Origin of the sequence: Mycolicibacterium parafortuitum (assembly GCF_010725485.1) — a bacterium.
In the GTDB taxonomy this organism is placed as follows: domain Bacteria; phylum Actinomycetota; class Actinomycetes; order Mycobacteriales; family Mycobacteriaceae; genus Mycobacterium.
Map to the genome: position 1 here is coordinate 3600264 of NZ_AP022598.1, position 115343 is coordinate 3715606.

Genomic DNA, 115343 nt, shown 5'->3' on the forward strand with positions numbered 1-115343 from the left:
AGGACTTTCGGTGAGGCGCCGACCAGTTCGACGTCGCCGGCCAGCGTGCTGCTTCCGGAGACCCGCGCACCGGGTGCGTCGAGCAGGCCGGTGGCCGCCAGCACCGTCATCGTCTTGCCCGATCCGGACTCGCCGACGATACCGACCGTCTTCTCACGGTCCACCTCGAACGAGACGCCGTCGACGATGGTTCGGGCCCCGATGCGCACCGACAGATCCCTGACGCCGAGAACGGTCATGATTCCCGCCTCCGCGCCTCGATCGTGGTGCGCTGCTTGGGATCCAGCACATCCCGCAGCCCGTCGCCGAACAGGTTGAACGCCAACACGATCACGAAGATCGCGGCGCCGGGGAACACCGCCATCCACCACGCCATCGTCACGAATCCCTGTGAGTCGAAGATCATTCGGCCCAGTGACGGCTGCGGCGGCTGAATCCCCAACCCCAGGAACGACAGCGCCGCTTCGGACAGGATCGCGAACGCCAGCGACAGCGAGGTCTGCACGATCAGCGGTCCGGCGATGTTGGGCAGGATGTGGCGCCGCAGGATGTACAGGTCGCCGGTGCCCATCGCCCGTGACACCGATACATACGGTTCGGTCCGGACACTGAGGGTGCTGGCCCGCGCGACGCGCGCGAAGATCGGTGTGTACACGATGCCGATCGCGAGGATGGTGGTCGTCACGCCCGGCCCGAGGATCGCGACCACCGCCAGCGCGAGCAGCAGCACCGGGAACGCGAACATCACGTCGACCACCCGCATCAGCACCGTGTCCAGCCACCCGCCGCGGTATCCCGCGACCACCCCGACCGTGACTCCGACGACGAGGGCGAATGCGACGCTGACCACCGCGATCCGCATCGACGCCTGCACCGCGACCAGCACCCGTGACAGCACGTCACGCCCCAGCTCGTCAGTGCCGAACCAGTGCGAACCGTTCGGCGCCGCAAGCGCGTTCGGGACGTCGACGTCGTTGACTCCGTACGGCGCAATCCAGGTCGCGGTCACCGCGATGACCGCGACCGCGACGAGCACCAGCGTGCTGACCAGCGTGACGGGATTGCGGGCGAGGAGGCGCCACGACGACAGGCGGGTGTCCGGTTCGGTGGTCGTCATCCCAGTCGGATCCTCGGGTCCACGACGGCGTACAGCACGTCGACGAGCAGATTGATCAGCAGGAACAACGCCGCGATCAGCAGCACCGCGCCCTGGATCAGCGGGTAGTCACGGGCGGCCACCGCGTTGTAGACCAATCGGCCCAAACCCGGCCAGGCGAACACCACTTCGACGACGATCACGCCACCGAGCAGGGTTGCGAGCTGGATACCGGTGATGGTCAGGATCGGCACGAGCGCGTTGCGGACGGTGTGCCGGAACGTCACGACGCGCGGTGCGAGACCCTTCGACCGCGCGGTGCGCACGTATCCCATCGACGCGACCTCCAGCACCGCCGACCGCACGTAGCGGGTCATGATCGCAGCGGCGACGACCCCGACGGTCAACCCCGGCAGGATGATGTGGCGCAGCCAGCCCGCCGGGTCCTCGAACAGCGGCCGGTACCCCGAGGTCGGCAGCCAGCCCAGCGTGGTGGAGAACAGCGCGATCAGCAGGATGCCCATCCAGAAGTCCGGTATCGACACACCGAACTGGCTGGTGACCCGCACGATCGCATCGCTGGCCCTGCCCTCGCGCAGTGCCGAGTACACCCCGGCCGGCAGCGCGATCGCCAGCGCGATCACGATGCCCGTCAGACCCAGCGACAGCGTGGCCGGAAGGCGTTCCAGCAGCGTGACGGTGACGGGATCGCCGTTGCGGAAGCTGACGCCCAGATCCCCGGTCAGCGCCGACCCGATGTAGCCGAAGAACTGCGAGATCAGTGGACGATCCAAACCGCTTGCGGCGCGCAGGGCTTCGTAGGCCTCCGGGGTGTAGCGGGTGCCCAGCGCGATGCGCACCGGGTCACCGGGCACCAGGTGCACGAGCGCGAACACCAGGACCAGCACCCCGAACATCACGACCGCCGAATACAGCAACCGCTGCGCGACGAAGCGCAGGATCATCACGACTGTGCCTCCCCGTCGGGGTGCAGCGACGCCGTCCGGAACCGCACCGCGCCGTCGCGGCGCGCCTGGTAGCCCGACAGTGCTGGGTTCCAGGCCTGGATCACCGACGGGTTGTACAGGTAGATGTAGCTGACCTCATCGGCGATCAACGTCGCCGCCTTCGCGTACTCGTCCTTGCGGGCCTGTTCGTCGGTTTCGACGCGGCCGGCGTCGAGCAGGCGGTCGACCTCGGCATTGGAGAACTTCTGCGCATTGCTGGTGCCGTCGGTGTGGTGCTGGGCGTAGTAGAAGTCGTCGGGGTCGATGTTGCCGAGCCAGCCCATCATCAGCATGTCGAAGTTGCCCGAGTTCTGTTCGTCGAGCCAGGTCGCGAAGTCCACGGTGCGGATGTTGACCGTGAAGCCCAGCGGCGCAAGGTTGTCGGCGACGATCTGGGCCGCCGTGACCGTCTCGGGATACTCGGTGGTGACCAGCATGTCGAGATCGCCGGGCTGAGTCCCGGCCTCCCGCAACAGTGTCCGCGCAGTGTCCAGTCCGGCCTCCCCGTCCTCGCGGTATCTGTCGTAGGGGGTGAACCACGGATTGCCCTGCGGGATCGCGAGCTCGTTGACCGCCGCGGTGCCGTAGCTGGTGGCCTGCACGATCGCGTCGCGGTCGATCGCATACGCGATGGCCTGGCGCACCCGAACGTCGTCCCACGGGGCGCGCGCCTGGTTCAGCGCCAGGTACCAGTAGTCGTTGCTGGGGGTGACGGCGAGCTCCAGCGATTCGTCGTCACGCAGCTGGGCGACGCGCTGCGGTGGCACGGAGTCCGTCCAGTCGACCTCACCGGCCTGCAGCGCCGACAGCGCCGTCGACGGCTCGGAGATGAACCGGAACGTCACCCCGCTCACGCCGGGCGCGCCGCCCCAGTAGTCCGGGTTCGCGCGCAGCGAGATCGAGTCGCCACTCTTCTGCCCGATGAAGCTGAACGGGCCCGTGCCCACCGGGTGGGTCGCGATCTGTCCGCTCTCCACGTTGGCGCGCGACACGATCGCCATCCCCTTGAAGCCGCCGAGGTTGGTCAGCATGTTCGGCGTCGGACGGTCGACGCGGACGACGACGGTGGCCGGGTCCAGCGCCTCCACCGCACGCACCGACGCGAACTTGTCCGAGTTGGCGAGCTGCTCGTCGATGATGCGGCGGTAGGAGAACACGACGTCGTCGGAGGTCAGCGGGGAGCCGTCGTGGAACGTCACGCCCGGGCGCAGCCGGAACGTCCACGTGAGTTGATCGGGGCTGACCTCCCAGGACTGCGCCAGCGCCGGCTGCATCTGCAGGTTCTCGTCCGGTTCGACAAGGGTGTCGAACACGTTCTCCAGCACCTCGAAGGAGAAGTACGCCGTGGTCTTGTGTGGGTCGAGTTGATCCGGTTCACCGGCGATCGCGGCGATCAGCGCCCCGGACGTGCCCTCTCCGAGGTCGACGCGCTGGCCCGTCGAACACCCCGTCGCGGTAAGCAGAAAAGCGCATATGGCGAGAACAGCGGCCCTCACCGCCGTTCTCGCCATATGCCTACCACCCCGAACTCGAACTTGCTGACGACCCTCTACCCGGTGCCCCGGGACGCAAAACACCGCCGGAGGACAAAGCCGTGACTTTGATCAGTGGCGGCTGAAATACTGCGGGCATGAAGATGCTGCGCGGTGTTGCCGCGGTCGCCGTACTGGCCGGTGCCTCCGTCGGGCTGGGAGTCGGGGCGGCCGCCCCCGCCGCCGCCGACGTCCCCGTGATGCAGGGCGAGTACAACTACGTCTCCGAGGGGCAGACCGGCGTCTGGACCATCTACCCGACCTGTGTGCCCGTCGTCGGTGACCTGCGCGAGCCGCTGTACCTTCCGGTCGGCTGCACGCTGCACGTCGGGCCGTCCACCGGTCTCAGTGGCGGCGACGCCCGGCTCACCGGCGGGCTGTGGACCTTCACGACCGACAAGCGTGAGGGGATGAAGTGCCCCGACGGCAGCTTCGCGCCGACCACCGAGGAGGTCTCGTTCAACGAGACCTCGGGTACGCGACGCATCCTGCACACCGGGGTGTGCGGCCTGCAGCCGGGCATGATCGAAGTGCCGTTCACGCTGTCGTTCAAGCAGCCCCTGCCGATCCCGGTCGACCAGTACCCGCTGATCTGCGAGCCCGGCGGCCTGCGCCGGTGCTTCTGACATGAAGCGGGTCGTGATCTGGGGGACCGGCTTCGTCGGCCGGATGGTGATCGCCGAGGTGGTCAAGCATCCGCGCTTCGAGCTGGTCGGTGTCGGGGTCGGCAACCCTGACAAGGTCGGCCGCGACGTCGGCGACATCTGCGGGCTCGGCCGGGACCTCGGTCTCACCGCGACCGACGACGTCGACGCGCTGATCGACCTGAAACCCGACGCGCTGGTCCACTACGGGCCGACCGCGGCGCGCGCCGACGCCAACATCGAGTTGATCTCCCGGTTCCTGCGCGCCGGCATCGACGTGTGCTCGACCGCGATGACCCCGTGGATCTGGCCCACGATGCACCTGAACCCGCCGAACTGGATCGAACCCATCACGGTCGCCTGCGAACTCGGTGAGTCGTCCTGCTTCACCACCGGAATCGATCCGGGTTTCGCCAACGACCTGTTCCCGATGACGCTGATGGGGTTGTGCTCAGAGGTCCGCACGGTGCGCGCGTCGGAGTTGTTGGACTACACCAACTACGAAGGCGACTACGACAGGGAGATGGGGATCGGGAAACCACCCGAGTTCCGGCCGATGCTGGAGAACCCTGACATCCTGGTCTTCGCCTGGGGCGCAACGGTTCCGATGATCGCCCACGCCGCGGGCATCATGCTCGACGAGATCACCACCACCTGGGAGAAATGGGTCACCCCCGACGAGCGCAAGACCGCCAAGGGCGTCATCGCCCCCGGTAACGTCGCCGCGGTCCGGTTCACCATCAACGGCGTGTACCGCGGCGAGACCCGCATCCAACTCGAGCACGTCAACCGCATCGGCAACGACGCCGCCCCGGACTGGCCGTCCGGCAACGAGAACGACGTCTATCGCGTGGACATCGAGGGCACGCCGAGCATCTTCCAGGAGACCGCGTTCCGGTTCACCGACGGCTCCGGCCGGGACGCCGCCGCGGCCGGATGCCTCGCCACCGGCCTGCGGGCCCTGAACGCGGTGCCCGCGGTCAACGACCTGCCGCCGGGATGGGTCACCGCGCTGGACCTGCCGCTGATCCCGGGGGCCGGGACGATCCGCTAGCTCTTCGGCCGCTTGTGCAGTACCACGTGCGCCAGCGGGATCCTCGTCCGCTCGGGGGCGGCCGCCATCCGCTCCGCGACGCCCTTCTCCAGCCGGTCGCAGAACTCCGCGACGCGCTGACCGGTCGCCGCGCCGTCGAGCGCCTGCGTCATCGCGGCGAACACCGACACGCGCGCGAATCCGGCCCATCGTTGGCCGAAAGCCTTGGCGTCGTTGTCGATTCGGTACCGTGCCCAAAACCGGTCCTCGGCGTCGAAGATCTCCAGATGCTCGATCTCCAGACCTTCGAAGCGCCCCGACGGGGCGAACGGCGCCCGGAAGTCCGCCGCCGCGCGCGCCACGGTCGGGATGCACATCCGGGCCAGTTCGTCGGCGGTCAGCACGCCCGCGCCTGCCAACTCGGCGAGCGCGTCGAGCATCGCGGTCATCATCGGCCGCAGACCGCCGTTGCCGTCCTCGTCGAGCGCCTGCGTCATCACCAGCAGGCGACCGCCGGGGCACAGTTCGCGGCCCCGGAAGGCGACGAACTCGTGCCAGTCCCGGGCGGCCTGTTTGGCGTAGGCATCGCGGATGGCCTGATCCGAGGTGAATGCCACCTGCAGTCGGCCCTCGACACTGCACGGGGTCTGGGTCAGCCAGTCGACCGCCCACGCGCTCCAGCCGAGGTTGACGCTGTTCGACGGCATGATCTGGCGGTAGAACGACCGGCCGACCGCCGACACGTAGGTCGCCTTGTCCTTGTGCAGGTAGCTGTCCGGGTCGTTCTCCAGGACGTGGAACAGCGCGCTGAAATCGTTGTCGGCCCTGTCGGTGTGCGCGACGAGCACGGAGTGCTCGGGCCGGGTTCGCTTGCGCAGCACCGCGATCGCCGCGCCGACGGGAAGCAGCGAGGTCATCCCGTCGGCGGCGCCGTAGTCGGCGATCACGATCGGCTGCGGAGGCTGGGGGATCGGCACCGCGGCGGCCGCCCGCTCGAAGACCGCGATCGCGGGGACCAGGCCCGAGGCCTGCAGCCGCGACGCGGCGCTGTAGAACGGGCTGCCGGCGGGTTCCGGACGCACGACGATGCTGGACTCAGCCATCATCTCTCAAACCGTAGTCCTCGCACCCGCCGCGTGTCGGAGTTCGAGGCCGAGGAACGCCGGAACCCGCAGGCCTAGTGGCCCCGCGCGACCCACTCGTCGTAGTGCACGATCTCGTCACCCACCGTCGTCGAATCACCGTGTCCGGTGTAGACGACCGTCTCGCCGGGCAGCTTGCCCAGCCGGCCCGAGATCGATTCCAGGATGGTCGGGAAATCCGAGAACGACCGGCCCGTCGCCCCCGGCCCGCCCTGGAACAGCGTGTCGCCGCTGAACACCGCGTTGAGTTCCGGCGCGTGCCAGCACACCGAACCGGGGGAGTGCCCCGGGGTGTGCAGCGCACGCAGTTCGGTGCCGGCGACCCGCAGCGTCTCGCGGTCGGACACCGAACGGAAGTCACTGTCCGGGTGCGTCATTCGCCACAGCACCTCGTCAGCGGGATGCAGCAGCACCGGCGCGTCGAGCGCCTGGCCCAGCTGCGGGGCAACCGTGACGTGGTCGTTGTGGCCGTGCGTGCAGACGACCGCGACCACGTGCCTGCCGCCGACGGCCTCGATGATCGGGTCCGCGGTGTGCGCGGCGTCGAACACCACCACTTCCTTGTCGTCGCCGACCAGCCAGATGTTGTTGTCGACGTCCCAGCTGCCGCCGTCGAGTTCGAACGTGCCGCTGGTGACCAGCCGCTGGATCGGTCCGCCGGTCACAGGACCACCACCGAACGCAGCACCTCGCCGGCGTGCATTTTGTGGAAGGCGTCTTCGATGTGGTCGAGTCCGATGCGTTCGGAGACGAATTTGTCGAGGGGGAAGCGGCCTTGGAGGTAGAGGCTGATGAGGGTGGGGAAGTCGCGTTCGGGTAGGCAGTCGCCGTACCAGGAGGATTTGAGTGCTCCGCCGCGGGAGAAGAAGTCGATCAGCGGCATGTCCAGGGTCATGTCGGGGGTGGGGACGCCGACCAGGACGACGGTGCCGGCGAGGTCGCGGGCGTAGAAGGCTTGTTTCCAGGTTTCGGGGCGTCCGACGGCGTCGATGACGACGTCGGCGCCGAACCCGTCGGTGAGATCTTGGATCGTGGCCACCGGGTCGAGGTCTCGGGCGTTGATGGTGTGGGTGGCGCCGAAGTGCCGGGCCCAGTCCAGTTTCCGGTTGTCGGTGTCGACGGCGATGATCTTCTTGGCCCCGACCAGTGCGGCGCCGGCGATGGCGGCATCACCGACGCCGCCGCAGCCGATGACCGCGACGGTGTCGTCGCGGGTGAGCGCGCCGGTGTTGATGGCCGCGCCGAGGCCGGCCATCACGCCGCAGCCCAGCAGGCCGGCGGCGGCGGGGTCGGCGGCGGGATCGACTTTGGTGCACTGACCCTCGTGGACGAGGGTTTTGTCGGCGAACGCGCCGATGCCCAGGGCGGGGGTCAGTTCGGTGCCGTCGGTCAGCGTCATCTTCTGGGTGGCGTTGTGGGTGTCGAAGCACAGGTGCGGGCGGCCGCGTTTGCAGGCGCGGCATTGTCCGCAGACGGCGCGCCAGTTGAGGATGACGAAGTCGCCGGGTGCGACGTTGGTGACGCCCTCGCCCACGGTTTCGACGATGCCGGCGGCTTCGTGGCCGAGCAGGAACGGGAACTCGTCGTTGATGCCGCCGTCGCGGTAGGTCAGGTCGGTGTGGCAGACCCCGCAGGCCTGGACGGCCACGACCACTTCGCCGGGTCCGGGATCGGGGATGACGATGTCGACCACCTCGACCGGCTGGCCCTTGGCCCGCGAAATCACACCACGCACTGTCTGAGTCATGCCTGAACCCTAATGGGTCCGGCTCACTCGAGACATGTCTGGCCGTATTGGACGGCAGGCTCGCCAAACGGTCCGCCCAACTGGTCTGACCGGCCTAGCGTCTAGCCATGAGCATCGCGGAAACCACCGAGGATTTCGCCCAACGCATCGTCGGCGCCATCGACGCCGCGAGCATCGCACTGTTGGTGTCCATCGGCCACCAGACCAAACTCTTCGACATCCTCGCGTCGCTGCCACCTGCGACCAGCGCCCAGGTCGCCGACGCCGCAGGCCTCGACGAACGCTATGTGCGGGAATGGCTCGGCGGTGTCGCGGCCGGACGCGTCGTCGACTACGACCCCCAGACCCAGACGTACTCGCTGCCGGCACACCGCGCGGCGGTGCTGACCCGCGCCGCGGGCCCGGACAACCTTGCCCGTGTCGCGCAGTTCATCCCGCTGCTCAGCGAGGTCGAGCAGAAGGTGATCGAGTGCTTCCGCCACGGTGGGGGCCTGTCCTATGCCGAGTATCCGCGGTTCCACACGCTGATGGCCGAGCAGAGCGGCGAGGTCTTCGAAGCGGCGCTCGTCGACGTGGTGCTACCCATGGCCGGCGGGTTGCCCGACCGGCTCCGTGCCGGCGCCGACGTCGCCGACTTCGGTTGCGGCAGTGGCCATGCCGTCAACGTGATGGCCGCGGCATTCCCGCACAGCCGCTTCACCGGCATCGACTTCTCCGAAGAGGGCCTCGCCGCGGGTGCGGCCGAAGCGCGCAAACGCGGGCTGACCAACGCGAACTTCCAGGCCGCGGACGTCGCCGCGTTCGACGCCGTCGAGGCCTTCGACGTGATCACCGCGTTCGACGCGATCCACGACCAGGCCCACCCGGCCCAGGTGTTGGCCAACATCCAGCGGGCGCTGCGGCCCGGCGGCGTGTTCCTGATGGTCGACATCAAGTCCTCGAGCCGGCTCGAGGGCAACATCGGGATGCCGTTCGCCCCGTACCTCTACACCGTGTCGACCATGCACTGCATGAGCGTGTCGCTCGGACTCGACGGTGCCGGCCTCGGCACCTGCTGGGGGCGTGAGCTGGCGACCGCGATGCTCGGCGACGCCGGCTTCGGCGATGTCGAGGTACGTGAGATCGAGTCCGACCCGATCAACTACTACTACGTCGCCAGGAAGTGACGTCGCCGGCAAGTGAATATGCTCGGGCGCGATGAGCGCACTCGACATCCTCGATGACTGGCCGGTCCCCACTGTCGCCGCCGCGGTGGTCGGGGCCTCGGGCGTGCTGGACCAGCACGGCGATGTCGACCACCGGTTCGCGCTGGCGTCGGTGACCAAACCGCTCGTCGCCCGCGCCGCCCAGGTCGCCGTCGAGGAGGGGGCGGTCGAACTCGACACCGAGGCCGGGCCGCCGGGGGCGACGGTGCGCCACCTGCTGGCACACACCGCCGGCTACGAGATGACGTCGTCGAAGGTGCTCGCCGCGCCCGGCACCCGCCGGATCTACTCCAACCACGGGTTCACCGTGCTGGCCGAGTCGATCGAGGCCGCCACCGAGATCCCGTTCCCGGGCTACCTCGCCGAGGCGGTGTTCACCCCGCTGGGAATGACGGCCACGCATTTCGACGGCGGAGCCGAGGCCGCCGGCTACGGCGCGACGTCCACGGTGACCGACCTCGTCGCATTCGCCGCCGACCTGCTCGCTCCCGTGACGGTGTCCGAGCAGATGCACAGCGAAGCGACGAGCGTCCAGTTCCCGGGTCTGGACGGGGTGCTGCCGGGCTTCGGGGTGCAACGCCCCAACGACTGGGGTCTGGGTTTCGAGATCCGCGGCAACAAGTCTCCGCACTGGACGGGCGCGCAGAACTCACCGCGCACCTTCGGTCATTTCGGCCAGTCCGGGACGTTTCTGTGGGTCGATCCGGTCGTCTCACTGGCGCTGGTCGTGCTGACCGACCGCAAATTCGGCGAGTGGGCGCATTCGGTGATGCCCGCACTGTCTGATGAAGTCCTAAGAGAGTGGGGGGCGGACTAGCGCAACATGCGCCTCACGAGGCACAATGGACCCGCAAGTCACAACTTCATCGAATGTAACGCGCACCTACCCGTGCTGCTCGGAAACCACCAGGTCGTTGGGGAAGACGTCCCTCGTGGAACCGAAGGAGCAGGAGATGCGTGCAGCGAACCAATTCGCCGACGCGACGACGGGCGTGGTCTACATCCACGCGTCGCCCGCGGCGGTGTGCCCGCATGTCGAGTGGGCGTTGTCGTCGACCCTCAATGCGAGGGCGAATCTGAAGTGGACCCCGCAGCCGGCCATGCCCGGACAGCTGCGCGCCGTCACGAACTGGGTCGGCCCGGTCGGGACCGGCGCCCAGCTGGCAAACGCGCTGCGGTCCTGGTCGGTGCTGCGCTTCGAGGTGACCGAAGACCCCAGCCACGGCGTGGACGGGCACCGCTGGTGCCACACCCCGCAGCTCGGTCTGTGGAGCGGTGCGATGAGCGCCAACGGCGACGTGATGGTCGGTGAGATGCGGTTGCGCGCCCTGATGGAATCGGGCGCCGACATGCTGGCCGCCGAACTGGACGCGGTGCTCGGCACCGCCTGGGACGAACAGCTCGAGGCCTACCGCGACGGCGGCGAGGGTGCCGAGGTCAGCTGGCTGAGCAGGGGAGTCGGCTAGGCCGGCGATCCGGCCGGGCGCAGCACCGTCAGTGCGTCCGGCACCGCCGACACCCGCACCGGCAGCGGGCACACATACTCGCCGTCGGCGTAGGCGGTGATCTCCGGATTCTCGGGGCACTCGACCGTGACGGTGCGCGCACGTCGGGTGCTCACCTCGTCGAGATCGACGTGCGTGCCCTTGAACACCGTCGGGAACAGCCGGATCAGCCGCGTCCGGGACGCCGACGCGACCATCGTCGCGTCGAGCATCCCGTCGCGCGGATCGGCGCCGGGGCAGATCTTCATGCCGCCGCCGTAGCTGCGGGTGTTGCCGAACGCCGCGAGCGTCAGCAACGTGTCGTACTCGCCGTCGTCATCGAAGGACAACCGGAACGGCAGCAGCCGCAGCTGCGAGATCTCGGCGATCATCGCGAGGTTGTAGCGCATCCGGCCGTGCGGCCAGCGCATCCGGTTGGTCCGATCGGTCACCAGGGAGTCGAACCCGGCGGCCATCACCGTGCCGAACCAGCGGTCGGTGCCGTCCGCGCCCGCGATTCGGCCCAGGTCCACCCGGTCGGCGATCCCGTCCACGATCACGTCGGCGGCGGCCTCGGGGTCGCGGGTCGGGACGCCGAACTCGCGGGCGTGGTCGTTGCCGGTGCCGGCCGGGATGATGCCGAGCGGGACGCCCGTTTGCGCGAGCACCTGAAGCGCCAGCGAGATGATGCCGTCGCCGCCGACGACGACGAGCGCATCCATCCCGCGGTCCAGTGCGCCCTCGACCAGGGTGCGGGCGTGGGCGGAGTCTCTGCCCGCGATCGCGACGACGTCCACGCCCCGCCGGTGCAGCTGCGTGATCGCACGCTCGGCGGCGTGCGGTGCGCTGCCGTGCCCGGAGGCCGGATTGGTCAGCACGGTGACGCGGTTCACGGAATCAGCTTGCCCGGGTTCAGGATTCCGGTCGGATCGAGTGCGGACTTGACCGCCCGCAGCACGGCGACGCCGAGGTCGCCGACCTCGGCGCGCATCCACGGCCGGTGGTCGGCGCCGACGGCGTGGTGATGGGTGATCGTCGCGCCGGTACGCACCATGGCGTCCGAGGCCGCGGCCTTGGCCGCGCGCCACTGCTCGATCGGGTTGCCGCGCTGGGCGGCCACCACGGTGAAGTACAGCGAGGCGCCGGTCGGGTACACATGCGAAATGTGGCACAGCACCAGCGCCGGTGTCCCGGAATCGGCGAGCGAGCGGGTGAGGGCCTCGGTGACAGCGGATTTGAGCGCCGGCACGTTCGACCAGTTGGTCGCCGTCTCCAGCGTCTCGCACAGCGCGCCCGCCGACAGCAGCGAGTCGCGAAGATAGGGCGCGTTGAACCGGCCGTGCTCCCAGGCGCGGGCGGGCTCTTCGCCCAGTGACGTTGCGCCCTTGGCCAGCAGCAGGTCCCGGGTCTCGGCATGCCGGCTCGCGACGTGCGCGTCGGTGCCCTCGAACACGGTGATCGCCAGGCATCCGCCGGTGATCTGCTGCTCGCCGATGCTCTCGGTGGTCGCCAGGTTGACCCCGGTCTCGGCCTCGTCGGACAGCCGGATCACGGTGGGCCCGGTGCCGGTCTGCACCACCGCCCGCAGCGCGTGCGCTCCGGTGGCGAAGTCCGGGAACGACCACGCCTCGTAGCGGGTCGCCTCCGGTACGGGGTGCACGCGCACGCGAACGCGGGTGATGATGCCCAGCGTGCCCTCCGAGCCGATCAGCAACTGCCGCAGATCCGGTCCGGCCGCCGACTCCGGGGCCCGACCCAGGTCGAGGACACCGGCCGGGGTGACGGCCCGCAGTCCGCGGACCATGTCGTTGAACCGGCCGTAACCCGCGGAGTCCTGACCGGACGAGCGGGTGGCGGCGAAGCCCCCGATCGTCGCGAACAGGAAACTCTGCGGGAAGTGGCCCAGCGAGAAGCCGCGTTCGCCGAGCAGGCGTTCGGCCTCGGGCCCGGTCAGGCCGGCACCCAGTTCCGCCTCCCAGGACACCTCGTCGAGGGAATGCAGTGCGTCGAGTCTGCGCAGGTCCAGCGAGACGACGGCCTTGAAGTCACCGCGCGTCGGGTCCAGGCCGCCGACCACACTGGTGCCGCCGCCGAACGGGACGACCGCGATGCTGTGGTCGGCGCAGAACCGGAGCACCGCGGCGATCTCGTCCTCGCTGCCCGGAACCAGCACCGCGTCGGGCGCGTCCTGGATGCCGAAGTCCCTGCGCCGCAACAGGTCCAGTGTGGATTTGCCGCCTGCCCGCAGCAGCCGGGCGTGGTCGTCGACGGTGACGTGCTCCGCGCCGACGATCGCGGTCAACCCGTCGCGGTCGGCCGCCGACAAGGCCGACGGACGTAGCTTGACCTGTTCGAGCATGGGGGCCTCGACGGCGTCGGTGTCGATCCCGAGCGCCTGGTGCAGCAGTGACCGAATACCGGGGGACAGCGGCTTGGCGGCTGCTGGGTCGCCCCAGGCGTTCCATTGCATCATGCGTTACAGTATTACAGATGATGTCAATCAGTAAATCTGATTCGAGCGTCGAGCAGCGGATACTCGACGCCGCCGCGGCGTGCATCGTGGCCTACGGCATCGAACGGACGACGGTCACCGAGATCGCGCGCCGGGCCCGGGTGAGCCGGCCGACCATCTACCGCCGCTGGCCCGACATCCGCTGGGTGATCGCCGAGCTGCTGACCGTGCGGATCGCCGGGGTGCTCCAGTCGGTCCCGGCGGCCGGGGCGGGTCGCGAGGACCTGGTCAACCGGGTGGTCAGGATCGCCGAGCGCCTTCGCGGCGACGAGGTCGTGATGTCGGTGATCTTCAACGCCCCGACGCTGGCGATGGTGTACATCACCGAACGCCTCGGCACCAGCCAGAAACTGCTCGTCGATACGCTGGCCGAAGCGATCACGGCGGGGCAGGAGCACGGCAGCGTGCGCGCCGGCGACCCGTACCAGATGGGCGCGATGTGCCTGTTGATCGCCCAGTCGACGATCCAGTCGGCGCAGATGGTGGAGAAGATCCTCGACCGCGACGCACTGAACGACGAACTGGCCCTCGCACTGAACGGATACCTGAAACCATGACGGGCTCAACGGCTTTGAACGCCCAGCGGCGGGCGGCCGAGCTCGCCGCGCTCGGTGACGGTGCGCCGGTCGACCTGGTGGTGATCGGCGGTGGCATCACCGGTGCGGGCATCGCGCTGGACGCGGTCACCCGCGGGCTGTCGGTCGTTCTGGTCGACAAGCACGACCTGGCGTTCGGGACCAGCCGGTGGAGTTCCAAGCTGGTGCACGGCGGGCTGCGCTATCTGGCCACCGGGAACGTGGGCATCGCCAGGCGCAGCGCGGCCGAGCGCGGAATCCTGATGACCCGCAACGCACCTCACCTGGTGCACGCGATGCCGCAGCTGGTGCCGCTGTTGCCGTCGATGAACACCCCGTCCCGTGCGTTGGTGCGGTTCGGCTTCGCCGCCGGTGACGGGCTGCGCAAGCTCGCGGGCACCCCGGCCTCCGTGCTGCCGCGGTCGCGCCGCGTCGACGCGCAGCGGGCGATCACGCTGGCGCCCACCGTGCGCCGGGCCGGACTCGACGGCGCGTTCCTGGCCTACGACGGCCAGCTGGTCGACGACGCCCGCCTCGTGACCGCGGTCGCGCGCACCGCCGCCCAGTACGGCGCGCGGGTGCTGACCCGGGTCGCGGCGTCGGCGGCGTCGAGCACCTCGGTCACCCTGACTGACACGCTGACCGGTGAATCGCTGGAGGTGAGCGCGCGCGCCGTCGTCAACGCGACCGGGGTTTGGGCGGGCGACCTCGACGCGTCGCTGAAGCTGCGGCCCAGCCGCGGCACCCACCTGGTGTTCGACGCCGCGGCGTTCGGGAATCCGATTGCGGCGCTGACGGTTCCGATCCCGGGTGAGATCAACCGGTTCGTGTTCGCGATGCCCGAACAGCTCGGCCGGGTGTATCTGGGCCTGACCGACGAGGACGCGCCGGGGCCGATCCCCGACGTCCCCGAGCCGACGCCCGCCGAGGTCACCTTCCTGCTCGACACCGTGAACACCGCGCTGGACACCGCGCTTCGCCCCGAGGACATCAGGGGCTCTTATGCGGGGCTGAGGCCGCTGATCGACACCGGCACCGGCCGCACCGCCGACGTGTCCCGCGAGCACGCGGTCACCGAATCGCCGTCCGGGGTGATCAGCGTGATCGGCGGCAAGCTCACCGAATACCGCTATATGGCCGAGGACGTCGTGAATCGTGCGGTGCAATCACGCGGGCTGACCGCGGGGGTGTGCCGTACGCGCAACCTGCCGCTGGTCGGTGCGCCGTCGAACCCGGTGGCGACGCTGCGGTCCCCGGTCGAGCTGCCCGGCTCGCTGGTGGCCCGGTTCGGCGCTGAGGCGCCGAACGTCATCGCACGGGCGTCCTGCGACCGCTCGACCGATCCGGTTGCCGACGGAATCGACGTCATCCGAGCGGAATTCGAGTACGCCGTGACCCACGAGGGTGCGCTGACCGTCGACGACATCCTGGACCGGCGCACCCGGATCGGCCTGGTCGCCGAGGACCGCGCCGCGGCGGAGGCCGTCGCGGCGGAGATCCTGGCGCAGGCGAACTGAGGTTTACAGCGGGATGTTCTTGTGCCGGCCGCGGCGCATCGGTGCCTCGGCCAGTGCCTGGGTCACCTTGGAGCGGGTGTGCGCCGGGTCGATCTTCTCGTCGACGACGCCGATCTCGATCGCCGAGTCCACACCGCCGGCGATCCGCTCGTGCTCGATCGCGAGCTCCTCGTGCAGCGCGTCACGCTCGGCCGCGTCCTCGACGGCCGCCAGCTTCTTCTTGTGCAGGATGCCGACGGCGGCCTTGGCGCCCATCACGGCGACCTCGGCGTCCGGCCACGCGAACACCTTGGTGGCGTTCAGCGACCGCGAGTTCATCGCGATGTAGGCGCCACCGTAGATCTTGCGGGTGACCAGCGTGACGCGCGGAACCGACGACTCACCGAACGCGTGCAGCAGCTTCGCGCCGCGGCGCACCACGCCGCCCCACTCCTGGTCCACACCGGGCAGGTAGCCCGGAACGTCGACGATGACGACCAGCGGGATGCCGAACGCATCGCACAGCCGGACGAAACGTGCTGACTTCTCGGCGCTTTCGGAGTTCAGGCAGCCGCCGAGGCGCAGCGGGTTGTTCGCGATGACACCGACCGTGCGGCCGGCCAGCCGGCCCAGGCCCACGACGATCGACGGCGCCCAGCGGGACTGGAACTCCTCGAACGGCACGCCTTCGTCAAGGAGCGCCTCGACCAGCGGGTGCACGTCGTAGGCGCGCCGGGCCGACTCGGGCAGCAGCGCCTTGAGGTCGGTGTCGCCGGCCTCGGCCTTGGAGCGGTCGAAATGGCCCTGCTGGCAGAACAATCCGACCAAGCGGCGGCCGCGCTCGTAGGCGTCGAGTTCGTCGTCGGCGACGATGTGGCACACACCGGACTTCTTGTGATGGGCCTCAGGGCCGCCGAGTGACACCATGTCGACGTCCTCGCCGGTGACGCTGCGCACGACGTCGGGGCCGGTCACGAAGACCTTGCTGTCGGGGGCCATCACGATGACGTCGGTCAGCGCCGGGCCGTATGCGGCACCGCCGGCGGCGAATCCGACGACCACCGAGATCTGCGGAATGTAGCCGGACGCGCGGATCATGGCCTCGAAGACCAGACCGACCGCGTGCAGCGCCTTGACGCCCTCGGCCAGTCGCGCGCCACCGGAATGCCAGATACCGACGATCGGGCTCTGCTCCTCGATCGCGACGTCGTAGGCGTCGACGATGTGCTTGCAGCCGTCGACGCCCATCGCGCCACCCATCACGGTGCCGTCGGTGCAGAAGGCGATGGTGCGCACGCCGTTGACGGTGCCCGCCGCGGCGAGCACGCCGGACTTGTCGCGCTCGTGCAGCAACTCGACGCTGCCGTCGTCGAAGAACGTCGCCAGACGCAGCAGGGGATCGCGGGGGTCGAGGGATTCGTTCGCCGCACCGGGCGCGGGCCGGTTCTCGATGGTCGTCATGGTGTCTCCTGCTCTGCTTCAGTACTTGCCGAAGGCGAGTGCGACATTGTGCCCGCCGAATCCGAACGAATTGTTGATGGCGTACTCGTAGTTTCCGGTCCGAGGGCTGCCTGCGACGACGTCGAGGTCGATCTCGGGATCCAGGTTCTTCAAGTTCAGCGTCGGCGGAATGACTCCGTCCCGCAACGCCTGCACCGTGAGGATCGACTCGACGGCGCCGACGGCGCCGACCGAGTGACCCAACGCCGACTTGGGTGCATAGACCGCGGGGCGGTGACCGCCCAGCGCTTTGTTGATCGCTCTGCCTTCGGCCACGTCGCCGACGGTGGTGCCTGTCGCGTGTGCGTTGACGTGGTCGATGTCGTTGGGGGACAGGCCTGCGAGTTGCATGGCCCGCGTCATCGCGTAGGCGGCCCGCTCACCTTCGGGGTCCGGGGCCACCATGTGGAAGCCGTCGGAGGTGATGCCGGCCCCCATCAGGCGGGCCAGCGGTGTGGCGCCGCGGGCTTTCGCGTGCGCCTCGGTCTCGATGACCAGAAGCGCGCCTGCCTCGCCGAAGACGAACCCGTCGCGGTCCCTGTCGAACGGGCGGCAGGCACCGGCCGGGTCGTCGTTGTTGGTCGACATCACGATGCGCATCTGTGCGAACGCGGCGATGGGCACCGCCTCGATGCGCTGCTCCACGCCGCCGCAGATCGCGATGTCGGCTTCGCCGAGCACGATGTTGCGCCAGGCCTGGGCGATGCCCTCGGAACCCGACGCGCACGCCGAAACCGGAGTCACCACACCGGCTTTGGCGCCGCGCTCCAACCCGACCACCGCAGACGGGCCGTTGGGCATGTACATCTGCACCGACAGCGGGGACACGGCGCGAAGGCCCTTCTCCCGCAGTCCGTCGTAGGCGAAGACCAGGGCCTCGGCGCCGCCGAGCCCGGTCCCGATCGACACCAGGAGCCGTTCGGTGTCGACCTCGGGTGCGCCGGCGTTCTCCCAGACACGCCGGCCCAGCACCGTGGCCATCTTCTGGATGTAGGACATGCGCCGGTTCTCGACCTTGTTGAGTTGAGAACCGAACTCTTCGAGCAGGTGCCCGCCGATCCGCACAGGAAGGTCGAACTGCTCGACGAACGGGTCGTCGAGCCTGCGGATGCCGCTCTGGCCGTCCAGTACGGACTTCCAGGTGGTTTCGGCATCCGTCGCCAGACTCGTGGTCATCGCGATACCGGTGACCACGACGTCCGGCAGTCCGTTACCCGTCGTCGGCGAACTCATACTCGAAACGCGCGCCCTTTCCGCTGTTTAGTAGCGACCAAACGCCAGGGCCACATTGTGGCCGCCGAACCCGAAGGAATTGTTGATCGCGTACTGGTAGTCGCCGTACCGAGGCTCACCCGCAACGACATCGAGATCGATCTCGGGGTCGGGCGTCTCGTAGTTCAGCGTCGGCGGAATGACACCGTCACGCAGCGCGAGGATGGTCAGCAGGGACTCCAGGGCGCCGACGGCGCCGATCGAGTGGCCCAGTGCCGACTTCGGCGCGTACACCGCGGCGTGCTCCACACCGGCGACACGGATGGCGTTGGCCTCCGCGGTGTCACCGATCGGGGTGGCCGTGGCGTGCGCGTTGACGTGGGTGATGTCCTTGGGGGACAGGCCCGCCGTCTCCATCGCCCGCTTCATCGCGTGACCGGCCCGGAGACCGTCCGCCGCCGGAGCGACCATGTGGAACGCATCCGACGTGACGCCGGCACCCAGCAGCCGGGCCAGCGGCTTGGCGCCGCGGGCCAGGGCGTGCTCCTCGGTCTCGATGATCATCAGCGCGCCGGCCTCGCCGAACACGAAGCCGTCACGGTCCTTGTCGAACGGCCGCGACGCCCCGGCGGGGTCGTCGTTGCGCGTCGACATGGCCCGCATCATCGAGAACGCCGCGATGGGCAGCGCCTCGATGCCGCCCTCGACACCACCGCAGACGGCGAAGTCCGCGTCACCCATGACGATCTGGCGCCATGCGTGGGCGATGGCCTCCGAACCCGACGAGCACGCCGAGACCGGGGTGATGACCCCGGCGCGGGCGCCCAGCTCGAGCCCGGCGACCGCCGCCGCACCGTTGGGCATGATCATCTGCACCGCGAGCGGGGACACCTTGCGGGGTCCGCCCTCGTTCATCGCGTCATAGGTCTCGACGATCTTCTCGCCGCCGCCCAGACCGGTGCCGATGACCACCGAGAAGCGGTCCGGGTCGACCTCGGGGGTACCCGCGTTCTCCCAGAGCCGCCGCGACAACAGCTTCGACATGCGCTGCACGTAGGACATGCGGCGCATCTCGATGCGTGTCATGTGGCTGTCGATGTTGTCGACCAGGTGGCCGCCGATTCGCACCGGCAGGTCCCACTTCTCGACGAAATCGTCTTCGAGGATCCGGATACCGCTCTCGCCGGCCAGCAGACCCTTCCACGTGCTCTCGATGTCCGCCGCGAGGGCCGTGGTGGCCTCTATGGCGGTCACCACGACGTTGGGAAAACCGCCGTTAGCAGTGGAAGGACGGGTCACTTGTCGCCCTGGATCTGAGCGCGGATGGCGGCAGCAGCCTCGGGGTTCTCTTCCTCGAGCTTCTGGATGTAGGCGACGACGTCACCGACGGTGCGCAGACCGGCGAGGTCCTCGTCGGGGATCTTCACGCCGTACTTGTCCTCGGTCTGCACGGCGATCTCGACCATCGACAGCGAGTCGATGTCCAGGTCGTCGACGAAGCTCTTCTCCGGGGTGACCTCGGAGGGCTCGATTCCGGTGACCTCTTCGATGATCTCGGCGAGACCGGCGATGATTTCGTCCTGGCTGGCGGCCACGATGGCTCCTTCTATCTATTTCTTGTTACTTCAACTGGATGTGATCGAGCTGTGAAAAAGGTTCTGAACGGCGGCGACGGGCTAGAACCGCCCGGCGACCTCGTCCAGATCAGCGGGGGTCTTGACGGCGTGCGTCGGCGTCCCCCGAAGTTCTCGTTTGGCGATCCCGGTCAGCGTCCCGGCCGGCGGGAACTCCACGATCGCCGCGACGGCCAGTTCCTTCATGGACGCGGTGCACAGGTCCCAGCGCACGGGGCGGGTCATCTGGGCCACCAGCTTGGACAGCGCGTCGGCGCCACCGGCGACCGGGCGTCCGTCCGCGTTGGACAGCAGCGTGACGTTCGGCTCCTGCGGGGTGATCCGGTCGGCCACCCGGGTGTACTCGGCCAGGGCCGGTTCCATGTAGCGGGTGTGGAACGCGCCTGCGGTGGCCAGCGGGCGCACCCGGGCGCGTGCCGGCGGATCCTCGGCGAGCTTCTCCAGCGCGGCCAGCGCGCCGGCGGCGACGATCTGGCCGGCGGCGTTGCGGTTGGCGGGGATCAGATCGAGCGCTTCCAGGCGTGCCAGCACCTCGGCCTCGTCGCCGCCGAGCAGCGCCGACATCCCGGTCGGCTCCAGCGCGCAGGCCTTGGCCATCTCCTTGCCGCGCGTCGCGGCCAGCGAGACGGCCTCGTCGGCGGAGATGACGCCGGCGATCGCGTACGCCGCGATCTCACCGACGGAATGGCCCGCGGCCACGATCTGCACACCGGCGAAGTCGGCGCGCTTGGCCAGTTCCTCGTAGGCGAGCAGGGTGGCGGCCACGACGAGCGGCTGGGTCACCGCGGTGTCGGTGATCTCCTCGGCGGTGGCGGTGGTGCCGAGCCGGCTCAGATCAAGTCCGCTGATCTCGGACCACGACGCGATGCGCTCCGCGGCCCCGGGAAGCTCGAGCCATTCGGCGAGCATGCCGGGAGTCTGCGAGCCCTGTCCGGGCGCAAGGAATGCGAGCACAGTCGTCTGAGGCACTTCTTAAGGAAACATTGTGAACTTGGATTTGAGGGGTGTAAGAGATTATGAACCTCGTCTTAGGTTTTTGTAGGTAGTCAACAAATCCGCATGTGATGCGACGTCAACGAGACCTGGGCGCAACATCTGATGTCTAAGACTGTCCATCCGATGTGACCGACGCGACAGCGTCGACCCGTCCGGATGTGGCTCTTTGTGGGGTAGAGAGCGTGGCCTGGCGCGACAGCCTGCCCAGAGAGGTGGCCACCCGCAGTACGTAGGCATCCCGGGGAACCGTCGGATCCCGGCCGGTGAAATCGGTGATCCGCTTGAGTCGGTAGCGGACGGTATTTGGATGAACGAACAATTTGCGGGCGCAAGCTTCGATCGCTCCGCCGGAGTCCAGATACGCGTCCAACGTCTCCATCAGCGCCGGACCGGCGTCCGCCAGCGGCCGCATCACCTCGGTCTCCAGCGCCGCACCGGCCGTCGCATCGCCGAGCAGCGCGCGTTCGGGAAGTAGCTCGCGGGCCGAGACCGGACGTGGCGCACCGGCCCAGCCTGCAACCGCGTTCATCCCTGCCAGCGCCTCGGTCGCGCTGCGGTGCGCGGCGCCGAGCGTGGGGGCGGTCGGGCCGATCACCACCGCGCCGTCGGCGAACACCTTCATCAGGTCGGCCATGAACCGTTCGGTCGGGGACAGGCCACCGGAGACGATCGTGACCAGCCAGGTGCCGTGCACATCGCACAGCGCCCCGCGGTCGTGCCGGGCCGCGGCGTCGTGGACGTCCTCGCCGACGAACTCGAGCCGGTCGGGCCGCGGTGTCCCGACGATGACGGTGGCGGGGGCGGTGGCATCCCAGTTCAGGGCCGCGGCCTGGGACTGCAGGTCCGGCCCGACGTCGCCGCGCACCACGGCGTCGACGAGGTTGGCCTCCATCCTTGTGTCCCACGCGCCGCGCGCCTCGGCCTGGTCGGCGTACGCGCTGGCCGCGGCGAACGCCAGGTCGCGGCTGTAGCGCAGGATGCCCGCGGTGAGCGCGGTCAGCTGCTGCTCGGTGCGGGCCAGCAGCGGCACGACCTCCTCGAAGTACTCCATCGTGACGCGGACCATCTCGACGGACTGGCGCAGCGCGATGCGCCTGCGTAGGTCCTGGGGCACCACCTCGAACGCCTGCGCGGTGTAGCTGACGTTGCTCTGCGGGTCGCGCATCCACTCGACGAAGTTCACGACCGCGGTCTGCACCACCAGTTGCACGCTGGCGCGCTGAGACGCGTCCATCTCGGCGAAGAACGGCAGTCGCCCCTCCATCGCGTGCACGGCCTCGGTCGCCAGCCGGCCCGAGTACTGCTTGAGCCGGCGCAGCGCCGCGTCCGGGACGCTTTCGAGCACCTCGACGGTGGATCTCGGCGGGACGAACCGATTGTTGTCGGTCATCCCTAAAATCTACGCCTATTTTTGTGCGGAACCTCCAGCTAGGCCACTCTCAGGCCTGATGTCGTCGCTACGCGACTCCGGGGTCCGACGTCTGCTCCGGCGCCGCCATCACATCGTCGATCTCGTACTTGCGCGCCGCCTCCGCAGCCGCCGAGATGTCGATGTTGCCGTCGCGGGCCAGCCCCTGCAGCACCGCGACGACGATCGACTCGGCGTCGGTGTTGTAGAACCGGCGGGCGGCCGGGCGGGTGTCGGAGAAGCCGAACCCGTCGGTGCCCAGCGTGACGTAGGTGCCCGGCACCCAGGGCCGGATCTGTTCGGGCACCGCCCGCATCCAGTCCGACACCGCGACCACCGGGCCCTCGGCGTCGGCCAGCGCCTGCGTCACGTACGGCGTCGCGGCCGGGCGGTCCGGGTGGCGCAGCTTCTCCTTCTCGATCGACACGCCCTCCCGGTTGAGCTCGCCCCAGCTGGTCACCGACCAGACGTCGGCGGCGACGTCCCATTCGTCGGCGAGCATCTCGGCGGCCCGCAGCGCCGACGGCATCGCGACACCGGACACCAGGATCTGCGCGCTGTTGGACTTGCGCTCCGGCGCGGCCCGGTAGCGGTACAGGCCGCGCAGCAGACCCTCGACGTCGAGGTTCTCGGGCTCGGCCGGCTGCACGTAGGGCTCGTTGTAGATCGTCATGTAGAAGTAGACGTTCTCGGGGTTCTCGCCGTACATGCGGGCCAGGCCGCTCTCGATGATGTAGGCGATCTCGTAGGCGAACGCCGGGTCGTAGGCCACCACGGCGGGATTGGTGGCGGCCAGCAGCAGCGAATGACCGTCGGCGTGCTGCAGACCCTCGCCGACCAGCGTGGTGCGGCCCGCGGTTGCGCCCAGCACGAAACCGCGCGCCATCTGGTCGGCCGCGGCCCAGAAGCCGTCACCGGTGCGCTGGAACCCGAACATCGAATAGAAGATGTAGATCGGGATCATCGGCTCGTTGTGCGTGGCGTACGACGTGCCGACCGCGGTGAACGACGCCGTCGAGCCGGCCTCGTTGATGCCCTCGTGCAGGATCTGGCCGACCTCGGACTCCTTGTAGGCCAGCATCAGCTCCGCGTCCACCGACGTGTAGAGCTGCCCGTTGCGGTTGTAGATCTTCAGCGACGGGAACCACGAGTCCATCCCGAACGTGCGGGCCTCGTCGGGGATGATCGGCACGATGCGCGAGCCGATGTTCTTGTCCCGCAACAGCTCCTTGAAGGTGCGCACGGTCGCCATCGTGGTGGCGACCTCCTGTTTGCCGGAACCCTTCTTGAGCGCCTTGTAGGTGTCGCTGCCGGGCAGGGTCAGCGCCTTGGTCTTCGTGCGCCGCTCTGGCAGGAACCCGCCGAGGGCACGCCGACGGTCGAGCATGTAGCGGATCTCGGGGGCCTCCGGACCGGGGTGGTAGTACGGCGGCAGGTACGGGTTCTCCTCGATCTGCTTGTCGCTGATCGGGATCCGCTGCACATCGCGGAAATCCTTGAGATCTTGCAGCGCAAGCTTTTTCATCTGGTGCGTGGCGTTGCGGCCCTCGAAGTGCTTACCGAGGGTGTAGCCCTTGATGGTCTTTGCCAGGATCACCGTCGGCTGGCCCTTGTGCTCCATCGCCGCGTGGTAGGCCGCATACACCTTGCGATAGTCGTGGCCGCCGCGCTTGAGGTTCCAGATCTCGGCGTCGGTCATGTTCTGGACCAGCGCCTTGGTGCGCGGATCGCGGCCGAAGAAGTGGTCCCGCACGTAGCTGCCGTCGTTGGCCTTGTAGGTCTGGTAATCACCATCAGGCGTGGTGTTCATCAGGTTGACCAGCGCGCCGTCGCGGTCGGCGTGCAACAGCGCGTCCCACTCGCGGCCCCACACCACCTTGATGACGTTCCAGCCCGCGCCGCGGAAGAACGACTCCAGCTCCTGGATGATCTTGCCGTTGCCGCGCACCGGCCCGTCGAGGCGCTGCAGGTTGCAGTTGATGACGAACGTCAGGTTGTCCAGCGCCTCGTTGGCGGCCACCTGGATCAGGCCGCGCGACTCCGGTTCGTCCATCTCGCCGTCGCCGAGGAACGCCCACACGTGCTGCTTGGAGGTGTCCTTGATACCGCGGTCGTGCAGGTAGTGGTTGAACCGCGCCTGGTAGATCGCGTTCATCGGGCCGAGACCCATCGACACCGTCGGGAACTCCCAGAAATCGGGCATCAACCGGGGGTGTGGGTAGGACGGCAGCCCGCCGCCGGCGTGGCTGTGCTCCTGGCGGAAGCCGTCGAGCTGATCGGTGGACAGCCGCCCCTCCAGGAACGCACGGGCGTAGATGCCAGGGGAGGCGTGGCCCTGGATGAAGATCTGGTCCCCGCCGCTGGGATGGGACTTGCCGCGGAAGAAGTGGTTGAACCCGACCTCGTAGAGCGCGGCCGAGGACGCGTACGTCGAGATATGGCCACCGACACCGACACCTGGTCGCTGCGCCCGGTGCACCATGATCGCGGCGTTCCACCGGATCCAGGCGCGGTAGCGGCGCTCGACGTCCTCGTCGCCGGGGAACCAGGGCTCCAGCTCGGTCGGGATCGTGTTGACGTAGTCGGTCGACGTCAGCGCCGGGATCGCGACGCGCTGCTCGCCGGCGCGCTCCAGCAGGCGCAGCAGCAGGTAGCGGGCCCGCGCGGGGCCGGACCGGTCGAGCAGATCGTCGAACGACTCAAGCCATTCGCCGGTCTCCTCGGGGTCGATGTCAGGCAGATACGACGCGACACCTTCTCGGATGACCCGAACACGATCGTGTTCGGCTGTGCTGCTGGAGTTTTGGGCCAGGTCCTGGCGCACGAACTCGGTGGTCAACTTCCGCTCCTTGTCAGGCGGTGAATATGCACGGACACGTCGGCTCGGTTGGTCACCCAGCGACCGGTGCACGCGCCTCCATCCTTGTCTAATCCTGCCCCATTCGCACCAGCGGGTGGGGCACTGTGCAGAACCCGGGAACGTCGTTCGGAACACCCGGGTGCCCGGTAACCTCTGCAGGCTGTGCGCAACGGCTGGGAGACCGCCCGCGGGGTGCGGCTCGCGGCCCTTGTGACCGGCGCTTCGGCAGCGATGGCGATGATCGTCGTGGGCTGCACGAGCGTCACCGCCGGCGACGCCGAGGTGGCAGCGGGGGAAGCGCCCCTGTACCGGGCGTCGGTGACGGCGTCGCGCGAGGAGGCCGCCGCCAGTTCCAGCGCTCGCGAATCACAACGGCAGGCGTCGCTGACCGCCGAGGCGGTGCGGACGTCGTGTGAGGCGATGAGCTCGAGCAGCGCCGAGGCGGTCGCGTCGGTGAACAAGTACGTCGACGCGATGAACGACAGCCCGGCCGATGTCGCGCGCACCGCGGGCCCGGCCGTCGACGCGCTCAACCACAGCGCGGATCTGGTCGCGGGAAGCCTTTCCGACCCGTTGACCTCGGAGTTGAGGGATGCGCTGAATGCCTGGGTGGACGCCGCGCGCGGCGTCGCGACGGCCATCGCGGGAAATTACGGCGTCGACGATTTCAACACGGCGATCCAGGTGTTGAACGAGGCCAAGACCACCGCGTTGGACCGGTGCGATGCGGCATACCGATAAACCTGCGGCTACATGGCGTGCTGAGTGCCACAAGCATGCGACGATAGTGCTGTTCACACACGTAGCGAGCGCAGATGCGCCGTGTCGGCTGAAGGAGGACTGACCGTGGTGTCGGCGGGTGACCCCCCGAACTACGCCCGAAAGCTGGGCATCCAAAAAGATCAGGTTGTGCAGGAGTTGGGCTGGGACGAGGACGCCGACGACGACATCCGAGCCGACATCGAGGACGAGATCGGCGGTGAGCTTCTCGACGAGGACGCCGACGACGTCGTGGACGTGGTGCTGCTGTGGTGGCGGGACGACGACGGAGACCTCGTCGACAGGTTGATGGACGCCATCACCCCGCTCGCCGACGACGGTGTCATCTGGGTCGTGACTCCCAAGACCGGCAAGCCCGGGCACGTCCAGCCTGCCGAGATCGCCGAATCCGCGCCGACGGCCGGCCTGATGCAGACGTCGTCGGCGAACCTGGGGGACTGGATCGCCAGCCGCCTGGTGCAGCCGAAGTCGAAGGCAGCCGGGCGCCGATGAGCGCTTGCGCGAAGAGCAGACAGTCGCGTTAGTGGTCTCCGTCGGTGACACCGCGCCGGACTTCACGCTGAAGGATCAGAACAACCAGCGGGTGACGCTCGGCGATTTCCGCGGCGCGAAGAACGTCGTGCTGGTGTTCTTCCCGCTCGCCTTCACCGGTATCTGTGAACGTGAACTCGACGAAATCCGGGACCACATCGACGATTTCGTCAACGACGAGACCGCGACGCTGACGGTCTCGGTGGGACCGTCGCCCACCCACAAGGTGTGGGCGCGCGATCGGGGGTATTCGTTCCCGGTGCTGTCGGACTTCTGGCCGCACGGCGCCGTCAGCCAGGCCTACGGGGTGTTCAACGAGCCCTCGGGGTTCCCCAACCGCGGCACGTTCGTCATCGACCGCGCCGGCGTCGTCCAGTTCGCCGAGTGCAAAGAGCCGGGCGAGGTCAGGGATCAGGCGGTGTGGACGGCGGCGCTGGCGGCGTTGGAGTCTCCGAAGGCCTGACCGGATTTCCAGTTGACCTGCGAATCCGTGTAACCTGCCCGGGATCGGGCGCGTAGCTCAGTGGTAGAGCTCTGGTTTTACACACCAGCGGTCGGCGGTTCGAAACCGTCCGCGCCCACCGTCGAAAGTACCTGCTAGACAGTGCTTTTAATCAGTAAACGCAGACCGCGTGGACTACGAGAACAGCGCCCAAGTTGCCATTAGGTTGCCAACGGGGTCCGTGTTGCCAGCGCCACCTACACAACTCCGCCGCGTTTCGAAGCGGATGTGTCTGAGCCGGTCGATATGCTCACCTCTTCACTGTCGTCGGGAGGGTCATGGCGATGCAGCCAGCCGATGTGCCGAGCGTCAGCGCGGTCAATAAGGCAGGTGACGCCCTGCGCGTACTCATCGGTAAGAGCGGTGCGCTGACATCCGAGGAAATGAACCGCGCAGTTCACGCCATCGACGTCCTCGTTGCATGGAGGGCTGCACACGCGCTGCCGCTGGCCACCGCCACCATGGGCCTGAAGTCCCGGGTGCAGACAGCGGGCTGTGCTGATGGCAGTCGGGTGTCGCAGCGTCTCAAACGCATTCCAACGATTCTCAGCAAGCTGCACCGCGAGCCCAAGATGGAGCTCGGGCGAATGCATGACATCGGGGGATGCCGAGTGGTGCTCGCCGACCTGGCGCAGGTTTACGAGGTGCTTGACCGATACCGGACTCGTCCTACCAGCGGCGGCATCAAGGTGCAGGACTACATAGAGAAGCCGAAACCCGACGGGTATCGCGGGGTGCACGTCATCGTGAAGTATCACGGCAGGCGGATCGAGGTGCAGCTCCGGACCCAGGTACAGCATGAATGGGCATTTACCGTGGAATCCGTCACTGCTCGATACGGGCTCGCCATCAAGACCGGCGGTGGTCCTCTACCAGTCAGGGAGTGGTTTCAAACGGTGTCTGAGGCGATGGCCGTGGAAGAGCACGGTGGGACCGTTGATGATGACCTCTTGCGCCGGGTATCTACAATGAGGGAAGCTGCCCAACCATATCTGCGAGGAGAACGCCGATGAGTGCCACGCTCAAGCACTTCTTGCTGGTGTTCGACCATGACCGGGCCGAACTCAAGGACATGCGGGAATTCGGCACAGATACTAAGGCCGCGATGGCCGAGTACGCCCGCCTTGAGCGCGAGCACCTGAGCGAAAAGGGTGCCGACTCCATCGAGATCGTCCTTATTGGCTCGGACTCGCTGGACACTGTGAAGGTCACTCACGCCAATTACTTCGACGGAACCGTGGCCGTTTCGAAGTACTTCGCGGGCATCTGACCCGTCTTTGCTGGGGTTACCCGAATAGAGACGCCCCCACAGTTCTCAGCTCGTCGGCCTTCACGTCGGCATAGATGCGCAGCGCCACCGCTGGGTCGTGGCCGTGCCAAGCCGCCACGATGTGCGGCGGGTGGCCCCGGTCGAGCATCAGGCTGACCCTGGTGTTGCGCAGGCCGTGCAGCCTGATCCGGCGCAGACCAGCCCGAGCACGCAACCGCTGGAACTCGTCGGTGTAGAACTCGGGACGCAGGGGCGTGCCATCCTCATGCACCGCTACCAGCCGGTCGTCGGACCACCCGACGCCGAGCGCCAGGGCCTCGGCGCGCTGGCGTGTCTTGAGGGCGCGCAGCGCGGTGACCACGTCGGCGGGTAATGGCAGATCGCGGCGGCTGCGCTTGGATTTCGGCGCGCCCTCTACCGCCTGGCCGCCAACGGTGACCCTGCCACGCCGCACCGACAGCGTGCCGGTGTCCAGATCGACCGCACTCCAACGCAACCCGAGCACCTCGCTGCGCCTCATGCCGTACATCGACAGCAGCCAGCACGCGAATAGCCGGTGTTCGGGCACCGCTGCGCGGAACCGCTCGGCCTCGGCCAGCGTCCACGACTTGGCGGCAGGCTCGGTAGCTGTGGCGTCCTCGGCGGTCGCCAGGACGGCGTCGTGGTCGGCATCCTTGGGCCGCTCGACAAGCGCGATCACGTTGCGCGGCAACACCCCCTGATCGACGTAGCTTTGCACCACCGCGCCGAAGGTCGTCAGGGTGGATCGGATGGTCTGCGGGCTCAGCCCGCGTTTCTCGGCGGTAGCGGCGGTCTCGGGCTGCGCGGGGGCGTAGATGCCCCGCCGGAGCCGGGTGACCCGCCCGGCGGCGAGCAGGGCGGCGAGCGCCGAGTGCACGTCACCGGGCAGCGCGGCGGCCAGTTCGGCGGCAGGGATGCCTTCGGGGTGCTCGGAGACCAGCGCGACCACGCGACCGGCGAGCGAGTCGGCCCGGTAGTGCCGGTGGTCGGTGCGTGCTTCGGTCAGCATCCACTTGACCAGGGCGTCACCATCGGCCTTGGTAATTTGTTGCAGCTTCCGGGTGCCGAGGTAGCGCCGAACGGGTTTCAGGTCCATCCCGTAGCCGTAGACGGTGATCTCCCGAATTCCGCGACGACCGCTCAACCACTCGTCACACGCCTGGTCCACGGTGATGGCGGTGGGCCGGTTGTAGGTGCCCGCCGCGACCTCGGAGCTGATGCGGCGCAACTCCCGCTGTGCCTCCTTCTTGGCGCGAAAGGTGAACTTGCGCCGGTCGCGTGACCCGTCCGGCTTGTTGCCGAGATCGAGCTGGAACCAGTAGGTCACGGCACCGTTCTTCGCCGTGTGCGTGTTGATCGGCTCGGCGCGCCGCGTGCGCCTAGCGGGGTTCGGGTCGGTCTCGGCTGGGAGCAGGCGCGCAAGCGGTGGCGCCCACCCCTGAGCGCCGATGTCATGGACGACCCGTACCCACCCGGTAACCCGTATGAGGGCATCGGGGTTCATGGCTGCGACGGCTGCTGCCGACCCCCGGACGGCGGGGGTGCGGGGTGACCGGCTGCACCGCCGCCCATACCGTCGGCGCACCGGGCGGCGGGGAGCTGGCCCGAGTAGGCCGGGCAAAGCTGCGCGCCGATCTCACCGCCCCCACCGTGCCCAGCGTGCAGGACGGGTGTGACTGTGACGGATGTTGCCCACCACCGCTGACCGACATCGAGGCGCAACATGCCCTGCGCCATGTGAGCAGCGCTGACGCCGTGGCCTACGCCCGGGGTGAGTTGTCGCTGTCCCGGTTGCGATGGTACGAGGGCTGCGAGGAGTGGGTTCCGACCTTCACCGAGGCGGCGGCACGGTGAGCGCGGGGTCAGCCCCGTTGAAACCCACGCGGCGTGATCGGCAGATAGGACCGCCGCCCAGTTGAAACAAGCTGACGGTCGCGCTCGCGAGCGGGCAGCGGCACCGGACGAATGACCATCGCGGGAGCGGCTGCCTGGGGCGACCACGGTCGAGGGATGCGGTAGCCGACGATGCGGTGGTCGGTGCCGTCAACGGTGCCGTCCGGCTTCACCTTGATCAGTTCGTGGGTTGCGCGTTTGAGCAGGTTCATCGCCTGCATGGTGGTGCCCCACACGGCAATCTCGACCGCCGCCTTGCTCACGTAGGTGATGGACCCGCTCTCGCCGAGGTAGCGACGGCGCGCTACGTCCCACAACGAGTCGAGCGCCTTAGTGATCAGCACCGACACAGCCAGTTCGCGGCCGGGGTTCGAGTCCTCCATCGTGAGCCACCAGTGCGCCTCGTTCTTCGCCGCGTCGGGGTGCCCCTTCCTGTGTAGGTAGACGTGGACCGGCCCCTCATGGATCGTGACCGGCTCGCCGTCCATCGGCTGCCACGACACCTTGGCCTCGTCGTCATCGACCGCGACAGCGCTCACCCCGTGCTTGACGGCGTTGTAGACGAACGCATCCCCAAGAGCCCGATTCGCGCAGTCGACCAGCAACATAGCGAGCGCGTCGATGGCGTCCTCGAATTCGTCGTCGGTGAGTTGGATCACCGCGTCGACGCGGCTTTTCCCACCCAGAAACACTTTGGCGATCTGCTCACGGTCGAACCCCGTGTCGAGCGCGGCATCGAGCTTCGCCTTGTACTCGCGGAAGTCGGTCGAGGCCGACATGCCGAGCCACGGGCACTCGGGGTGCTCGGTGTGCGCGAAGAACATCCGCAGCAGCGTCTCGGAGGCGTGATTGGCGATGGTCACCGCCTCCATGCGGATGTACCGCTGTCGAGCCTCCGAGGTCGGCGGCGACATCGCGCCGAGGAACGCGGCTCCGATGGTTCGGTCAGTTCCGTACAGCGGGGCGAGCTGGTCGTCGCTGCACGCCATCAGCGACAGCGACTCGATGCGCATCTTGATGAACTCAGCGGGATCAGCGGTGTAGAAGACGGCGTTCAGCTCAGGGTATTGGCCTGGATCGAGTCGCCGCCCCTTCGGATCGTCCTGCTCCCACGGCTTCTGCCCACCTCGGTACCTGCCCATGAGCCGGAGTCTAGGAATATCCTCCGACAAGTCGCCGTGCCCCCGTGGCTCACTCCGTTAGCGAAGCGGCGACCGTTGCGCCGAGATTCCAGCACGCCTCGGTGTTGGCCTTGTTTGGCTTGCCCGCCACCACGACGGTGTCGACGGTGCGGACCCCTCCCGAGCCCGGCGGGGATGCCGTTGATAGCGCGCTGAGCGCCCTCGCGGCAACCAATGTTTTGAGCGCGGACGACGCTCCCGTGTTGCCACCAAGTTGCCAAGACACGCCAAAACGGGGTGGACGCAGTAGACGCGGCGAACACCGTGACCGCCATTGACCTGCACATATCCGACAGCAACGGACGCGGTTCCACACGTTCCGATCCCTTTACACACCAGCGGTCGGCGGTTCGATACCGTCCGCGCCCACCGAAGATGATGCAGGTCAGAGGCATTGAGGTGCGCAAGTGCCGTCGTTGGTGAAACCGCCGACGTGCCAAGAACTAGCCAAGCGATTTCGGCGCATCGGCAAAGAGAACCGATCCGGCAGAAGCCAGCGAACTATGGTGCGGATGCGCGTAGACCCGCAGCGTCATCGCCGGATCGTGGCCGAGCCACTTAGCCGCAGTGGCGACGTCGGTCCCGCTGCCGAGCATGACGGTCGCGACGGTGTGCCGAACGTCGTGTAGTCGGATCACTGGCACGCCAGCGGCTTTCGCTAGCCGGGAGAACTCTCCCGAGTATGTCTCGGGCCGGATCGGTGAACCATCGGCGTTGACGGCGACCAGGCCGCTATCGGGCCACCCGCTGCCGAGGGCGAGGCGGTCAGCGGCCTGTGTGGCCTTGAGCGCGCGGAGCGCCGTCACTGACCGCGCTCACTGAATTTCCCCACTTACGCTCATCGAAATTCCCCACCCGTGTGGCTCCGCCGAGAAGGGCGGGCCTCCCTCGAAGCTGCTGGTGTCTGACGCCAGTTGCTCCATCGAAGGAGGCCCGCTTTCTCATGCTCACATGGGAGGACGACTTGGAAGTACATGCCCTACGCAAACGTGGTTGGTCGATCTCGGCGATCGCCCGCCACACCGGCTTCGATCGCAAAACGGTCCGCAAGTACCTCGACGGTGACGGGAGCCGGGGTCCGGCTCGCCGCGGCCGGACCCGTTCGAGCCGTTCGTCGACTACGTCACCGCCCGCCTGGTCGAGGACCCGCATCTATGGGCCCGCACCCTCTACGACGAGCTCGAGGATCTCGGGTTCGCGCTGTCGTATCAAAGCCTGACCCGCAACATCCGAGCCCGCAATCTGCGCCCGGTGTGTGAGGCGTGCCGCTCGGTCACCCAGCGTCCGAACGCGGTGATCCCGCACGAGCCCGGTGATGAAACCCAATGGGATTGGCTGGATTTGCCCGATCCGCCCGAGTTCTGGGGGTGGGGCAAGACCGCGCACCTGCTGGTGGGCTCGCTGGCTCATTCGGCCAAATGGCGAGGGTCGTTGTCGCCCTCGCAGGACCAACCGCATCTGGTCTCCGGCCTTGACCGCGTGACCCGCGGCTGGCACAAGGACCGACCCCGGCAGCGGCCGGGTGACCGCCTCGTTCGCCGGGGTGGCCAAGCACTACGGGTTTCGGTGGCGATCTGCCCGCCGCGGCGCGGCAACCGCAAAGGTGTGGTGGAAAAGGCCAACCACACTGCCGCGCAACGCTGGTGGCGCACTCTGGCCGACGACATGACCGTCGAGGCGGCCCAAGCCAGCCTGGACCGCTTCGCCCAAGTGCGTGGCGATACCCGGCTACGGGCCACCGCCGACGGCCGGTCCTCGGTCGCCGCGGTGGCCAAGACCGAACCGCTGGCTCCGGTGCCGGCGGTGCCGTATCCGATGATCGTTTCCGAGACCCGCACCGCGTCGCGCCAAGCGTTGGTGTCCTACCGCGGCAACCGCTACTCGGTGCCCCCGGAACTGGCCGCCGCCCAGGTGGTGGTGTCACATCCAGTCGGCGGCGAGTTCTGCGATATCGCCACCGCCAGCGGGATCGTGATCGCCCGGCATCGGATGGCCGCTGACGGGCTCGGAGTGATGGTGCGTGACAGCGGCCATGTCATCGCGTTGGACAGCGCCGCGATGGCCACCTCCATGACCGGGCGCCCGCACCGCCGCAAGGAACGCATCCCACCCGGGCCGGCAGCTAAAGCCGCTGCCGCGCAACTGCTTCAGCAGCACGACACCGCTAAAGGTATTGACCAATCCCGCACTCCGTCCACCGATTCCACCGTGATCGATCTGTCCGCCTACGAGCGGGCCGCCCAGAAAAGGACCATTCAGTGACCCCTACCGGCCGCACCCCGAAGACCACCACCACGACCATCGCCGAGGAATCGCCCTCAGCAGCGGCGAGCCGCTACCAGCAGCTGCGCTCGCACCTGGCCGAACTCAAACTGGCTGCCGCCGCCGAAGCCCTCCCCGCGGTCTTGGACCAGGCCAGCGCCGAAGGGCTCTCGCTCACCGCCGCCCTGGAAGGCTGCTGGCCGTCGAAGTGGAAGCCTCCACCGCCCGCCGGCTCGCCGGGAGACTGCGGTTCGCCTGCCTGCCCACCCCGGCCACCCTCGACGACTTCAACGTCGATGCCGCCGCCGGGATCGACCGCAACCTCATCGACGAGCTGGGCACCTGCCGCTACCTCGAATCGGCGACCAACATCCTGCTCATCGGCCCACCAGGCACCGGCAAAACCCACTTATCCGTGGGATTGGCCAGGGCCGCCGCCTATGCCGGCTACCGCACCTACTTCACCACCGCCGCGGATCTCGCGGCCCGCTGCCATCGCGCCGCGATCGAAGGCCGCTGGGCTACCACTATGCGTTTCTACGCCGGGCCGACGCTGCTCGTAATCGACGAACTCGGCTATCTACCATTACCGGCAGAGGCGGCCTCGGCACTGTTTCAGGTTGTCTCCCAACGCTATCTGAAAACCAGCATCGTCATCACCACCAACCGTGGAGTGGGCGCCTGGGGCGAAATCCTCGGAGACACCACCGTCGCAGCCGCCATGCTCGACCGCTTACTGCACCGCTCGATAGTCATCAACCTCGACGGCGAGTCCTACCGCCTGCGTGACCACCAAGCCGCCGCCGAAACCCTGCGCCGAACCACCACCGGCAACCGCCAACAACTACACTGATCGCTGCTCACAGGTGAGGAATTTCGGCGAGCACACCTGAGGACTTCCGATGAGCGCGATCATCACGACGTCGGCCGGCATCGATAAGACGCGCCGGGAGCGGTGTGACTTCGGATCGCCGGTCATCGTGCCTTCGCCCTGGACGACGACGCGGCCCTGAGCGATGGCCACGGTGCCGGCGTCGAGGTCGACGTCGGTCCACCGCAACCCAAGCACCTCAGAACGGCGCAGCCCGGCCAAGGTGAGCAGCCAGCAGGCGTGCAGCCGGTCGGCTCGGGAATGCTCGCGGAACGTGGCTGCCTCCGCGGGTGTCCAGGTCGACATCTCGCGGTGCTCGATCTTCGGCCGGTCGACCAGACGGGCGACGTTGCGCACGACCAAGCCGCGCTTGGCGGCGTCGTCGAGTGCCGACGACAGAACGACCAGCATCGTGACGACGGTTCGCGCGCTGACGCCGCCGGCCACCTTAGGTCGTGGCGGGTCGGCAGGCTGCGCGGCCACATAGAGTCCGCGCCGAGGGCGCCGGACCTCGCCGGAGGCCACCAGTCGCGCCACTGCTTTCTCTCCAGCGTTGCCGAACTCCGCGTACATCTCGCTGTAGCTGGCACCTCCAGGACTCGCCCGCAGCCAGGTCAACACCTCGGCCGAGCGCTTACCCCGCTTGTCGCGCTGGGCGACGGGCTCACCTCTCAGGCGCAGCGTTACCAGATCGTGCAGCAGACCCGTCGACGTGGCGCGTTTCAAGGTGCTGCAGTGCAACGCCGCCTAGATGTTCGATCACCGGCTTGAGTGCGTGGCGGTACCCGGTCAGCGTCACAGGCCGGATCTTGCGGCGGCTGTCGAGCCAGTCAGTCAGGAACTCGGCCACCGTGACCTTGTGCCGACGTACGTATGTCCCCGAGGCGACCTCGGTGGTGATGCGCCGGTACTCGCGTTGCGCCTCGGCTTTGGTGCGGTAGGTGAAACGCTGCCGATCTCGGCTGCCATCGGGACGGGTGCCGGTGTCGACCACAAACCCGTAGCTGGCTGTCCCGTTCTTGGCGGTGTGCTTGGTGATCGGCTCAGCCCGTCGTGTGCGCTTCGCTTGCAGATCGGCGGTCATCGGTCGTTCTCCTGGTGGCGGCGGGCGGTGAGTTCGTCTCGTTGCTTGGGCGACGGTCGCCGAGGGATCTCGATCCCGTCGAGCAGGCCCTCGTCACGGGCCTTGCAGATCATGCGGTCAAGCGTGGCTGTTGACACGCGAAGCTGTGCGGCGACGGTAGGCCGCACCGGCAAGCCGTCCATGATCGCGTTCTCGATCAGGTCGGGCAGCCTGACCAGTCGATCATCCGCGTTCTCAGGCTGTGCGAGCGTGTCGCGTTGATCGTCGGGCATCGCGAAGGCTCCACCGCCGCGCGGACAGCTTCGCCCACGATGACACTCGCTATCGCCGCGCAATGGTGGCCGCTGCAGGACCTGCCGCCGCGGCCATCTTCCACCACAGCGATCGAGTAACGCTGCGCCAGTGCAAGCGACCGCGAGGTGCTGCGCCTGGCGTCACTGCACAGCTACTCGACGTCAGACGAACAGCTCTCGTCGGCGCTGCCCGTCGTGCGACGTTGTTGGGGCAGCATCGGCACGCTGGCCGCGAAGATGATGCGCGGCCAGGAGATCGGCCACGACGATGTCCTCGCGGCCCTCGGCGTCACCGATGGCGGTGGTCCGGGCAGCTTCCAGCTCTCGCTGATCGCCAGCGGCGCCGTATCACCCCACCCCTGACCCGCGGCGCGGCAGGGAAGGTCAAACGGTCACAGCGACAGGACTTTTCGCGGACTACGTCGGAGCATCGGACTCCGTGCGGATTCCAGTGGCGGCAATCAACCGCTTTGCCTGTTCTACTGCTTCCGCTGACTTGTGGGCGTTGTGCTCAAACGCGACTGGTAGGAATCCCGACCCCTTCGACACACTAACGGTCGTGAGAAAGTTCTCGAGCACGCCGACGCGCACTGTAACTATCCCGAGCGCGTCGAGCTTTGCGAGCAGGCTTGTCGCCGAATCCTTCGCGTCCTTAAACGCCCGATCGCCTGACTCTTTCAGCCGTGCCCACGTTGAGTCTGGCAATTTTGCTGCCGCTTTGATCCTTTTCGCCAGTTCTTCTGAAAGATCGCCCGCCGCAGACTCGCTGAATATCTCGTCGATTGACTGCTTAACTTCGGCCACAGTCGGCGGCTTCGGAGCTGCACGAAACTGGTTCGTCGCCTTCTTGTAGAGCTCCTCAAAATCATCCCAGTTGCCGCCGTGCGCCTCTACCACCCTTTTCAGGACCTTGTTGCTGTCGAGAATGTCGAGATCGGGGCATGTCACAACCCGTATGCCGAGTTTGCGTAACCGGTCCACGATGCCGGCCATGTTCGTCTTCCCGTTGCTACCGAGGAACATCACATTGTGGGCAGGAGGTTGGGGCGTTAGGGCCTCGAGGTAAGCGTCGATCGCGGCGGCGTAGAAGTGAGAATCGCGGTCATTCTCGGTAACAATTACAGCAGAATGGAACAGGCCATCTAGAGCGTTGCCATATCTCAAAGTGACGTCGTTCCAGAGCGATTCGATGTCTTCCTCGCTCAACAACGTCGCGGCAGCTGAATCTCCGGTCCGCGTGAGATGAACTATCGTCACGCGGGCTTTGCTCTCCACCAGACCCTGCAATAGGTTTTTGTCGTGCGTCGCAAGGATGGTCTGTGATCGGTTCTCGGCTGCAATCCTGCCGATCTCTCTACCCATGACTCGCGCCTGCGGCGGATGCAAGAACGCCTCCGGCTCGTCCACGAGTGCGACAGGGTGTGTGTTGATTTCCAACGGAATCAAAAGTCCAAGCGCCGACTTCATGCCGTCGCCCTGGCTGTCGAGGGTCGGCAGACCACTCACTGCTATTGCATACTCCCGAGTAATTTCGTCGACTTTCGGGGCCTCTAATCCCGGATCGCCAAGGCGATAGCCGACATTAGCGCTTATGGAGTCAAAGTGAAGGCTGACTCCGAACAACCTGCGTGCGAGCTCGGTGATCCTGTCGCGCTTGGAATGATCAGTAAACAAAATCTGATTCGGGTGTGTCGGCTCGTCATCGAGCGAACCGAGGCGGCCGGCGTGGTGTACCGCGTTCATTCGCTGGTCGAGGTTCAGCTGATTGACGAACCAGCCGGTCAGGTTGCCCGCGCCGGGCCCCTGCGTCGGCATGTTCCGCGCTGTCGTGATGCGCTCAGCGAGCCCATTCTTGACGACATTCTCGAAAGTCGGGAACTCCCTAATTCTCGCATTCTCGCGAAGCCACGCTTCCAGATCCTCCGGGCTTCCACTCCATGGAGACTTAATTTCGGTGAGGATTCGCGGTGATCCCGCCTGTTGTGTTGCGCCGGAGATGAACGCTTGCCAAAGCTGCGACAGGAGAGTCGACTTGCCAGCGTTGTTCGCCCCGACGATCGCGATCACGCCGCCCGCGCCAGGAGTGGGCAGCATTTCTCCGTCACCGATGCGGAGACCTCGCAGCGAGAACTCAAACCCCGTTGAAGTGACCTCCGCCGTCACCGCGCAGCTCCTCGCAGGCAGAATGTCGGATTGGGCACGCGAACGATTGAGAGCGTGCTCGCGGTGCCTGACTGGTCGTCGTCCCGGTGCATCTTCGCAAAGTACCTTGAGCGGCGGTTTCCGTCTCACGCCGAGCTGCCGCGCAATCAACACACGCCACCTGCCCATGGCAAACACGTTCGACAAAACCCCCGGCTTGCCGGGAACTTGCCAAGACGCGCGTCAACAACCGGTCACGCAAATGTGCAGGTTGGACATTCTGCATCGTCTGAACTGCACGGATCTGCACAGTGGTGCACAGCCCGATACGCACAGAACACGTGTTCGGGCATTTACACACCAGCGGTCGGCGGTTCGATACCGTCCGCGCCCACCATCGAAAATCAGTTGCCGCAGCGGAATCCGCGCGGCAAGGTGACCGCCATGCAGGTGGCGCCCAACCGCTCGGAGACCCTGCTGGTGTCGGCCGCTGCCGGGGTGACGGTGCTGCTGTGGTCCTCGTCGTTCGTGGTGATCCGCGCCGTCGGCGAGGTGCTGTCCCCGGGGCCGCTGGCGTTCCTCCGGATGCTGGTGGGTGCGACGGTGCTGGTCGCCGTCGCGGCGTGGTACCGCAGACCGGTGCCGCGCGGGCGCACCCTGGGCCTGGTGGTCGGCTACGGGGTGCTGTGGTTCGCCCTGTACACGGTGCTGCTGAACTGGGCCGAACAGCACCTCGATGCCGGAACCGCGGCGCTGCTGGTGAATTTCGCGCCGATCATCGTCGCGGTGTTCGCCGGCCTGTTCCTCGGGGAGGGTTTTCCCCGCACCCGTGTCGTCGGCATCGTCATCGCGTTCACCGGGGTGGTGCTGATCGCCGTCGGCGGGTCCGGCGGACCGGGCAACGACCGGTTGGGCGTGGCCCTCGGCCTGGTCACGGCGGTGCTGTACGCGGCGAGCGTGCTGATGCAGAAGGTCGCGCTGCGCTCGGTGGACGCGGTGACGGCCACCTGGGTGGGCTGTGTGGCGGGCCTGGTCGCGACCACCCCGTTCGCACCGGCAGCGTTCGGCGAGCTTGCCACCGCGCCCGCGGGCGCGGTGGCCGGGGTGGTGTTCCTCGGCGTCGGGCCGACCGCCATAGCGTTCCTCACGTGGGCGTACGCGCTGTCGCGCACCGATGCCGGGGCCATGGCCGCGACCACGCTCGCGGTGCCCGCCGTGGCCATCGGCATGTCCTGGCTCGCTCTGGGCGAACTGCCGACGGTGCTGGGCTTCGTCGGTGGTGGGCTGGCGCTTCTCGGGGTGACCATCACCCGGCGCCGAACCGGACGACGGGCCTGACCGTTTCTCCTAGGATCGATGAAGCCAGGCACCGTCGACGGAAGCGAGAGCATGATGTCCGACAGCGCGTTTCAGATGGCAGCGATCGGCCTGTACTTCGCCGCGATGATCGCCATCGGCTTCTACGCCTTCCGCCGGACCAGTGACCTCGACGATTACATGCTCGGCGGCCGCAGGCTGTCCCCGGGCGTCGCCGCGTTGTCGGCCGGGGCGTCGGACATGTCCGGCTGGCTGCTCCTCGGGGTCCCCGGCGCCATCTACGCATCCGGGCTCATCGAGTCGTGGATCGTGATCGGCCTGGTCGTCGGCGCGTGGCTGAACTGGAAGTTCGTCGCGCCCCGGCTGCGGGCCTACACCGAGATCGCCAACAACTCGATCACCGTACCGAGCTTCTTCGAGAACCGGTTACGCGACAAGTCGCACGTTCTGCGCATCGCGGCCGGCGCCATCATCCTGGTCTTCTTCACGTTCTACGTGTCGTCCGGCATGGTGGCAGGCGGGGTGTTCTTCGAGTCGTCGTTCGGCTCGTCGTATCTGGTCGGCATGCTGCTGGTCGCCGGGGTGACGCTGTGCTACACGCTGTTCGGCGGTTTCCTCGGGGCGTCGCTGACCGACGTCGCACAGGGGCTGCTGATGCTCGCGGCCCTCATCGTCATCCCCGTCGCCGCGATCATCGCGACCGGCGGGCCGGGTGAGGTGGTCAACCTGGTGCAGGCCGCCGACGCCGCGCACAACGCGGCCGACCCCGGTGACGAAATCCACCGCACCTCACTGTTCTTCGGCGGTAGCTTCCTCGCCATCGTGTCCGCGGCCGCGTGGGGGCTCGGCTACTTCGGCCAGCCGCACATCATCGTCCGGTTCATGGCCATGCGTTCGTCGGCCGACGCCAAGGCCGGTCGCCGCATCGGTATCAGCTGGATGATCCTCACGTCCCTCGGCGCGATCATCACCGGTTTCGCCGGCCTGGCGTACTTCTTCCGCGAAGGCGTCACCCTCGACAACCCCGAGACGGTGTTCCTGCAGTTGGCGCAGGTGATGTTCCATCCCTTCGTCGCCGGCGTGGTGCTCGCCGCCGTGTTGGCGGCGATCATGTCCACGATCTCGTCTCAGCTCATCGTGTGTTCCTCGGCGCTGGTCGAAGACATCTACCGGGCCTTCGGCAAGGAGGCGAGCTCGGCGAGACTGGTGCTGTTCGGCCGCCTCGGCGTGTTGACGGTCGCGGTGGTCGCGGTCCTGTTGGCGCTCAACCCCGATGGGACGATCCTCGACCTCGTCGGCTTCGCCTGGGCGGGGTTCGGTGCCGCGTTCGGGCCGCTGATCCTGCTGTCGCTGTTCTGGCGCAAGCTGACCTCGGCGGGCGCCATCGCCGGGATGATCGCCGGCGCCGTGGTGGTCGGAATCTGGGGTCAGACCGACGCATTGTCGAGTGCGATGTACGAGATCGTCCCCGGCTTCCTCGCGTGCCTGGTGGTCGCGGTGGTCGTCTCGCTGGTGACGGCCCGCGAGGACGACGACATCCAGACCGAGTTCACCGAGATGGCCGAGGCCTCATCCAGGACGGCGGCCGAAACGGCCTAACCGGACGTCTCCACCAGGACGGCCACCTCGTTGCGCCGCCGGAACGGCAGCGTCCACGGCGGGTCGTAGAACCACGCCACCGGATCGCCCTGCGGCTGGAAAGCGCTGTCGCCCAGTGCGTCGAGGAGATCCCGGCTCTTCTGTGCGACGGCCTGCGGGCTGCGGTCCCCGGTGAAGCGCAGCACCGCGTACGTCTCACCCGGCACCTCGACCAGCTCCACGCGCTCGTCGTCGGGTTCGGGAAGCAGGTCCATCGACCACTTCGACGGCATGAAGAACCGGATGACGGACTCGCCGCCCGCCCCGCGCGACTGCGCCACCGGTGCGGTCATCGCGATCTTCTCGTTCTGCTGGGCGACCGGAGCGGTCATCGCGAGCTTGGTCTGGCGGTGGTTGCCGCCGAAGATGTAGTTCGCCAGCCGGCGGAAACCGTCGTTGCGTGCCGACTCCTCGGACCCGGTCACCGTGGTCTGCGCGGCGATCCGCGGTCCGTAGCGCCGGATCTCGACGGCGGACCCGAGGGTGCCCTCGTGCACGTACATCGGTTCCTCGGTGCCTGCACGGATGCCCACGAGCGCGCCGACGCCCTCGGCGACCTGTTTTGCGGTGTCGATGATCTTGGCCAACATGGCGACGGGGTACCCAGTTTTCAGCAGCAGCCCTTGGCTGCGCCCTGTCCCAGGTGGGCGTGCTCGGCCACATCGGCACCGCCGGCGGCCGTGAGGAACTCGTCGAGGTCGATCCGCCGTCCGCCCAGCCAGGTGCCCTCGACGCGGACCCGATCGATCAACTCCGAGGGGTCGACGGTCCACGGGTCGGCGGACAGCTCCACGAAGTCGGCCAGCTTGCCCACCTCGATCGAGCCGACCAGGTGCTCGCGGCGCAGCGTGCGGGCCGCGTCGATGGTCTGCGCCCGCCACGCCTGATCGAGCGTGATGGCCTGGTCCGGCCGGTGCACCCCACCGGAGCGGGTGCGCCGGGTGACCGTGGTCGCGATGTTGACCACCGGCGTCGGCGGCGACACCGACCCGTCGTTGTGCAGCGATACGCATGCCCCGGACGCGACCGCGTCGCCGAACGCGGCCCACCGCGCTCCGTGCTCATGGTCGAACATCGCGCCGTCGAGCAGATCGCCCCAGTAGTAGTACTGGAACGGCGACAGCGACACGTGCACACCCAGGCGGGCGGCCCGGTCGAAATGGTCCCGGGTGCCCGCCCCGCAGTGCTCCAGGCGCCACCTGTGGTCGGTGCCGAGCAGGTGGTGTCGGGTCAGCGCGGCCTCGTACGCGTCGAGCGCGAGATCCAGCGCCAGATCGCCGTTGGCGTGGAACGCCATCTGCCAGCCGGCCGGTGCGGCCCGGTCCAGGATCGCGTCCAGTTGCTCGCGGCTGTAGTTCATCGAGTCGACGCCGCCGGCGGTCGCCGGGTCGATCCCTGCGGTCCTGGTGGCCTCGGTGTCCAGATACGGGAACGAGATCGCGATGTTGCCGACCCACGGCGAACCGTCGGTCCACAACTTCACCCCGGCCTTCGTCAGCCACTCCTCGCCTGCCGCGAAAGTCGTGGGCTCGGAATAGGTGTCGCTGGTCGACACCTCCCACATGCTGATCCGCAGCGGACACGACGGGGCCGCCGCGAGCGCCTCATAGCCTGCCGCGAACTTCGGGTCGAAGGTCATGTCCGACGTCGAGGTGTAGCCGCCGCGCGCCATCAGCGCGAAGTACAGCGCCCCGGCCACCAACGGGTTGCCGAGCTCGGCCATGATCGGGCCCGTCACCTCGGTGAGCACCGGTAGTTCGAAACCCTGCCCGTTGAGCGTGTTGTCGGGGTTGCGGCCGAAATGCGATGCGACGGGGTCGGCCGGCGGGTTGGTGTCCCAGCCGTAGCGGCGGATCAGCGCCGAGTTGAAGTACACCCCGTGGCCGGAGTTGTCGGTGACCAGCGCGACCCGATCACCGAAGATCGCGTCGAGTTCGGCGGCGTCGGGTTTCGGGTGACCGTGCAGGAGCGCGTCGAACCCGGCGAACAGCAACGGCGTGTCCGGGTCACTGGTCGCCAGTGTCTCGGCGAACACGGCGAGCACATCGGCCCACGTCGGGCAGTCCCACGGCGCGATCGAGCGCGCCGGTGCCTGCGTGGCGACGCCGCTGATCAGTGGATGGCTGTGTGGTTCAACGAAACCCGGGGCCAGCGCGGCGGCCCCGGTGTCGACGATCTCGGCATCCGGAAGTGCCGCCCGGCATTCGTCGACACTGCCGACCGCGACGATCCTGCCGCCCGAGACCGCCACCGCGCCGGCCCGCGTCCATGGTGACGACCGTCTTTGCTGTCAGGATCACGTCTGCCATCCGCACAGTGTGTCACCCGCACCTCGTCGTATCCGGCCGAACGTGCTGTGAGACGCTGCCGGCATGTTCGCTCGCGGATTGGGCATCGCCGCCGGTATCGCCGCCGACACCGTGTTCGGGGATCCGCGCCGCGGTCATCCGGTGGCGCTGTTCGGTAGTGCGGCAGCGGCTTTGGAGCGCCGCGACTACGCCGACACGCGGGGCGCGGGTCTGCGCCACACCGCCGCACTGCTGGTTGCGGTCGGCGCGGCGGGCGCCGTCGCGCAGCGGGCGGGTCGGCGCGGCGGCGCGGTGGGTGAGGCCGCGGTGGTCGCGGCGGCGACGTTCGTCGCGGCCGGCGGGACCACGCTGTGCCGCACCGGGGAGCAGATGGCCGCGTTGCTGCGGGCCGGCGACGTCGACGGCGCGCGCCGGTTGTTGCCGTCGTTGTGCGGGCGGGATCCGTCGGTGCTCGACGCATCCGGTCTGACGCGCGCGGCGCTGGAGTCGATCGCCGAGAACACCTCTGATGCGCAGGTCGGGCCGCTGGTGTGGGCCGCGGTCGGCGGGACGCCGGGAGTGCTGGTGTACCGCGGCGCCAACACGCTCGATGCGATGATCGGCAGCAAGTCTGCCCGCTACGCCCGGTTCGGTTGGGCCGCAGCCCGCTTCGACGATCTGCTGAACCTGGTCCCGGCCCGGCTGACCGGGCTGCTGGTGGTCGCCTGCGCGCCGATCGTCGGCGGGTCGCCCGCCGGGGCGTGGCGGGCGTGGCGACGGGACGCGGCCGCCCATCCCAGCCCGAACGCGGGGGTCGCGGAGGCCTCGTTCGCCGGGGCGCTCGGAGTGCGCCTGGGTGGACCCACCCGGTACGCCCACGAGCTGGAGATCCGGCCCACCCTGGGCGACGGGCGGGTGCCCGACGTCGACGACCTCGCCCGCGCGGTCCGGTTGTCGCGGGCGGTGCAGCTCGCCGCGGCCGCGCTCGCGGTCAGCTGCGCTTGCCGTACCGGTCGGCGAGTTTCTGCTCGGTGGTGAGCGGCGCCGGTGCGTCGCCGGCGTTCTCGCCGGATTCCGTGGCGGCGTTCTCGCCGGAGTTCTTGGAGGAGGCCTCGGCCAGCGCCTTCTCGCGTCGGCGCACCTTGATCTCGGACCACACGAAGTAGCCGACCCCGATCGGAGCGATGATCCCGAACGCGATCCACTGGATTCCGTAGGACAGGAACGGCCCGGGGTCGAGGTGCGGCAGCGGGATCGTGCCCAACCCACCGGGCTGGCCGTCGACCAGTTGCAGGTAGGAACCGGCCAGCGGGACGCCGGTCAGCGCCGAGATCTGCTCGATGTTGATGGAGTAGACCTGCCGGATGCCGTCGGCCTCGAAGGGCTCCTTGCCGCGCGCCAGCCCCTCGGAGTCGCGCAGCCGCGCGGTGATCGTCACCGTCCCGCTCGGCGGCGCGTCGATCGGCGGTACCCCGGAGCCCTCGACGGGGCGCACGTAGCCGCGGTCCACCAGCACCGTCGGGCCGCCGTCGACGGCGAACGGCACCAGCACCTCGAAGGCGGGATCGCCCTCGACCGAGCGCAGCCGGGCCAGCACCTGCGCCTCGGGCAGGTAGCGGCCGGTCGCCGTCACCCGCTGCCACTGCTCGTCCGGTGCGGCCGAATCCTGGTGCGGCAGCACCGACGTGACCGGCATCGGATCGGCGTCCAGCGAGCGGGAGATCTGGGCGTTCTCCCGGCTGGTCTTGGTGTTCTTGCCGAGCTGCCACGGCGCGAGCACCGTGAAACACAGGTAGGCGAACGCCAGCACCACGACGAACAGTGCGAGCCACTGCGGCCGCAACAGGAACGCCCACCGACGCATGTCAGCCGGCCTGTTCCCGGCCGGCCAGCTGCTCGTCGACCCAGCGGTGCAGGCCGGGCAACGCGGCGTCGATGACCGTGTAGGTGGTCTCGAAGTCGTCCTGGGTCCCGTAGTAGGGATCCTCCACGTCCTGGACGTGGGCGCCGGAGCGCGGGTCGAAGGCGCGCAGCATCCGCAGCCGGTCGGCGGGCACGCCCAGGTGCTGGAGCATGCGCAGGTGGTTGCGGCCCAGCGCGACCAGCAGGTCGGCGGCGAGGTGATCGTCGGTCAGCTGTGCGGCGCGGTGTGCGGTCGGGTAGCCGTGGGCCCGCAGGGTGTGCGTCGCGCGGCGGTCGGCGGGTTCGCCCTCGTGCCAGTGTCCGGTGCCGGCGCTGGTGACCCGCACGATGCCGGCCAGGCCGCGCTCGTCGATCTGGTGGGCGAACATCTTCTCCGCCATCGGGCTGCGGCAGATGTTGCCGGAACAGACGAAGCTGACGTGCAGCAGGTCAGACACCGAGCACCTCGCGCAGTTCGGCGACCGCGGCGACGTGGGCGATTGCGCCGCCGTCCCCGTCGGCGAAGTCGTGCCGTCCGTATCCCCAGCCCACCACGATGGTGCCGATACCGTGCACCGCGGCGCCCTCGACGTCGTGCGAGCGGTCACCGATCATCACCACGTTGTCCGGGACCGGAGCCAACTGGCCGAGCGCGTGGGCGACCACGTCGGACTTCGCCGACCGGGTGCCGTCGGTGCTGGCCCCGGAGATGACCTCGAAGAAACCGTCCAGGCCGAAATGCGCCAGGATCCGCCGTGCGGTCGGCTCGGCCTTCGACGTCGCCACCGCGAGCCGCACGCCCGCGTCCCGCAGATCGGCCAGCAACTCGGGGATGCCGTCGAACGGCCGGTTCATCGACCAGCCGCGGGTGGTGTAGTCGGCGCGGTAGGCCGCCATCGCATCGGCGGCGACGTCGCCCAGACCCATCCGCTGGAACGTCACGTGCATCGGCGGACCGACGATCCGGCCTGCCAGGTCACCGTCGGGAACGGGTGCGCCGACGGTCTGCAGTGCGTGCCGGAAGCTGGTCACGATGCCCTCGGCGGAGTCGGTCAGGGTGCCGTCGAGATCGAAGAGGACCAGATCGCCGCGTCCGACGGGGGCGACGCGGCGAGTGCCGTCCAGCATGTCTGTCACCCGACCATTGTCCCGCAGCCGGGTGGCTGCCCCGGCCGCAGGCCCGAGCGCACTACTGTCGTGCTGTGGCAAGTGTCCGTCTGGTCGACCTCATCGACGTACTCGAAGCTGCATATCCTCCCGCGCTGGCGCAGAGCTGGGACTCCGTCGGCCTGGTCTGCGGGGATCCGTCCGAACCCGTCGAATCGGTGACCGTGGCGGTGGACGCGACCGCCGAGGTGGTCGCACAGGTTCCCGAGCGCGGCCTGCTGCTCGCGCACCATCCGCTGCTTCTGCGCGGTGTCGACACCGTGTCGGCGGGCACCGCCAAAGGGGCGTTGATCCACTCGCTGATCCGGTCCGGACGGTCGTTGTTCACTGCGCACACCAACGCCGACAGTGCCTCGCCGGGGGTGTCGGACGCGCTGGCCGACGCGCTCGGACTCCAGGTCTGCGAGGTCCTCTCGCCGGTTGCCGCCGGCCCGCCGCTGGACAAGTGGGTGGTGTACGTGCCCGCCGAGGACGCCGAGGCGGTGCGGTCGGCGATGTTCGCCGCGGGCGCCGGAGACATCGGCGACTACTCGCAGTGCAGCTGGAGTGTGCCCGGCACGGGGCAGTTCCTGCCCGGCGAGGGCGCCTCACCGGCGATCGGCGCCGTCGGCACGGTCGAGCACGTCGCCGAGGACCGGGTGGAGATGGTGGCGCCGGTCTCGTGCCGCGCCGCGGTGGCCGCCGGGCTGCGCTCGGCCCATCCGTACGAGGAACCGGCGTTCGATCTGATCGCGCTGCAGTCGCCACCCGGTGACGTCGGGCTCGGTCGCATCGCGACATTGCCGGAACCGGAACCGCTCGCGGCGTTCGTGTCCCGGGTGCGCGCCGCGCTGCCCGCGACGTCCTGGGGGGTCCGCGCGGCCGGTGACCCGGAGATGCCGGTGTCGCGGGTCGCGGTGTGCGGCGGCGCGGGCGATTCGCTGCTCGCCGAGGTCAGCGCGTCCGGCGTGCAGGCCTACGTGACCGCCGACCTGCGCCATCACCCCGCCGACGAGCACCGGCGGGTCTCGGACGTCGCGCTCGTCGACGTCGCGCACTGGGCCAGTGAGTTCCCGTGGTGCAATCAAGCCGCGGCGTTGTTGCGCGAGCACTTCGGGCCGTCGCTGCCGGTCACCGTGTCCGATGTGCGCACCGATCCATGGAATGTCGAGGGATGCTGACGTGAAAGCCGATGTGGCTCAACAGAAACTGCTGCTGGAGCTGGCCGAGGTCGATGCCGAGATCACCCGGGCCGAGCACCGTACGAAGAATCTGCCCGAGCAGAAGGCCGTCGACGAGGCGCAGGCCGCGCATCGCGAGGTCGGCGACCGACTCGCCGCGATCCGGCTGGCGCTCGACGACATCGACGCCCAGGTCGCCAAACTCGAGACCGAGATCGACGGGGTGCGACAGCGCGAGGACCGCGACCGCGCGCTGCTCGAGGGCGGCACCGTCGACGCCAAACAGCTCACCGACCTGCAGCACGAGCTGGAGACGCTGCAGCGCAGGCAGGCCAGCCTGGAGGACTCGCAGCTCGAACTGATGGAGAAGCGCGAGGAGCTCGCCGCACAGGAGGCCGAACAGGTCGCGGCGAGCGAGCAGTCGCAGACCGCGCTGACCGATGCGCAGCGGGCCGCCGACGACGCGAGGGCTGAGCTGTCCCAGACCAAGGAGCGCGCGCAGTCCCGGCGTGCGGAGGTGGTCGCGGCCCTCGACGGCGAGTTGGTGACGCTCTACGAACGGCAGCGGACCCGGTCCGGCGTCGGCGCGGCACCGCTGCAGGGCCGCCGGTGTGGGGCGTGCCGGATCGAGATCGACAGGGGGGAGTCGGCGCGGATCGCGGCGGCCGCCGAGGACGACATCGTGCGCTGCCCCGAATGCTCGGCGATCCTGTTGCGGTTCAAGGGCGCCAACGCGTGAAGGTGATCGTCGAAGCCGACGGCGGGGCGCGCGGTAACCCCGGCCAGGCCGGTTTCGGCGCCGTCGTGTGGAGCGCCGACCACGAATCGGTGCTCGCGGAGGGCAAGGCGGCGATCGGCACCGCGACCAACAACGTCGCCGAGTACCGGGGGCTGATCGCCGGGTTGGAGGCCGCCGCCGAGACGGGCGCCACCGACGTCGAGGTCCGGATGGACTCCAAGCTGGTGGTCGAGCAGATGTCGGGGCGCTGGCGGGTCAAGCATCCCGATCTGGCTGTGCTGCACCGTCAGGCTGGTGAACTGGCAGGCCGCTTCGACCGCGTCGACTACACCTGGATCCCGCGGGACGAGAACAGCTACGCCGACCGGCTCGCCAACGAGGCGATGGACGCCGGAACCGAGGTCGTCACGAACCCGGCCGGCTGGACCGGCGCCACGGGCGCGCCGACCCGGCTGCTGCTGTTGCGGCACGGGCAGACCGCACTGTCGGTGGAACGGCGCTATTCGGGCCGCGGCAACCCCGAACTGACGCCGCTGGGCGTCCAGCAGGCCGATGCGGCCGCCCGGTATCTCGGCGAGCGTGGCGGGATCGGCGCGGTGATCGCGTCGCCGCTGCAGCGGGCCTACGACACTGCGGCCGCCGCGGCGAAGGCGCTGGGTCTCGACGTCACCGTCGACGACGACCTGATCGAGACCGACTTCGGTGGGTGGGAGGGGCTGACGTTCGGGGAGGCCTCCGAACGCGACCCCGAGCTGCACCGCCGCTGGCTGCGGGACACCTCCGTGCCGCCGCCGGGTGGCGAGAGCTTCGACGCGGTCGCGACGCGGGTGCTCCGCGCGCAGCGCCGGATCGTCGACCAGCATGCGGGGCAGACCGTGCTGGTGGTCTCGCACGTGACCCCGATCAAGACCCTGCTGCGGCTGGCGCTGGATGCCGGCCCGGCCATCCTGTACCGCCTGCACCTGGATCTGGCGTCGCTGTCGATCGCGGAGTTCTACCCCGACGGTGCGGCGTCGGTGCGGCTGGTCAACCAGACCGCCTACCTCTGATCGGTGTGCAGGTGCACGCGTTCGCCGTGCAACCCGAACAGCGCGATGGCCTCGACGGGACCGTCGACCGCGCCGAACCAGTGTGGCGTCCACGTCGAGAACTCCACCGCCTCACCGGGTTTGATGGTGAAGTCGCGGTCACCCAGGATCAGCCGCAGCCGCCCGGACAGCACGTACATCCAGTCGTGACCCTCGTGCACCGGTAGCTCCGCCGGTGGGGTGCGCCGGCGCGCGCTGATCCGGATCTTGTGGGCGTGCAACCCGCCGGCCGGGCCGTGTCCGGTCAACGGCCAGAACGTGATCTGGTTGTGGGTGTGGGACCGGTTGCGGATCCGCGGGTCCTCGACCTCCGGGGTGCGCAACAGTTCATCGGTGGTGACCGACAGCGCCGCGGCCAGCCGGGGTAGATGGTCGAGCGCGAGACGGCGCTTGCCGGACTCCAGCCGGCTCAGCGTGGACACGTCGATGTTGGAGCGGGTCGCCACGTCCTCCAATGTCATTCCGCGCTGCAGACGCAGATCCCGCAGCCGTCGGCGCACCCGCGCGTCGACGCTGTCATCGGTGTCGTTTGCCTCCATGGCAAAACAGCTTGGCATTCACAGGAGGCGCGGGCAAGGTGGCGGTATGAGCGAGATCTGGGAGTGCGTGGTCGTCGGCGGTGGGGCGGCAGGACTGAGCGCGGCGCTGGTGCTGGGCCGGGCCCGTCGTCGCACCCTCGTCGTCGATGCGGGGCGGCAGAGCAACTTGGCCGCCCATGGAATCGGCGGTCTGCTCGGGTTCGACACTGTGCCACCCGCCGAGCTGTATGCGCGGGGCCGCCGGGAGCTGGCGCGCTATCCTTCGGTGCGCGTGCACGACGGCGAGGTGACGTTGGCCGCGCCGTCCGAGGACGGCTACACGGTCGAGTTGGCGGGTGGGGAGATGCTACGCACTCGGCGGATACTGCTCGCGATGGGGATGCGCTACGAGTACCCGCAGTTGCCGGGTATGGCTGAGCTGTGGGGGAATTCGGTGTTCCACTGCCCGTTCTGCCACGGCTGGGAAGTGCGGGACAGGCCGTTGGCGGTGCTGGCCGCGGGGGAGCGCGGCGTGCACATGGCCACGCTGCTGCGGCGGTGGAGCGACGATGTCGTGCTGCTGGCCTCCGATCTGACCGAGGATCAGCGGATGCGTCTCGCCGGCGCCGCGGTAGGTATCGACGAGCGCCCGGTGGCCGAATTGCGTTCGACCGAGCGGGAATTGAGCGCCGTGGTGTTCGAGGACGGGACCGACCTCCCGCGTGGTGGCCTGCTGGTCGAGACGACACTTCACCAAAGGTCTTCGCTGGCAACGGAGTTAGGTGCGGAGTTCGCCCCGCCGAACCCGGTGACGGCGGAGCCGATCGCGGTCGACGCGATGTACCGGACCACCGTGCCCGGCGTGTTCGCCGCCGGGGATGTCAGTGCCCAGATGCCACAGGTGGCTGCGGCGATCGCGGCCGGTTCGGGCGCGGCGGCATCGGTGGTGGCAAGTATCTCAGAGGAGGAGAAATGACCGACGTCAAACAACATTGGGAAGAGCGGTACGGCCAGCGTGACCGGATCTGGAGCGGTCACGTCAACCGGTGGCTCGCCGAGATCGTCGCGCCGCTGACGCCGGGCCGGGCGCTCGACCTCGGATGCGGGGAGGGCGGGGACTCGCTGTGGCTGGCCGAGCACGGCTGGGACGTGGTCGGCGTCGACATCTCCGAGACCGCACTGGGCCGCGCCGCCGAGGAGGCGGGCAAGCGCGGTCTCACCGAACGGGTGCGGTTCGTGCAGACGAATCTGTCGGAGTCGTTCCCCGAGGGCGTCTTCGACCTGGTGTCCGCGCAGTTCCTGCAGTCGATGGTGCACCTGGACCGTGAGCGGATCTTCGCCGCGGCGACGCGGGCTCTGGCCGTGGGTGGTGTGCTCATCGTCGTCGACCACGCCGCCGCGCCGCCGTGGGCTCCGCCCGAGGTCCACGAGCATCGGTTCTCGACGCTCGATGAGGTGCTGGAGTCGATCGACGTCGGCGGCGGCGCGTGGGAGCGGTTGCGGGCCGAAGTGGTCCAGCGCGACGCGGTCGGCCCCGACGGGCAGGCCGGGGTGCTGTCGGACAACCTGATCGTGCTGCGCCGAGTGGCGTGAGTTGTCGGTCCGGCGCGGTAGCGTCGGGGGCATGTTCGAAAGTTTGTTCGATATCGACTCGACGGCATCGCAGGCCGAGCTGCGCGCCGTCGTCGAGCACTGTGAGCGGCTGAAGTCGGCCGCTGCGGCGGCGCAGGCACGCGCGACCGCGTTATGGGCGGCCAAGCGCAGGCAGGCCGAGCTCGCCGCGGGTGTGCCGGCGGCGCGGCGGGGCAAGGGGTTGACCTCCGAGGTGGCATTGGCGCGTCGCGACGCCCCGGTGAAAGGCAATCAGCACCTGGGCTTCGCGAACGCGTTGGTGCACGAGATGCCGTACACGCTGGCAGCTTTGGAATGCGGCGCGCTGTCGGAGTGGCGCGCGACGCTGATCGTGCAGGAATCGGCGTGCCTGAGCGTGGCGCATCGGCGGCAACTGGATGAGGAGCTGTGCGCCGACCCGTCCCGGTTCGAGGGTTGGGGCAACAGGCGCGTCAGGGCCGAGGCGAAGAACATCGCCGCCCGGCTGGATGCGGCCGCCGTGGTGGACCGGTCCGAGAAAGCGGCTGCGCGGCCGCGGGTGAGTTGCCGGCCCGCCCCCAACGGGATGGTGTATTTCACCGTGCTGATGCCGCTCGCACAGGGCGTCGGGATGTACGCGGCGCTGAAGCGGCACGCGGACACGACATTCGACGAGAGGTCCCGCGACAGGGTGATGGCCGATACCGCTTTCGAGCGGATCACCGGCCGCGCCGCCGCCGCGCCGCTGCCGATCGAGCTGAACCTGGTGATGGCCGACACCACGCTGGCCGGCGACGACGACTCACCCGGCTGGCTCGACGGCTACGGACCGGTGCCCGCAGGGTTCTGCCGGGGTCTGACCGGTGACGCGGTCGCCGACGCCGAGCCCAAGGCGACGTTGCGTCGGCTGTACCGCCACCCGAGAAGCGGCCAGCTGGTCGCGATGGAATCCCGGGCGCGGATCTTCCCGAAAGGACTGGCGACGCTGCTGAACCGGCGCGACCAGACCTGCCGGACCCCGTACTGCGACGCGCCGATCCGCCATCACGACCACGCCACGCCCGACCGCGCCGGCGGAAAGACGAGTGCGGCCAATGGACTCGGCGCGTGCGAGGCGTGCAACTACGCCAAGGAGGCGCCGGGGTGGCGGGTCACCACCTGCGAACGCGACGGTGCGCACACCGCGCAGTACGTGACCCCGACCGGCGCCACGCACTACTCGATCGCACCTGCGCTGCCCGGCCCGCCGGTCTACCGCCGGCTGAGCCGGATGGAGGGCCGGTTCAGCGTCGACCTGATCACGTTCGACGCGGCCGCCTAACCGATCACCGGAACCTCGGCGAGCTGGGTGAGCCGGACGCTGTTGCCCGACGGGTCGCGGAAGCCGCAGTCGATGCCGTACGGCATGTCATGCGGTTCCTCGGTGAATTCGACCCCGCGCGCCTTGAGCTCGCGATAGCTGGCATGGCAATCCTCGGTGGTCAGGAAGATGGTGCCCGCGAAGCCTTTTGCGGTCAGGTCGAGCACCTGCTTCTTGGTGGGCTCGTCCATCACCGGTTCACCGGGCACCGCCATCAATACGATCGACACGTCGTCCTGGCCGGGCGGGCCGACGGTGAGCCAACGGAAGATGCCGTCCACGTCCGGCAGCGAGACATCCTGGCGCACTTCCATACCGACCTTCTCGGTCCAGAACTTCAGCGCGGTTTCCTGGTCGTGTACCCACAGGTGGGCACTGGCGATTTTGATCATGATCTGAAGCTACGGAGCGGACGGGGCGTCCGTCTTCTCCTGATGTGCTGTCTTGACCGCTTTCGGCCGGGTGTCGCGGCGCAGGATGCAGCTCGGGATGCGCGCGTGGATCGCCGCGGGCGGCATCGACGCCCGGTAGGCGGCGGGCGGCAGTCCGTAGGCCCGCGCGAAGGTGGTGGTGAACGAGCCGACACTCTGCAGGCCGACCATCACACAGATGTCGGCGACCGAACGGTCGGTGTGGCGCAGCAGGGCGGCGGCCCGCTCCAGGCGGCGCGTCTGCAGGTACGCCCGCGGCGACTCCCCGAACGTCCGGGTGAACATCCGGCTGAAGTGGGCCCGGGACAGACCCGCGGCGGCGGCGAGGTCGTCGACGGTGATCGGCTCGGCATAGCGTGCGTCGACCAGATCCTTGGCCCGCATCAGGTAGCGGGCGGGCGGCGCCTGCGTCACAGAGCCCAGTATTACCGGAAACGCCGTGTCAGCGATTACCTTGTTAGGGCGGATGAGCTGGCTGGGCGGCCGCGGCCCCCGATGGGGTCGAGGAAAGTCCGGACTTCACAGAGCAGGGTGATTGCTAACGGCAATCCGAGGTGACTCGCGGGAAAGTGCCACAGAAAACAGACCGCCGTCTCCGGGAGACCGGGGCGGTAAGGGTGAAAAGGTGCGGTAAGAGCGCACCAGCATCCCGGGTGACCGGGGTGGCTCGGTAAACCCCACCCGAAGCAAGGCCAAGAAGGCCGCAACCTGGTTGCGGCCGCGCAGGTGCCCGAGGGTTGCTCGCCCGAGCCTGCGGGTAGGCCGCTCGAGGTACCCGGCGACGGGCTACCCAGATGGATGGTCGCCGCCCCGCAGGCAGATGGCCGCGGGGAACAGAATCCGGCTTACAGGCCGGCTCATCCGCCCCTACCGGGACTTGGCGACCGCCTTGTGCAGCTTCTTCAGCGCGTCGTCGAGGCCGTCCTCGCACCGGCGGCCCAGCTCGTCCTCCCGCTGGTACAGCAGCCCGTAGGTGAACGTGTCCTCGCCCGCGGCATGCGCTGCCTCGGCCTGACGGCTCAGGTGCGCGCGGCTGACCACGCTGTCCTGGTGATCGCCGAGCAGCGTCTGCACGACTTTCGCGCGTTCGGCCACCCGGTTGTCGCCCGTCGCGGCGGCCGTGTATCGAAGAGCCTTGGCGCGCTTACGGATCCGGTGCAGCGACTCGTCATCCTCCACGCGGGCGGCCTTTTTGGCGGCCTTGCGCAGCCGCTTGTAGGCGGCCTCGATGCTCAGCTCGGCCGGCTTGCCGCCCTTTGCCGCCGCGGGCGGCTCGGACGCGACAAGTGATTCCAGCGCGTCGAGCAGACGGAAGTAGCGCGGCGAGCGCATCGCCGCGAGCGCACGCCGCCATCCGGTCTGATAGCGCTTCTTGGCCCCGTCGACAAGCCGTTCGCGCACCGGACCGCGCACGTTCGCCTCGGGCAGCTCGGCCAGTGCCGTGTCGTACCGCTGGGCCAGCACCTCGGCGTCACGGGCGACGCCGAGCACGGCCGCCAACTCCCGAAGCTCGTCGAGGATCCACTGGTTCCCGGCGGTGTCGAACGACTCCTCGCCCGACTGCAACAGGCTGCGGATCTTGCGAGTCGTCACCCGCATCTGGTGCACCGAATCCCACGCGTCGGCCCGCACCGCGCGGTCCCACTCGAGGAGTTCGGCGATATGCACCGCGACGGCACGCCGCAGCGGATCGCCGGTCGCCACGACCGTCTCCGGTGTGGTGCCGAGCACGCGGGCCAACTTCGACCCGTGGCCGGCCGGAACCGCCCCGGCGTCGAGCAGCCGGTTGGTCAGCCGGTCGAACACGCCGGGGTCGCCGCCGGGACCGAGCTCGAGCTCCCACTCCCGCCACGACTGCTCGTCCCCGCCGACGGCGCTCGCCGTGACCTGGTCGTCGCAGAACTCCGCCACCACCGCGCCGTCGGACCCGTGAAGCAACTCGACGACCCTGGTGGTGTCGATCCGCGCGACCGGCGCCAGCGGGCGATCCCGCACGATCGCCGCCACCACGTCGCGCAGGCTTTCGGGCACCGACGGTTCGGCGGTGTCGTCGTCGAGCGGGGCATGGATCTCGGTGCGGGAATCCGCGCCGGCCGGCAGCTTCAGGTGCCAGGCGGCGTCCGTCCCGCCGGTGCGCCGGCGCAGCGTGATCCTGTGACGCGCGAGATCACGATTCGGTGTGTCGAAGTACACAGCGGCCAGGGTCTGTGACGGGGGGCGTTCGACGCGCGCCACCGCCGACAGGCCCTCGAACGACGGCGCGACGGTGGCCTCGACCACGTCGAACTTGCGCTCTGTCTCCGTGTACCTGGAGGTTTTCGACGATTTGGCGGCCATGGTCACCCTTGTTTCAGACGTGCTCTCCGGAGCGGGACCAGAGGGCAACAGCGTCCCATACCCAATATTGGCATCCGGCGCGCCAACGCCGGATTACGCGTTTTCGGGGGTCGTCCTCTTAGGATGCTCTTATGAGTCCAGAGTTGCGGCTCGACGATTACCTCGACCGCGAAGGCAACATCGCCATACCGGCGGGTACGACGCTGACCTCATTCCTCGGCCGCAATGCTGTGGAATTCGGCGACACACCCGCTTACCGGTACCTGGATTTCGACCATGACCGCGTTGTAGAGCTGACATGGTCGCAGCTCAGGGCCCGGTTGGATGCCGTGGGCAACCGCCTGCGTCAGGTCACCCAACCCGGTGACCGGGTGGCGATCCTGACCCCGCAGGGTGTCGAGTACGTCGTCGGCTTTTTCGCTGCCATCGAGGCCGGCACCATCGCCGTCCCGCTGTTCGCCCCCGAGCTGCCAGGCCACGCAGAGCGCCTGCACGCCGTGCTCGCCGACGCCCAGCCGTCCGTCGTGCTGACCACGTCGTCGGCCGCCGAGGCGGTCCGGAGCTTCCTTCGCGTCCTGCCGCGCGACCGTCGTCCCCGGATGATCGCCGTCGACGCGGTGCCGGATGCCGTCGGCATCGGTTTCGAGCGTGCGCCGTTGCAGACCGACGACATCGCCTACCTGCAGTACACCTCGGGGTCCACCCGGACCCCGGCCGGTGTGGAGATCACGCACCGCTCGGCCTGCACCAACGTCGTGCAGATGGTGCTGTCGGTGGGTCTCGACCGTGACATCAACAGCGTCAGCTGGCTGCCGCTGTTCCACGACATGGGTCTGCTGATGATCATGTTCCCGGCCCTGGCGGGGGGTTACCTGACGCTGATGTCCCCGGTGGCGTTCGTCCGCCGGCCGTACCGGTGGATCAAGGAACTCGGCGCCTCGGATCGGCCGATGTTCGCCGCGGCGCCGAACTTCGCGTTCGCGTTGGCCGCCCAGCGCGGGCTGCCGCCTGCCGGTGAGTCGCTCGACCTGAGCAATGTGGCCGGCCTGATCAACGGGTCCGAACCGGTAAGCGTCGCCGCGGTGGAGGCGTTCAACGCGGCCTTCGCCCCCTACGGTCTCCAGCCGACGGTCATCAAGCCGTCCTACGGTATGGCCGAGGCCACGCTGTTCGTGTCGACCACCCCGCCGGAGGCACAGCTCAAGGCGGTCCATGTGGACCGCAAGCAGCTCACCGCCGGGCGTGCGGTCACCGTGGACGCCGATCACCCCGATGCCACGGTGCAGGTGTCCTGCGGCGTCGTGGCCCGTAGCCAGTGGGCGGTGGTCGTCGACCCGGCCACCGAGTCGGAGCTACCCGACGGATGTGTCGGTGAGATCTGGCTGCACGGCGACAACATCGGCCGCGGTTACTGGCAGCGCCCGGAGGAGACGGAGCTGACGTTCCATAACAAGCTGCAGTCGCGTCTCGCGCGTGGCAGCCACGCGGAGCGCTCCGCCGATTCCGCGCAGTGGCTGCGCACCGGCGACATGGGCGTCTACATCGACGGCGAGCTGTACATCACCGGGCGGATCAAAGACCTGATCATCGTCGACGGCCGCAACCACTACCCGCAGGACATCGAGACGACGGCTGCCGATGCGTCGCCGTCGGTGCGTACCGGGTTCGTGGCCGCGTTCTCCGTTCCCGGCGAGGAGCGCGAAGAGGTCGTGATCGTCGCCGAGCGCGCGCCGGGAGCCGGCCGCGCCGAGGCGGCCCCGATCCAGGAAGCTATCCGCGCGGCGGTGTCCCGTAAGCACGCCGTCCCGGTCCGCGAGGTGAAACTCGTTGCCGCGGGCGTGATTCCGCGCACCACCAGCGGCAAGCTCGCGCGCCGGGCGTGCCGTGCGGAGTATCTCGACGGCACGCTGTAGAAGCGGGGCGTTACAGTCCCGGGTGTGACTGACTACCAGACCATCACGCTCGAACAGACCGGCGCCGTCGCCCGGCTCACGCTGAACCGGCCCGATGCCGCAAACGGCATGAACGGCACCATGACTCGTGAGCTCGCCGACGCCTCGGCACGCCTCGACGCCCCGGGAACCAAAGTCGTCGTGATCACCGGCTCCGGCCGGTTCTTCTGCGCCGGCGGAGACCTGAAGGACTTCGCGTCGGCGCCAAGCAGGGGACAGCACGTCAAGGGCGTCGCCGACGACCTGCACCGCGCCATCTCGACGTTCGCGCGGATGGATGCCGTCGTCATCACCGCGGTCAACGGCACCGCCGCGGGCGCGGGCTTCTCGCTGGCCGTCTCGGGCGATCTGGTGCTGGCCGCGCAGTCGGCGTCGTTCACGATGGCCTACACGCGGGTCGGGCTCAGCCCCGACGGCAGCGCGTCGTACTTCCTGCCGCGCCTCATCGGCGTCACCAAGACCAAGGAACTGATGCTGACCAACCGGACGCTGTCCGCCGACGAGGCGTCCCGCTGGGGTCTGGTGACCGAGGTCGTCGCCGACGACGAACTCGCCACCCGCGCCGATGAACTCGCCGCGCAGATGGCCGCGACCGCGGCCGGGTCCAACGGGGGAGTCAAGGCGCTGCTACTGGACACCTTCTCCAACGGCCTCGAACAACAGATGGAGCTCGAAGGACGGCTCATCGCGCGGCGCGCCGAGTCCGCCGACGGCCGCGAAGGTGTCGACGCGTTCCTGGCGAAGCGCAAGCCCGCCTTCGGCTAGTAGGAGTGCTCCTCGGCGGGAAAGACGCCGGTGGCCACTTCGCGGGCGTATTCGGTGGCGGCGCGGCGCAATTCGTCGCCGACCGTACCGAAGCGCTTGACGAACTTCGCGGTCTTGCCGTTGGTCATGCCCGCCATGTCCTGCCACACCAGGACCTGCCCGTCGCAGTTGGGCCCGGCACCGATACCGACGGTGGGGATGGTCAGCTTGCCGGTGATCTGGGTGGCCAGCTCGGCGGGCACCATCTCCATCACCACCGCGAACGCACCGGCCTCCTGGACCGCGATCGCGTCGTGGATGGTCTGCTCGGCGGCGTCGCCGCGGCCCTGGACACGGAAACCGCCGAGGCCGTTGACGCTCTGCGGAGTGAAGCCGATGTGGGCCATCACCGGGATGCCCGCGGCGGTGACCGCCGCGATCTGCTCGGCGACACGTTCGCCGCCTTCGAGCTTGACCGCATGCGCGCCGGTCTCCTTGAGCATGCGGGTCGCGGTGGCCAGCGCCTGCTGCGGGCCGGCCTCGTAGCTGCCGAACGGCAGGTCGGCCACCACCAGGGCGTGCGGCGCGCCGCGGACGACGCCACGCACCAGCGGGATCAGTTCGTCGAGGGTGACCGGGACGGTGGTGTCGTAGCCGTACACCACATTGGCCGCGGAGTCCCCGACCAGCAGAACGGGGATCTCGGCCTGGTCGAACACGGCGGCCGTGGAGTAGTCGTACGCGGTCAGCATGGCCCACTTGTGGCCTTCGGACTTCCACTTGTGCAGGTGATGGGTGCGCACTTTCACGCGCGGCTTGGAGGTCTCGGCGACAGCACCGTACACGGACTGTTCAGACATCGTTGTCCCCTCATCGGGTTAGTCGTTTCGAAGCCTCGAGGCCACTGCAGGGTCCCCGGGATCGCTGACCCGTTCAGTGTGCCACCACGTCACGGTGAGTTGAACAACGCGTTAAGTGGATTTCCTCACACGCCCGTGGCCTGCCAGCACTGATTCCGACTCATGGCAGCATGTGGTCCCATGAAGCTCAAGACCGGGATCGTTCGATCCGGCCTGATCCTGACGATGCCGGCGCTGCTGGTCGCCGGCTGCAGTCAGGTGGTGGACGGGGCCGCGACGATCTCGGTGCCGCGGCCGGGGTCGCCCATCGAATGGGGGCCGTGCGAGGCCGGACCGTCGGATCAGACCGGAATACCGCCCGGTGCCGAGTGCGGCATGCTGTCGGTGCCGGTCGACTGGGACAAGGCCGACGATCCCGACGGTGACGTCGCGCAGCTCGCCCTGCTGCGGGTCAAGGCCACCGGGGACGACCCCATCGGGTCGCTTCTCGTCAATCCCGGCGGGCCCGGTAAGTCGGGCCGCGAATCCGCGGCGATGATGGCCTCGAAGCTGCCCGACGAGGTGCGCGAGAAGTTCGACATCGTCGGGTTCGACCCGCGCGGCGTCGCCGGCTCCAATCCGGCGGTGTGGTGCAACAGCGACGCCGACAACGACCGGCTGCGCGCCGACAACGTCGTCGAGTACACCGCCGAAGGCGTGGCGCACATCGAGAAGCTCACCAAGGAATTCGTCCAGCGCTGCTCCGACAAGATGGGCACCGACTTCCTCGCCAGCGTCGGAACCGCAAGCGTGGTGAAGGATCTCGACGCGCTGCGCCAGGCTCTCGGCGACGAGAAGCTGACCTACGTGGGCTACTCGTACGGCACCCGGATCGGCGCGGCCTACGCCGAGGAGTTCCCGCAGAACGTGCGGGCGATGGTGCTCGACGGTGCGATCGACCCGAATGCCGACCCGGTGGAAGCCGACGTGCGGCAGGCCGCGGCGTTCCAGCAGGCGTTCGACGACTACGCCACCGACTGCGCGATCGACGAGAACTGCCCGCTGGGCACCGATCCCGCCAAAGCCGTCGAGGTGTACCACTCGCTGGTCTGGCCTCTGGTCGACGAACCGGCCGAGACCCGCGATCCCCGCGGCCTCAGCTACAACGACGCGGTGGTCGGCACCATCCTGCCGCTGTACTCGCCGGCGTTGTGGCGGCACCTGACCCAGGGGCTCACCGAGATCCAGGAAGGCCGCGGCGACACCATGCTGGCGCTGGCCGACCTGTACATGGAGCGCAACGCCCAGGGGCAGTACACGAACAGCACCGATGTGCGCATCGCGGTGAACTGCATGGACAAGCCCGCGATCACCGACCGCGCGACGCTCGTCGAACAGGACCGCCGGGTGCGTGAGGCGGCCCCGTTCATGGCCTACGGCGAATTCACCGGGCTGGCGCCGTTGCCGACGTGCGCGTTCTGGCCGGTGCCGCCGACCAGCGAGCCCCACGAGATCAGTGTGACCGGCCTCCCGCCGATCCTGGTGATATCCACCACCAACGATCCGGCCACCCCGTACCAGGCCGGCGTCGACCTCGCCCGCCAGCTCGGCGGCACCCTGGTCACCTTCGAGGGCACCCAGCACACCGTTGCGCTGCAAGGGGATTCCTGCGTCGACGACATCGTGACCCGTTACCTGGTGGACGTGACGGTCCCGCCGCCGGACACCAGGTGCTGACGATCTCGGTGGTCGGCGAGGCCGACCTGGGTGAGCTCGCGCCGATGATGCGTTCGTACTGCGAGTTCTACGAGGTCGACCCACCCGATGAGGACCTCGCCGCGATGGCGCGCGCGCTGATCGCCGAACCCGCCGAGGGACTGCAACTGATCGCGCGCGCAGCCGATGCGACGCCGCTGGGGTTCGCGACGATCTTCTGGACGTGGCAGACCCTGTACGCCGCGCGGGTCGGCGTCCTCAACGATCTGTACGTGGTGCCCGCGTCGCGCGGCGCCGGTACCGGCCGCGCGCTGATCGAGCACGGCCTGCGAGTGTGCCGCGAGCGCGGCGCAGCGCGGCTGGTGTGGGAGACCGCGCCCGACAACACGACGGCGCAACGGCTTTACGACGGGATCGGCGCCGAGAAGTCGACCTGGATCAGCTACGAACTGGCCGTCCGATAACAGCCCGGTCACCGTTGGGCTCCAGGGGGAGACGGTGCCGCGCAGCCGTGCGACGATGACAGCCATGCTGCGCGCCGTACGGATGATTGCGGCGCTCGCGCTGATCGCGGCGGTGCTGTGCCCGTCGGCCTCAGCGGCGCCTGATACGTATACCGCTGCGCCCGTGTGGGGTTCGTGCAGCCAGTTCTTCCCCGTCGGCCCGGTCCGCGTCCCGACCGCACAGTGCGGGACGGTGGCCGTGCCGATCGACTACGCCGACCCCGACGGCGCGAAGGTCCAGTTGGCCGTGATCCGGATCCCGGCCAGCGGGCAGCGCATCGGCACGCTCGTGGTCAACCCCGGCGGGCCGGGCGCGTCGGCGGTCGACACCGTCGCGTCGATGGGTCTGGCGGTCGGCGGCAGTGAGATCGGCCGCGCCTTCGACCTCGTCGGGATCGACCCGCGCGGCGTCGGACATTCCACCCCGCAACTGCGCTGCCGCACCGACGCCGAGTTCGACGCGTTCCGGACCGAGCCGATGGTCGACTACAGCCCCGGCGGCGTCGCGCACATCGAAGGCGTCCTGCAGCGGTTCGCCGACGGGTGCCTGAACCGGATGGGTCCCGAGTTCCTCGCCGGGGTCGGCACCGCCACCGCGGTGCGCGACATGGACGTCGTCCGGGAGGCGCTGGGGGAGAGCCAGATCAACTATCTCGGGTTCTCCTACGGCACCCAGCTCGGCGCCGTGTACGCCGCGCGCTATCCCGACCGGGTGCGGACCATGGTCCTCGACGGCGCCGTCGACCCCGGTCTGGCGCCGATCGACGAGAGCCTGACCCAGAGCGCAGGCTTCCAGCGCGCGTTCGACAGGTACGCCGCCGACTGCGCGAAATCGGCCGGGTGCCCGCTGGGTACCGATCCGGGGCAGTTCGTCGCTCGCTTCCATCAGCTCGTCGACCCGTTGGTGGCCGGCCCCGCCGCGACCACCGATCCGCGCGGGCTGAGCTATCAGGATGCGATCACCGGCACCGTCAGCGCGCTGTACTCGCCCCGGTTCTGGCCGTATCTGACCAGTGGCCTGCTCGGGTTGCAGCGCGGCACCGACCCCGGTGATCTCCTGCTGCTCGCCGATGACTATCAGCGTCGCGACCGCGACGGGCACTACAGCAACCAGCAGGACGCGTTCACCGCGATCCGTTGTGTGGACGCCGATTTCCCGACCGACCCGCACGCGTGGGCCGAGGCCGACCGGCGCTCCCGCGAGGCCGCGCCGTTCCTGTCCTACGGGCAGTTCACCGGTTTCGCACCGCGCGATGTCTGCGCGCTGTGGCCCGTGCCCGCGACCTCGGTGGTCGGGGACGTGACCTCCCCGGGGCCGGGCAAGGTCGTCGTCGTGTCCACCACCGGTGACCCGGCGACACCGTACGAGGAGGGCGTCGAGCTGGCGCGGCAGATGGACGCGCGGCTGATCACCTTCACCGGCTCCCAGCACACCGTGGTGTTCAACGGCGACGCCTGCGTCGACACCGCCGTCGTCGAATTCCTGCTCAACGCGACCCCGCCGGCGCCCGGGCTGCGCTGCTAGCGATGGCCGGCGCACGATCATGGCAACGCCTTCGCCGTGTAACACGGATTTAACAGCTCCGACCTAGGCTGCGGACATGGATCGGCAGAAGGAATTCGTGCTGCGCACGCTGGAGGAACGCGATATCCGCTTCGTCCGGCTGTGGTTCACCGACGTCCTCGGATACCTGAAGTCGGTCGCCATCGCGCCCGCCGAACTCGAGGGCGCCTTCGAAGAGGGCATCGGCTTCGACGGCTCGTCGATCGAGGGTTTCGCGCGCGTCTCCGAGGCCGACATGGTCGCCCGCCCGGATCCGTCCACCTTCCAGGTGCTGCCGTGGGCCGACAGCTCCGGCAAGCACCACTCGGCGCGCATGTTCTGCGACATCACCATGCCCGACGGCTCGCCGTCCTGGGCGGACTCGCGCCACGTCCTGCGCCGCCAGCTGGCGAAGGCCTCCGATCTCGGGTTCTCCTGCTACGTGCACCCCGAAATCGAGTTCTTCCTCCTCAAGCCCGGAGCCGACGACGGCACGCCGCCGATCCCGGCCGACAACGGCGGCTACTTCGACCAGGCCGTGCACGATTCGGCGCCGAACTTCCGCAGGCACGCCATCGACGCCCTCGAGCAGATGGGCATCTCGGTGGAGTTCAGCCACCACGAGGGCGCGCCGGGCCAGCAGGAGATCGATCTGCGCTACGCCGACGCGCTGTCGATGGCCGACAACGTGATGACGTTCCGGTACCTCGTCAAGGAGGTCGCCCTCGGTGACGGCGTGCGGGCGTCGTTCATGCCCAAGCCGTTCGCCGAGCACCCGGGGTCGGCGATGCACACGCACATGAGCCTGTTCGAGGGCGATACGAATGCCTTCCACAGCCCCGACGACCCGCTGCAGCTCTCCGATGTCGGAAAGTCGTTCATCGCGGGCATTCTCGAGCACGCCAACGAGATCAGCGCCGTCACCAACCAGTGGGTGAACTCCTACAAGCGGCTGGTGCACGGCGGCGAGGCCCCGACTGCCGCGTCGTGGGGGGCCGCCAACCGGTCGGCCCTGGTGCGCGTCCCGATGTACACGCCGCACAAGGTGTCGTCGCGGCGGGTGGAGGTGCGCAGCCCGGACTCGGCCTGCAACCCGTACCTGACCTTCGCGGTGCTGCTGGCCGCCGGTCTGCGCGGTATCGAGAAGAACTACGTGCTCGGCCCCGAGGCCGAGGACAACGTCTGGAGCCTGACTCCCGAGGAGCGGCGCGCGATGGGCTACAAGGAACTGCCCGGTTCGCTCGGCGTCGCGCTGACGGAGATGGAGAACTCCGAGCTGGTCGCCGAGGCGCTCGGCGAGCACGTGTTCGACTTCTTCCTGCGCAACAAGCGCCGCGAGTGGGAGAACTACCGCAGCCACGTGACGCCGTTCGAGCTGAAGAACTACCTGTCGCTGTAGATCCCGATCGGGTCCGCGCTACCTTGTTGGCGTGGCCAAACCCGCGACGCAGCGACCCAAGCTGCCCGGAGTCGGTCGGCTCGGGCTCGTAGAACCCAAGGCGCAGGCCGATCTCGACGGACTCGGATGGAACACCGACGTCCACGTCGAACTGTTGTGGTCGCTCTCGCGCGCCCCGGACGCCGACACCGCTCTCAAGGCGATCGTGCGGCTGTCCGAGGCGCTCGGCCCCGACTGGGCCGACCTGGACGCCGCGCTGCTCAAGGACCGCTCGCTGCGCGGCCGACTGTTCGGTGTGCTGGGGTCCTCGCTCGCGCTGGGCGACCACCTGGTCGCCAACCCGCAATCCTGGCGGCTGCTGGCCGGTGCCGTATCGCTACCGGTGCCACACGAACTGCGCGAGATGTTCGCCGAGGAAGCCGCGAAGACGGACAACCCCACCACGGCGGTGCCTCCGCTGCGCACGCTCTACCGCGACCGGCTGCTCGTGCTGGCCGCCCTCGACGTCGCGTCGGTGGTGGAGAACGAGCCGGTGCTGCCGTTCACCGTCGTCGGCGAGCACCTCTCCGACCTCGCCGACGCGGCGCTGGCCGCCGCGTTGCAGGTGGCCACCGCGTCGGTCTGCGGCGACAAACCGGTGCCCGCGCTGACCGTGGTCGCGATGGGCAAGTGCGGTGCGCGGGAACTGAATTACGTCAGCGACGTCGACGTCATCTTCGTCGCCGACGACGACTCGCACAGCAGCCTGACCACCGCGACCCGCATCGCGGGAGAGATGATGCGGCTGGCGTCCGAGGCGTTCTTCGAAGTGGACGCCGCGCTGCGCCCGGAGGGTAAGCGGGGTCAGCTGGTCCGCACCCTGGACTCGCACGTCGCCTACTACGAGCGCTGGGCCAAGACGTGGGAGTTCCAGGCGCTGCTGAAGGCGCGTCCGGCCGCCGGCGACATGGAGCTCGGCAAGCGCTATATCGACGCGCTGATGCCGATGGTGTGGACCGCATCCCAGCGCGAGGACTTCGTGCCCGAAGTGCAGGCGATGCGCAGGCGGGTGGAGGAACTCGTGCCCGCCGGGGTGCGTGACCGCGAGATCAAGCTCGGCACAGGCGGTCTGCGCGACGTCGAGTTCGCGGTGCAGCTGCTGCAGCTGGTACACGGCCGCAACGACGACTCGCTGCACGTCGCGTCGACCGTCGCCGCGCTGGCCGCGCTGGGAGAGGCCGGCTACATCGGGCGCGACGACGCCGCCAACATGACCGCGTCCTACGAATTCCTGCGGCTGCTCGAACACCGCCTGCAGCTGCAGCGCCTCAAGCGCACCCACATGCTGCCCGAGGCCGACGACGAAGAGGCGATGCGCTGGCTGGCGCGCGCCGCGCACATGCGTCCCGACGGACGCCACGACGCGCTCGGGGTGCTGCGCGAGGAGCTCAAACGCCAGAGCCACCGGGTGTCTCGGCTGCACGCGAAGCTGTTCTATCAGCCGCTGCTCGAATCGGTCACCCAGACGCCCCTTGGCATTTCGGACGTGATGAGCACCGAGGCCGCCGAACGCCAGCTGGCGGCACTGGGTTACGAGGGTCCGCAGAGCGCGCTGACCCACCTCGCGGCGTTGACCGGCGGGTCCGGCCGCCGTGGCCGGGTGCAGCAGGTGCTGCTGCCGACACTGCTGGACTGGCTGTCGGACACCCCCGACCCGGATGCGGGGCTGCTGGCCTACCGCAGGTTGTCCGACGAACTCGCCGAGGCGCGGTGGTACCTGGGCACCCTGCGCGACGAGGGCGCGGTCGCCAAGCGGCTGATGCACGTGCTCGGCACGTCGGCGTATGTGCCCGAGCTTCTGATGCGCGCCCCCGAGGTGATCCAGCTCTACGCCGACGGACCCAACGGTCCCAAGTTGTGCGACGTCGACACCGAAAGCATCACAAAGTCGTTGGTGGCCTCGGCGGCCCGGCACACCGACCCGAGCCGGGCGATCGCGGCGGCGCGGTCGCTGCGGCGCCGCGAACTGGCGCGTATCGCGTCGGCCGATCTGCTCGGCATGCTGGACGTGACCGACGTCTGCAAGCAGCTCACCCTGGTGTGGGTCGCGGTGCTGCAGGCGGCACTGGACGCGGTGACACGCGCGAACACCCCGGAAAGCGGTGTGCCGGCACGGATCGCCGTGATCGGGATGGGCCGGCTCGGCGGCGGCGAACTGGGTTACGGCTCCGATGCCGACGTGCTGTTCGTCTGCGAACCCCACGCGGGTGTCGAGGAGTCCGTCGCGGTGAAATGGGCGGTGTCGGTGGCCGAACAGGTCCGTGCGCGGCTCGGCACACCGAGCGCGGACCCGCCGCTGGAAGTCGACGCGAATCTGCGCCCCGAGGGACGCAGCGGGCCGCTGGTGCGCACCCTGGCGTCCTACGAGGCGTACTACGCACAGTGGGCGCAGCCGTGGGAGACCCAGGCGCTGCTGCGGGCGCACCGGGTGGCCGGCGATCTGGAGCTCGGTGAGCGGTTCCTGCTGATGATCGACAAGACCCGGTACCCGGCCGGTGGCGTGTCGCCGGAGACCGTGCAGGAGATCCGGCGCATCAAGGCGCGGGTGGACGCCGAACGGCTGCCCCGCGGCGCGGACCCGAACACCCACACCAAGCTGGGGCGCGGCGGTCTCGCCGACATCGAGTGGACCGTGCAGCTGCTGCAGATGCGTTTCGCGCACAAGATCCCGGCGCTGCACACCACCTCGACGCTGGACACACTGAACGCGATCGGCGCCGCCGAGCTGATCGCCGAGGGCGACATCGAATTGCTGCGGGAGGCGTGGCTGACCGCGACGCGCGCCCGCAACGCGCTGGTACTGGTGCGCGGTAAGCCCACCGACCAGCTGCCGGGGCCGGGCAAGCTGCTCAACGCGGTCGCGGTCGCCGCGGGCTGGCCCGACGGCGACGGCGGCGAGTTCCTGGACAACTATCTACGGGTGACGCGCCGGGCAAAAGCCGTGGTGCGGAAGGTTTTCGGCGGCTGAGCCGCCCGATTGGCCGGGGAGGCTGAGTGTTCCAGTTCGATCTGATCAGTGCCGAGGAGTATGACCGGGAGCGTGGCCGGTATGCGCCGCTGACCGATGCGCTGCGCGAACTCGTCGACGTCGGCCTCCACACCGACGTCGACGACGCGACGGTGCGCGAGGCGCTCGGGCACCTGGAGGCCGCCACCGCGCTGCTGCGGCAGCGTGTGCGCGAGGAGCGGCCGGTGCTGCGGCACGCGGAGACCGGCCGCCCGGTCACCTGGGGCAACCCCGCGGTGGGTTTGCGCAATGCGATCAGCCCGCCGATCGTCGTCGAACATGACCTCGCCGGCCGGTGCTGGAGTGAGTTCACGCTCGGGCCCGTCTACGAAGGACCGCCGGGATGGGTGCACGGCGGCGTGTGCGCTCTGGTGCTCGACCAGCTCCTCGGCGAGGTCGCCAGCGACAGCCTGACCAAGGCCCGGTTCACCGGGACCATCAGCCTGCGCTACGTGCGCGGCACCCGGCTGGGACCGCTGCGGGCCGAGGCGTTCGTGGAACGCACCGAAGGCGCCAAGACGTTCGCCCGGGGGTACCTGATGGATGACGAAGGGGTCACCGTCGAGGCCGACGGGGTGTTCATCACGCCGGCATGGGCGCGTGACGCCGGATGAAGTTCTATGTGTCGACCGCGTTCCTCGACACCCGGGAAGCAGTCGAGATCGCCAAGGCCGCAGACGAACTCGGCTACCACGGGATGGCGATCCCCGACCATGTGGTCAACCTGGAGACGCTTCAGACGCCGTACCCGTACACCAAGGACGGTAAGCGGCGCTGGGAGGCGTTCACCGACTGGCCCGACCCGTGGGTGATGATCGGCGCGGTCGCGCTGGTCACATCGCGACTGCACTTCGTGACCACGGTGTATCTGCCCGCGATGCGCGATCCGTACTCGGCGGCCAAGGCCATCGGCACCGCCGCGGTGCTCGCCGATGGACGGCTGGAACTCGGCATCGGCGTGGGTTGGTGCCGTGAGGAATTCGAACTGCTGGGGCAGCGATTCGAGCGTCGCGGTAAGCGCACCGACGAGATGCTGGAGCTGATGAAGGCGCTGTGGGCGCCGGGCTGGACCGAGTTCTCCGGCGATTTCTACACGACCCCGCGGCTGGAGATGGAACCCACGCCGCCGCCGATCCCGGTGTACGTCGGCGGGCTGTCCGATATCGCGCTGCGCCGGGCGGCGCGCCACGATGGCTGGATCGGGGATCTGATCACGCTGGACCGGGCGCTGGAACGGGTCGCGGCGGTACGGGCACTACGTGCCGAAAACGGCTTGGGCATGGACGATTACCAGGTGATCACACCGCTGACCGATGCGTTCACCCCCGAGCATTACGCGCGGGCGGCCGCCGGTGGGATCACCGGCATCATCACGATGCCGTGGATGTTCTACAGCGGGCCCGACGCATCCCTGGATCAGAAGATCGACGGGATGCGCCGGTTCCGCAAGGACCTCGAACTCGACTAGACGATCCGCCCCGCCGTCTGGCCGGCCCACGGCAGGATCGACACCCGCACCGTGATGGTCAGCGTCTCCTGGTACTGGTCGAGCACCGTGACGACGAAGGTGTCCGCCTTGTCCTCGTCGGTGGCGTCCGGCGCCGCGGCGCGCTGGCGTGCCGCGTCGGTCGGCGTGTAGACGAACTGGCCGTCGCGCTCGACGACGACGGTGCCGCCCTTGGCGGTCGGCCCCGACCCGAGGAAGTAGATCTCGTCGCGCTCGGGGTCGGTCGCCGACGCGGTGCCGCTGACCTTCCCGTTGACCGCGTTCGGTTCTCCGACGGTGTAATTGCCGTTGGTCGGGCCCTGATTGACGTGACCGGCCGGGGCGATGTCGACGCGGACCGTGACCGAGGTGGTGCCGCCGTGGCCGTCGTCGACGGTGACCCGGAACCGGTCGGTCTTGGTCCAGGACGACGCGAACGGGCTGGCCGCGGCCCGGCGGGCCGCGTCGGTGGGCACGTAGACGAACGACCCGTCGTCGGCGACGGTCACGACGCCCTTGCCGGCCGACGATCCGATCCGGTAGGTGAAGGTGTCGCCGTCGGCGTCGACCGCGGTGACGGTTCCCCGGGTGAGCCCGGTGTTCGGGTTGGTGTGCACCTCGGTCGCGGATCCGCCCGTCGGTGCGGCGTTGGCGGGCTTGATCCGCACGGTCACGGCGACGGTGGTGACGCCGCCGTGCCCGTCGTCGATGACGATGTCGAACGTGTCCTTCTTGTCCGCGGCGGTGGCGCCCTTGGCCGCGGCGGCGTGCCGGGCGGCCTGGTCGGGTGTGTAGGTGAACCGTCCGCGCGAATCGATCACGACGACACCGTTTTTCGCGGTCGACGATGCCGTGTAGGTCAGGCCGTCCTTGTCCCCGTCGCGGGCGATGACCCTGCCGGACACGGTGGGGCTGAACCACGATGCGTTGGTGACGACGCGCGCCTTCGGAGCGGCGTTGCCTGGCTTCACCTTGACGGTGACGGTCAGGGTGGTGAGCCCGCCATGGCCGTCGCTGATCGTGACGTCGAACGTGTCCTGCTTGTCGGCTGCGGTGGCATCGGCCTTCGCGGCGGTATGGCGTGCGGCGGCGGTGGGCACGTAGGTGAACTTGCCGTTCTTGTCGATCGTGACCGTCCCGCCCTTGGCCGTCGGTGACGCGACGTAGGTCAGCGCGTCCTTGTCGGCATCCTTGGCGGTGATGGTGCCGAACACCTTGGCGCTCAACCACGACACGCTCGAACGCACGGTCGCGGTCGGGGCGGCGTTGGCCGGGGCGATCTGGACGGTGATCGGCACCGACACCACGCCGCGCCTGCCGTCGGTGAAGGTGATGGTGAAGGTGTCCTGCTTGTCGGCGGCGGTGGCGCCGACTGCCGCTGCAGCGTGCCGGGCCGCCGGGGTGGCCTTGTAGGTGAACACGAACTGGCCGCCGGTCCCGCGGGTGACCGTGACCGTGCCCCGGTCAGACGTGTTGACCTCGTAGGTCAAGGAACTGCCCTCGGGGTCGGTCACGATCAGCGAGCCGGTCACGTCACCGGATGCGTTGGGCGCGTTGACGACCGGGGTCTGGGCCACCGGGGCGGCATTGGGCGCCACCAACGCGATGACGTGCAGCCGGTTGCCCCCGAACTCGGTCCAGTAGAGCTGGGTGCCGTCGGGGCTGACACTGATCAGCGGCGGGCCGTCGACCTGGTACGGGTTCGCGATGACCGATTTCACCTCGGTCTTGGTCGCGATGTCGTACACCGACAGCTTGCCGTCGTCGCTGCGCGCGACGAACAGCGCTGTGCCGTCCGGGCTCACCGCGATGTCGTACGGGTCGCCCGCGCTGACGGTGATGCTGTCGACCAGCTGGCGCGACTTGGCGTCGAAGATCTTGACCGATCCGGCGAGGTCGGCGACGAACACCCGCGACCCGTCGGCGCTGAAGGTGATGCCGGCCGAACCGGTGGCGACGCTGTCGACGACCGTGGCCACCAGCGCCGTGGACGTGAACTGCGTGATCACACCGGTGGTGCTGCTGAGGGTGTAGACGGTGGAACCGTCGGGGCCGACGGCGATCTCGGAGACGCCCTCGGCGACGCCGTAGACCTTGCCGACCACGGAGTTGGTCAGGGTGCTGATCTTCGACACCGTGCCGTCGTCGCTGTTGACGACGTAGACCCGGGTTCCGTTGGCGTTCACCGCGATCGCGGTCGGCGCCTTACCGACCCGGACGGTTCTGAGCACGGTGTCGGTGGCGGTGTCGAGAACCGACACGGTGCCGGCCGCGCTGTTGGAGATGTAGAGGCGGCCGCCATTGGGGGCCACCGCCAGCGATGTCGGTGCGGTGCGCAACGAGATGGTGCGCACGACGGTGCCGGTGAGGGTGTCGATCACGGTGACCGACTTGCCCGCGTTGTGGGCGAGGTAGGCGCGGGTGTCGGTGGTGGCCAGCGCGGTCGGTGGCTCGCCGAGCAGGATCTCGCCGAGCCGGAGGATGGCGTCGGTGTGCGCGCTGGTGGGTTGGGCCGAATAGGCGGTGGCCGAGTAGGTGGTGGCTTGATATGTGTTGGCGGCGTCGGCCTGGCGGCGTAGCCCGGCCGCGACGACCAGCCACAGCGGTGATTCGGCGGGCGCGGCAGGGGTTTTGGGGGCGAGCAGGGAGGCCAGTATGCCGGAGAGGGTGACGGACTTGGCTGCCGGCGCCTCGACCTCGACCGGTTCGGGGGCCGGGAGGTCGACGACCGCGTCGGTCGGTGGCGCCGGGGTGTGGTCTGCAGCCTCGGTGGGCGCGGCCCCGACCGGGGCGGGGGTGACGACGGATTCGGTGGCTTCGGGTGTCGGTTCGTCGTCTGCTTCTACGACGGTGTCGGTGTCTTCGGTGTCGGTGTCTTCTGGGGAGTCGTCTCGCCCGCTGATCGGCTTGGCGCGCGTGGAACCTTCGTCGGCCTTGGCGGGCTTGTCGTCGGTGTCGTCACCGGCGTCGCGGTCGGGGGTGTTGGTGTCGGTATCGGCGGACTCGCGTGCGGGGCGTTGGGGTTTGGCGGGTGAGCGCTCGGACGTCGCCGAACTCGATGCGGCGCCGGTGTCGTCCGCCGAGGCGACCGCGGGTGTGGCGCCGAGGCCGATCCCCACCCCCAGAGCGAACGCGAGCGCGCCGATACGACCGATGCATGCCGAATGCTTCACGGCATTCCTCCCCCCGAAGAAATACTTTCGCTGTCAATGAGTGACGCGATCGTACGGGGTCAAGGCGGTTTGCCAGGGGAGGTTCGCGAATATTTGCGTGTGCGTCGGAGAGGGTGAACAGGGCTGGTCTGCGTCGAGCCCGCGGGAAAGTTTGCCATTGTTTTCATTTCAAGTAAGTCGGCGCTGGCCGGCAAGGGGTGATTCCCGTTCGAGATGGTCGGGGCCAAGGGCGTCACGCGACCTGCACCGATGCTGTCGAACTGCTGACAAATGATCTAAAGGCGGTGCAATTCAACGTAATTTGGTTAACAGGAGCCGGCTTCCGGATGATCCGGACTGGCGGTGTCGAAGTGCTGTGTATACGACTGGTCATCGCGCTTGGCGTTCCCCCGGGTCGAAACCGGAAGATTTGCCGAAAGTCGCGCTCGTGCGGGAAACTGGCAAGCATCATCGACGCGATGCCAGGGGGGAGTCGTGAACCGACAGACGACGGGCGCGGTGGCCCGTGGTCCGGAATCGCGGGCGTTGGACGACTTTCTGCTGCGCGCGGCGACCACCCCGGCCGGCCTGGTGGTCGGCGGCGAAGCGGGCATCGGCAAGACGACATTCGTCCTCGATGCCCGTCAGCGTGCCGCCGCGCAGGGATTCCACGTGCTGATGACGCGCGGTAGCCCCAGCGAGGTCACGCTGTCGTTCGCCGGTCTGGCCGATCTGCTGTCCCAGGTCGCCGCCGAGGTCATCGACCGGCTCGCGCCGGTGCAACGCGACGCGCTCAACCGCATCCTGCTGCGCGGTGCCGATGTGCCGTCACCCGACGAGCGCGCCGCCGCCGCCGGACTGCACGCGGTCCTCGGCCACCTGTCCACCGAGGCGCCGGTACTCCTCGTCGTCGACGACGTTCAATGGCTGGACAGTGCGAGCGCATCCGCGGTGCGATTCGCCGTTCGGCGGGTCTGGGGGCCGCTCGGTGTCCTGGTCACCTTCCGTACCGGCGACCCAGGCGCCCTCGACGCCGCCCAGTGGTTCGAACTGGTCACCCCCGACGCGGTCACCCGCATCACGATGACGCCGCTGTCGCTCGGCGGGGTGCATGCCCTGATCGCCTCCCGGTTGGGGCAGGTGCTGCCACGGCCGACGATGCACAAGATCTACGAGATCTCCGGCGGCAACCCGCTCTACGCGCTGGAGCTTGCCCGCGCCGCCGCCGACGGGCTCCCGCTCGACCGGCAATTGCCCGACAGTCTCGCCGCTTTGGTGCGGCACCACGTCAAGGACGTCTCCCCGGCTGCGGCTGAACTGCTCTTGGCGGCCGCATGCACCCCGGCGCCCACGGTCGACGTCGTCGCCCGCGCCGCCGGACTGTCCCCCCGTCAGGTCATCGACCTGTTGGAGAGCGGTGAGGCTGCCCGTGCGGTGGTCGTCAGCGGCCAGCTAATCCGGTTCGCGCACCCACTGATCGCCACCGGTTGTTACACCGAGGCCGACCCGGCCCGGCGACGCGAGATGCACCGCCGGCTGGCCGAGGTCGTCGACGCCCCGGAGTTGAAGGCGCGACATCTGGCGTGCGCGGCCACCAGTGCAGACACCGCGACACTCACCGAACTCGACACCGCGTCGGCGATCACCCGCAGCCAGGGAGCGCCCGCGGCCGCGGCCGAATTGCTGGAGCTCGCAATCGCTCTCGGCGGTGACACCCCGATCCGGCGTCTTCTCGCGGCGCGCTACCACTTCGAGGCGGGGTCGCTCGCCGCCGCACGGCATCACCTCAAGGAGCTCGGCGAGGAGTTACCCGCGGGGATCGTGCGCGGCTCGGCCAGGATGCTGCAGGGCGCGATCGACGGCTACGACGGAAGCTTCACCGTCGCCGTCGACGGGCTCCTCGCCGGCGTGGACGAGGTGGGGGAGGCGGCCGAACTGCGGCTGCAGGGGCTGCTGCTGCTGGCGCCCGCATTGGCGATCACCGGACGGCCCCGAGAGGCTGTCGAATGCGCCCGCAACGCCCTCGCCTGCGCCGGCGGCATCGACGACCCCACCGCCAGAAGTCAGGCGCTGTCGATGTGGGTGCTGCTGTCTTTCATGTACGGCGGCGGGTTGGATCGCACCGCGCTCGACGAGGCGCTACGTCTGCAATCACGCACCGACGTCATGCACGTCAACATGCGCGCCGACGCGGTGCGCGCCCTCGTCGACGTGTGGTCCGGCGACATCGACAGTGGCCGAAAACGATTGGCCGCGATCAAGACCGCGTGTGTCGAACACGGCAGTGAACTCGACGCGATCTGGGTCGACCAGCACGCGACCATGGCGGCGATCTGGGCGGCCGACTTCGATACCGCGCAGCGCATCACGACCGAGATGGCGCAGCGAGCCGAGCAGATGGGCGGCCACCACGCGCGTCTTTTCGCGTTGACGTCGGCCGCGTACGTCGCCGCGTACACCGGCGACGTCGACACGGCCCGAGAGTCCGCCACGTCCGCGCTGGAGTTGGTCGAGCGGACCGGGGCGATCGACCTGGTGATGGGTCCTCGGACGTGCCTGGCGTTCCTGGACGTATCGCTGGGGGATCAGCGGCGCGCGTTACAGATCCTGCGTCCGGTGCTCGACACGTTCGATCCGGAGCTCGGCACGGAGATTCCGCGGTGCGGGTGGATCACCGAAGCGATCGAGGCGTTGACCGCCACCGGCAATGTCGACGATGCCGAGAATCTGGTCAAAGCGTTACAGGACAACGGGACCCGCCACGATCGTGCGTGGATGCTGGCAATGGCCGCCCGCGGCAGGGCGCTGTGCCTGGCCGCGCGCGGCGACCTGGACGGCGCCGAGGCCGCCGCTGAACTCGCTCTGACGCACCACGACCGGCTGGCCATGCCGTTCGAGCGGGCGCGAACCCAACTGCTGCTCGGTCAACTGCAGCGGCGCCGGCGCCGACGCCAACTGGCGTCGGCGACCTTGACAGCCGCCGAGCGACGATTCCGGGAGCTGGGCGCCGTGCTGTGGGCCACGCGTGCCAGAACCGAACGCGCCCGCCAACCGGGTCAGGGAGCCGACGATCTGGGGTTGACCCCGGTCGAGGCGAGGATTGCGCGGATGGCCGCGGCCGGGTACTCGAACAAGGAGATCGCCGCGCAGGTCTTCCTGTCGATCAAGACGATCGAGATGAACCTCAGCAGCGTCTACCGCAAGCTCGGGATTCGTTCACGCACGCAACTGCATTCGCGGCTGGACACGGACAAGTCCAGGGAAATCCCTGATTCGTGACGCCGTAGCCGCAGCTAGCGTCATAGCGGTGGTCAGCACGGACCCGCTGCGTCAATGTTTCCTCGCCGAGTGGTACCAGCCGGATCTGTCGGTGTGCGGACTCGACGGCATGAAGGCGCTTCTCGACGACGCTGCCACCCGCCGGTCCAACGACGGGTTCCCCGTACAGCTTCTGGCCGCGATCGCCTCGGTGCGCGACGAGATCCTGTACGGACTGTTCGTCGCCGAATCGGCGCAGACCGTCAGTGACACCTGCCGGGGCGCCGGCCGGCCGGCAGACCGGGTCACGGGCGGGGTGCAGGCCCGGGTGGGGGACTGGGCGTCAGGTGCGCCCGACGACCCTTCCGCGCTGCCGGACGGCGTCGACCGACCAGACCCCGGCACCCATCGCGACCAGTAGCAGGAACCCGAAGCAGAACAGCACGGCTGTTTCGCCGCCGTTCTCGAGCGGGAAGAACGACTTCGGGAAGTGCTGCCAGAAGTACGCGACCGCCATGTGGCCGCAGGCGATGAACGCCGCGATCCGCGTGAACAGCCCGATGGTGATCAGGATCCCGAGAACGAGCTCGATGATTCCCGCCCACCAGTACGGCCAGGTGCCCACCGGCACCGCCGGACCGTCGAAAACGCCGGGGGCGGTCTGCATTCCGGTCGGCCACGCCAGGATCTTCTGCGCTCCGTGGAGCGTGAACAGCAGGCCGAACACGATCCGGAAGATGCTCAGCATCGGGGACGAGTAACTGGCGAGCCGCGCATCGAGATTCGAAGTCATGAGCCCGAGGTTAACGAAAAAGCCGGACGCCCGAAGGCGCCCGGCTTTTCCGATGCTGGTTCTCAGACGTCTACTTACACGTCGTAGTACAGCGAGAACTCGTACGGATGAGGACGGATCTGGATCGGCATGATCTCGTTCTCACGCTTGTACGAGATCCAGGTCTCGATCAGGTCGGTGGTGAACACCCCGCCCTCGGTGAGGTACTCGTGGTCCTCCTCGAGCTTGTCGATCACGGCGGCGAGCGAAGTCGGCGCCTGCGGGATGTTCGCGGCCTCCTCGGGCGGCAGCTCGTAGAGGTCCTTGTCGACCGGGGCCAACGGCTCGATCTTCTTCTTGATGCCGTCGATGCCGGCCATCAGCATCGCCGCGAACGCCAGGTACGGGTTGCCCGAGCTGTCCGGGCAACGGAACTCGAGGCGCTTGGCCTTCGGGTTGTTGCCGGTGATCGGGATGCGCACGCAGGCGGACCGGTTGCGCTGGCTGTACACCAGGTTGATCGGCGCCTCGTAACCCGGGACCAGACGCTTGTAGGAGTTCACCGTCGGGTTGGTGAACGCCAGCAGCGACGGCGCGTGGTGCAGGATGCCGCCGATGTAGTGGCGGGCCATGTCCGACAGGCCGGCGTAGCCCGACTCGTCGTGGAACAGCGGCTTGCCGTCCTTCCACAGCGACTGGTGGGCGTGCATGCCCGAACCGTTGTCGCCGAACAGCGGCTTCGGCATGAAGGTGACGGTCTTGCCGTTCTGCCACGCCGTGTTCTTGATGATGTACTTGAACAGCAGCACATCGTCGGCCGCGTGCAGCAGCGTGTTGAACTTGTAGTTGATCTCGGCCTGGCCGGCGGTGCCCACCTCATGGTGACCGCGCTCCAGCACGAACCCGGCGTTCTGCAGGTTGGTGGCCATCTCGTCGCGCAGGTCCACATAGTGGTCGTACGGCGCGACGGGGAAGTAGCCGCCCTTGGGGCGCACCTTGTAGCCGCGGTTGGCGCTGCCGTCGGCCTCGAACGGCTCACCGGTGTTCCACCAGCCCGACTCGGAGTCCACCTCGTAGAAGGTGCCGTTGATCTTCGAGTCGAAGGTCACCGAGTCGAAGATGTAGAACTCGGCCTCGGCGCCGAAGAAGCAGGTGTCGGCGATGCCGGTGCTGGCCAGGTAGTTCTCCGCCTTGCGCGCGACGTTCCGCGGGTCACGCGAGTACGCCTCGCGGGTGAACGGATCGTGCACGAAGAAGTTCATGTTCAGCGTCTTGGCGGCGCGGAACGGATCGATGCGCGCAGTCGCGGGATCCGGCAGCAGCATCATGTCGGACTCGTGGATGGACTGGAAGCCGCGCACCGACGAGCCGTCGAATGCAAGTCCGTCCTCGAACACGCTCTCGTCGAACGCCGATGCCGGGATCGAGAAATGCTGGACGACACCCGGCAGATCGCAGAAGCGGATGTCGACGTACTCGACGCTCTCGTCCTTGATCAGCTTGATGATGTCGTCGGCGGTCTGTTCTGCCACTGATTGCTCTCCTTTGACTTGGTAGCGCCCGCCGGTGACGGTATGGACACGATGTTGCACGGCAGTCAACCGCATGTTGCGTAGACGTTACGCATCCCGTCTGTGGCTGTGAACGCCACTATCGGCGAGCACCTATCCTTGCTCCATGGCCCGCTCCATTGGGTCCTGGCTGTCGGGACCTTCGCAATCCAACGATCCCGACCAACGGTCCGCATATCCCGGTGAACGTCTCGGTCTCCCCGAGCACGGGCCCGGCTCCATCGCCCGGTTCGGCCGGCGCGTCGCCGCACTCGTCGTGGACTGGCTGATCTGTTACGGCCTGGCCGCGCTGGCGATGACGTTCGGGTTGTTCAGTCTCGGCGCCCTGTCGACCGCGGTGCTGATCACCTGGTTGGCCCTCGGTGTGGTGTCGGTGCGGCTGTACGGCTTCACGCCGGGTCAGTTCGCGCTGGGCCTGAAGGTGGTGTCGGTGGACAACCGCGCGCACGTCGGCCTCGGTCGCGCGCTGGCGCGCGGACTGCTGATCACGCTGGTGATCCCGGCGTTGTTCACCGACTCCGATCAGCGCGGTCTGCACGACCTGGCGACCAAGACGGCGGTGGTCAGGCGATGAGCGTCAAGCCCGGTGCCGGACCCGGCCGTTCATCATCGTCAGTGTGACCTTCGCGGTATGGATGTCGTGCGGCGCGACCTCGAAGATGTTGCGGTCCAGCACGATCAGATCGGCGAGCTTGCCGGCCTGCACTGAACCGACCTTGTCCTCGAGTCGGAGCTGATAGGCCGCGCCGAGTGTGTTGGCGTGCACGGCCTGTTCGACCGTCAACGCCTGATCCGCGGGTGCCAGCACCTCGGCGTCCGGATCGCCGACGAGTTGGCGGGTCACCCCGATCTGAATCGAGTCGAGGGGCTTATAGGTGGAGAAATAGCCCGCCGCCGGCCAGTCGGTGCCCAGCGAGATCCGGCCGCCGGACCTGATGACGTCCTGCACCCGGTACAGGTTGTCCTTGCGCGGCGCGCCGTAGCGCGCGGCGAGGTTCAGCACGGTGTCCGGATCGGCGGAGAACCAGTTCGCGGAGAATTCCGCGATGACGCCGAGCTCGCCGAAACGGGCGCTGTCGGGGTCCTCGACGTAGACCAGGTGCGCGACGGTGTGCCTGCGGTCGCGCGGGGGATTGGCCGCGATGGCCGCCTCGATGGCATCCAGCGCCGTCCTGGTGGTGCGTTCCCCGCACGCGTGCACGTGCACGTCGAAGCCGGCGGCATCCACGGCGCCGATCAGCCGGCGCCACTGGTCCTCGGTGAACGGCGAACCGCCGGTGCTGTCCGGCTTGTCGGCGTACGGCTCCAGCAGCCACGCCGTGTAACCCTCCTGGGTGCCGTCGCCGACGATCTTCACGCATCCGACGGTGACCAGCTCGGAGGAGATCTGCTCGCGCAGCGCCGTCAGCTGCGCGACCGCGTCGTCGACCGGGGGCGATTTCACGCTGTAGGACGCGACCACCCGGAACGGCAGCGCGTCACGGCTCTCCGCGTCGGTGTACAGCGCCAGCAGCGCGCCCTGATCCCCGCCGACCGGCGGCACGCCGGCATCGAACACCGACGTGATCCCGGCCTCCGAGGCCCGCGGCAGCCACTGCTCGAGCAGCGTGCCCATCGACTCCGTCGAGATCGGCTCGATCGCGTTCACCAGCGACAGCACCGCGTCGACCTCGAGCACGTAACCGGTCGGATCGCCGTTGCCGTCGCGCACGTAGTAGCTGAACCCGGGGATCGGGTCCTGCGTCTCGCGGGTGACCCCGGCCAGTTCGAGTGCCTTGCTGTTGGCCCACATGCTGTGGCCGTCGATCGCGAAGAAGAACCCCGGCCGGTCGGGCAGCACCTTGTCCAGATCGGCGCGTGTCGGGCCCTCGGGGCCGAACATGTCGACGCGCCAACCGAATCCGCGCACCGGCCCGTCCGGGTGCTGCTTCGCATAGGCCGCGATCGCGTCCAGCGCGTCCTGTCCGGTGGGCACCTGAAGATCCACACCGGTGGACAGGAACGCGCCGAGGAACGGGTGGATGTGGCCCTCGACGAACCCGGGCATCAGCAGTCGGCCACCGAGGTCGACGACCTCGGTGTCGGGGCCGGCGAACGCCAGCGCGCCGTCGTCGTCGCCGACGTAGGCGATCGTGGCGCCGGTGACCGCTACGGCCTGCGCCCACGGCGCATCGTCACGAACGGTGTAGACCCGGCCGTTGTGGAAGACGTAGTCGGCGGGTGTGGCGTCGGTGGAGGGGTTCTGTATGCCCGCGCCGCCGGGATCCGTTGCGCACGCGGCCGCGGTGGTCGCGGCGATCGCCAGCACCGCGGCCGTGCGCAGCACCGTCCGGCGGCTGGGCTTCGTTCCGTACGCCGCGAAGTGCGGCGCCCACTCACACGCCGTGCACACGCCGCGGTCAGCGACGCCGCACGGTGCGCTGCACGCCCCGCATCTTGGCCTGCGCGGGCAGCGGTCCCTTCGGCATCGCCGCCGGGCCCACCTTGGAGCCCAGCGCGACCAGCTTCGACTCGATGGCGTCCATCTGCTTGACGGTGATGTTGGCGGGCAGCTTGTTCAGGTGCCGCTCCAGTTTGGCCAGCGGGACCTCGCCCTCACCGTTGCCGATGACGATGTCGTAGATCGGGGTGTCTCCGATGAGCCGGGCGGTGCGCTTCTTCTCCTGCGCCAGAAGCGGCTTGACGCGGTTGGCCGCACCCTCGGCGACGAAGATCACACCGGGGCGGCCGATCACACGGTGCACGGCGTCGAAGTGTCCGGTCGCCGCGACGCCGGGGGTCACCCGCCACTTACCGCGCAGGTTGTCCAGCGCCCACGCGGCCGCACCGGTCTGACCCTCGGCCTTCTTATACACCGACTTCTGCGCGCGGCGGCCGAAGATGATGAACGCGACCAGCGCGCCCAGCAGCACACCGAACGGGATGAACAGGTACCCGGTGAAACCGCCCGCGAGCACGCCACCGACCACCGACAGCGCCACGATCAGCACGAATGCACCGATCATGTACGGCAGAAGGCGTTTGTCCTCTTTGCGCTGGATCTGGAACGCCTGCCACAGCTGACTGCGGCGCTGCTTGGAAGCCGCCTTGCGGGCCGCTTTGGCCGCGGCTTTGGCTTCCTTGTCTTGCGCCGGTTTACGCGATTTCGCCATTGGACAAGGATACGGCCGACCGCTTGGCCACCGTCTGGGCATACAGTTTGCCCGCTCGATACGACGAGCGGACCAGCGGACCAGCGAGAACACCCGAGAACCCGATCTCGGTGGCGTAGCGCTCGTGCTCGACGAACTCGTCGGGGTGCACCCAGCGTTCCACCGGGTGATGGCGCGCCGACGGGCGCAGGTACTGGGTGATCGTGACGATGTCGCAGCCCGCGTCGTGCAGGTCGTGCAGCGCGGTGCGAACCTCCTCCGGCGTCTCGCCCATGCCGAGGATCAGGTTGCTCTTGGTCACCAGACCGTACTCGCGGGCCTTGGTCAGCACCGACAGGCTGCGCTCGTAGCGGAACGCCGGACGGATCCGCTTGAAGATGCGGGGCACCGTCTCGACGTTGTGCGCCAACACTTCCGGCCGGGTCTCGAAGACCGTCTCGAGCTGTTGCGGGTCGGCGTTGAAGTCCGGGATCAGCAGCTCGACGCCGGTGTTGGGGTTCAACGCCTTGATCTGGCGGACGGTCTCGGCGTACAGCCACGCACCGCCGTCGGGCAGGTCGTCGCGGGCCACGCCCGTCACCGTCGAATAGCGCAGCCCCATCGCCTGCACGCTCTCGGCGACCCGGCGCGGCTCGTCGCGATCCAGGTCGGCGGGCTTACCGGTGTCGATCTGGCAGAAGTCGCAGCGCCGGGTGCACTGCTCGCCGCCGATCAGGAACGTCGCCTCGCGGTCTTCCCAGCACTCGAAGATGTTCGGGCAGCCGGCTTCCTCGCAGACGGTGTGCAGACCTTCACGCCGCACCAGGCCCTTGAGCTCTTTGTACTCCGGCCCCATCTTCGCCCGCGTCTTGATCCACGGGGGTTTGCGCTCGATGGGCGTCTCGGCATTACGGACTTCGAGACGCAGCAACTTGCGGCCGTCAGGGGCGATCGTCACTGTGCTGATCCTACGCTCGCCGACGGTTCGACACCCACCGCGATGCGGCCGTCCAGCGCATCCAGAACGGCCCCGGCGACCCGGTCGACGACGTCGGCCACCCCGACCCGGCGGCCGAGTTCCGCGGTCAGCGACGTCACCCCGGCGTCACGGATTCCGCACGGCACGATCGATCCGAACGCTCCCAGATCGCAGTCACAGTTGAGCGCGAAACCGTGCAACGTCGTCGCGCGCGCCACCCGGATGCCGATCGCGGCGATCTTGCGCGCCGGGCGAAGGCCGTCTGCGGCGACCCACACCCCGGAGCGGCCCTCGACCCGACCGGTCTCGACGCCGAACGACGCACACACCGTGATCAACGACTCTTCCAGGCGCCGAACGAAATTCACCACGTCGAGCGGTTCGGCGAGGCCGACGATCGGATAGCCGACCAGCTGGCCCGGGCCGTGCCAGGTGATCTTGCCGCCGCGGTCGGTGTCGACGACGGGGGTGCCGTCCACGGGGCGTTCTTCGGGCAGGGTCCGCCGGCCCGCGGTGTACACCGGCGGATGCTCGAGCAGCAACAGGGTGTCCGGGCCACCGGCGACACGGCGGTCGGCGGTCTCGCGCTGCAGATCCCACGCCGCCTGGTAATCCAGCATGCCGAGGTGCCGCACCTGCACCGGCGCGGAATCCGACCGGATGGATGACGCCATGACCTCGACGCTACTCACCGTGGGCCGCGGTGGCGAACGCCAGCGCCTCGCCGATCGTGTGGTGGTGGAACTGGAAACCGGACCGCTCCAGCGCCGCCGGGATCGCCCGCTGTCCGCCCAGCACACCCTCGTCGGCGAACTCGCCCAGGATGGTGCGCAGCGCGAACCCGGGAACCACCAGCGGCGTCGGCCGGTTCAGCGAACGACCCAGCGCCGCGGTGAATTCGGCGTTCGTGACCGGCGCCGGCCCGGTCACGTTGACCGGGCCCGACAGGTCGTCGCGGGCGATCGCGAACAGCAGCGCGCGCACCTGATCCTCCAGGCTGATCCACGACAGGTACTGGCGCCCGTTGCCGAGCCGAGCGCCCAGGCCCAGCGAGAACAGCGGGCGCAGCCGGCTCAACATCCCGCCCGACGGCGCCATCACCAGACCTGTACGCGCCAACACCACCCGCACCCCGGCGTCGGAGGCCGCCGTCGTCGCGGCCTCCCAGTCGATGGCCAGCCTCGCCAGGAAGTTGTGTCCCGGCCCGGCGGTCTCGTCGACGGGGGTGGACCCGGTGTCACCGTAGAAGCCGACCGCGCTGGCGTTGACCAGCACCGGCACCCCGGCCTCGACGACCGCGTTGGCCAGCACCTCGGTCGGGCCGATGCGGCTGTCGCGCAGGCTCTGCTTGAACGCGCCCGACCACCGCTTCTGCCCGACGTTGACGCCGCACAGGTTCACCACGGCGTCCACCCCGTGCAGCGCGGCCGCGTCGAACTCGCCGGTGTCCGGATTCCAGAACACCTCGTCGGCGTTCGACGGCGCCCGCCGCACGATCCGGATCACCCGGCGGTCGGTGGCGCGCAGCGCGTACACCAGCGCGGTGCCGATCAGCCCGGATGATCCGGCGATCGCGACGACCGAATCCGACGGCATCGACACTGCGGTCTACAGCCCCAGGTCGGCCTCGAACGCCCCTTCTTCGAGACGCCGCTTGATCGTGGTGACGAACCGGCCGGCGTCGGCGCCGTCGATGAGGCGGTGGTCGTAGGTCAGCGGCAGGTAGGACACGGACCGCACACCGATCGACTCGTTGCCGAACTCGTCGACGATCACCCGCGGCCGCTTCACGATCGCGCCGGTACCCAGCATCGCCGCCTGCGGCGGCACCAGGATCGGGGTGTCGAACAGCGCGCCCTGGCTGCCGATGTTGGTGATCGTGAACGTGCCGCCGGAGAGCTCGTCGGGCTTGAGGTTGCCCGACCGGGCACGCGCGGCGATGTCGTTGATCGCCCGGGCCAGCCCGCCCAGCGACAGGTCACCGGCGTTGTGGATCACCGGCGACAGCAGGCCCTGCTCGGTGTCGACCGCGATGCCGAGGTGCTCGGCGTCGTAGTAGGTGATCTCCTTGGACTCTTCGTTGTAGCTGGCGTTGACGTTCGGGTGCAGCTTGAGCGCGTCGATGACCGCCCTGGCGATGAACGGCAAGTAGGTCAGGTTGACGCCTTCGCGCTCGGCGAACTGCGCCTTCGCCTTGGCGCGCAGGGCCACGATCTTGGTCATGTCGACCTCGTGCACCTGGGTCAGCTGCGCGGTGGTCTGCAGTGACTCGCGGGTCTTCTTCGCCGTGATCTGGCGGATCCGGTTGGCCTTCTGCGTCGTTCCGCGCAGATGCGCCAGCGCACCCTCCGGGGCCGGGGCCGGGGCGGCCTTGGCCGGAGCCTCGGCGGCGGGTTCGGCCTTCGGGGTGTCCTTGGGCGCCTTGGCGGCCTCGGCGGCGGCCAGCACGTCCTGCTTGCGGATCCGGCCGCCGACACCGGTGCCCTTGACCGACGCCAGATCGACGTTGTTCTCCGCGGCCAGCTTGCGCACCAGGGGAGTGACGTACGGGCTGTCGCCCGAGGACCCCGAGGACCCCGAGGGCTCCGCCTGCTTGGGTTCCGGCTTCGATTCCCGCTTGGGCTCGGGCTTGGATTCGGACTCCTCCGACGGACGGGTCGTCGGCTTGGTCTGCTTCGGCTCGGGCTCGGGCTCGGGTTCCGGCTCCGGTTCGGGTTCGGGCTCCGGCTCGGGCTCGGGCTCAGCCTCTGCGGCGTCGGCGTCACCGATCTTGGCGAGCTCGCCGCCGACCTCGACGGTGTCGTCCTCCTCGGCGGTGATGGACACCAGCGTGCCGGCGACCGGGGACGGAATCTCCGTATCGACCTTGTCGGTGGAGACCTCGACGAGCGGCTCATCGACCTCGACGCTGTCGCCGACCTTCTTCAACCAACGGGTGACGGTGCCCTCGGTGACCGACTCACCGAGCTCCGGCATCAGCACCGGTGTCGCCGAACCGGACGATCCCGATCCGCCGGAGGACTTCTTCGGCTCCGGCTCGGGTTCAGACTGGTCCTCGGGTTCCGGCTCGTCCTCGGACTCTTCGGCCTCGGGCTCGTCGGACTCGGCTTCGGGCTCGTCGGCCTCGGGCTCGTCGTCACCGCCGTCGCTGTCGTCGGCGTCGCCGATCACGGCGAGCTCCCCACCGACCTCGACGGTGTCGTCCTCCTGGGCGACGATCTTCTTCAGCACGCCCGAGGCGGGTGACGGGATCTCCGTGTCGACCTTGTCGGTCGACACTTCCAGCAGCGGCTCGTCCTCCTCGACGGTGTCTCCCTCTTGCTTCAGCCAGCGGGTGACTGTCCCCTCGGTCACGCTCTCGCCGAGTGCGGGCATCTGGACGGAGATTGCCATAGTCTCGTGGCTCCCTTGCACGGTCAGTCGAGGATCTGATGTGTCGTGTCCCATCCTGTCACGTCGGCTGAGACGTTTCCCCGCGGACGCGCGTACTGAGTCCTGTCCCGGTCCTGTCCCGGTCCTCTCGCACGTCCTCTGGCACTATCGAAATGTCGGTACGGCACGGGGGTCCCCGGAAGGAGCAAGCCCAGGTGGGACTGTTCGACAGGCTCCGCGGCCGGCGATCCCGAGGCGGCACGACGGCCCGCGACCCCGAGGCCGATCTTCGTTATCTGGCCCAGTGGGTCGCCGACCATCACGGAGTCGAGGCGTTCGTCGAACCCAAGACCACGGTCACGGACCTGACCGTCGTGCTCGTCGCCGCCGACGGCGAATGGACCCGACGCCGAGCCGGCGGCGAGTCCGGTGCGCGCCGGCTGTCGGAACGGCTGCAGATCCCGGTCTACGACGTGCAGAAGGTCGGCTATCCGCAGCGGATGCGAGACTTCGACGCCCGCAGGCGTATCGAACGTAAGCGCGCCGCCCGTGAGGAACTCGACCGCTGACCGCTTGGGTAGTGTCCGCTCGTGAGCACGCAGCGGATCTTCGAAGAAGGCGACCCGGCCGGCCCGACCGTCGTCCTGGTGCAGGGACAGCCTGACACCTCCCGGGTGTGGGACGCGGTGGTGCCGCTGCTCGCCGACCGGTTCCACATCGTGCGGTACGACAGCGAGCGCGGCAGCCGCTACGCCGACGACTTCGCCGCCGTCCTCGACAGCGTCACCGACGGTGCACCGGTCCACGTCCTCGCCCACGGCTGGGGTTCGGCCGGGGTCTGGCAGTACCTGACCCGGCCCGGTGCGGGGGCGCGCATCGCATCGCTGACCTCGGTCGCCGGGCCCAGCCCCGAGCACGTCGCCGGTTACCTGCGCAGCGCGCTGACACAGCCGCTGCGTCCGCGCCGCTTCGCCGGCGGCCTGGGCCAGCTCGCCCGGCTGGCCGTCACCGCACCCCGCACGGTCACCGACAAGACCGCACGCATCAACCTGCGCGGCGCGGGGACATCCCGTCCGGTCGACGTCCCCGTGCAGCTGATCGTCGCGACCGCGGACCCGTACGTGAGTCCTCAGGTCTACGACGAGGTGGCCGCGTCGGCGACGCGGGTGTGGCGGCGTGACGTCAAGGCGGGCCGCGATCTCCCGACATCGCATCCGGCGGTGCTGGCCCGGGCGCTGACCCAGCTCGTCGAGCACCTCGGCGGCGCCCCGGCCGCGCGGGAACTGAGGCGCGCCGAGGTGGGCAGATCCCGAAAGACGTTCGGCGACACGCTCGTCGCGATCACCGGCGCGGGTAGCGGGATCGGCCGCGCCACCGCGCTCGCGTTCGCCCGCGACGGCGCCGATGTGGTCCTGTCCGACGTCGACGCCGCCGGACTGGAGGAAACCGCCCGGCTGGTGTCGGACGCGGGCGCGCAGGCGTACACCTACACCGTCGACGTCGCCGACGCCGCGGCCGTCGACTCCTTCGCCGAGCAGGTCTGCGCCGAGCACGGCGTGCCCGACATCGTCGTCAACAACGCGGGCGTGGGCCATGCGGGGTTCTTCCTCGACACCCCCGCCGAGGAATTCGACCGGGTGATCGACATCAACTTCGGCGGCGTGGTCAACGGGTGCCGGTCGTTCGGCAGGCGCCTCGCGGACCGCGGCACCGGCGGGCACATCGTCAACGTCGCGTCGATGGCGTCCTACACGCCGGTCAACGTGATGAACGCGTACTGCACGTCCAAGGCCGCGGTGTTCATGTTCTCGGATTGTCTTCGCGCAGAACTGGATTCGCACGGCATCAACCTGACCACGATCTGCCCCGGGGTGATCGGCACCAACATCGTCGAGACCACCCGGTTCTCGCTGCCCGAGGCGCGCAGCTACGACGTCGAGACGATCCGCGGCCGCGCACGGCGCGGTTTCGCGGTGCGCCGGGTCGGGCCGGAGGCGGTCGCCGACGCGATCGTCGCCGCGGTGAAGAGCAACAAGCCGGTGCGGCCGGTGACCACCGAGGCCTACCTCGTGTACGGCATCTCGCACGCCTTCCCGCAGGCGATGCGCAGCGCCGCCCGCGGCGGCAACATCATGTGATCAGCCGTTCACGGAGATGTCCTCCAGCACCGCGAACATCGTCCGCGTCGGCACCCCGGTGCCGCCCTTTGGCGTGTAACCCCACGGCCCGCCCGAGTTGTACGCCGGCGCCGCGACGTCGATATGCGCCCATTCGACCCCGTCGGCGACGAACTCCCGCAGGTAGGTGCCCGCGACCAGCATGCCCGCATAGCGGGACCCGCTGACGTTGGCCAGGTCGGCGACCGTCGACTTCAGGTCGTCCTTCAATTCCTCGGGCAACGGCATCGCCCACGCGTTCTCGCCGACCGACTGCGAGATCTCGGCGACCCGGTCGCGGAACTCGTCGCTGCCCATCACGCCCGGGGTGCGCGCACCGAGTGCGACGGTCTGGGCACCGGTCAGCGTCGACGTCTCGATCAGGTAGTCAGGTTCGTCCTCGCACGCCCGCACGATGGCGTCGGCCAGGATCAGCCGGCCCTCGGCGTCGGTGTTGAGCACCTCCACCGTGGTGCCGCCGTACTGGGTCAGCACGTCGCCGGGGCGCTGCGCGGTCGCCGACGGCATGTTCTCGGCCATCGGCACGTAGGCCACGACGTCGATCGGCAGGTTGCGGCGCGCGGCGAGCAGCACGGTCGCGATGACCGCGGCCGCCCCGCCCATGTCGGAGGTCATGTGGTGCATGTTCGCGGCCGGCTTGATCGAGATGCCGCCGGTGTCGAAGGTGATGCCCTTGCCGACCAGCGCGACCTTCTTGGCCTTGCGGCCGCCCCCGCGGTGCTCCAACCGGACCAGCCGGGGTGGGCGCGACGAGCCCTTGCCGACGCCGACGATCCCGCCGAAGCCCGCCTTGGCGAGCGCCTTCTCGTCGAGCACCTGCACCGACAGCCCGGCGGCTTCGCCCAAAGCCTTTGCCCGCTTGGCGAATTCGTCCGGGAACAGGTGGCTCGGCGGGGTGTTGACGAAATCCCGGGCGGTCGCGACGGCGACGGCAACCGCCTCGGCGTGCGCCGCCGAATCCTTGGTCGCCGCCTTCGTATCGAGGGTCAGCGCGGTGACCTTGCGGATTCCGGTGTCCTTGGGGGCGGTCTTGTCGCTGCGGAACTCGGTGAACCGGTAGGCGCCGAGCAGCAGGCCCTCGATGGTCGCCTCCAGATCGATCGCCGACAGCGTGGTGAAGACGTTCTCGACACCGTTGATCGACCGCGCCGCGACCCCGGCCGCGCGCCGGATCGTCTCGGCCGGCCACTCGTCGCGGGCCTTGCCCAGCCCGACGGCCAGCACGCTGCCGACCGGCAGCGCCGGCACCACGATGCGGGTCACCTGCTCACCACCGCCCTTGGCGCCCAATGCTTCGAGGGCGACCTCGATCTCACCGACCGCCTCGGCGTCGAGGAACGGGTTGTCCACCACGGTGGCGCGTCCGCCGTCGTCTCCGGAACTCACCACCGGCACGATCAGGACCGACGAGGCGACCTTGCGCTTGGGCAGCGCGCTGGCGACGGCGACGACAGGGGATTGGTAACCGGCTGAAGTGCTCACGGACATTCACCCTACTGGGCCACTAGTGTGGTTCGCCGTGAGCGACAACCTGCTGGCCGGCCCTCTGGAGAACCGTCACCGCGAGCTCGGCGCGAGCTTCGCCGAGTTCGGGGGGTGGCTGATGCCGGTGTCCTATGCCGGCACGGTCGCCGAGCACACCGCGACCCGCACCACCGTCGGACTCTTCGACGTCAGCCACCTCGGAAAAGCGCTGGTGAAGGGCCCCGGTGCAGCCGAGTACGTCAACTCCGCGTTCACCAACGACCTGCGCCGCATCGGACCCGGCAAGGCGCAGTACACGCTGTGCTGCACCGAGTCGGGCGGGGTGATTGACGACCTGATCGCCTACTACGTCTCCGACGACGAGATCTTCCTGGTGCCCAACGCCGCCAACACCGCCGCCGTCGTCGCGGCGCTTGCAGAACACGCCCCGGCGGGACTGACCATCACCGACGAGCACCGCTCCCGCGCCGTCCTGGCGGTGCAGGGGCCCAAGTCGACAGACGTGCTCGGTGCGCTCGGGCTGCCGACCGACATGGACTACATGGGCTACACCGATGCTCAGTTCGACGGCGTCGACGTCCGCGTGTGCCGCACCGGCTACACCGGTGAGCACGGCTACGAACTGCTGCCGACGTGGGACGAGGCGGGCACCGTGTTCGACGCGCTCGTCGACGCGGTGAAGGCCGCCGGCGGCGAACTGGCCGGGCTCGGCGCCCGCGACACGCTTCGTACCGAGATGGGCTATCCGTTGCACGGCCACGAACTGTCGCTGGACATCTCGCCGCTGCAGGCCCGCTGCGGATGGGCGGTGGGATGGAAGAAGGACACGTTCTGGGGCCGCGACGCGCTGCTCGGCGAGAAGGAAGCCGGGCCGCGACGGACCCTGCGCGGCCTGCGCGCCGTCGGGCGCGGAGTGCTGCGCCCCGAGCTGACCGTGCTCTCCAGCGACACCGCGGTCGGTGTCACCACCTCCGGAACCTTCTCTCCCACTTTGAAAGTCGGCATCGCGCTGGCGCTGATCGACACCTCGGCCGGCATCGCCGACGGCGACCGCGTCGCCGTCGACGTGCGTGGTAGGCAGGTCGAGTGCGACGTGGTCAAACCGCCGTTCGTCGACACCCGCACGCGCTGACGGCTGCGGGGTGTGCGCGGGAAAACCGCTGGCGCTCCGGTTATACAATCGGCTGCATGACTGAAGGCCTCGAGTTCACCGTTGATCGCGCTGCGAATCCGGCGAGCGACGAGGTACGGGCCGGCATCCTCGCCAACCCGGGCTTCGGCAAATTCCACACCGACCACATGGTGTCGATCGACTACACCACCGACAAGGGCTGGCACGACGCGAAGGTCGTGCCGTACGGCCCGATCGAACTGGATCCGTCGGCGATCGTGCTGCACTACGCGCAGGAGATCTTCGAGGGCCTGAAGGCCTACCGGTGGGCCGACGGCTCGGTCGTGTCGTTCCGGCCCGAGGCCAACGCGGCCCGACTGCGCGCGTCGTCGCGCCGGCTGGCGATGCCGGAGCTGCCCGACGAGGTGTTCCTCGAGTCGCTGCGACAGCTGATCGCCGTCGACGAGCAGTGGGTGCCGCCGGCAGGCGGCGAGGAGTCGCTGTACCTGCGGCCGTTCATGATCGCGACCGAACCCGGGCTCGGGGTGCGGCCGGCCGACGAGTACCGCTACCTGGTGATCGGCTCGCCCGCGGGTGCGTACTTCCCGCGGGGCATCAAGCCGGTCAGCGTGTGGCTGTCCCACGAATACGTGCGGGCCTCGCCGGGCGGGACGGGCGCGGCGAAGTTCGGCGGCAACTACGCCGCATCGCTGCTGGCGCAGGCCGAGGCGGCCTCGCACGGCTGCGACCAGGTGGTCTGGCTGGACGCGATCGAACGCCGCTACATCGAGGAAATGGGTGGGATGAACCTGTTCTTCGTGTTCGGCAGCGGCGGCACCGCGCGGCTGGTGACGCCGGAGCTGTCCGGTTCACTGCTGCCGGGCATCACCCGGAGTTCGTTGCTGCAGTTGGCAACCGACGCCGGTTTCGCCGTCGAGGAGCGCAAGATCGACGTCGACGAGTGGCAGAAGAAGGCCGCCGCGGGGGAGATCACCGAGGTGTTCGCGTGCGGCACCGCCGCCGTCATCACCCCGGTGTCGCACGTGAAGTTCGGCTCCAGTGACGGCATCGCCGAGTTCACCATCGCCGACGGCGAACCCGGTGAGATCACCATGGCGCTGCGCGACACCCTGACCGGGATCCAGCGCGGCACCTTCGCCGACACCCACGGCTGGATGACGCGGCTGTCCTAACGGACCGCCAGCCCGAGCGCGGCCACCGTCGTCGCGACCTCCAGCGCTGCGCCGAACACATCGCCGGTGACCCCGCCGAATCGGCGCACGCAGTGCGCGACCAGTCCGGCGCCGACCGCCACGGCGACGATCACGGCCAGCGGTCCCTGCCACGGCCGCTCACCCACCAGCGCCGCCAGTGCGGCGACGGCCACCAGCCACGCGCCCACCACCCACCGGGGCTGGGTGCCCGCGACCAGCGTGCCCAGCGTGCTGCCTGCCGCCGCGGGGACCCCGCGCCGGCAGGCGGCCACCACCGCGACCCGGCCGGTGAGCACCGCGACGGCCACCGCCGCGGCGCCCGCCTGGCTGAACGCGACGGACTGCACCAGCACCGTGACCGCCACCGCGGCCACCGCGAACGGTCCGGCCCGCCCGTCGCGCATCACCGCCAGCGCACGCTCCGGCGGCCCGTAACAACCCAACGCGTCGGTGGTGTCGGCCAGGCCGTCGATGTGCAACCCGCGGGTGACCAGCAGCAGCACCGCGACCGTCAGCGCCCCGGCGAGAAGGCTGTGCGCCCCGAACGCCCACCCGCCGAACCAGCACACGGCCGCGGCGAGGCCACCGAGCGCCGCGCCGGCCACCGGTAGCGCGGTCAGTGCGCCGCGTCCGATCACCGCATTCGCGCGCGCAGGTACCGGAAGAACCGTCGCGAACGCGAAAGCGCCTGCCAGCGAACGGAACACGGGTGCTAGGCCTCGCCGATCCCGGCTTCCTCGAACGTCGCCATCGACGCGAGGGTGGCCACCGCGGCACGCAGCACCGGCAACGCGACCACCGCGCCGGATCCCTCGCCGAGGCGCATGTCGAGCTCGACGATCGGCGACAGCTCCAGCTGCTGCAGCGCCAGGGTGTGCGCGGGTTCGGTGGAGCGGTGCCCGGCCCGCCACCACTGCCGGGCACCCGGCGCCAACCGGTCCGCGGCCAGCGCGGCGGCGGTGACCACCAGTCCGTCCAGCAGCACCGGCGTCTTGCGGACCGCGGCCTGCGCGCAGAAACCCGTCATCGCCGCGAGGTCGGCGCCGCCGCAGATCCTCAGCAGGGCAATGGGATCGGCCGACAGGCGGCGGGTGCGGTAGAGCGCGTCGCGAATCGCCGCGGTCTTGCGGGCCCACCCCGCGTCGTCGATGCCGGTGCCGCGGCCGACCACGGCCACCGGCTCCGAATCGGTCAGTGCGGCGATCAACGTCGTGGCCGGCGTGGTGTTGCCGATACCCATATCGCCGGCGATCAGCAGGTCCGCCCCGGAGTCGACCTCCTCGTCGGCGATCGCGCGGCCCGCGTCGATGGCCTGCACCACCTCGCCGGGGGTCAACGCGTCCTCGACGGCGATGTTGCCGCTGGAGCGGCGGATCTTGTGGGCGCCGATCGCGGGGGACAGCGGCTCCTCGGTGTCGACGGCCATGTCGGCGACGCGCACGGTGGCACCGGCCACCTCGGCGAGCACGTTCACCGCGGCGCCGCCGGCGGCGAAGTTGGCCACCATCGCCGCGGTCACCTCAGGCGGATACGCCGACACCCCGGCGCCGGCCACCCCGTGATCCCCGGCGAACACGACGACCCTGGCGCGCTCGAATTGCTGTGGCGGGCACACTCCTTGGCAGGCGGACACCCAGATCGACAATTCCTCGAGCCGGCCGAGCGCACCGGCGGGCTTGGTCAGCCGCAGCTGGCGCTGCGCCGCCGCGGCGGCGGCATCGGCATCGGGTACGGGAATCTCAGGAAAGTAGCCCACCTGCGGTGTCACGCAACGGTGGAGCCACGCTCGACCCGCGGCCGCGGCGCCCGCATGCGGCGCAGCTGCGAAGCCCGGCTGGCGGCGTAAAAGCCGAGCTTCCAACCGGTTTCGGTGTTGTTCGGGAACTTCTGATCGGCCATCCGGTTCACCTTGCGGCCCAGGAAGAAGCCGTCGATCACCATGATCAGCACGAGGATCAGCATCGCCGGAGACACCGCCGCCTGCACCTGAACCGACGGCACCGCCAGCATGATGAAGATCATCGCGAGCGCCGCAGGCATGAACAGGCCCAGCAGATTTCGCCGGGAGTCCACGATGTCGCGCACGTACGCGCGGACCGGGCCGCGGTCGCGGGGCAGCAGGTAGGCGTCCTCGCCGGCCATCATCCGCTCGCGGCGCTCGTTCATCTCGGCGCGGCGCTCGGCGCGCTCCGCCTTGCGCTCCGCACGCGAGAGCTTCGGACGCTGCGCACGCATCTCCTTGCGGCGCTTCCTGGCCTCGGCGGTGGTCATCGGCGCCGGGGCCACCGGCCCGCGCCTGCGGGCCGCCTCGTTGCGCTTCGGGGTCGGCCTGCCCTTGGGTGCGGTACCCGCACGCGGCGCCCCCGCGCCAGTGGTCGCATCGTCGTTCGAGGCATCCTCGGCGGGAACGGAATCGCCCGGATCTCCAGCGTCGTCACTCTTGCGGCCCAGCAGTTTCACAGGCCCCAGGTTACTTCTTTCGCACCCAGCGGACCCAATCCGCGCCGGATAGTCTGCCGGGGTGACGGCCAGCGAGCTCCCCAGCAGAACTGTGCTCATCGCCCCCGATTGCTTCGGCGACAGCCTGACCGCGGTGCAGGCCGCCGACGCGATCGCGCGCGGCTGGCGCGCCTCGCGGCCCGGTGACGACGTGCGGCGCGCTCCTCAGTCCGACGGTGGGCCCGGCTTCGTCGACGTGCTCGCCGACCGGCTCGGGGAGATCCGCACGTCGACGGTCAGCGGTCCACTCGACGCCGACGTCGAGGCGCGCTGGGTGCTCGACCCCGCCCCGCCGGTGACCGCCTACCTGGAATGCGCGCAGGCCTGCGGGTTGGCGCTGCTCGGTGGACCCCCGACGGTGCACACCGCGCTCCAGGCGCACAGCAGGGGAGTCGGGCAACTCATCGCCGAGGCGCACGCCGCCGGAGCCGGCCGCATCGTGGTCGGGCTCGGCGGCAGCGGCTGCACCGACGGCGGGCGCGCGCTGGTGGAGGCGCTCGGCGGGCTGAGCGCGGCCCGTGAGCTGCTCGCCGGCGTCGAACTGATCGCCGCCAGCGACGTCGAACACCCGCTGCTCGGGCCGATGGGCGCGGCGGCGGTGTTCGGACCGCAGAAGGGCGCCGACCCCTACACCGTCACGATCCTCGAACAGCGACTGACCGGCTGGGCCGAACACCTCGACGCCGCCGCGGGCCGCCGGGTCAGCGACGAACCGGGAGCCGGTGCGGCGGGCGGCATCGGCGCGGCGCTGCTCGCGCTCGGCGGGCGGCGCGAATCGGGGGCCTCGATCGTCGCCGAGCACACCGGGCTTTCCGCCGACGTCGCCGAAGCCGACCTGGTGATCACCGGTGAGGGCCGCTTCGACGACCAGTCCCTGCACGGCAAGGTCGTCAGCGCGCTCGCCGCCGCCGCACAGGCCCGCGGCATCCCGGTCCTGGTCCTCGCCGGCCAGGTCACCCTCGCCGCATCCGAGCTGGCCGGCGCCGGGATCGCGGCGGCGCATTCCGTCACCGACCATGCCGGATCGGTGCACAAGGCGATCGAGGATGCGGCCAACCAACTGGAAGGACTGGCCGCCGAGGTCGCGGCCAGATGGGACGGCAGCGGCAGAAGTGAGGAATAGGGGCGGAACCAGGTACCGTTGATGCAGTGGGGCCCGCCCCGATCGCGGGGGCGACCCGGCTCCACTCACGTACATCCACACGGGAGATTCCATGACTGTTCAGGACGAGTCGGCTGTGCAGGCTGGCCAGACCACCGAGGCTGCGCACGGCGTGACCCTGACGGATGCTGCGGCCGCCAAGGCGAAGGCGCTGCTCGACCAGGAGGGTCGCGACGACCTCGCCCTGCGTATCGCCGTGCAGCCGGGCGGTTGCGCCGGCCTGCGCTACAACCTGTTCTTCGACGACCGCACGCTCGACGGTGACCTCACCGTCGACTTCGCCGGTGTCGAGCTGACCGTCGACCGGATGAGCGCCCCCTACGTGCAGGGCGCGACGATCGACTTCGTCGACACCATCGAGAAGCAGGGCTTCACGATCGACAACCCGAACGCGACGGGCTCCTGCGCCTGCGGCGACTCGTTCAACTGACGAGCCGCGGCGCTCAGTACTGCCCGGCCGTGCGCGGCAGGTAGGAACAGACCAGAACTTCGTCGTCGATCGACAGCAGCTGTGCGACGGCCTGCTCGTCGGCCTCGGTAGGCGCATTGCGTGACGAACCGCTGGCGGGCAGGACACGCATGGTGAACAGCACCTGCGCCTGCGTCGGCGACGACAGCACCATCTTGTCGATCGATGACACCTGGGCGCTTTCGTACTGCTTGCGGAACGCATCGCTGGACAGATTCGCCAGCGCCAGATCCGAGCGGCGCTCCTTGACCGAGTCGAACAGCCCGCACAGCGTGTGCCGCGCCACCCGCTCGTCGTCGCCGTTGGTCAGCGCGTCGAGGTAGTCCTGGATCGCCGCCTTCGCCGAAGCCTCAGTCAGCGCGCCGCCCGCCGTCTGCTCGCGGGTTCCACTCGCCGCCACCGTGGCGATCACCCCGATCACCACCGCCAGCGCGGCCACCACCGCCGCGACGATGAGCCACGTCTTGCGCCCGCGCTTGGGGTACTGGACCGGCGGCGGCAGCGCACCCGGATAGGGCTGCGGCGGGTAGGGCTGCTGCGGATACGGCTCCGGATACATCTGCGGTCCTGCTGGTCCAGCGCCGTATGGGGGCGGGTACGGACCAGTCATAGATTTGCTCCCGGAAAGTCGAACGGATCCTGCGGCATCTACAGTGACCAGGCAGGCACTTATAGGCAGGTTAGCGCAACCCCTCCCCGACAACAGGGTGCTGACCTGTCCGGCGCCCTCCGCGCAACGCTGCCGACACAAGCTGACATGCCATGAACAAGAAGGGTGGGACTGCGTGACCATCGCGGTGACCGGATCGATTGCCACTGACCATTTGATGCGCTTTCCGGGGAAGTTCTCCGAGCAGCTGCTCGCAGACCACCTGCAGAAGGTGTCGCTGAGCTTCCTCGTCGACGACCTCGTCATGCACCGCGGCGGCGTCGCGGGCAACATGGCGTTCGCGATGGGCGTGCTCGGCGGTAACCCGACACTGGTCGGCGCCGTCGGCGAGGACTTCGAGGACTACCGGCAATGGCTGACCTCGCACGGGGTGAACTGCGACGCCGTGCTGGTCTCGCAGTGCGCCTACACCGCGCGCTTCGTCTGCACCACCGACGAGGACATGGCCCAGATCGCGTCCTTCTACCCGGGCGCGATGTCGGAGGCCCGCAACATCAAGCTCGCCGACGTCGTCAAGGCCACGGGTACCCCGGACCTGGTCATCATCGGCGCCAACGATCCCGAGGCGATGTTCCTCTACACCGAGGAATGCCGCGCGCTCGGACTGCCGTTCGCCGCCGACCCGAGCCAGCAGCTGGCGCGGCTGTCCGGCGAGGAGATCCGCAAGCTGATCGACGGTGCGAGCTACCTGTTCACCAACGACTACGAGTGGGACCTGCTGCTGCAGAAGTCCGGCTGGTCCGAGGCCGAGGTGATGAGCCAGATCCAGCTGCGCGTCACCACGCTGGGCGAGAAGGGCGTCGACCTGGTCGGGCGCGACGGCACCTTCGTCCACGTCGACGTCGTGCCCGAGACGCACAAGGAAGACCCGACCGGTATCGGCGACGCGTTCCGGGCCGGCTTCCTGACCGGCCGGGACGCCGGACTGTCGCTGGAGCGGTCGGCCCAGCTGGCCTCGATGGTCGCGACCCTGGTGCTCGAAGCGCCCGGCCCGCAGGAATGGACCTGGAACAAGGACCTGGCCGTGGCGCGCCTGACCGACGCGTACGGGGCCGAGGCGGCCGGCGAGATCGCTGAGGCGCTTTAGCGCCGACAGAGTGCGCTGAGGCGCTTTAGCGCCGACAGAGTGCGCTGAGGCGCTTTAGCGCCGACAGAGTGCGCCGCGGCGATCTAGAGCTGCACCGGGTAGGACGGCTCGCTGATCGCCGGGGTCACGGTCTTCTCGACGAAGATCGCGTGCCACAGCATGAAGATCAGCACCGTCCACAACCGGCGGCTGTGATCGCTCGTCCCGCCGCGGTGCTCGTCGAGCATCGCGCGCACGCCGTTCAGGTCGATCAGCTCGCCGGTTCCCGAGGAGCTGATCGTCTCGTGCGCCCAGTCCAGGAGCGCACCCGAGCGCAGCCAGTGCCGGATCGGCACCGGAAAACCGAGCTTCGGACGGTTCAGCACATGCGCGGGCACGATCGGCTCCAACGCGCGGCGCAGTGCGTACTTCGTCGTCGACCGCGTGATCTTCTGGTCGTACGGCAGCCGTGACGCGACCGCGAACACCTCCGGGTCCAGGAACGGCACCCGCAGTTCCAGCGAGTTGGCCATCGTCATCTTGTCGGCCTTGACCAGGATGTCCCCGCGCAGCCAGGTGAACAGGTCGATGTGCTGCATCCGGGCGACCGGATCCCAGCCCTGCGATTGCGCGTACACCGGCGCGGTCACGTCGGTGTGCACCCAGTCCGGACGGAACCGCCGCAGCACCGCGCGCAGCTGCGCGTCGGAGAAGCTGCGGGCATTGCCGTAGTAGCGCTCCTCCAGCGTCAGCGAGCCGCGATGGAGCAGGCTCTTGCCGCGCATCCCCTCCGGCAGCGGCTGGGCCATCCTGCCGACCGACCTGCGCAGTCCGCGCGGCAGATAGTCGAACGGCTTCAGCGACAGCGGCTCCCGGTAGATGGTGTAGCCGCCGAACAACTCGTCGGCACCCTCACCGGAGAGCACCACCTTGACGTGCTTGCGGGCCTCCTTGGCGATGAAGTACAGCGGCACCAGCGCCGGGTCGGCCACCGGCTCGTCGAGATACCAGACGATCTCGGGCAGCGCCGCGACGAACTCCTCCTGGTCGACCACCTTCGCGACGTGGCGCGCACCGATCGCCTCCGCGGACGCGACGGCGACGTCGACCTCCGAGAAACCCTCGCGTTCGAAGCCGGTGGTGAACGTGATCAGCCGAGGGTTGTGGCGCATCGCCAGCGCCGCGATCGCCGTCGAATCGATGCCGCCCGACAGGAACGCGCCCACGGTGACGTCGGCGCGCATGTGCTTGGCGACGGAGTCCTCGAGCGCGGCGGTGATCTCGTCGTAGCGTGCCTGCTCGGCACCGGCTGTGAACGGCACCGCCGCGAAACGGGGCCGGAAATAGCGTGTCACCTCGGGCGGCGCGCCCGGCCGCACCCGGGCGTAGCTACCCGACTCCAGCCGGCGTATCCCGCGCTGCAGCGTCTCCGGCTCCGGTACGTACTGCAGCACGGTGTAGTGCTGGACGGCGCGCTCGTCGATCGCGAGGTCGATACCCAGCGGCTCGGCGACGTCGAGCAGACACTTCTTCTCGCTGCCGACCACCGTCCCGTTCGCGCTGGTCGCCATGTAGAGCGGTTTGATGCCGAACGGATCCCGCGCGCAGAACAACTCCTGCTCGACGGTGTCCCAGAGCGCGAACGCGAACATGCCCCGCAGCCGGTGCAGCGCATCGGGTCCCCAGTGGTGGTAGGCGGCCAGGATCGCCTCGCCGTCACCGTCGGTGTGGAACACCGCGCCGTACTCGGCGGCGAGTTCCTCCCGCAGCTCCAGATAGTTGTAGATCTCACCGTTGAACACGAGCGTGTAGCGCTGCGGCGCATCGGCCGGGCCCCACTGCAACGGTTGATGGCTGTGCGCGATGTCGATGATCGACAACCGGTTGAACCCGACCACGACCCGGTCGTCGTGCCAGGTCCCGGGCTCGTCCGGACCGCGGTGGCGCATCTGCGCCGCTGCCCCCGACATCGACTCGACCAGGGCAGGGGAGACCTCACAGAACGGGTCGGTTACCAGCGCAAGCAGTCCGCACACGGCGCCAGTATGCCTAATCCTGACGGTCGCTTCGCGCCTGTCGTACGGCGTGGTCTACGCTGCGTAGTATTCATGCAGCCGTGTGACCGCACCGCGGTCTCAATCGACTACTCGATGTCTTCAAGGAGGCGCCAACGTGTCCGCTCGCGGCCTGAAGTTGGTGGCATTGTCCCTGCTCCTTGGCGGGATGACAGTGCTACTCAGCGGATGCAGTTGGTCGGAGGTACTCGGCCTGGGATGGCCCAACGGCATCACGCCGGAGGCACATGCCAACCGTGAACTGTGGATCGGTTCTGTCATCGCGGCGTTCGTCGTCGGTGGGATCGTCTACGTCCTGCTGTTCTGGACCACGGTGTTCCACCGCAAGAAGGCCGGCGACACCGAGCTGCCGCGGCAGTTCGGCTACAACATGCCGCTGGAACTGACGCTGACGGTGATCCCGTTCATCATCATCTCGGTGCTCTTCTACTTCACGGTGGTGGTGCAGGAGAAGATGCTGCACAAGGAGGACAACCCCGAGGTCGTCATCGACGTGACCGCCTTCCAGTGGAACTGGAAGTTCGGCTACCAGAAGGTCGAGTTCGCCGACGGCACGATGTCCTACGACGGTGTCGACAACGAGCGCAAGGAAGCCATGACCTCGCGCCCCGAGGGCGCGGACGACCATGGCATCGAGCAGGTCGGCGCCATCGCGGGGAAGAACCCCGAGGACCGCACCTACCTGAACTTCGACAAGATCGAGACGCTGGGTTCGTCCACCGAGATCCCGGTGCTGGTGGTTCCGTCGGGCAAGCGCATCGAGTTCCAGATCGCGTCGGCCGATGTCATCCACGGCTTCTGGGTTCCGGAGTTCCTGTTCAAGCGGGACGTGCTGCCGAACCCCAAGGAGAACAACTCCGACAACGTCTTCCAGATCAGCGAGATCAACCTGCCCGACGGGCAGACCAGCGGAGCGTTCGTCGGGCGTTGCACCGAGATGTGCGGCACCTACCACGCGATGATGAACTTCGAGCTACGGGTGGTCTCGCCCAACGACTTCAAGGCCTATCTCGCCCAGCGTGAGTCGGGCAAGACCAACGCCGAGGCGCTGGAGGCGATCAACCAGTCGCCGGTGGCCATCACCACCAAACCTTTCGACACCCGTCGCGGTGAGGGTGCGCCCGAGCTGCCGCAGGCCAGCAGGTAAGGACAGCAGATGCATATCGAAGCCAGGTTGTTCGAATTCCTGACCGCGTTCTTCGCGCTGTGCACGGTCGTCTACGCCGTGCTGACCCATCTGTTCGCCCGTGGCGGCATCGAGTGGGCAGGCACCACCGCGCTGGCGCTGACGACCGGTCTGTCCCTGATCACCGGCACGTTCTTCCGCTTCGTCGCGCGCCGGCTCGACACCCGGCCCGAAGACTACGAGGATGCCGAGATCGCTGACGGCGCGGGCGAGCTGGGCTTCTACAGCCCGCACAGCTGGTGGCCGGTCATGATCGCGCTGTCCGGCTCGATCACCGCGGTCGGCATGGCGATGTGGCTGCCGTGGCTGATCGTCGCCGGCGTGTGCTTCATCCTTTCGACGGTGGCCGGACTGGTCTTCGAATACCACACGGGGCCCGAGAAGCACTGAGCCCGGCCGCAAGGTCACAATCAGGCATGAGTTACCCCGTAACCCGCGTCCAGGGATCCGTTCGGGTGCTGCCGTTGGGTAGTGTTGCCGAGGCGTCATGAGCCGCCACGGCGACCACCGACGCCGAAGAAGCAGTCGAGAAGGACAGACGTAGATGAGCGGGCCGAATCCTCCCGGGCGGGACTCTGGCAGCTCTGGTCTCCCAGGTGAGGAGCCGGAAAGCGCCGCCGACAACCCCGACACCGGCCAGACGGACTTCTACTCGCGCGCATACTCGGCGCCGGAGTCCGAACAGTTCGTCAGCGCGTACGCCTCCAACGATCTGGTGCCGTACGACTACGACACCTACGACGCCGCGGCGGACGTCGAATACGCACCGCCGCCGCGCTGGCCGTGGGTGGTCGGCATCGTCGCGATCATCGCCGCCGTCGCACTGGTGGTCTCGGTGTCGGTTCTGGTGACCCGCACCGACACCGACAACCTCGCCACGCCGGAGACGACGACGCGGCCCGCGCCGCCCGTGCAGGACGAGATCCTGACGACGACGCCTCCGCCTCCGCCGCCCCCACCGCCGCCGACCTCGGAGGCCCCGCCGCCTCCGCCGCCGGAGACCGTCACGGTGACCCAGGAACCGCCGCCTCCGCCGCCGGCCGAGGAGCCCCCGCCACCGCCGCCGCAGACCTCGGAGGCCCCGCCGCCTCCGCCGACGACCACGACGCCCGCGGGCCCGCGACAGGTGACCTACTCGGTCACCGGGACGAAGGCCCCCGGCGACATCATCACGGTGACCTACATCGACGCGTCCGGGCGCAGCCGCACCCAGCGCAACGTCTACATCCCGTGGTCGCTCACCGTCACCCCGATCTCACAGTCCGAGGTCGGCTCCGTTCAGGCGTCCAGCCTGTTCCTGGTCAGCCGGCTGAACTGTTCGATCACCACCAGCGACGGACAGGTGTTGTCGTCCAACACCGGTAACGCCGCCCAGACCAGCTGTTAGGCCACTGCGACGCCGATGACGAACCTCACCGACACCGCGAACCGCCCGAGCGCCGGGTTCGACGTCTCCTCCCTCGACCGCACCGACCGGCTGCTGCTCGGTGGCTGCGTGGTGGCCTGGCTGGCCGCGCTCGGCGGCGGTGTCGCCGCGATCGTCGCGCTGATCGACCTCGGCCGCGGGCACACCGCCCCGGCGGGGGATTCCGGCACGCCGTGGGTGCTGTACACGATCATCGGTGTCTCGGCGGCGGTGATCGTCGCCGCGGTCCCGCTGCTGTTGCGCGCCCGGCGCGATCCCGACGCCGAACTCACCCCTGTCGAGAAGCGGCTGGCCCGGCAGCAGGCGGAGCGCACCGAGGCCCCGGCACCTGCCCCGGCACGGCCGGTGGATGCCCCGACCGAGAAGCTGCGTGTGCCCCCACCACCCGCCGACACCAACAGCGGGCGCCTGCCCCGGATCCTGCAGTCACCCGTGTCGCCGACGGTGATCGACTCACCGGCCGTCGACCGGGTCTGGCTGCGTAACACCGCGTCGGTGACCGGTGCGATGGGCGTCGCCACGGTGCTGGTGTCGACCGCGACCTACCTGATGGCCGTCGACAGCGTCACGGCCTCCTGGGTGCTCTACGGCGTTGCCGGCGCCGTCACGGCCGCGATGGTGGCCATCCCGGTGTACTTCCTGCGCGAGCTGCGGGCTGCGCTCGGGAGCTAGTCGCGGAATCGTGACGCGGTCCAGATCCCGGACCGCGCGCAGCCCGAACGGGGTGTCTCGTCGTCTTCGACTGCGCCACCGGGCAATTCGAGACAGTCGCGGTAGGTCACGGCGTCCACGACGACTTGCCCGTCGGATGAACACGCCGATAAATGTGGCGGGGTAGGGGAGTGGGCACACAAAAAGATCCGCCCCAGCCGGATGGCTGGGGCGGATCTTTCGCGTTCGTGCTCGGGTCAGTGGTGACCGTTGGTCGAGCCGTTGGACCCGTTGCCGGCATGCGTGCGGTCCTGATGCTCGCGCAGCGCGGTGAGCGCCCGGCGCTCGGCCGCATGAGCGGCCTCGGTGAGCGCTTCGTGCTCCGAGATCGGATCCGCCGACAGGAACCCACCGGTACCCGGCGCACCCGCCGAGCCCAGCTTGTTCATCCGCTTGGGCAGGGCAGCACCCTGGTACTCCAGCGGAATCGGGTGACCGTGCTCGTCGACCGGGCCGAGCGGCTGGTGCAGCTCGACATAGGCGCCGTGCGGCAGACGCTTGATGATGCCCGTCTCGATGCCGTGCTCCAGCACCGCGCGGTCGCTGCGCTGCAGCGCCACCGCCCAGCGGTAGGCGACGAAGTACACGATCGCGGGCAGCACCACCATGCCGATGCGGCCGATCCACGTCGTCGCGTTCAGCGAGATGTGGAACTTCAGCGCGATGATGTCGTTCATGCAGGCGAACGTCAGCAGGATGTAGAACGAGATCGCCGCCGCACCGACCGCGGTACGCGTCGGCACGTCACGAGGACGCTGCAACAGGTTGTGGTGTGCGTCGTCGCCGCTGAGCTTCTTCTCGATGAACGGGTAGGCGATCAGCAGCGTGAAGACCAGACCCATCGCCAGCGCGACCCAGACACCCTGCGGGATGGTGTGACCGAACGGGTAGAACTCCCACGCCGGCCACAGGCGGATCAGGCCGTCCGTCCACATCATGTAGAAGTCGGGCTGGCTACCGGCCGAGACTTGAGACGGGTTGTACGGACCGATCGTCCACACCGGGTTGATCTGCAACAGACCGCCCATCAGGCCCAGGATGCCGACCGTCACGGCGAAGAACGCGCCGGACTTGACCGCGAACACCGGCATGACGCGCACGCCGACGACGTTCGTCTCGGTGCGGCCGGGGCCGGGGAACTGGGTGTGCTTCTGGAACCACACCAGCGCGAGGTGAACACCGATGAGCGCCAGGATGATTCCGGGGATCAGCAGGATGTGCAGCGCGTACAGGCGGGGGATCAGGATCTCGCCGGGGAAGTCCCCGCCGAACAACGCCCAGTGCATCCAGGTGCCGACCACCGGGATACCGATCGTGATGCCCGAGAGCGCGGCGCGGATACCGGTGCCCGAGAGCAGGTCGTCCGGCAGCGAGTAGCCGAAGAAGCCCTCGAACATCGCCAGGATCAGCAGCAGCGAGCCGATCACCCAGTTCGCCTCACGCGGGCGGCGGAACGCGCCGGTGAAGAAGATACGGGCAAGGTGGACCATGATCGACGCCGCGAACAGCAGCGCCGCCCAGTGGTGCACCTGGCGCACGAACAGACCGCCGCGCACCTCGAAGCTGATGTCCAGCGTGGTCTCGTATGCCCGCGACATGCCCACACCGCGCAGCGGCTGGTACACGCCGTCGTAGACGACGTGCGCCATCGACGGGTCGAAGAACAGCGTCAGGTACACGCCCGTGATGAGCAGCACCAGGAAGCTGTACATCGCGATCTCGCCGAGCAGGAACGACCAATGCGTCGGGAAGACCTTGTTGAGCTGCCGGCGCACCGCGGCCGACGGGTGATACCGCGAGTCGATCGCGTCACCCTGCTTGGCCGCGATCGTGGCGGCGTCTAGACGTGGGCTCATGACTTGCGCTCCCAGAATGCCGGTCCGACGGGTTCGATGAAGTCGCCGTTGGCGACCAAGTAGCCATCCTGGTCGATCGTGATCGGCAGCTGTGCGAGCGCACGAGCGGCGGGACCGAAGATCGGCTTGGCGAAGTGCAGCGCGTCGAACTGCGACTGGTGGCACGGGCACAGGATGCGGTAGGTCTGCTGCTCGTACAGCGACGACGGGCAGCCCAGGTGCGAGCACACCTTGGTGTAGGCGAACAGCTCACCGAAGTTGAAGCTCTCCTGGCCGCGGCGCTTGACCACGCGGGACATGTCGCCGGGCTTGATGCGGATCAGCATCACCGGGTTCCGCACACCCATCACGATGTCGTAGATGTGGTGCTGGGACTCGACTGTCGTTCCGTCACCGTCGGATTCACGCCACGGGTAGACGGTCTCCATGCCACCGGCGTCGAGGTCCTCCGGGCGCATCTTGACGAACGGGGAGTCACCGGGCTTGCCGGTCGCGCGGGCCAGGTAGATGGTCTCGCCCTCGAAGCGCGGGGTCCATCCGGACGTCCACAGCACGGCCTTCATGCCTTCGGCGGTCGGCACGACGGGCTTCCACGGGTTCTTGATCAGACCGCCGATGAACGCCACCGCGGTGCCGAGCCCGAACGCGCCGAACCCGATACCCAGCGAGATGCCGATCATCTTGCGGCGCTTGATGGTCGAGCCGTCCAGCGCGTCGCCGAGGTTCGCGGCGATCGTCTTGCGGTGCAGCTCGGGGGAGCGCCCGTCATGGCGATCCTGGATCGAGATCTCTTCGGGGATGAACTTCTTCTGGTACATCACCGCGCCGATACCGATGGCCAGCACCGACAGCCCGAAGGTCAGGCCGTACAGCGGCGTGGTCAGCGAGTACATGAACTCGCCGCCGGACCCGTAGGGCTTGTACTCCCAGGGCCAGAACAAGAAGATCAGCAGCAGCGCCAGACCCGAGAAGCCGGCCAGCAGGAACCAGTACGCGACGGTGCGCTCGGCGCGCTTCTCGGCCTTGGTGCCGGGGATCGGCCAGCGTGGCTCCTTGTAGACGATCTCGACACCGTCGAGCTTGCCGCCGAGTTCGAGGAGCTCTTCCTGCGTCATCTTGGCGAGTTCGGCGTCGGTCGGCTGTCCCGGCTCACCCTTGTGGCCGGGGACGTCCGTGCCTTTCTCGTCAGGCTTGTCACTCATGCCCGTGCTCCGATCCACAGTGCGGCGGCGATGATGGCCACCATTCCGACGATCCACGCGACCATGCCTTCGGAGGTCGGCCCGAAGCCGCCCAGTCCGAGTCCGCCCGGGGTGGGGGTTTGCGCGGCTTCGCGCACGTAGGCGACGATGTCGCGCTTCTCCTCAGGGGAGAGCTGGCGGTCGGAGAACTTGGGCATGTTCTGCGGACCCGTCAGCATGGCGGTGTAGATCTGCGCTTCGTTGGCGTTGCCGAGGTCAGGGGCGTACTTGCCCGACGACAGTGCGCCACCCTTGCCGGTGAAGTTGTGGCAGGACGCGCAGTTCAGCCGGAACAGGTCGCCGCCGCGGGCGACGTCGTTGCCGATCAGCGACTGCGAGGCGATGTGACCGTTCTCGTCACGGGGCACGACGGGGCCGCCGCCGTTGGCCTGGATGTAGGCACCCAGCGCGTCGGTCTGTGCCTCGTCGAACTGACGGGGCTTCTGCGGCGCCTGCGCCTCGCCGCGCATCGCGGGCATACGGCCGGTGGACACCTGGAAGTACACGGCGGCCTCGCCGACACCGATCAGGCTCGGGCCACGGTCGGCGACACCCTGCAGGTTGACGCCGTGGCAGGACACGCAGGACGTGTCGTAGAGCTGCTGACCAACGCGGAGCATGGCCGACGCCGACTCATCGGCGACAGCGACCTGAGGTGACGGCGTCAACGTGGCCGCCAGGCCACCGGCCATCACCAATCCACTCATCAGCAGCAGGGCTGCTGTGAGCCGTCGGCGTAACCGCCGGCGCGACTTGCTGGTCATCGAACCCCTTCTCATCAGGCGAGGCATTCGCGAGCCGATCATCGGACGAAGTAGATGACGGCGAACAGGGCGATCCACACGATGTCGACGAAGTGCCAGTAATAAGACACGACGATCGCGGCGGTCGCCTGGGCTGGTGTGAACTTGCTCATCCGGGTGCGCAGCAACAGCAGCACGAAGGCGACGAGACCGCCGATGACGTGCAGGCCGTGGAAGCCGGTGGCCAGGTAGAAGACGGTGCCGTAGGCGCTGCCGGCGATGGTGGTGCCGTGCTGGACCAGGTGCAGGTACTCGTACGCCTGGCCGAGCACGAAGAACGTGCCCATCGCGAGGGTGATCGTGTACCACCGGCGCAGCCCGAACACGTCGCCGCGCTCGGCGGCGAACACGCCCATCTGGCAGGTGAACGACGAGGCGATCAGCACCAGCGTCACCGGAACGGCCAGGGCCAGGTTCAGCTCGGTGGGCTCCGGCGGCCAGTCGCCGTGCGCTTGCGCGCGCGCGGTGAAGTACATCGCGAACAGTCCAGCAAAGAACATCAGTTCACTGGAAAGCCAGACGATGGTGCCAACACTGACCATATTTGGCCGGTTCAGCGAATGCACACGCGATGTGATTGCGGATCCCGACGTCCCTACAGCGCTCGTCACAGGAGCAAGTATGACGCTTTGTAGTTGTTGAACTCCACCCGGGGTTGGCAATTCGTCATAATCACCGGGTGATATCTCCTTCTCCCACGTCCGGCACCGGTTCCTCCGTACGCGGGGGTGAGCCGACCTGGCCGGTGGTGCTGGGCCGGCTGACGACATCTCAGACCCTGCTGCCAGGACAGACGGCGTGGGCGATGGACCAGATCATGAGCGGCACCGCCACGCCCGCCCAGATCTCGGCGTTCGCGGTCGCGATGAAGATGAAGCGGCCCACCTCGGGGGAGGTCACCGAGATGGCCGACATCATGCTCAAGCACGCCCGCCGGGTACCGACGGACACCATCGGGACGTCGACGGTCGACATCGTCGGCACCGGTGGTGACGGCGCGAACACCGTGAACCTGTCGACGATGGCCTCGATCGTGGTCGCCGCCGCGGGGGTGCCCGTCGTCAAGCACGGAAACCGGGCGGCGTCGTCGCTGTCGGGCGGTGCGGACACCCTCGAGGCGCTCGGGGTGCGCATCGACCTCGGGCCCGACGAAGTGGCGCGCAGCGTCGCCGAGGTCGGCATCGGCTTCGCGTTCGCTCCGCAATTCCATCCGTCGTACCGGCACGCCGGCGCGGTGCGCCGCGAGATCGGGGTGCCGACGGTGTTCAACCTGCTCGGGCCGCTGACCAACCCGGGTGGCCCGCGCGCCGGGCTGATCGGTTGCGCGTGGGGCGATCTCGCCGAGGTGATGGCCGGGGTCTTCGCCGCCCGGGGTTCCAGCGTGCTGGTGGTGCACGGCGACGACGGACTCGACGAGCTGACCACGACCACGACGAGCACGATCTGGCGCGTGCAGGCCGGCACCGTCGAGCGGTTGACGTTCGACCCGGCCGCGTTCGGTTTCGCCCGGGCCGAGATCGCCGAACTGGTCGGCGGGGATGCCGACGCGAACGCCGCGTCGGCGCGCGCGGTGCTCGGCGGCGAGAAGGGCCCGGTGCGCGATGCGGTGCTGCTCAACGCCGCCGGCGCGATGGTCGCCCACGCCGGGCTATCCAGCGACGCTCAATGGGTCCCGGCCTGGGAGTCCGGTCTCGCGCGGGCCAAGGACGCGATCGACTCCGGGGCGGCCGAACAGCTGCTCGCGCGTTGGGTGCGGTTCACTCAGGCACTCTGAGTCCAGCGACTCTGAGCTGCGCAGCTGCTCGGCAGCCAGCCGCGCCGAGCGGGCGGCCGCGGCCCACGCCGCCCACCGGCCTGCCGCGCCGATCGGCGAGCAGTAGCCGGTGTCGGTGCGCACGATCCGGACCCCCGGTTGGCCCAGCCAGCGGGCGATCAGCGCGGTCTCCTCGACCAGCGCGCCCCCGAGCGGCCCGTCGGTGGGCAGCACGGACTGCGCGGCGGAGGTGATCGCGTCGACCACCGGCATCGGCGGAACTCCGCGCGGCGCGACACCCGCCGAGGCGAGCTGGCCGTGCCGGATCACCGCGAGGTGCCAGCCCCGGTTGCCGTCCGGGCGGGCCGCGACCAGCTCGGGGATCGCCGACAACGCCCGCAGCCGCTGGCCCCGCCACAACACGTCGATCGTCGCGGCGGTGTGGTCGCGCAGCCGGGCGGCCGTCTCGTAGCGGTGACGTTCGGCCAGATCGGCGATCTGCGCCAGCGCCGCGGTGAGCGGCTTGTCGCAATGCCCGTCGATCAAGGCCCGCGCGGCGGCGGTGGCGGCGGCGTACCCGGCGGCGTCGGCGCCCCGCGCGGCCGGACACGGCGACACCTCCCGCTCCGGGCACGCCGGCCCGTGGACGGCGCTGCGGCCCAGCCGGTTGGTGCACGTGCGCATCCCGGTGAAGCGGGCCATCAGCGCCGCGGCGTCGTATGCGTCGGCGCGCGCACGGAACGGCCCCACCGCGCCGGCGGTGCGCGGCGAGCGCACCGCCGAGAAGCGCGGGAACGGCTCATCGGTCAGCGTCACCCACCACCACTTGTGCGGGAACTTCGACCGCCGGTTGTACGGCGGTGCGTGGGCGGCCAGCAGTCGCAGCTCGCGCGCCCCGGCTTCGAGGTCGTGCGCGCACTCGACGTGGTCGACCGTGACGGCCAGTGAGGCCATCTCCTTCATCCGGGTGCGTGGGTCGGCGCCGTTGTAGTACTGGGAGACCCGGCGCCGCAGATCCACCGCGGTGCCGACGTAGAGCACCTCCTTGGACGGCCCGCGGAACAGGTAGACGCCGGGCGTGCGCGGCAGGGCGCGTGCGAGGTGCTTTTTGCTGCGCTGCGCCGGGGTGACGTCGGGAAGATAGGAACGCAGCTCGGAGTACGTGTGCACGCCCTGGTTGCCGACGCGTTCGATCAGCCCGTGCAGGACGTCGACGGTGGCGCGGGCGTCGTCGAGCGCGCGGTGCGTCGGGGTGGTGGACGCACCGAACAGCCGCGCCAGCGCCGACAACTTCACGCTCGGCGCCTCGTCGCGGGTGAGCACGCGGCGCGCCAGCGTGACGGTGCACAGCACCGGCGGCTTGGGCCACGGCAGGTGATGGCGTTCGGCGGCGGCGCGCAGGAAGCCGACGTCGAACCGGGCGTTGTGCGCGACGAGCACTGCGCCGCGGGCGAATTCGAGGAAGGCAGGCAGGACGCTGTCGATTCTCGGCGCGTCGTAGACCATCGCCGTCGTGATCCCGGTCAGCGCGACGATCTGGGGCGGGATCGCGCGACCGGGGTCGACGAGGGTGGCGAATTCGCCGAGCACCTCGCCCCCGCGTACCTTCACCGCGCCGATCTCGGTGATCGCGTCGTGCCGCTCCCCGGCGGGCCGGCCCCCCGTGGTCTCCAAATCGACCACCACAAAGGTGGTTTCACGCAGAGTCGGGTCGGCCAGCGGATCGACATCCGCGAACGTGAGCTGACCCATGTGCTGAACGTAGGCCGCCGCGGTGACAAGTGCGGGGAGCAGCGCCGTGACGCACGCAGCGGAGTTGTCGGTGGCCGTCGTTAGCGTGCGGCAAGACTGCGAACGAGAGGACGAATGCGATGACGCATGAGCGGTGGTGGCTCGGTGACGAGCCCAGTGAACAGCCCTGTGACGAACGCCGTGTCGAACCCCGTGATGAACCCAGTGTCGGAACGGTGACGATCGATTGCGACGACTGTGCGGTGCGCGGCCCCGGCTGCCAGGACTGCGTCGTCAGCGTGCTGCTGGGGGTGCCCGAGACCCTGCACCTCGACGAGCAGCGCGCGCTGGAGGTGCTGGCCGAGGTCGGATTGGCGCCGCGGCTTCGGCTGGTGCCGATCCACCGCCACAGGGACACCGGCCACAACACCGACGACACCGGCCACAACACCGGGGTAGCCTGACGACACGCGTTCTGCGCGCGGCGCTACGTTCACAGGAACGGCTGTTAAATTTGCGTCTTCCGTTGGACAAGGCCGTTGCCGTTTCGTAACCTATCCGAGACCAAACTGAGTTCGAGGCGGCTCGTCACGGCAGTTGAAGGACGCAATAGATCTTGAGGCTCGACCGCGTGTATTGGAGCATTCGCCGGATTCGGCAACCCCTCGTCAGCGTAGTGACCGGGCTGGCCCTCTTCGGGGCGGTGCTGACCGGACAGGCGCTGGCCGACCCCGCCGAAGACGCCCTCGCGAAACTGAACCAGTTGTCTCGCCAGGCCGAGCAGACCACCGAGGCGATGCACTCCGCCCAGCTCGATCTCGACAGCAAGCTGGCCGTCCAGCAGGCCGCGGAGGCCAAGCACGCCAGCGACGTGGCCGCGACCGAAGCGGCCAGAGACCAGCTCGTCGACTATCAGGGCAAGGTCGACAAGCTCGCCGCGGCCCAGTACATGGGTGGGCGCCCGTCCGGTTTCGACGCGATGCTGACCGCCTCCTCGCCGCAGGGCCTGATCGATCGGCTCTCCATCCAGCGGGTGATGGCCACCGAGATCCAGGCCCAGATGAAGGGGTTCCGCGACGCGGGGCAGCGGGCCGAGGTCGCCGAACGCGCGTCTGCGGCATCCGCCGCGGAGGCCAAGACCGCCGCCGAGCAGGCCGCCGCCGTGCGCGCCGAACTGCAGTCCAAGCAGAGCCAGCTGCAGACCCAGATCGCGATCGTCAAGGCGCAGTACGAGGCGCTGACACCGCACCAGCGCGAAGCCCTCGCCGCCGCGCCGCCCCCGCCGCCGGTTCCCGCCGCGGCCCCCGTTCCGCCACCGCCCGGCCAAGACCCGGCGATCATCGCCGCACCCGCGGCGCCGCCCGTGCCGGACGCTCCCGCTCCGGGTCTACCCGGGGCGATCCCGCCCGGTGACATCGCCCCGCCCGGATCCCCGGTCGCGACCACCGTCATCCAGGCCGCGCTGAGCCGTATCGGATCGCCGTACTCGTGGGGTGGCTCGGGCCCGGGCGCCTTCGACTGCTCCGGGCTGGTGATGTGGTCGTTCCAGCAGGCCGGGATCGCGCTGCCGCATTCCAGCCAGGCGCTGGCCCGAGGCGGGCAGCCGGTCTCGACCGATCAGATGCAGCCCGGTGACCTGGTCACCTATTACTCCGACGCGTCGCATGTCGGTATCTACATCGGCGACGGAATGATGGTGCACGCCTCCACCTACGGCACACCGGTGCGCGTTGCCCCGGTGAACAATGCGCCGATCTACAACGTCCGTCGTTACTAGACCGGCGCTCGGCGCGGTGCTCGGCGCCGAGTTGATCTGCGCGGTGCTGTTGACGGCAGGTCCGTTGGCGTCATCGCCCGGTCCCGCCGTGGCCGCGCCGGCCCCGCTCACCCGGGCCGTCGCCGCCGCGCCGATGTCCCACAGCGTGCCGCTGCCCGACGGCCGCACCGCCGTACTGGCCGATCTGGGCGCCCGCGACGGTGCCGCACTGCTCGACCGTATCGCCGAGGAACTGCCCGGAGCCGTCGCCGCGGTCACCGGATTCTGGGGCGACCGATGGCACCGCGAGATCCCGATCGTCGTGGCCGCCACGGCCGGCCAGTTCGCGACGCTGGCGGGCGGGGGAGCCGACATCGCCGCGACCACCACCGCCGAACGCATCACGTTCTCGCCCGCGGCGGCCGCGATGAACGACGCCGACCTGCGAACGGTGTTGCGACACGAGCTCTTCCATTTCGCCGCCAGGCCCGACACGGCCGCCGACGCGCCGGTGTGGCTGACCGAGGGGGTCGCCGACTACGTCGGACGGCGGGCGGCGCCCGTGCCGCCGCGCGCACCCGGCGCACTGCCGACCGACGCCGAGCTGGCCACGCCGGGGCCAGGGCGCTCGGCCGCCTACGACCGCGCCTGGGAGTTCGCGTCCTACATCGCGCACACCTACGGACCGGACAAGCTGCGTGCGCTCTACGTCGCGGCGTGCGGACCCGGCCATCCCGACGTCGCGACCGCCGTGCGGACCACGCTCGGGGTGGACCCGTCGACCCTGACGGCGGCACCGTGAAACGGCTGCTGCTGGTCACCAACGACTTCCCGCCGCGCCGCGGCGGCATCCAGTCCTATCTGGAGGCGCTGGTCGGTCACCTGGTCGCCTCACAGCAGTGCGAGCTGACCGTGTACGCACCGAAGTGGAAGGGCGCCGAGGACTACGACTCGGTCGCCGCGGCCACCGGCTATCGCGTGGTGCGACACCCCGGCACGCTGATGCTGCCCGAACCGACGGTGGCGCTGCGAATGCGCAAGCTGATCGCCGAGCACGGTATCGAGACCGTGTGGTTCGGCGCGGCTGCACCGTTGGCGCTGATGGCGCCCCTGGCCCGCGCGGCCGGCGCCCAGCGGGTGATCGCCAGCACGCACGGCCACGAGGTCGGCTGGTCGATGCTGCCGCTGGCCCGAACGGCGTTGCGCCGCATCGGCACCGACACCGACGTCGTCACCTACATCAGCGCCTACACCCGGCGCCGGTTCTCGTCGGCGTTCGGTCCCGACGCCGCACTCGAGTACGTGCCGCCCGGCGTGGACACCGAACGGTTCGTGCCCGACGAGGTCGCCCGCGCGGAGATGCGGGCCCGCTACCGGCTAGGGCAGCGGCCCGTCGTCGTCTGCGTATCCCGGCTGGTCCCGCGCAAGGGGCAGGACATGCTGATCCGGGCGCTGCCCGCGATCCGGCAGCGGGTTCCCGGGGCGGCGCTGGTGATCGTCGGCGGCGGCCCGTACCGCAACTCGCTGCACCGGCTGGCCCACGATTTCGGCGTCGCCGAGGACGTGGTGTTCACCGACGGTGTGCCGGGCGAGGAGCTGCCGGCCCACCACGCGATGGCCGATGTCTTCGCGATGCCTTGCCGCACAAGGGGATACGGACTCGACGTGGAAGGCCTCGGCATCGTCTACCTGGAGGCGTCCGCCACCGGCGTGCCGGTGGTCGCCGGCCGGTCGGGCGGTGCACCCGAGACCGTGGTCGACGGCGAGACGGGGCTGGTCGTCGACGGGTGGAACGTCGGGGAGATCGCCGCGTCGGTCGCCGACCTGCTGTCCGACCCGGACCGGGCCGCGGCGATGGGTGCCGCGGGCAGACAATGGGTGGTCGACAACTGGCGCTGGAGCCGGCAGGCCGAGCGCCTCGCGGCGCTTCTCTAACCCTTGCTGTAGAGCGCCTCGATGTCGGCGGCGAACTTCTCCGCCACCACCTTGCGCTTGACCTTCAGCGTCGGGGTGAGCTCACCGGTGTCCTCGGTGAAGTCGACCGGCAGGATCCGGAACTTGCGGATCTGTTCGGCTTTGGACACCGCCGAGTTGGCCTCCTTGACCGCCAGCTCGATCTCGTTGCGCAGATCGGGGTCCTCGGACAGCTCGGCGACCGAGGCCCCGGAACCCTTGCCGTGGCGCTCTTTCCAGCCCGGGAACGCCTCGACGTCGATGGTGATCAGCGCCGCGATGAACGGCTGCTGGTCGCCGACGGCCATCGCCTGGCTGATCAGCGGATGTGCGCGCAGCCGATCTTCGAGCAGTGCGGGGGCGACGTTCTTGCCGCCCGCGGTCACGATGATCTCCTTCTTGCGGCCGACGATCGTCAGGAAGCCGTCGTCGTCGATCGCGCCGAGGTCGCCGGTGTGGAACCAGCCGTCGGTGAACACGGCCCGGGTCTCCTCCTCGTTGCCCCAGTAGCCGTTGAACACCACGCCGCCCTTGACCAGCAGCTCACCGTCCTCGCCGAGCTTCATGCTGTTGCCCGGGACCAGCTTGCCGACCGAACCGACCTTCAGGTCGCCGATCCGGTTCACGGTGATCGCGGCGCTGGTCTCGGTCAGGCCGTAGCCCTCGTAGATGGACAAGCCGACGCCCCGGTAGAAGTGCCCGAGGCGAGCACCCAGCGGCGCGCCGCCGGAGATCGCGGCGTGGCAGTTCCCGCCGAGAGCCGCCCGCAACTTGCCGTAGACCAGCTTGTCGAACAGGGCGTGCTTGAGGCGCAGCACCAGCGAGGGCCCGCCCTCGTCCTGGGACTTGCTCCACTCGATCGCGGTGTGGGCCGCCGCGGCGAAGATCTTGCCCTTGCCGCCGTTCTCGGCGTTCAGCTCGGCGGTGTTGTACACCTTCTCGAACACCCGGGGCACCGAGACCACCAGCGTCGGCTTGAACACCGAGAACATCGGCACCAGGTTCTTGATGTCGCTGGTGAAGCCCAGCGTCACGCCGTTGGTGAACGCGCCGATGGTCAGCGCGCGGGCCAGCACGTGCGCCAGCGGCAGGAACACCAGCAGCTTCTCGCCCGGGGCGAGGTGATCCGGGAAGCACTCCTTCGCGCCGCGGATCTCGTAGAGCAGATTGGAGTGGGTCAGCTGGCAGCCCTTCGGCCGGCCCGTGGTGCCCGAGGTGTAGATCAGCGTCGCGGCGTCCGAGGACGTGATCGCGGCGACCCGCTCGTCGACGGCGGCCGGGTCGACTCCGGCGCCCGCCTCGGCGAGTTCGTCGATCGCCGGGGTGCCCGAGCCGTCGATGACGTACACCTTGCGCAGGTCCGGGAGGCTGTCGCGCTGCTGCTCGATACGGGCGGCGTGCGCATCGGTCTCGGCGATCGCGGCGACGGCACCGGAGTCGCTCAGCACGAACTGAACCTGCTCGGCGGAGCTGGTCTCGTAGATCGGCACCGTCACCGCGCCGACCGACAGGATCGCGAAATCCAGGACCGGCCATTCGTAGCGGGTCGCCGACAGCAGCGCCACGCGGTCACCGGGTGCGACACCCTGGGCGATCAGGCCACGCGCGGCCGACCGGATCTCCTGGGCGGCCTGCCTGCTCGTCACGTCCACCCAATTGCCATCGACGAGACGCTGGAAGATCACCAGATCGGGATTGTCGCGCTCGTGCGAGTACACGGCTGCGACAATGTTGTCGCGCTCGCCGACGGTGAACGAGGCCGGGACGGTGAACTCACGCGAGGTCATGAACCGAAATCCTAGTCGTCCCGCGTTCGGCGCAGTTCGGGCGTGTGTGAAGCTTGTCTGTCATGAACAGCATCCAGATCGCTGACGAGACTTTCATCGCCGCCGATCCGGTCGAGGTCGGCGCCGCGGTCGCCGACCGGTCGCGCTGGTCGCGGTGGTGGCCCGACCTGCGTCTGGAAGTGGTCGAGGACCGGGGCGAGGCCGGTCAGCGCTGGAAGGTGACCGGCGCCCTGACCGGGACCATGGAGGTCTGGCTGGAGAAGGTGTTGGACGGAGTGGTGCTGCACTATTTCCTGCATGC

The 115343-nt window shown here is 68.9% G+C and carries 105 protein-coding genes, 1 tRNA gene, 1 other RNA gene and 4 pseudogenes (2 of these 111 cut by a window edge); 56 read left to right on the forward strand and 55 right to left on the reverse strand.

The genetic code is table 11. From position 1 onward, the window contains the following. The 4 genes in view from NTM_RS17260 to NTM_RS17275 are tightly spaced (each overlapping or abutting the next) and all read right to left on the reverse strand, a layout consistent with a single transcriptional unit that may run on beyond the window. Nucleotides 1–239: the beginning of a dipeptide ABC transporter ATP-binding protein gene (locus NTM_RS17260; RefSeq protein WP_163766960.1), read on the reverse strand. 1360 nt of this gene lie to the left of the window's left edge; 239 of the gene's 1599 nt are visible here — the first part of the coding sequence; its start codon is at nucleotides 237–239; the stop codon falls past the left edge of the window. Continuing rightward, nucleotides 236–1117 (reverse strand): ABC transporter permease, encoded by an 882-nt coding sequence (locus NTM_RS17265; RefSeq protein WP_163766961.1) that lies wholly within the window; start codon nucleotides 1115–1117, stop codon nucleotides 236–238. Before NTM_RS17265 ends, NTM_RS17260 begins: the two co-directional genes overlap by 4 nt. Beyond that, nucleotides 1114–2061 (reverse strand): ABC transporter permease, encoded by a 948-nt coding sequence (locus NTM_RS17270; RefSeq protein WP_104863556.1) that lies wholly within the window; start codon nucleotides 2059–2061, stop codon nucleotides 1114–1116. The genes NTM_RS17265 and NTM_RS17270 overlap by 4 nt, the downstream gene beginning before the upstream one ends. Next, entirely contained in the window at nucleotides 2061–3614 is a 1554-nt protein-coding gene (locus NTM_RS17275) for an ABC transporter substrate-binding protein (RefSeq protein WP_163766963.1), read from the reverse strand. Before NTM_RS17275 ends, NTM_RS17270 begins: the two co-directional genes overlap by 1 nt. A gap of 119 nt (nucleotides 3615–3733) precedes the next feature. Here NTM_RS17275 and NTM_RS17280 point away from each other — a divergent pair, with 119 nt between their 5' ends. Together NTM_RS17280 and NTM_RS17285 are read left to right on the forward strand one after the other, a co-directional pair. Next, on the forward strand, nucleotides 3734–4261 hold the full coding sequence (locus NTM_RS17280) for a hypothetical protein (protein ID WP_104863265.1): 528 nt from the start codon (nucleotides 3734–3736) through the stop codon (nucleotides 4259–4261). 1 nt (nucleotide 4262) lies between these two features. Then, the gene (locus tag NTM_RS17285) at nucleotides 4263–5333 is read left to right on the forward strand and encodes an NAD(P)H-dependent amine dehydrogenase family protein (RefSeq protein WP_104863264.1); all 1071 of its coding nucleotides are present in this window, start codon (nucleotides 4263–4265) and stop codon (nucleotides 5331–5333) included. On the opposite strand, the gene NTM_RS17290 is transcribed toward NTM_RS17285, so the two are convergent. The 3 genes from NTM_RS17290 to NTM_RS17300 form a co-directional block, all read right to left on the reverse strand. After that, entirely contained in the window at nucleotides 5330–6415 is a 1086-nt protein-coding gene (locus NTM_RS17290; protein ID WP_179963950.1) for a class I SAM-dependent methyltransferase, read from the reverse strand. The two genes, NTM_RS17285 and NTM_RS17290, sit on opposite strands and share 4 nt — an antisense overlap. A gap of 74 nt (nucleotides 6416–6489) precedes the next feature. Further along, the gene (locus NTM_RS17295; protein ID WP_163766964.1) at nucleotides 6490–7119 is read right to left on the reverse strand and encodes an MBL fold metallo-hydrolase; all 630 of its coding nucleotides are present in this window, start codon (nucleotides 7117–7119) and stop codon (nucleotides 6490–6492) included. Continuing rightward, entirely contained in the window at nucleotides 7116–8201 is a 1086-nt protein-coding gene (locus NTM_RS17300) for an S-(hydroxymethyl)mycothiol dehydrogenase (RefSeq protein WP_163766965.1), read from the reverse strand. Before NTM_RS17300 ends, NTM_RS17295 begins: the two co-directional genes overlap by 4 nt. A gap of 107 nt (nucleotides 8202–8308) precedes the next feature. Here NTM_RS17300 and NTM_RS17305 point away from each other — a divergent pair, with 107 nt between their 5' ends. From NTM_RS17305 to NTM_RS17315, 3 genes are all read left to right on the forward strand, one after another. Next, nucleotides 8309–9367: a class I SAM-dependent methyltransferase gene (locus NTM_RS17305; protein WP_104865342.1), complete on the forward strand. Its 1059-nt coding sequence runs from the start codon at nucleotides 8309–8311 to the stop codon at nucleotides 9365–9367. 31 nt (nucleotides 9368–9398) lie between these two features. Next, entirely contained in the window at nucleotides 9399–10223 is an 825-nt protein-coding gene (locus NTM_RS17310; RefSeq protein ID WP_163766966.1) for a serine hydrolase domain-containing protein, read from the forward strand. A gap of 136 nt (nucleotides 10224–10359) precedes the next feature. Next, a complete protein-coding gene (locus NTM_RS17315) occupies nucleotides 10360–10872 on the forward strand; it encodes a DUF3145 domain-containing protein (RefSeq protein ID WP_104865355.1) in 513 nt (170 codons plus the stop codon). Here the strand turns inward: NTM_RS17315 and NTM_RS17320 are convergent. After that, nucleotides 10869–11783: a diacylglycerol kinase gene (locus tag NTM_RS17320; protein WP_163766967.1), complete on the reverse strand. Its 915-nt coding sequence runs from the start codon at nucleotides 11781–11783 to the stop codon at nucleotides 10869–10871. The two genes, NTM_RS17315 and NTM_RS17320, sit on opposite strands and share 4 nt — an antisense overlap. Beyond that, a complete protein-coding gene (locus NTM_RS17325; RefSeq protein ID WP_170312019.1) occupies nucleotides 11780–13360 on the reverse strand; it encodes an FAD-binding oxidoreductase in 1581 nt (526 codons plus the stop codon). Before NTM_RS17325 ends, NTM_RS17320 begins: the two co-directional genes overlap by 4 nt. Nucleotides 13361–13380: 20 nt before the next feature. Between NTM_RS17325 and NTM_RS17330 the strand changes: the two genes are divergently transcribed. Both NTM_RS17330 and NTM_RS17335 read left to right on the forward strand, forming a co-directional pair. After that, entirely contained in the window at nucleotides 13381–13959 is a 579-nt protein-coding gene (locus NTM_RS17330) for a TetR/AcrR family transcriptional regulator (RefSeq protein WP_104865339.1), read from the forward strand. Then, the gene (locus NTM_RS17335; RefSeq protein ID WP_104865338.1) at nucleotides 13956–15494 is read left to right on the forward strand and encodes a glycerol-3-phosphate dehydrogenase/oxidase; all 1539 of its coding nucleotides are present in this window, start codon (nucleotides 13956–13958) and stop codon (nucleotides 15492–15494) included. Before NTM_RS17330 ends, NTM_RS17335 begins: the two co-directional genes overlap by 4 nt. 3 nt (nucleotides 15495–15497) lie before the next feature. Here the strand turns inward: NTM_RS17335 and NTM_RS17340 are convergent, their stop codons facing one another. The 7 genes from NTM_RS17340 to aceE form a co-directional block, all read right to left on the reverse strand. Then, on the reverse strand, nucleotides 15498–16934 hold the full coding sequence (locus tag NTM_RS17340) for an acyl-CoA carboxylase subunit beta (protein WP_104865337.1): 1437 nt from the start codon (nucleotides 16932–16934) through the stop codon (nucleotides 15498–15500). Nucleotides 16935–16952: 18 nt separating this feature from the next. Next, on the reverse strand, nucleotides 16953–18206 hold the full coding sequence (gene kasB, locus NTM_RS17345; protein WP_104865336.1) for a 3-oxoacyl-ACP synthase KasB: 1254 nt from the start codon (nucleotides 18204–18206) through the stop codon (nucleotides 16953–16955). Nucleotides 18207–18233: 27 nt separating this feature from the next. Beyond that, nucleotides 18234–19484, reverse strand: a complete 1251-nt coding sequence (kasA, locus tag NTM_RS17350; RefSeq protein ID WP_104865335.1) for a 3-oxoacyl-ACP synthase KasA — start codon at nucleotides 19482–19484, stop codon at nucleotides 18234–18236. Then, on the reverse strand, nucleotides 19481–19780 hold the full coding sequence (acpM, locus tag NTM_RS17355) for a meromycolate extension acyl carrier protein AcpM (protein WP_083146624.1): 300 nt from the start codon (nucleotides 19778–19780) through the stop codon (nucleotides 19481–19483). The genes kasA and acpM overlap by 4 nt, the downstream gene beginning before the upstream one ends. A gap of 81 nt (nucleotides 19781–19861) precedes the next feature. After that, entirely contained in the window at nucleotides 19862–20773 is a 912-nt protein-coding gene (locus NTM_RS17360) for an ACP S-malonyltransferase (protein ID WP_163769528.1), read from the reverse strand. Between the two features lie 148 nt (nucleotides 20774–20921). After that, entirely contained in the window at nucleotides 20922–22205 is a 1284-nt protein-coding gene (locus tag NTM_RS17365) for a PucR family transcriptional regulator (protein WP_163766969.1), read from the reverse strand. 67 nt (nucleotides 22206–22272) lie between these two features. Continuing rightward, complete coding sequence (gene aceE, locus NTM_RS17370; protein ID WP_104865332.1) at nucleotides 22273–25062, reverse strand: pyruvate dehydrogenase (acetyl-transferring), homodimeric type; 2790 nt, start codon at nucleotides 25060–25062, stop codon at nucleotides 22273–22275. A 183-nt stretch (nucleotides 25063–25245) separates the two neighbouring features. Here aceE and NTM_RS17375 point away from each other — a divergent pair, with 183 nt between their 5' ends. The 6 genes from NTM_RS17375 to NTM_RS17400 all read left to right on the forward strand — a co-directional run bounded on the left by NTM_RS17375 (nucleotide 25246) and on the right by NTM_RS17400 (nucleotide 28166). Then, a complete protein-coding gene (locus tag NTM_RS17375) occupies nucleotides 25246–25824 on the forward strand; it encodes an Rv2240c family protein (protein WP_104865331.1) in 579 nt (192 codons plus the stop codon). Between the two features lie 105 nt (nucleotides 25825–25929). Continuing rightward, entirely contained in the window at nucleotides 25930–26355 is a 426-nt protein-coding gene (locus NTM_RS17380) for a DUF3052 domain-containing protein (protein WP_083146619.1), read from the forward strand. A 31-nt stretch (nucleotides 26356–26386) separates the two neighbouring features. Next, complete coding sequence (locus tag NTM_RS17385; protein ID WP_163766970.1) at nucleotides 26387–26857, forward strand: peroxiredoxin; 471 nt, start codon at nucleotides 26387–26389, stop codon at nucleotides 26855–26857. A gap of 46 nt (nucleotides 26858–26903) precedes the next feature. Then, nucleotides 26904–26975, forward strand: a tRNA-Val gene (locus NTM_RS17390). A gap of 199 nt (nucleotides 26976–27174) precedes the next feature. Next, nucleotides 27175–27909, forward strand: a complete 735-nt coding sequence (locus tag NTM_RS17395) for a RelA/SpoT domain-containing protein (RefSeq protein ID WP_163766971.1) — start codon at nucleotides 27175–27177, stop codon at nucleotides 27907–27909. Then, the gene (locus NTM_RS17400; RefSeq protein ID WP_163766972.1) at nucleotides 27906–28166 is read left to right on the forward strand and encodes a hypothetical protein; all 261 of its coding nucleotides are present in this window, start codon (nucleotides 27906–27908) and stop codon (nucleotides 28164–28166) included. The genes NTM_RS17395 and NTM_RS17400 overlap by 4 nt, the downstream gene beginning before the upstream one ends. Before the next feature lie 16 nt (nucleotides 28167–28182). Here the strand turns inward: NTM_RS17400 and NTM_RS17405 are convergent, their stop codons facing one another. After that, nucleotides 28183–29514: a site-specific integrase gene (locus tag NTM_RS17405; RefSeq protein ID WP_232079743.1), complete on the reverse strand. Its 1332-nt coding sequence runs from the start codon at nucleotides 29512–29514 to the stop codon at nucleotides 28183–28185. A gap of 221 nt (nucleotides 29515–29735) precedes the next feature. Between NTM_RS17405 and NTM_RS17410 the strand changes: the two genes are divergently transcribed. Next, entirely contained in the window at nucleotides 29736–30041 is a 306-nt protein-coding gene (locus NTM_RS17410) for a hypothetical protein (RefSeq protein WP_163766974.1), read from the forward strand. An 8-nt stretch (nucleotides 30042–30049) separates the two neighbouring features. Here the strand turns inward: NTM_RS17410 and NTM_RS17415 are convergent, their stop codons facing one another. The 3 genes and pseudogenes from NTM_RS17415 to NTM_RS17420 form a co-directional block, all read right to left on the reverse strand. After that, nucleotides 30050–31093, reverse strand: a complete 1044-nt coding sequence (locus NTM_RS17415) for a hypothetical protein (protein ID WP_232079744.1) — start codon at nucleotides 31091–31093, stop codon at nucleotides 30050–30052. A gap of 178 nt (nucleotides 31094–31271) precedes the next feature. Next, nucleotides 31272–31425 (reverse strand): annotated as a pseudogene (locus tag NTM_RS28845) (flavodoxin family protein); the annotation flags it as partial. A gap of 279 nt (nucleotides 31426–31704) precedes the next feature. Then, nucleotides 31705–32067 carry a tyrosine-type recombinase/integrase gene (locus NTM_RS17420; RefSeq protein WP_163766975.1) on the reverse strand — a complete coding sequence of 121 codons (363 nt, stop codon included), beginning with the start codon at nucleotides 32065–32067 and terminating at the stop codon, nucleotides 31705–31707. 137 nt (nucleotides 32068–32204) lie between these two features. On the opposite strand from NTM_RS17420, the pseudogene NTM_RS17425 reads away from it, so the two are divergent. Both NTM_RS17425 and istB read left to right on the forward strand, forming a co-directional pair. Beyond that, a pseudogene (locus NTM_RS17425) lies at nucleotides 32205–33523 on the forward strand (Mu transposase domain-containing protein). Then, nucleotides 33520–34376, forward strand: a pseudogene (gene istB, locus NTM_RS17430) (IS21-like element helper ATPase IstB). Before NTM_RS17425 ends, istB begins: the two co-directional pseudogenes overlap by 4 nt. Here the strand turns inward: istB and NTM_RS17435 are convergent. From NTM_RS17435 to NTM_RS17445, 3 genes are read right to left on the reverse strand one after another with little or no spacing between them, the layout of a single operon-like run. Next, nucleotides 34368–35120 (reverse strand): tyrosine-type recombinase/integrase, encoded by a 753-nt coding sequence (locus NTM_RS17435; RefSeq protein WP_163766976.1) that lies wholly within the window; start codon nucleotides 35118–35120, stop codon nucleotides 34368–34370. The pseudogene istB and the gene NTM_RS17435 overlap by 9 nt on opposite strands. Then, entirely contained in the window at nucleotides 35059–35478 is a 420-nt protein-coding gene (locus NTM_RS17440) for a hypothetical protein (protein WP_163766977.1), read from the reverse strand. Before NTM_RS17440 ends, NTM_RS17435 begins: the two co-directional genes overlap by 62 nt. Next, on the reverse strand, nucleotides 35475–35750 hold the full coding sequence (locus NTM_RS17445; RefSeq protein WP_163766978.1) for a hypothetical protein: 276 nt from the start codon (nucleotides 35748–35750) through the stop codon (nucleotides 35475–35477). Before NTM_RS17445 ends, NTM_RS17440 begins: the two co-directional genes overlap by 4 nt. A 147-nt stretch (nucleotides 35751–35897) precedes the next feature. Between NTM_RS17445 and NTM_RS17450 the strand changes: the two genes are divergently transcribed. After that, nucleotides 35898–36134: a hypothetical protein gene (locus tag NTM_RS17450; RefSeq protein WP_163764964.1), complete on the forward strand. Its 237-nt coding sequence runs from the start codon at nucleotides 35898–35900 to the stop codon at nucleotides 36132–36134. Between the two features lie 54 nt (nucleotides 36135–36188). Here NTM_RS17450 and NTM_RS17455 read toward each other — a convergent pair whose 3' ends face one another. Continuing rightward, complete coding sequence (locus NTM_RS17455; protein WP_163766979.1) at nucleotides 36189–37934, reverse strand: AAA family ATPase; 1746 nt, start codon at nucleotides 37932–37934, stop codon at nucleotides 36189–36191. Between the two features lie 423 nt (nucleotides 37935–38357). Between NTM_RS17455 and NTM_RS17460 the strand changes: the two genes are divergently transcribed. Continuing rightward, nucleotides 38358–39251 (forward strand): DMT family transporter, encoded by an 894-nt coding sequence (locus NTM_RS17460; RefSeq protein WP_163766980.1) that lies wholly within the window; start codon nucleotides 38358–38360, stop codon nucleotides 39249–39251. A gap of 54 nt (nucleotides 39252–39305) precedes the next feature. Then, on the forward strand, nucleotides 39306–40829 hold the full coding sequence (gene putP / locus NTM_RS17465; RefSeq protein WP_163769530.1) for a sodium/proline symporter PutP: 1524 nt from the start codon (nucleotides 39306–39308) through the stop codon (nucleotides 40827–40829). Here the strand turns inward: putP and NTM_RS17470 are convergent. Both NTM_RS17470 and NTM_RS17475 read right to left on the reverse strand, forming a co-directional pair. Next, a complete protein-coding gene (locus tag NTM_RS17470; protein WP_163766981.1) occupies nucleotides 40826–41458 on the reverse strand; it encodes an SOUL family heme-binding protein in 633 nt (210 codons plus the stop codon). The two genes, putP and NTM_RS17470, sit on opposite strands and share 4 nt — an antisense overlap. Before the next feature lie 20 nt (nucleotides 41459–41478). Further along, entirely contained in the window at nucleotides 41479–43119 is a 1641-nt protein-coding gene (locus NTM_RS17475) for an amidohydrolase (RefSeq protein WP_232079745.1), read from the reverse strand. A gap of 121 nt (nucleotides 43120–43240) precedes the next feature. On the opposite strand from NTM_RS17475, the gene NTM_RS17480 reads away from it, so the two are divergent. Beyond that, a complete protein-coding gene (locus tag NTM_RS17480; protein WP_163766982.1) occupies nucleotides 43241–44194 on the forward strand; it encodes a cobalamin biosynthesis protein in 954 nt (317 codons plus the stop codon). Here NTM_RS17480 and NTM_RS17485 read toward each other — a convergent pair. From NTM_RS17485 to NTM_RS17495, 3 genes are read right to left on the reverse strand one after another with little or no spacing between them, the layout of a single operon-like run. After that, nucleotides 44148–45020, reverse strand: coding sequence for an SURF1 family cytochrome oxidase biogenesis protein (locus NTM_RS17485; RefSeq protein ID WP_163766983.1), 873 nt, complete (start codon nucleotides 45018–45020; stop codon nucleotides 44148–44150). The genes NTM_RS17480 and NTM_RS17485 overlap by 47 nt on opposite strands. Nucleotide 45021: 1 nt before the next feature. After that, nucleotides 45022–45516 (reverse strand): low molecular weight protein-tyrosine-phosphatase, encoded by a 495-nt coding sequence (locus NTM_RS17490; protein ID WP_104865325.1) that lies wholly within the window; start codon nucleotides 45514–45516, stop codon nucleotides 45022–45024. Then, nucleotides 45509–46186, reverse strand: coding sequence for an HAD-IA family hydrolase (locus tag NTM_RS17495; protein ID WP_163769531.1), 678 nt, complete (start codon nucleotides 46184–46186; stop codon nucleotides 45509–45511). Before NTM_RS17495 ends, NTM_RS17490 begins: the two co-directional genes overlap by 8 nt. 74 nt (nucleotides 46187–46260) lie before the next feature. Here NTM_RS17495 and NTM_RS17500 point away from each other — a divergent pair, with 74 nt between their 5' ends. Genes NTM_RS17500 through NTM_RS17510 form a run of 3 tightly spaced genes read left to right on the forward strand, consistent with a single transcriptional unit; the run spans nucleotide 46261 to nucleotide 49173 of the window. Then, complete coding sequence (locus NTM_RS17500; RefSeq protein WP_163766984.1) at nucleotides 46261–47385, forward strand: Nif3-like dinuclear metal center hexameric protein; 1125 nt, start codon at nucleotides 46261–46263, stop codon at nucleotides 47383–47385. 1 nt (nucleotide 47386) lies between these two features. Then, nucleotides 47387–48124: a zinc ribbon domain-containing protein gene (locus NTM_RS17505; protein ID WP_163766985.1), complete on the forward strand. Its 738-nt coding sequence runs from the start codon at nucleotides 47387–47389 to the stop codon at nucleotides 48122–48124. Then, nucleotides 48121–49173 (forward strand): bifunctional RNase H/acid phosphatase, encoded by a 1053-nt coding sequence (locus tag NTM_RS17510; RefSeq protein ID WP_163766986.1) that lies wholly within the window; start codon nucleotides 48121–48123, stop codon nucleotides 49171–49173. The genes NTM_RS17505 and NTM_RS17510 overlap by 4 nt, the downstream gene beginning before the upstream one ends. On the opposite strand, the gene NTM_RS17515 is transcribed toward NTM_RS17510, so the two are convergent. Then, nucleotides 49164–49751, reverse strand: a complete 588-nt coding sequence (locus tag NTM_RS17515) for a helix-turn-helix domain-containing protein (RefSeq protein WP_104865320.1) — start codon at nucleotides 49749–49751, stop codon at nucleotides 49164–49166. The genes NTM_RS17510 and NTM_RS17515 overlap by 10 nt on opposite strands. 46 nt (nucleotides 49752–49797) lie before the next feature. Here NTM_RS17515 and NTM_RS17520 point away from each other — a divergent pair, with 46 nt between their 5' ends. Genes NTM_RS17520 through NTM_RS17530 form a run of 3 tightly spaced genes read left to right on the forward strand, consistent with a single transcriptional unit; the run spans nucleotide 49798 to nucleotide 52641 of the window. After that, entirely contained in the window at nucleotides 49798–50706 is a 909-nt protein-coding gene (locus tag NTM_RS17520) for an NAD(P)/FAD-dependent oxidoreductase (protein WP_163766987.1), read from the forward strand. Beyond that, entirely contained in the window at nucleotides 50703–51323 is a 621-nt protein-coding gene (locus NTM_RS17525) for a class I SAM-dependent methyltransferase (protein WP_163766988.1), read from the forward strand. The genes NTM_RS17520 and NTM_RS17525 overlap by 4 nt, the downstream gene beginning before the upstream one ends. Nucleotides 51324–51354: 31 nt before the next feature. Further along, nucleotides 51355–52641: an HNH endonuclease gene (locus tag NTM_RS17530; protein ID WP_163766989.1), complete on the forward strand. Its 1287-nt coding sequence runs from the start codon at nucleotides 51355–51357 to the stop codon at nucleotides 52639–52641. On the opposite strand, the gene NTM_RS17535 is transcribed toward NTM_RS17530, so the two are convergent. Next, complete coding sequence (locus NTM_RS17535) at nucleotides 52638–53072, reverse strand: VOC family protein (protein WP_083146605.1); 435 nt, start codon at nucleotides 53070–53072, stop codon at nucleotides 52638–52640. The two genes, NTM_RS17530 and NTM_RS17535, sit on opposite strands and share 4 nt — an antisense overlap. A gap of 9 nt (nucleotides 53073–53081) precedes the next feature. Further along, on the reverse strand, nucleotides 53082–53525 hold the full coding sequence (locus NTM_RS17540) for a helix-turn-helix transcriptional regulator (RefSeq protein ID WP_104865315.1): 444 nt from the start codon (nucleotides 53523–53525) through the stop codon (nucleotides 53082–53084). Nucleotides 53526–53578: 53 nt separating this feature from the next. Between NTM_RS17540 and rnpB the strand changes: the two genes are divergently transcribed. Continuing rightward, an RNA gene (gene rnpB, locus NTM_RS17545) (RNase P RNA component class A) lies at nucleotides 53579–53975 on the forward strand. Nucleotides 53976–53978: 3 nt separating this feature from the next. Here rnpB and NTM_RS17550 read toward each other — a convergent pair. Next, nucleotides 53979–55448, reverse strand: coding sequence for a CYTH and CHAD domain-containing protein (locus tag NTM_RS17550; RefSeq protein WP_104865314.1), 1470 nt, complete (start codon nucleotides 55446–55448; stop codon nucleotides 53979–53981). A gap of 131 nt (nucleotides 55449–55579) precedes the next feature. Between NTM_RS17550 and NTM_RS17555 the strand changes: the two genes are divergently transcribed. Together NTM_RS17555 and NTM_RS17560 are read left to right on the forward strand one after the other, a co-directional pair. Beyond that, nucleotides 55580–57361 (forward strand): fatty acyl-AMP ligase, encoded by a 1782-nt coding sequence (locus NTM_RS17555; RefSeq protein ID WP_163766990.1) that lies wholly within the window; start codon nucleotides 55580–55582, stop codon nucleotides 57359–57361. Nucleotides 57362–57385: 24 nt separating this feature from the next. Next, a complete protein-coding gene (locus NTM_RS17560; RefSeq protein ID WP_163766991.1) occupies nucleotides 57386–58165 on the forward strand; it encodes an enoyl-CoA hydratase/isomerase family protein in 780 nt (259 codons plus the stop codon). Here the strand turns inward: NTM_RS17560 and panB are convergent. After that, a complete protein-coding gene (gene panB / locus NTM_RS17565) occupies nucleotides 58162–59004 on the reverse strand; it encodes a 3-methyl-2-oxobutanoate hydroxymethyltransferase (protein ID WP_104865311.1) in 843 nt (280 codons plus the stop codon). The two genes, NTM_RS17560 and panB, sit on opposite strands and share 4 nt — an antisense overlap. A 180-nt stretch (nucleotides 59005–59184) precedes the next feature. Between panB and NTM_RS17570 the strand changes: the two genes are divergently transcribed. The 7 genes from NTM_RS17570 (at nucleotide 59185) to NTM_RS17600 (ending at nucleotide 68658) form a co-directional block, all read left to right on the forward strand. Further along, entirely contained in the window at nucleotides 59185–60720 is a 1536-nt protein-coding gene (locus NTM_RS17570; RefSeq protein WP_179963951.1) for an alpha/beta hydrolase, read from the forward strand. Next, nucleotides 60714–61163 carry a GNAT family N-acetyltransferase gene (locus NTM_RS17575; protein ID WP_232079746.1) on the forward strand — a complete coding sequence of 150 codons (450 nt, stop codon included), beginning with the start codon at nucleotides 60714–60716 and terminating at the stop codon, nucleotides 61161–61163. The genes NTM_RS17570 and NTM_RS17575 overlap by 7 nt, the downstream gene beginning before the upstream one ends. 55 nt (nucleotides 61164–61218) lie before the next feature. Then, the gene (locus NTM_RS17580) at nucleotides 61219–62727 is read left to right on the forward strand and encodes an alpha/beta hydrolase (RefSeq protein WP_163766993.1); all 1509 of its coding nucleotides are present in this window, start codon (nucleotides 61219–61221) and stop codon (nucleotides 62725–62727) included. A gap of 76 nt (nucleotides 62728–62803) precedes the next feature. Next, a complete protein-coding gene (glnA, locus tag NTM_RS17585) occupies nucleotides 62804–64144 on the forward strand; it encodes a type I glutamate--ammonia ligase (protein ID WP_104865309.1) in 1341 nt (446 codons plus the stop codon). A gap of 31 nt (nucleotides 64145–64175) precedes the next feature. Further along, nucleotides 64176–67151, forward strand: a complete 2976-nt coding sequence (locus NTM_RS17590; protein WP_104865308.1) for a bifunctional [glutamine synthetase] adenylyltransferase/[glutamine synthetase]-adenylyl-L-tyrosine phosphorylase — start codon at nucleotides 64176–64178, stop codon at nucleotides 67149–67151. Nucleotides 67152–67177: 26 nt separating this feature from the next. Beyond that, a complete protein-coding gene (locus NTM_RS17595; RefSeq protein WP_163766994.1) occupies nucleotides 67178–67804 on the forward strand; it encodes a PaaI family thioesterase in 627 nt (208 codons plus the stop codon). Continuing rightward, a complete protein-coding gene (locus NTM_RS17600; protein ID WP_163766995.1) occupies nucleotides 67801–68658 on the forward strand; it encodes a TIGR03619 family F420-dependent LLM class oxidoreductase in 858 nt (285 codons plus the stop codon). The genes NTM_RS17595 and NTM_RS17600 overlap by 4 nt, the downstream gene beginning before the upstream one ends. Here NTM_RS17600 and NTM_RS17605 read toward each other — a convergent pair. After that, on the reverse strand, nucleotides 68655–71849 hold the full coding sequence (locus tag NTM_RS17605) for a cadherin-like domain-containing protein (protein ID WP_163766996.1): 3195 nt from the start codon (nucleotides 71847–71849) through the stop codon (nucleotides 68655–68657). The two genes, NTM_RS17600 and NTM_RS17605, sit on opposite strands and share 4 nt — an antisense overlap. 474 nt (nucleotides 71850–72323) lie before the next feature. Here NTM_RS17605 and NTM_RS17610 point away from each other — a divergent pair, with 474 nt between their 5' ends. Both NTM_RS17610 and NTM_RS17615 read left to right on the forward strand, forming a co-directional pair. Beyond that, nucleotides 72324–75107 carry a helix-turn-helix transcriptional regulator gene (locus NTM_RS17610; protein WP_163766997.1) on the forward strand — a complete coding sequence of 928 codons (2784 nt, stop codon included), beginning with the start codon at nucleotides 72324–72326 and terminating at the stop codon, nucleotides 75105–75107. Between the two features lie 28 nt (nucleotides 75108–75135). Further along, the gene (locus tag NTM_RS17615; protein WP_163766998.1) at nucleotides 75136–75507 is read left to right on the forward strand and encodes a hypothetical protein; all 372 of its coding nucleotides are present in this window, start codon (nucleotides 75136–75138) and stop codon (nucleotides 75505–75507) included. On the opposite strand, the gene NTM_RS17620 is transcribed toward NTM_RS17615, so the two are convergent. Both NTM_RS17620 and glnA (NTM_RS17625) read right to left on the reverse strand, forming a co-directional pair. Further along, a complete protein-coding gene (locus NTM_RS17620; RefSeq protein ID WP_104865303.1) occupies nucleotides 75430–75879 on the reverse strand; it encodes a DoxX family protein in 450 nt (149 codons plus the stop codon). The genes NTM_RS17615 and NTM_RS17620 overlap by 78 nt on opposite strands. Nucleotides 75880–75953: 74 nt before the next feature. Beyond that, nucleotides 75954–77390 (reverse strand): type I glutamate--ammonia ligase, encoded by a 1437-nt coding sequence (gene glnA / locus NTM_RS17625; protein WP_104865302.1) that lies wholly within the window; start codon nucleotides 77388–77390, stop codon nucleotides 75954–75956. 145 nt (nucleotides 77391–77535) lie between these two features. On the opposite strand from glnA (NTM_RS17625), the gene NTM_RS17630 reads away from it, so the two are divergent. Further along, nucleotides 77536–78003, forward strand: a complete 468-nt coding sequence (locus NTM_RS17630; RefSeq protein WP_163766999.1) for an RDD family protein — start codon at nucleotides 77536–77538, stop codon at nucleotides 78001–78003. A gap of 3 nt (nucleotides 78004–78006) precedes the next feature. On the opposite strand, the gene NTM_RS17635 is transcribed toward NTM_RS17630, so the two are convergent. Genes NTM_RS17635 through sucB form a run of 6 tightly spaced genes read right to left on the reverse strand, consistent with a single transcriptional unit; the run spans nucleotide 78007 to nucleotide 84932 of the window. Further along, nucleotides 78007–79821, reverse strand: a complete 1815-nt coding sequence (locus NTM_RS17635) for an amidohydrolase (protein ID WP_179963952.1) — start codon at nucleotides 79819–79821, stop codon at nucleotides 78007–78009. A gap of 7 nt (nucleotides 79822–79828) precedes the next feature. After that, nucleotides 79829–80581 (reverse strand): DUF4191 domain-containing protein, encoded by a 753-nt coding sequence (locus NTM_RS17640; RefSeq protein WP_163767000.1) that lies wholly within the window; start codon nucleotides 80579–80581, stop codon nucleotides 79829–79831. Further along, a complete protein-coding gene (lipA, locus tag NTM_RS17645; protein WP_104865298.1) occupies nucleotides 80565–81518 on the reverse strand; it encodes a lipoyl synthase in 954 nt (317 codons plus the stop codon). The genes NTM_RS17640 and lipA overlap by 17 nt, the downstream gene beginning before the upstream one ends. Beyond that, nucleotides 81515–82213 (reverse strand): lipoyl(octanoyl) transferase LipB, encoded by a 699-nt coding sequence (lipB, locus tag NTM_RS17650; RefSeq protein ID WP_163767001.1) that lies wholly within the window; start codon nucleotides 82211–82213, stop codon nucleotides 81515–81517. The genes lipA and lipB overlap by 4 nt, the downstream gene beginning before the upstream one ends. A 10-nt stretch (nucleotides 82214–82223) precedes the next feature. Beyond that, nucleotides 82224–83135, reverse strand: coding sequence for a TIGR01777 family oxidoreductase (locus tag NTM_RS17655; protein WP_104865350.1), 912 nt, complete (start codon nucleotides 83133–83135; stop codon nucleotides 82224–82226). Nucleotides 83136–83147: 12 nt separating this feature from the next. After that, nucleotides 83148–84932: a 2-oxoglutarate dehydrogenase, E2 component, dihydrolipoamide succinyltransferase gene (gene sucB, locus NTM_RS17660; RefSeq protein WP_163767002.1), complete on the reverse strand. Its 1785-nt coding sequence runs from the start codon at nucleotides 84930–84932 to the stop codon at nucleotides 83148–83150. A 194-nt stretch (nucleotides 84933–85126) separates the two neighbouring features. Here sucB and NTM_RS17665 point away from each other — a divergent pair, with 194 nt between their 5' ends. Continuing rightward, complete coding sequence (locus tag NTM_RS17665) at nucleotides 85127–85480, forward strand: oxidoreductase (RefSeq protein ID WP_104865295.1); 354 nt, start codon at nucleotides 85127–85129, stop codon at nucleotides 85478–85480. A 21-nt stretch (nucleotides 85481–85501) separates the two neighbouring features. Then, nucleotides 85502–87049 (forward strand): SDR family oxidoreductase, encoded by a 1548-nt coding sequence (locus NTM_RS17670; protein WP_163767003.1) that lies wholly within the window; start codon nucleotides 85502–85504, stop codon nucleotides 87047–87049. On the opposite strand, the gene NTM_RS17675 is transcribed toward NTM_RS17670, so the two are convergent. Further along, a complete protein-coding gene (locus NTM_RS17675) occupies nucleotides 87050–88570 on the reverse strand; it encodes a leucyl aminopeptidase (RefSeq protein WP_435405100.1) in 1521 nt (506 codons plus the stop codon). It abuts the gene before it with no gap. Nucleotides 88571–88607: 37 nt separating this feature from the next. Here NTM_RS17675 and gcvT point away from each other — a divergent pair, with 37 nt between their 5' ends. Both gcvT and NTM_RS17685 read left to right on the forward strand, forming a co-directional pair. Beyond that, on the forward strand, nucleotides 88608–89705 hold the full coding sequence (gene gcvT / locus NTM_RS17680; RefSeq protein ID WP_179963953.1) for a glycine cleavage system aminomethyltransferase GcvT: 1098 nt from the start codon (nucleotides 88608–88610) through the stop codon (nucleotides 89703–89705). Nucleotides 89706–89761: 56 nt separating this feature from the next. After that, nucleotides 89762–90877, forward strand: a complete 1116-nt coding sequence (locus tag NTM_RS17685) for a branched-chain amino acid aminotransferase (RefSeq protein ID WP_163767006.1) — start codon at nucleotides 89762–89764, stop codon at nucleotides 90875–90877. Here the strand turns inward: NTM_RS17685 and NTM_RS17690 are convergent. Genes NTM_RS17690 through NTM_RS17700 form a run of 3 tightly spaced genes read right to left on the reverse strand, consistent with a single transcriptional unit; the run spans nucleotide 90874 to nucleotide 93358 of the window. Next, a complete protein-coding gene (locus NTM_RS17690) occupies nucleotides 90874–91605 on the reverse strand; it encodes an adenosylcobinamide-GDP ribazoletransferase (RefSeq protein ID WP_104865292.1) in 732 nt (243 codons plus the stop codon). The genes NTM_RS17685 and NTM_RS17690 overlap by 4 nt on opposite strands. Nucleotides 91606–91610: 5 nt before the next feature. Continuing rightward, complete coding sequence (gene cobT / locus NTM_RS17695; protein WP_232079747.1) at nucleotides 91611–92666, reverse strand: nicotinate-nucleotide--dimethylbenzimidazole phosphoribosyltransferase; 1056 nt, start codon at nucleotides 92664–92666, stop codon at nucleotides 91611–91613. Continuing rightward, nucleotides 92663–93358 (reverse strand): DUF3043 domain-containing protein, encoded by a 696-nt coding sequence (locus tag NTM_RS17700; RefSeq protein WP_104865291.1) that lies wholly within the window; start codon nucleotides 93356–93358, stop codon nucleotides 92663–92665. The genes cobT and NTM_RS17700 overlap by 4 nt, the downstream gene beginning before the upstream one ends. Before the next feature lie 61 nt (nucleotides 93359–93419). On the opposite strand from NTM_RS17700, the gene NTM_RS17705 reads away from it, so the two are divergent. Together NTM_RS17705 and NTM_RS17710 are read left to right on the forward strand one after the other, a co-directional pair. Then, nucleotides 93420–94520 (forward strand): glycerate kinase family protein, encoded by a 1101-nt coding sequence (locus NTM_RS17705; RefSeq protein ID WP_170311982.1) that lies wholly within the window; start codon nucleotides 93420–93422, stop codon nucleotides 94518–94520. 91 nt (nucleotides 94521–94611) lie between these two features. After that, nucleotides 94612–94989 (forward strand): HesB/IscA family protein, encoded by a 378-nt coding sequence (locus tag NTM_RS17710; protein ID WP_104865289.1) that lies wholly within the window; start codon nucleotides 94612–94614, stop codon nucleotides 94987–94989. 13 nt (nucleotides 94990–95002) lie between these two features. On the opposite strand, the gene NTM_RS17715 is transcribed toward NTM_RS17710, so the two are convergent. Then, a complete protein-coding gene (locus NTM_RS17715; protein WP_163767007.1) occupies nucleotides 95003–95638 on the reverse strand; it encodes an Rv0361 family membrane protein in 636 nt (211 codons plus the stop codon). A 175-nt stretch (nucleotides 95639–95813) separates the two neighbouring features. Between NTM_RS17715 and NTM_RS17720 the strand changes: the two genes are divergently transcribed. Then, nucleotides 95814–96785, forward strand: coding sequence for a carbohydrate kinase family protein (locus NTM_RS17720; protein WP_104865287.1), 972 nt, complete (start codon nucleotides 95814–95816; stop codon nucleotides 96783–96785). Between the two features lie 83 nt (nucleotides 96786–96868). Here the strand turns inward: NTM_RS17720 and asnB are convergent, their stop codons facing one another. Continuing rightward, a complete protein-coding gene (gene asnB / locus NTM_RS17725) occupies nucleotides 96869–98800 on the reverse strand; it encodes an asparagine synthase (glutamine-hydrolyzing) (RefSeq protein ID WP_163767008.1) in 1932 nt (643 codons plus the stop codon). A 136-nt stretch (nucleotides 98801–98936) separates the two neighbouring features. Between asnB and ctaC the strand changes: the two genes are divergently transcribed. From ctaC to NTM_RS17745, 4 genes are all read left to right on the forward strand, one after another. Beyond that, a complete protein-coding gene (gene ctaC / locus NTM_RS17730; protein ID WP_104865285.1) occupies nucleotides 98937–99986 on the forward strand; it encodes an aa3-type cytochrome oxidase subunit II in 1050 nt (349 codons plus the stop codon). Between the two features lie 9 nt (nucleotides 99987–99995). Beyond that, entirely contained in the window at nucleotides 99996–100415 is a 420-nt protein-coding gene (locus tag NTM_RS17735; RefSeq protein WP_104865284.1) for a cytochrome c oxidase subunit 4, read from the forward strand. 154 nt (nucleotides 100416–100569) lie between these two features. Further along, nucleotides 100570–101412, forward strand: a complete 843-nt coding sequence (locus tag NTM_RS17740; RefSeq protein ID WP_104865283.1) for an MmpS family transport accessory protein — start codon at nucleotides 100570–100572, stop codon at nucleotides 101410–101412. Nucleotides 101413–101427: 15 nt separating this feature from the next. Then, complete coding sequence (locus tag NTM_RS17745) at nucleotides 101428–102123, forward strand: DUF2561 family protein (RefSeq protein WP_104865282.1); 696 nt, start codon at nucleotides 101428–101430, stop codon at nucleotides 102121–102123. 236 nt (nucleotides 102124–102359) lie between these two features. Here NTM_RS17745 and qcrB read toward each other — a convergent pair whose 3' ends face one another. From qcrB to ctaE, 4 genes are read right to left on the reverse strand one after another with little or no spacing between them, the layout of a single operon-like run. Beyond that, entirely contained in the window at nucleotides 102360–104018 is a 1659-nt protein-coding gene (gene qcrB / locus NTM_RS17750; protein WP_104865281.1) for a cytochrome bc1 complex cytochrome b subunit, read from the reverse strand. Next, nucleotides 104015–105220 carry a cytochrome bc1 complex Rieske iron-sulfur subunit gene (gene qcrA / locus NTM_RS17755; RefSeq protein WP_083146028.1) on the reverse strand — a complete coding sequence of 402 codons (1206 nt, stop codon included), beginning with the start codon at nucleotides 105218–105220 and terminating at the stop codon, nucleotides 104015–104017. Before qcrA ends, qcrB begins: the two co-directional genes overlap by 4 nt. Continuing rightward, nucleotides 105217–106023, reverse strand: a complete 807-nt coding sequence (qcrC, locus tag NTM_RS17760; RefSeq protein ID WP_179963954.1) for a cytochrome bc1 complex diheme cytochrome c subunit — start codon at nucleotides 106021–106023, stop codon at nucleotides 105217–105219. The genes qcrA and qcrC overlap by 4 nt, the downstream gene beginning before the upstream one ends. Nucleotides 106024–106061: 38 nt before the next feature. Next, nucleotides 106062–106673, reverse strand: a complete 612-nt coding sequence (ctaE, locus tag NTM_RS17765; protein ID WP_104865279.1) for an aa3-type cytochrome oxidase subunit III — start codon at nucleotides 106671–106673, stop codon at nucleotides 106062–106064. A gap of 68 nt (nucleotides 106674–106741) precedes the next feature. Between ctaE and trpD the strand changes: the two genes are divergently transcribed. Continuing rightward, the gene (trpD, locus tag NTM_RS17770; RefSeq protein ID WP_232079748.1) at nucleotides 106742–107836 is read left to right on the forward strand and encodes an anthranilate phosphoribosyltransferase; all 1095 of its coding nucleotides are present in this window, start codon (nucleotides 106742–106744) and stop codon (nucleotides 107834–107836) included. Here the strand turns inward: trpD and NTM_RS17775 are convergent. Beyond that, a pseudogene (locus tag NTM_RS17775) lies at nucleotides 107774–109567 on the reverse strand (DEDD exonuclease domain-containing protein); the annotation flags it as partial. The gene trpD and the pseudogene NTM_RS17775 overlap by 63 nt on opposite strands. Before the next feature lie 215 nt (nucleotides 109568–109782). Between NTM_RS17775 and NTM_RS17780 the strand changes: the two are divergent. The 4 genes from NTM_RS17780 (at nucleotide 109783) to NTM_RS17795 (ending at nucleotide 113237) form a co-directional block, all read left to right on the forward strand. Continuing rightward, entirely contained in the window at nucleotides 109783–110010 is a 228-nt protein-coding gene (locus NTM_RS17780; RefSeq protein WP_163767011.1) for a hypothetical protein, read from the forward strand. 152 nt (nucleotides 110011–110162) lie between these two features. Next, complete coding sequence (ripC, locus tag NTM_RS17785) at nucleotides 110163–111323, forward strand: peptidoglycan hydrolase RipC (RefSeq protein WP_104865276.1); 1161 nt, start codon at nucleotides 110163–110165, stop codon at nucleotides 111321–111323. Beyond that, nucleotides 111292–112104, forward strand: coding sequence for a peptidase (locus NTM_RS17790; protein WP_163767012.1), 813 nt, complete (start codon nucleotides 111292–111294; stop codon nucleotides 112102–112104). The genes ripC and NTM_RS17790 overlap by 32 nt, the downstream gene beginning before the upstream one ends. Further along, a complete protein-coding gene (locus NTM_RS17795) occupies nucleotides 112101–113237 on the forward strand; it encodes a glycosyltransferase family 4 protein (protein WP_163767013.1) in 1137 nt (378 codons plus the stop codon). The genes NTM_RS17790 and NTM_RS17795 overlap by 4 nt, the downstream gene beginning before the upstream one ends. Here the strand turns inward: NTM_RS17795 and NTM_RS17800 are convergent. Then, nucleotides 113234–115042, reverse strand: coding sequence for an AMP-dependent synthetase/ligase (locus NTM_RS17800; protein WP_163767014.1), 1809 nt, complete (start codon nucleotides 115040–115042; stop codon nucleotides 113234–113236). The genes NTM_RS17795 and NTM_RS17800 overlap by 4 nt on opposite strands. Nucleotides 115043–115104: 62 nt before the next feature. Between NTM_RS17800 and NTM_RS17805 the strand changes: the two genes are divergently transcribed. Beyond that, a protein-coding gene (locus tag NTM_RS17805; protein ID WP_104865272.1) for an SRPBCC family protein crosses the window boundary here: on the forward strand, nucleotides 115105–115343 show its 5' portion. It continues 151 nt past the right edge of the window; 239 of the gene's 390 nt are visible here — the first part of the coding sequence; the start codon lies at nucleotides 115105–115107; its stop codon lies off the right edge, out of view.

Bases quoted from the DNA above. Each gene is read 5' to 3' on its own strand.
- NTM_RS17395 (WP_163766971.1), top strand. From the start codon at position 27,175: ATGGCGATGCAGCCAGCCGATGTGCCGAGCGTCAGCGCGGTCAATAAG.
- NTM_RS17735 (WP_104865284.1), top strand. From the start codon at position 99,996: ATGCATATCGAAGCCAGGTTGTTCGAATTCCTGACCGCGTTCTTCGCG.
- NTM_RS17620 (WP_104865303.1), bottom strand. From the start codon at position 75,879: ATGACTTCGAATCTCGATGCGCGGCTCGCCAGTTACTCGTCCCCGATG.
- NTM_RS17495 (WP_163769531.1), bottom strand. From the start codon at position 46,186: ATGCTGGACGGCACTCGCCGCGTCGCCCCCGTCGGACGCGGCGATCTG.
- NTM_RS17740 (WP_104865283.1), top strand. From the start codon at position 100,570: ATGAGCGGGCCGAATCCTCCCGGGCGGGACTCTGGCAGCTCTGGTCTC.
- qcrA (WP_083146028.1), bottom strand. From the start codon at position 105,220: ATGAGTGACAAGCCTGACGAGAAAGGCACGGACGTCCCCGGCCACAAG.
- NTM_RS17445 (WP_163766978.1), bottom strand. From the start codon at position 35,750: ATGCCCGACGATCAACGCGACACGCTCGCACAGCCTGAGAACGCGGAT.
- qcrB (WP_104865281.1), bottom strand. From the start codon at position 104,018: ATGAGCCCACGTCTAGACGCCGCCACGATCGCGGCCAAGCAGGGTGAC.
- NTM_RS17640 (WP_163767000.1), bottom strand. From the start codon at position 80,581: ATGGCGAAATCGCGTAAACCGGCGCAAGACAAGGAAGCCAAAGCCGCG.
- putP (WP_163769530.1), top strand. From the start codon at position 39,306: ATGTCCGACAGCGCGTTTCAGATGGCAGCGATCGGCCTGTACTTCGCC.
- NTM_RS17710 (WP_104865289.1), top strand. From the start codon at position 94,612: ATGACTGTTCAGGACGAGTCGGCTGTGCAGGCTGGCCAGACCACCGAG.
- NTM_RS17520 (WP_163766987.1), top strand. From the start codon at position 49,798: ATGAGCGAGATCTGGGAGTGCGTGGTCGTCGGCGGTGGGGCGGCAGGA.
- NTM_RS17305 (WP_104865342.1), top strand. From the start codon at position 8,309: ATGAGCATCGCGGAAACCACCGAGGATTTCGCCCAACGCATCGTCGGC.
- NTM_RS17285 (WP_104863264.1), top strand. From the start codon at position 4,263: ATGAAGCGGGTCGTGATCTGGGGGACCGGCTTCGTCGGCCGGATGGTG.
- NTM_RS17280 (WP_104863265.1), top strand. From the start codon at position 3,734: ATGAAGATGCTGCGCGGTGTTGCCGCGGTCGCCGTACTGGCCGGTGCC.
- qcrC (WP_179963954.1), bottom strand. From the start codon at position 106,023: ATGACCAGCAAGTCGCGCCGGCGGTTACGCCGACGGCTCACAGCAGCC.
- NTM_RS17745 (WP_104865282.1), top strand. From the start codon at position 101,428: ATGACGAACCTCACCGACACCGCGAACCGCCCGAGCGCCGGGTTCGAC.
- NTM_RS17265 (WP_163766961.1), bottom strand. From the start codon at position 1,117: ATGACGACCACCGAACCGGACACCCGCCTGTCGTCGTGGCGCCTCCTC.
- NTM_RS17550 (WP_104865314.1), bottom strand. From the start codon at position 55,448: ATGGCCGCCAAATCGTCGAAAACCTCCAGGTACACGGAGACAGAGCGC.
- NTM_RS17275 (WP_163766963.1), bottom strand. From the start codon at position 3,614: ATGGCGAGAACGGCGGTGAGGGCCGCTGTTCTCGCCATATGCGCTTTT.
- NTM_RS17400 (WP_163766972.1), top strand. From the start codon at position 27,906: ATGAGTGCCACGCTCAAGCACTTCTTGCTGGTGTTCGACCATGACCGG.
- NTM_RS17630 (WP_163766999.1), top strand. From the start codon at position 77,536: ATGGCCCGCTCCATTGGGTCCTGGCTGTCGGGACCTTCGCAATCCAAC.
- NTM_RS17415 (WP_232079744.1), bottom strand. From the start codon at position 31,093: ATGCGCATCGAGTCGCTGTCGCTGATGGCGTGCAGCGACGACCAGCTC.
- NTM_RS17685 (WP_163767006.1), top strand. From the start codon at position 89,762: ATGACTGAAGGCCTCGAGTTCACCGTTGATCGCGCTGCGAATCCGGCG.
- NTM_RS17715 (WP_163767007.1), bottom strand. From the start codon at position 95,638: ATGACTGGTCCGTACCCGCCCCCATACGGCGCTGGACCAGCAGGACCG.
- NTM_RS17330 (WP_104865339.1), top strand. From the start codon at position 13,381: ATGATGTCAATCAGTAAATCTGATTCGAGCGTCGAGCAGCGGATACTC.
- NTM_RS17480 (WP_163766982.1), top strand. From the start codon at position 43,241: ATGTTCGCTCGCGGATTGGGCATCGCCGCCGGTATCGCCGCCGACACC.
- NTM_RS17570 (WP_179963951.1), top strand. From the start codon at position 59,185: ATGAAGCTCAAGACCGGGATCGTTCGATCCGGCCTGATCCTGACGATG.
- NTM_RS17530 (WP_163766989.1), top strand. From the start codon at position 51,355: ATGTTCGAAAGTTTGTTCGATATCGACTCGACGGCATCGCAGGCCGAG.
- NTM_RS17655 (WP_104865350.1), bottom strand. From the start codon at position 83,135: ATGCCGTCGGATTCGGTCGTCGCGATCGCCGGATCATCCGGGCTGATC.
- NTM_RS17300 (WP_163766965.1), bottom strand. From the start codon at position 8,201: ATGACTCAGACAGTGCGTGGTGTGATTTCGCGGGCCAAGGGCCAGCCG.
- NTM_RS17335 (WP_104865338.1), top strand. From the start codon at position 13,956: ATGACGGGCTCAACGGCTTTGAACGCCCAGCGGCGGGCGGCCGAGCTC.
- NTM_RS17580 (WP_163766993.1), top strand. From the start codon at position 61,219: ATGACAGCCATGCTGCGCGCCGTACGGATGATTGCGGCGCTCGCGCTG.
- NTM_RS17800 (WP_163767014.1), bottom strand. From the start codon at position 115,042: ATGACCTCGCGTGAGTTCACCGTCCCGGCCTCGTTCACCGTCGGCGAG.
- NTM_RS17290 (WP_179963950.1), bottom strand. From the start codon at position 6,415: ATGGCTGAGTCCAGCATCGTCGTGCGTCCGGAACCCGCCGGCAGCCCG.
- NTM_RS17555 (WP_163766990.1), top strand. From the start codon at position 55,580: ATGAGTCCAGAGTTGCGGCTCGACGATTACCTCGACCGCGAAGGCAAC.
- NTM_RS17485 (WP_163766983.1), bottom strand. From the start codon at position 45,020: ATGCGTCGGTGGGCGTTCCTGTTGCGGCCGCAGTGGCTCGCACTGTTC.
- NTM_RS17460 (WP_163766980.1), top strand. From the start codon at position 38,358: ATGCAGGTGGCGCCCAACCGCTCGGAGACCCTGCTGGTGTCGGCCGCT.
- NTM_RS17310 (WP_163766966.1), top strand. From the start codon at position 9,399: ATGAGCGCACTCGACATCCTCGATGACTGGCCGGTCCCCACTGTCGCC.
- NTM_RS17535 (WP_083146605.1), bottom strand. From the start codon at position 53,072: ATGATCAAAATCGCCAGTGCCCACCTGTGGGTACACGACCAGGAAACC.
- NTM_RS17325 (WP_170312019.1), bottom strand. From the start codon at position 13,360: ATGCAATGGAACGCCTGGGGCGACCCAGCAGCCGCCAAGCCGCTGTCC.
- NTM_RS17365 (WP_163766969.1), bottom strand. From the start codon at position 22,205: ATGACCGACAACAATCGGTTCGTCCCGCCGAGATCCACCGTCGAGGTG.
- NTM_RS17470 (WP_163766981.1), bottom strand. From the start codon at position 41,458: ATGTTGGCCAAGATCATCGACACCGCAAAACAGGTCGCCGAGGGCGTC.
- NTM_RS17515 (WP_104865320.1), bottom strand. From the start codon at position 49,751: ATGGAGGCAAACGACACCGATGACAGCGTCGACGCGCGGGTGCGCCGA.
- NTM_RS17600 (WP_163766995.1), top strand. From the start codon at position 67,801: ATGAAGTTCTATGTGTCGACCGCGTTCCTCGACACCCGGGAAGCAGTC.
- lipB (WP_163767001.1), bottom strand. From the start codon at position 82,213: ATGGCGTCATCCATCCGGTCGGATTCCGCGCCGGTGCAGGTGCGGCAC.
- kasB (WP_104865336.1), bottom strand. From the start codon at position 18,206: ATGAGTTCGCCGACGACGGGTAACGGACTGCCGGACGTCGTGGTCACC.
- NTM_RS17270 (WP_104863556.1), bottom strand. From the start codon at position 2,061: ATGATCCTGCGCTTCGTCGCGCAGCGGTTGCTGTATTCGGCGGTCGTG.
- glnA (WP_104865309.1), top strand. From the start codon at position 62,804: ATGGATCGGCAGAAGGAATTCGTGCTGCGCACGCTGGAGGAACGCGAT.
- sucB (WP_163767002.1), bottom strand. From the start codon at position 84,932: ATGGCAATCTCCGTCCAGATGCCCGCACTCGGCGAGAGCGTGACCGAG.
- NTM_RS17525 (WP_163766988.1), top strand. From the start codon at position 50,703: ATGACCGACGTCAAACAACATTGGGAAGAGCGGTACGGCCAGCGTGAC.
- panB (WP_104865311.1), bottom strand. From the start codon at position 59,004: ATGTCTGAACAGTCCGTGTACGGTGCTGTCGCCGAGACCTCCAAGCCG.
- NTM_RS17315 (WP_104865355.1), top strand. From the start codon at position 10,360: ATGCGTGCAGCGAACCAATTCGCCGACGCGACGACGGGCGTGGTCTAC.
- NTM_RS17790 (WP_163767012.1), top strand. From the start codon at position 111,292: ATGCGCCGATCTACAACGTCCGTCGTTACTAGACCGGCGCTCGGCGCG.
- NTM_RS17340 (WP_104865337.1), bottom strand. From the start codon at position 16,934: ATGACGACCATCGAGAACCGGCCCGCGCCCGGTGCGGCGAACGAATCC.
- NTM_RS17440 (WP_163766977.1), bottom strand. From the start codon at position 35,478: ATGACCGCCGATCTGCAAGCGAAGCGCACACGACGGGCTGAGCCGATC.